This is a genomic window from Brevundimonas sp. (genome assembly GCF_046299535.1).
In the GTDB taxonomy this organism is placed as follows: domain Bacteria; phylum Pseudomonadota; class Alphaproteobacteria; order Caulobacterales; family Caulobacteraceae; genus Brevundimonas.
Genome location: NZ_JBKBIB010000005.1, coordinates 1 through 111,996 on the forward strand (window position 1 = coordinate 1; position 111,996 = coordinate 111,996).

At 68.1% G+C, this 111,996-nt stretch carries 109 protein-coding genes, 1 tRNA gene and 1 pseudogene (1 of these 111 only partly in view); 59 read left to right on the forward strand and 52 right to left on the reverse strand.

Going from position 1 to position 111,996, the window contains the following annotated elements:
- On the forward strand, positions 1-832 hold an 832-nt coding region (locus tag ACK4FB_RS05025; RefSeq protein WP_409748575.1), incomplete at its 5' end, for an aldehyde dehydrogenase family protein.
- Entirely contained in the window at positions 829-2,163 is a 1,335-nt protein-coding gene (locus ACK4FB_RS05030) for an N-succinylarginine dihydrolase (protein ID WP_409748578.1), read from the forward strand. The genes ACK4FB_RS05025 and ACK4FB_RS05030, both read left to right, overlap by 4 nt.
- A 7-nt stretch (positions 2,164-2,170) precedes the next feature.
- Here ACK4FB_RS05030 and ACK4FB_RS05035 read toward each other — a convergent pair whose 3' ends face one another.
- Positions 2,171-2,455, reverse strand: coding sequence for a hypothetical protein (locus ACK4FB_RS05035; RefSeq protein ID WP_409748581.1), 285 nt, complete (start codon positions 2,453-2,455; stop codon positions 2,171-2,173).
- A 9-nt stretch (positions 2,456-2,464) separates the two neighbouring features.
- A complete protein-coding gene (locus tag ACK4FB_RS05040; protein WP_409748584.1) occupies positions 2,465-3,709 on the reverse strand; it encodes an Nramp family divalent metal transporter in 1,245 nt (414 codons plus the stop codon).
- Positions 3,710-3,908: 199 nt separating this feature from the next.
- Here ACK4FB_RS05040 and ACK4FB_RS05045 point away from each other — a divergent pair, with 199 nt between their 5' ends.
- Entirely contained in the window at positions 3,909-5,540 is a 1,632-nt protein-coding gene (locus ACK4FB_RS05045) for an alginate lyase family protein (protein ID WP_409748586.1), read from the forward strand.
- A gap of 7 nt (positions 5,541-5,547) precedes the next feature.
- Here the strand turns inward: ACK4FB_RS05045 and ACK4FB_RS05050 are convergent, their stop codons facing one another.
- The gene (locus tag ACK4FB_RS05050) at positions 5,548-6,579 is read right to left on the reverse strand and encodes a mechanosensitive ion channel family protein (protein WP_409748589.1); all 1,032 of its coding nucleotides are present in this window, start codon (positions 6,577-6,579) and stop codon (positions 5,548-5,550) included.
- Positions 6,580-6,665: 86 nt separating this feature from the next.
- Here ACK4FB_RS05050 and queA point away from each other — a divergent pair, with 86 nt between their 5' ends.
- The 3 genes from queA to ACK4FB_RS05065 are packed head-to-tail and all read left to right on the forward strand — an operon-like array spanning position 6,666 to position 10,808.
- On the forward strand, positions 6,666-7,742 hold the full coding sequence (queA, locus tag ACK4FB_RS05055) for a tRNA preQ1(34) S-adenosylmethionine ribosyltransferase-isomerase QueA (RefSeq protein ID WP_409748592.1): 1,077 nt from the start codon (positions 6,666-6,668) through the stop codon (positions 7,740-7,742).
- 27 nt (positions 7,743-7,769) lie between these two features.
- Entirely contained in the window at positions 7,770-8,876 is a 1,107-nt protein-coding gene (gene tgt, locus ACK4FB_RS05060; RefSeq protein WP_409748595.1) for a tRNA guanosine(34) transglycosylase Tgt, read from the forward strand.
- Positions 8,877-8,921: 45 nt separating this feature from the next.
- Positions 8,922-10,808, forward strand: coding sequence for a patatin-like phospholipase family protein (locus ACK4FB_RS05065; protein ID WP_409748598.1), 1,887 nt, complete (start codon positions 8,922-8,924; stop codon positions 10,806-10,808).
- Between the two features lie 232 nt (positions 10,809-11,040).
- On the opposite strand, the pseudogene ACK4FB_RS05070 reads toward ACK4FB_RS05065, so the two are convergent.
- The 3 genes and pseudogenes from ACK4FB_RS05070 to ACK4FB_RS05080 form a co-directional block, all read right to left on the reverse strand.
- Positions 11,041-11,436 (reverse strand): annotated as a pseudogene (locus ACK4FB_RS05070) (methyltransferase domain-containing protein); the annotation flags it as partial.
- Between the two features lie 258 nt (positions 11,437-11,694).
- Positions 11,695-12,336 carry an exopolysaccharide biosynthesis protein gene (locus ACK4FB_RS05075; protein ID WP_409748601.1) on the reverse strand — a complete coding sequence of 214 codons (642 nt, stop codon included), beginning with the start codon at positions 12,334-12,336 and terminating at the stop codon, positions 11,695-11,697.
- Positions 12,337-12,411: 75 nt separating this feature from the next.
- Positions 12,412-12,600 carry a DUF3008 family protein gene (locus tag ACK4FB_RS05080; RefSeq protein WP_409748604.1) on the reverse strand — a complete coding sequence of 63 codons (189 nt, stop codon included), beginning with the start codon at positions 12,598-12,600 and terminating at the stop codon, positions 12,412-12,414.
- A gap of 132 nt (positions 12,601-12,732) precedes the next feature.
- Between ACK4FB_RS05080 and ACK4FB_RS05085 the strand changes: the two genes are divergently transcribed.
- The gene (locus ACK4FB_RS05085) at positions 12,733-13,977 is read left to right on the forward strand and encodes a S41 family peptidase (protein WP_409748607.1); all 1,245 of its coding nucleotides are present in this window, start codon (positions 12,733-12,735) and stop codon (positions 13,975-13,977) included.
- 18 nt (positions 13,978-13,995) lie between these two features.
- On the opposite strand, the gene ACK4FB_RS05090 is transcribed toward ACK4FB_RS05085, so the two are convergent.
- The 5 genes from ACK4FB_RS05090 to ACK4FB_RS05110 form a co-directional block, all read right to left on the reverse strand.
- Positions 13,996-14,595 carry a phosphohydrolase gene (locus tag ACK4FB_RS05090; protein WP_409748610.1) on the reverse strand — a complete coding sequence of 200 codons (600 nt, stop codon included), beginning with the start codon at positions 14,593-14,595 and terminating at the stop codon, positions 13,996-13,998.
- Entirely contained in the window at positions 14,592-15,755 is a 1,164-nt protein-coding gene (locus tag ACK4FB_RS05095; RefSeq protein ID WP_409748613.1) for an isovaleryl-CoA dehydrogenase, read from the reverse strand. The genes ACK4FB_RS05090 and ACK4FB_RS05095 overlap by 4 nt, the downstream gene beginning before the upstream one ends.
- Before the next feature lie 43 nt (positions 15,756-15,798).
- On the reverse strand, positions 15,799-17,034 hold the full coding sequence (locus ACK4FB_RS05100) for a glycoside hydrolase family protein (RefSeq protein WP_409748616.1): 1,236 nt from the start codon (positions 17,032-17,034) through the stop codon (positions 15,799-15,801).
- Between the two features lie 75 nt (positions 17,035-17,109).
- Entirely contained in the window at positions 17,110-18,522 is a 1,413-nt protein-coding gene (gene mgtE, locus ACK4FB_RS05105; protein ID WP_409748619.1) for a magnesium transporter, read from the reverse strand.
- Positions 18,523-18,659: 137 nt separating this feature from the next.
- Positions 18,660-18,746: transfer RNA gene (locus tag ACK4FB_RS05110), tRNA-Leu, on the reverse strand.
- A gap of 168 nt (positions 18,747-18,914) precedes the next feature.
- Between ACK4FB_RS05110 and ACK4FB_RS05115 the strand changes: the two genes are divergently transcribed.
- The 3 genes from ACK4FB_RS05115 (at position 18,915) to ACK4FB_RS05125 (ending at position 23,128) form a co-directional block, all read left to right on the forward strand.
- On the forward strand, positions 18,915-21,521 hold the full coding sequence (locus ACK4FB_RS05115; protein WP_409748622.1) for a glycoside hydrolase family 3 C-terminal domain-containing protein: 2,607 nt from the start codon (positions 18,915-18,917) through the stop codon (positions 21,519-21,521).
- A gap of 89 nt (positions 21,522-21,610) precedes the next feature.
- Positions 21,611-22,174 carry a hypothetical protein gene (locus ACK4FB_RS05120; protein ID WP_409748625.1) on the forward strand — a complete coding sequence of 188 codons (564 nt, stop codon included), beginning with the start codon at positions 21,611-21,613 and terminating at the stop codon, positions 22,172-22,174.
- 126 nt (positions 22,175-22,300) lie between these two features.
- On the forward strand, positions 22,301-23,128 hold the full coding sequence (locus ACK4FB_RS05125; RefSeq protein ID WP_409748627.1) for a hypothetical protein: 828 nt from the start codon (positions 22,301-22,303) through the stop codon (positions 23,126-23,128).
- A gap of 270 nt (positions 23,129-23,398) precedes the next feature.
- On the opposite strand, the gene gatB is transcribed toward ACK4FB_RS05125, so the two are convergent.
- The 4 genes from gatB to ACK4FB_RS05145 form a co-directional block, all read right to left on the reverse strand.
- A complete protein-coding gene (gene gatB / locus ACK4FB_RS05130; RefSeq protein ID WP_409749039.1) occupies positions 23,399-24,895 on the reverse strand; it encodes an Asp-tRNA(Asn)/Glu-tRNA(Gln) amidotransferase subunit GatB in 1,497 nt (498 codons plus the stop codon).
- 2 nt (positions 24,896-24,897) lie between these two features.
- A complete protein-coding gene (gene gatA / locus ACK4FB_RS05135) occupies positions 24,898-26,376 on the reverse strand; it encodes an Asp-tRNA(Asn)/Glu-tRNA(Gln) amidotransferase subunit GatA (protein WP_409748630.1) in 1,479 nt (492 codons plus the stop codon).
- A gap of 3 nt (positions 26,377-26,379) precedes the next feature.
- Positions 26,380-26,667, reverse strand: coding sequence for an Asp-tRNA(Asn)/Glu-tRNA(Gln) amidotransferase subunit GatC (gene gatC, locus ACK4FB_RS05140; protein WP_409748633.1), 288 nt, complete (start codon positions 26,665-26,667; stop codon positions 26,380-26,382).
- A gap of 104 nt (positions 26,668-26,771) precedes the next feature.
- On the reverse strand, positions 26,772-27,305 hold the full coding sequence (locus tag ACK4FB_RS05145; protein ID WP_409748636.1) for a hypothetical protein: 534 nt from the start codon (positions 27,303-27,305) through the stop codon (positions 26,772-26,774).
- A 73-nt stretch (positions 27,306-27,378) separates the two neighbouring features.
- Between ACK4FB_RS05145 and ruvX the strand changes: the two genes are divergently transcribed.
- The 6 genes from ruvX (at position 27,379) to dprA (ending at position 33,269) form a co-directional block, all read left to right on the forward strand.
- A complete protein-coding gene (gene ruvX / locus ACK4FB_RS05150) occupies positions 27,379-27,846 on the forward strand; it encodes a Holliday junction resolvase RuvX (protein WP_409748639.1) in 468 nt (155 codons plus the stop codon).
- Positions 27,843-28,763: an AEC family transporter gene (locus ACK4FB_RS05155; RefSeq protein WP_409748642.1), complete on the forward strand. Its 921-nt coding sequence runs from the start codon at positions 27,843-27,845 to the stop codon at positions 28,761-28,763. Before ruvX ends, ACK4FB_RS05155 begins: the two co-directional genes overlap by 4 nt.
- Positions 28,764-29,263: 500 nt before the next feature.
- Positions 29,264-30,238 carry an aspartate carbamoyltransferase catalytic subunit gene (locus tag ACK4FB_RS05160; protein WP_409748645.1) on the forward strand — a complete coding sequence of 325 codons (975 nt, stop codon included), beginning with the start codon at positions 29,264-29,266 and terminating at the stop codon, positions 30,236-30,238.
- Positions 30,235-31,536 carry a dihydroorotase gene (pyrC, locus tag ACK4FB_RS05165; RefSeq protein ID WP_409748647.1) on the forward strand — a complete coding sequence of 434 codons (1,302 nt, stop codon included), beginning with the start codon at positions 30,235-30,237 and terminating at the stop codon, positions 31,534-31,536. The genes ACK4FB_RS05160 and pyrC overlap by 4 nt, the downstream gene beginning before the upstream one ends.
- Before the next feature lie 12 nt (positions 31,537-31,548).
- The gene (plsY, locus tag ACK4FB_RS05170; protein ID WP_409748650.1) at positions 31,549-32,187 is read left to right on the forward strand and encodes a glycerol-3-phosphate 1-O-acyltransferase PlsY; all 639 of its coding nucleotides are present in this window, start codon (positions 31,549-31,551) and stop codon (positions 32,185-32,187) included.
- Positions 32,184-33,269, forward strand: coding sequence for a DNA-processing protein DprA (dprA, locus tag ACK4FB_RS05175; protein WP_409748653.1), 1,086 nt, complete (start codon positions 32,184-32,186; stop codon positions 33,267-33,269). The genes plsY and dprA overlap by 4 nt, the downstream gene beginning before the upstream one ends.
- Position 33,270: 1 nt before the next feature.
- On the opposite strand, the gene ACK4FB_RS05180 is transcribed toward dprA, so the two are convergent.
- Positions 33,271-33,474 (reverse strand): hypothetical protein, encoded by a 204-nt coding sequence (locus tag ACK4FB_RS05180; RefSeq protein WP_409748656.1) that lies wholly within the window; start codon positions 33,472-33,474, stop codon positions 33,271-33,273.
- A 171-nt stretch (positions 33,475-33,645) separates the two neighbouring features.
- Here ACK4FB_RS05180 and topA point away from each other — a divergent pair, with 171 nt between their 5' ends.
- Genes topA through ACK4FB_RS05200 form a run of 4 tightly spaced genes read left to right on the forward strand, consistent with a single transcriptional unit; the run spans position 33,646 to position 40,407 of the window.
- Entirely contained in the window at positions 33,646-36,261 is a 2,616-nt protein-coding gene (gene topA / locus ACK4FB_RS05185) for a type I DNA topoisomerase (protein WP_409748659.1), read from the forward strand.
- Between the two features lie 45 nt (positions 36,262-36,306).
- The gene (locus ACK4FB_RS05190; RefSeq protein WP_409748662.1) at positions 36,307-38,526 is read left to right on the forward strand and encodes an RNA degradosome polyphosphate kinase; all 2,220 of its coding nucleotides are present in this window, start codon (positions 36,307-36,309) and stop codon (positions 38,524-38,526) included.
- Positions 38,507-40,030, forward strand: coding sequence for a Ppx/GppA family phosphatase (locus ACK4FB_RS05195; RefSeq protein WP_409748665.1), 1,524 nt, complete (start codon positions 38,507-38,509; stop codon positions 40,028-40,030). Before ACK4FB_RS05190 ends, ACK4FB_RS05195 begins: the two co-directional genes overlap by 20 nt.
- A gap of 14 nt (positions 40,031-40,044) precedes the next feature.
- Positions 40,045-40,407 (forward strand): VOC family protein, encoded by a 363-nt coding sequence (locus ACK4FB_RS05200; RefSeq protein WP_409748669.1) that lies wholly within the window; start codon positions 40,045-40,047, stop codon positions 40,405-40,407.
- Positions 40,408-40,413: 6 nt separating this feature from the next.
- Here the strand turns inward: ACK4FB_RS05200 and rnd are convergent, their stop codons facing one another.
- Positions 40,414-41,565 (reverse strand): ribonuclease D, encoded by a 1,152-nt coding sequence (gene rnd / locus ACK4FB_RS05205; RefSeq protein WP_409748671.1) that lies wholly within the window; start codon positions 41,563-41,565, stop codon positions 40,414-40,416.
- Positions 41,566-41,645: 80 nt separating this feature from the next.
- Between rnd and purM the strand changes: the two genes are divergently transcribed.
- Both purM and purN read left to right on the forward strand, forming a co-directional pair.
- A complete protein-coding gene (purM, locus tag ACK4FB_RS05210) occupies positions 41,646-42,683 on the forward strand; it encodes a phosphoribosylformylglycinamidine cyclo-ligase (RefSeq protein ID WP_409748674.1) in 1,038 nt (345 codons plus the stop codon).
- 7 nt (positions 42,684-42,690) lie between these two features.
- On the forward strand, positions 42,691-43,323 hold the full coding sequence (gene purN / locus ACK4FB_RS05215; protein ID WP_409748675.1) for a phosphoribosylglycinamide formyltransferase: 633 nt from the start codon (positions 42,691-42,693) through the stop codon (positions 43,321-43,323).
- A gap of 38 nt (positions 43,324-43,361) precedes the next feature.
- On the opposite strand, the gene ACK4FB_RS05220 is transcribed toward purN, so the two are convergent.
- Positions 43,362-43,562, reverse strand: coding sequence for a glycine zipper 2TM domain-containing protein (locus ACK4FB_RS05220; RefSeq protein ID WP_409748677.1), 201 nt, complete (start codon positions 43,560-43,562; stop codon positions 43,362-43,364).
- Positions 43,563-43,631: 69 nt separating this feature from the next.
- Positions 43,632-44,051 (reverse strand): nucleoside-diphosphate kinase, encoded by a 420-nt coding sequence (ndk, locus tag ACK4FB_RS05225; RefSeq protein WP_409748680.1) that lies wholly within the window; start codon positions 44,049-44,051, stop codon positions 43,632-43,634.
- Between the two features lie 181 nt (positions 44,052-44,232).
- Between ndk and ACK4FB_RS05230 the strand changes: the two genes are divergently transcribed.
- Positions 44,233-46,119 (forward strand): ABC-F family ATP-binding cassette domain-containing protein, encoded by a 1,887-nt coding sequence (locus tag ACK4FB_RS05230; protein WP_409748683.1) that lies wholly within the window; start codon positions 44,233-44,235, stop codon positions 46,117-46,119.
- On the opposite strand, the gene ACK4FB_RS05235 is transcribed toward ACK4FB_RS05230, so the two are convergent.
- The 5 genes from ACK4FB_RS05235 to ACK4FB_RS05255 are packed head-to-tail and all read right to left on the reverse strand — an operon-like array spanning position 46,120 to position 49,010.
- A complete protein-coding gene (locus tag ACK4FB_RS05235; RefSeq protein WP_409748686.1) occupies positions 46,120-46,401 on the reverse strand; it encodes a hypothetical protein in 282 nt (93 codons plus the stop codon).
- Positions 46,398-46,700: an I78 family peptidase inhibitor gene (locus ACK4FB_RS05240; protein ID WP_409748689.1), complete on the reverse strand. Its 303-nt coding sequence runs from the start codon at positions 46,698-46,700 to the stop codon at positions 46,398-46,400. The genes ACK4FB_RS05235 and ACK4FB_RS05240 overlap by 4 nt, the downstream gene beginning before the upstream one ends.
- Before the next feature lie 15 nt (positions 46,701-46,715).
- On the reverse strand, positions 46,716-47,087 hold the full coding sequence (locus ACK4FB_RS05245; RefSeq protein ID WP_409748692.1) for a hypothetical protein: 372 nt from the start codon (positions 47,085-47,087) through the stop codon (positions 46,716-46,718).
- Positions 47,069-47,533: a DNA polymerase III subunit chi gene (locus ACK4FB_RS05250; RefSeq protein WP_409748695.1), complete on the reverse strand. Its 465-nt coding sequence runs from the start codon at positions 47,531-47,533 to the stop codon at positions 47,069-47,071. The genes ACK4FB_RS05245 and ACK4FB_RS05250 overlap by 19 nt, the downstream gene beginning before the upstream one ends.
- 1 nt (position 47,534) lies before the next feature.
- The gene (locus tag ACK4FB_RS05255; RefSeq protein ID WP_409748698.1) at positions 47,535-49,010 is read right to left on the reverse strand and encodes a leucyl aminopeptidase; all 1,476 of its coding nucleotides are present in this window, start codon (positions 49,008-49,010) and stop codon (positions 47,535-47,537) included.
- On the opposite strand from ACK4FB_RS05255, the gene ACK4FB_RS05260 reads away from it, so the two are divergent.
- From ACK4FB_RS05260 to rsmA, 6 genes are all read left to right on the forward strand, one after another.
- Positions 48,967-50,292, forward strand: a complete 1,326-nt coding sequence (locus tag ACK4FB_RS05260) for an LptF/LptG family permease (RefSeq protein WP_409748701.1) — start codon at positions 48,967-48,969, stop codon at positions 50,290-50,292. The two genes, ACK4FB_RS05255 and ACK4FB_RS05260, sit on opposite strands and share 44 nt — an antisense overlap.
- Entirely contained in the window at positions 50,289-51,395 is a 1,107-nt protein-coding gene (gene lptG, locus ACK4FB_RS05265; protein ID WP_409748704.1) for an LPS export ABC transporter permease LptG, read from the forward strand. Before ACK4FB_RS05260 ends, lptG begins: the two co-directional genes overlap by 4 nt.
- 89 nt (positions 51,396-51,484) lie before the next feature.
- Positions 51,485-53,857 carry an LPS-assembly protein LptD gene (locus ACK4FB_RS05270; RefSeq protein ID WP_409748708.1) on the forward strand — a complete coding sequence of 791 codons (2,373 nt, stop codon included), beginning with the start codon at positions 51,485-51,487 and terminating at the stop codon, positions 53,855-53,857.
- Positions 53,858-53,950: 93 nt separating this feature from the next.
- Positions 53,951-55,297, forward strand: a complete 1,347-nt coding sequence (locus ACK4FB_RS05275; RefSeq protein WP_409748711.1) for a peptidylprolyl isomerase — start codon at positions 53,951-53,953, stop codon at positions 55,295-55,297.
- Between the two features lie 3 nt (positions 55,298-55,300).
- The gene (gene pdxA, locus ACK4FB_RS05280) at positions 55,301-56,329 is read left to right on the forward strand and encodes a 4-hydroxythreonine-4-phosphate dehydrogenase PdxA (protein WP_409748714.1); all 1,029 of its coding nucleotides are present in this window, start codon (positions 55,301-55,303) and stop codon (positions 56,327-56,329) included.
- Complete coding sequence (rsmA, locus tag ACK4FB_RS05285; RefSeq protein WP_409748717.1) at positions 56,326-57,135, forward strand: 16S rRNA (adenine(1518)-N(6)/adenine(1519)-N(6))-dimethyltransferase RsmA; 810 nt, start codon at positions 56,326-56,328, stop codon at positions 57,133-57,135. The genes pdxA and rsmA overlap by 4 nt, the downstream gene beginning before the upstream one ends.
- On the opposite strand, the gene ACK4FB_RS05290 is transcribed toward rsmA, so the two are convergent.
- Complete coding sequence (locus ACK4FB_RS05290; protein WP_409748720.1) at positions 57,132-58,370, reverse strand: dipeptidase; 1,239 nt, start codon at positions 58,368-58,370, stop codon at positions 57,132-57,134. The genes rsmA and ACK4FB_RS05290 overlap by 4 nt on opposite strands.
- A 112-nt stretch (positions 58,371-58,482) precedes the next feature.
- Here ACK4FB_RS05290 and hemF point away from each other — a divergent pair, with 112 nt between their 5' ends.
- The gene (gene hemF / locus ACK4FB_RS05295) at positions 58,483-59,361 is read left to right on the forward strand and encodes an oxygen-dependent coproporphyrinogen oxidase (protein ID WP_409748723.1); all 879 of its coding nucleotides are present in this window, start codon (positions 58,483-58,485) and stop codon (positions 59,359-59,361) included.
- A gap of 8 nt (positions 59,362-59,369) precedes the next feature.
- Here hemF and ACK4FB_RS05300 read toward each other — a convergent pair whose 3' ends face one another.
- The 7 genes from ACK4FB_RS05300 to ACK4FB_RS05330 all read right to left on the reverse strand — a co-directional run bounded on the left by ACK4FB_RS05300 (position 59,370) and on the right by ACK4FB_RS05330 (position 64,947).
- Positions 59,370-60,098 carry a glutamine amidotransferase-related protein gene (locus tag ACK4FB_RS05300; RefSeq protein ID WP_409748725.1) on the reverse strand — a complete coding sequence of 243 codons (729 nt, stop codon included), beginning with the start codon at positions 60,096-60,098 and terminating at the stop codon, positions 59,370-59,372.
- Positions 60,095-61,309 carry a CCA tRNA nucleotidyltransferase gene (locus ACK4FB_RS05305; RefSeq protein WP_409748728.1) on the reverse strand — a complete coding sequence of 405 codons (1,215 nt, stop codon included), beginning with the start codon at positions 61,307-61,309 and terminating at the stop codon, positions 60,095-60,097. The genes ACK4FB_RS05300 and ACK4FB_RS05305 overlap by 4 nt, the downstream gene beginning before the upstream one ends.
- A complete protein-coding gene (locus ACK4FB_RS05310; RefSeq protein WP_409748730.1) occupies positions 61,306-61,935 on the reverse strand; it encodes an NUDIX hydrolase in 630 nt (209 codons plus the stop codon). The genes ACK4FB_RS05305 and ACK4FB_RS05310 overlap by 4 nt, the downstream gene beginning before the upstream one ends.
- Entirely contained in the window at positions 61,932-62,474 is a 543-nt protein-coding gene (locus ACK4FB_RS05315; RefSeq protein ID WP_409748733.1) for a DUF1285 domain-containing protein, read from the reverse strand. The genes ACK4FB_RS05310 and ACK4FB_RS05315 overlap by 4 nt, the downstream gene beginning before the upstream one ends.
- Positions 62,475-62,527: 53 nt before the next feature.
- Complete coding sequence (locus ACK4FB_RS05320) at positions 62,528-63,019, reverse strand: GNAT family N-acetyltransferase (RefSeq protein ID WP_409748736.1); 492 nt, start codon at positions 63,017-63,019, stop codon at positions 62,528-62,530.
- 63 nt (positions 63,020-63,082) lie between these two features.
- Positions 63,083-63,856, reverse strand: coding sequence for an enoyl-CoA hydratase (locus ACK4FB_RS05325; protein WP_409748739.1), 774 nt, complete (start codon positions 63,854-63,856; stop codon positions 63,083-63,085).
- On the reverse strand, positions 63,853-64,947 hold the full coding sequence (locus ACK4FB_RS05330; RefSeq protein WP_409748742.1) for an MBL fold metallo-hydrolase: 1,095 nt from the start codon (positions 64,945-64,947) through the stop codon (positions 63,853-63,855). The genes ACK4FB_RS05325 and ACK4FB_RS05330 overlap by 4 nt, the downstream gene beginning before the upstream one ends.
- Positions 64,948-65,099: 152 nt before the next feature.
- Between ACK4FB_RS05330 and ACK4FB_RS05335 the strand changes: the two genes are divergently transcribed.
- From ACK4FB_RS05335 to ACK4FB_RS05350, 4 genes are all read left to right on the forward strand, one after another.
- The gene (locus tag ACK4FB_RS05335; protein ID WP_409748745.1) at positions 65,100-66,506 is read left to right on the forward strand and encodes a hypothetical protein; all 1,407 of its coding nucleotides are present in this window, start codon (positions 65,100-65,102) and stop codon (positions 66,504-66,506) included.
- A gap of 111 nt (positions 66,507-66,617) precedes the next feature.
- The gene (gene xth, locus ACK4FB_RS05340; RefSeq protein WP_409748747.1) at positions 66,618-67,421 is read left to right on the forward strand and encodes an exodeoxyribonuclease III; all 804 of its coding nucleotides are present in this window, start codon (positions 66,618-66,620) and stop codon (positions 67,419-67,421) included.
- On the forward strand, positions 67,406-67,918 hold the full coding sequence (locus tag ACK4FB_RS05345; RefSeq protein WP_409748750.1) for a hypothetical protein: 513 nt from the start codon (positions 67,406-67,408) through the stop codon (positions 67,916-67,918). The genes xth and ACK4FB_RS05345 overlap by 16 nt, the downstream gene beginning before the upstream one ends.
- Before the next feature lie 74 nt (positions 67,919-67,992).
- Positions 67,993-68,898 (forward strand): cobalamin biosynthesis protein CbiG, encoded by a 906-nt coding sequence (locus ACK4FB_RS05350; protein WP_409748753.1) that lies wholly within the window; start codon positions 67,993-67,995, stop codon positions 68,896-68,898.
- Positions 68,899-69,020: 122 nt separating this feature from the next.
- Here ACK4FB_RS05350 and ACK4FB_RS05355 read toward each other — a convergent pair whose 3' ends face one another.
- On the reverse strand, positions 69,021-70,370 hold the full coding sequence (locus ACK4FB_RS05355) for an MATE family efflux transporter (protein ID WP_409748756.1): 1,350 nt from the start codon (positions 70,368-70,370) through the stop codon (positions 69,021-69,023).
- Between the two features lie 149 nt (positions 70,371-70,519).
- Between ACK4FB_RS05355 and ACK4FB_RS05360 the strand changes: the two genes are divergently transcribed.
- The 3 genes from ACK4FB_RS05360 (at position 70,520) to ACK4FB_RS05370 (ending at position 73,249) form a co-directional block, all read left to right on the forward strand.
- Positions 70,520-70,960: a DUF2231 domain-containing protein gene (locus tag ACK4FB_RS05360; protein WP_409748760.1), complete on the forward strand. Its 441-nt coding sequence runs from the start codon at positions 70,520-70,522 to the stop codon at positions 70,958-70,960.
- Positions 70,954-72,252, forward strand: coding sequence for a PQQ-dependent sugar dehydrogenase (locus ACK4FB_RS05365; protein WP_409748763.1), 1,299 nt, complete (start codon positions 70,954-70,956; stop codon positions 72,250-72,252). Before ACK4FB_RS05360 ends, ACK4FB_RS05365 begins: the two co-directional genes overlap by 7 nt.
- Before the next feature lie 94 nt (positions 72,253-72,346).
- Positions 72,347-73,249 (forward strand): alpha/beta hydrolase, encoded by a 903-nt coding sequence (locus ACK4FB_RS05370; RefSeq protein WP_409748765.1) that lies wholly within the window; start codon positions 72,347-72,349, stop codon positions 73,247-73,249.
- A 16-nt stretch (positions 73,250-73,265) separates the two neighbouring features.
- On the opposite strand, the gene ACK4FB_RS05375 is transcribed toward ACK4FB_RS05370, so the two are convergent.
- A complete protein-coding gene (locus tag ACK4FB_RS05375; RefSeq protein ID WP_409748768.1) occupies positions 73,266-74,258 on the reverse strand; it encodes a TerC family protein in 993 nt (330 codons plus the stop codon).
- A gap of 370 nt (positions 74,259-74,628) precedes the next feature.
- Here ACK4FB_RS05375 and rpsF point away from each other — a divergent pair, with 370 nt between their 5' ends.
- The 13 genes from rpsF to ACK4FB_RS05440 all read left to right on the forward strand — a co-directional run bounded on the left by rpsF (position 74,629) and on the right by ACK4FB_RS05440 (position 87,312).
- Positions 74,629-75,021 (forward strand): 30S ribosomal protein S6, encoded by a 393-nt coding sequence (gene rpsF, locus ACK4FB_RS05380; RefSeq protein WP_409748771.1) that lies wholly within the window; start codon positions 74,629-74,631, stop codon positions 75,019-75,021.
- Between the two features lie 11 nt (positions 75,022-75,032).
- Complete coding sequence (gene rpsR / locus ACK4FB_RS05385; protein WP_021696526.1) at positions 75,033-75,308, forward strand: 30S ribosomal protein S18; 276 nt, start codon at positions 75,033-75,035, stop codon at positions 75,306-75,308.
- Complete coding sequence (rplI, locus tag ACK4FB_RS05390) at positions 75,309-75,896, forward strand: 50S ribosomal protein L9 (protein ID WP_409748775.1); 588 nt, start codon at positions 75,309-75,311, stop codon at positions 75,894-75,896.
- A 354-nt stretch (positions 75,897-76,250) separates the two neighbouring features.
- Positions 76,251-78,665, forward strand: coding sequence for a TonB-dependent receptor plug domain-containing protein (locus tag ACK4FB_RS05395; RefSeq protein ID WP_409748778.1), 2,415 nt, complete (start codon positions 76,251-76,253; stop codon positions 78,663-78,665).
- A gap of 130 nt (positions 78,666-78,795) precedes the next feature.
- A complete protein-coding gene (locus ACK4FB_RS05400) occupies positions 78,796-79,179 on the forward strand; it encodes a hypothetical protein (RefSeq protein ID WP_409748781.1) in 384 nt (127 codons plus the stop codon).
- Between the two features lie 107 nt (positions 79,180-79,286).
- Positions 79,287-80,759, forward strand: coding sequence for a replicative DNA helicase (locus tag ACK4FB_RS05405; RefSeq protein ID WP_409748784.1), 1,473 nt, complete (start codon positions 79,287-79,289; stop codon positions 80,757-80,759).
- 76 nt (positions 80,760-80,835) lie between these two features.
- Positions 80,836-81,873, forward strand: a complete 1,038-nt coding sequence (gene alr, locus ACK4FB_RS05410; RefSeq protein WP_409748787.1) for an alanine racemase — start codon at positions 80,836-80,838, stop codon at positions 81,871-81,873.
- Between the two features lie 71 nt (positions 81,874-81,944).
- The gene (gene radA, locus ACK4FB_RS05415) at positions 81,945-83,312 is read left to right on the forward strand and encodes a DNA repair protein RadA (RefSeq protein WP_409748790.1); all 1,368 of its coding nucleotides are present in this window, start codon (positions 81,945-81,947) and stop codon (positions 83,310-83,312) included.
- Positions 83,313-83,344: 32 nt separating this feature from the next.
- Positions 83,345-83,935, forward strand: a complete 591-nt coding sequence (locus ACK4FB_RS05420; protein ID WP_409748793.1) for a CvpA family protein — start codon at positions 83,345-83,347, stop codon at positions 83,933-83,935.
- Between the two features lie 33 nt (positions 83,936-83,968).
- Positions 83,969-85,471 (forward strand): amidophosphoribosyltransferase, encoded by a 1,503-nt coding sequence (purF, locus tag ACK4FB_RS05425; RefSeq protein ID WP_409748796.1) that lies wholly within the window; start codon positions 83,969-83,971, stop codon positions 85,469-85,471.
- Between the two features lie 6 nt (positions 85,472-85,477).
- The gene (locus ACK4FB_RS05430) at positions 85,478-85,822 is read left to right on the forward strand and encodes a VOC family protein (RefSeq protein WP_409748798.1); all 345 of its coding nucleotides are present in this window, start codon (positions 85,478-85,480) and stop codon (positions 85,820-85,822) included.
- A 75-nt stretch (positions 85,823-85,897) separates the two neighbouring features.
- Positions 85,898-86,500 (forward strand): hypothetical protein, encoded by a 603-nt coding sequence (locus ACK4FB_RS05435; RefSeq protein WP_409748801.1) that lies wholly within the window; start codon positions 85,898-85,900, stop codon positions 86,498-86,500.
- Between the two features lie 53 nt (positions 86,501-86,553).
- Positions 86,554-87,312: an SDR family NAD(P)-dependent oxidoreductase gene (locus tag ACK4FB_RS05440; protein ID WP_409748804.1), complete on the forward strand. Its 759-nt coding sequence runs from the start codon at positions 86,554-86,556 to the stop codon at positions 87,310-87,312.
- Between the two features lie 3 nt (positions 87,313-87,315).
- On the opposite strand, the gene ACK4FB_RS05445 is transcribed toward ACK4FB_RS05440, so the two are convergent.
- The 8 genes from ACK4FB_RS05445 to ACK4FB_RS05480 all read right to left on the reverse strand — a co-directional run bounded on the left by ACK4FB_RS05445 (position 87,316) and on the right by ACK4FB_RS05480 (position 93,887).
- Positions 87,316-87,660, reverse strand: coding sequence for a hypothetical protein (locus tag ACK4FB_RS05445; RefSeq protein WP_409748807.1), 345 nt, complete (start codon positions 87,658-87,660; stop codon positions 87,316-87,318).
- Between the two features lie 63 nt (positions 87,661-87,723).
- The gene (gene der, locus ACK4FB_RS05450; protein WP_409748810.1) at positions 87,724-89,340 is read right to left on the reverse strand and encodes a ribosome biogenesis GTPase Der; all 1,617 of its coding nucleotides are present in this window, start codon (positions 89,338-89,340) and stop codon (positions 87,724-87,726) included.
- Between the two features lie 26 nt (positions 89,341-89,366).
- Positions 89,367-90,746, reverse strand: a complete 1,380-nt coding sequence (locus tag ACK4FB_RS05455) for a PQQ-binding-like beta-propeller repeat protein (RefSeq protein WP_409748813.1) — start codon at positions 90,744-90,746, stop codon at positions 89,367-89,369.
- 18 nt (positions 90,747-90,764) lie between these two features.
- Positions 90,765-91,520 (reverse strand): tetratricopeptide repeat protein, encoded by a 756-nt coding sequence (locus ACK4FB_RS05460; RefSeq protein WP_409748816.1) that lies wholly within the window; start codon positions 91,518-91,520, stop codon positions 90,765-90,767.
- Between the two features lie 120 nt (positions 91,521-91,640).
- Entirely contained in the window at positions 91,641-92,471 is an 831-nt protein-coding gene (panB, locus tag ACK4FB_RS05465) for a 3-methyl-2-oxobutanoate hydroxymethyltransferase (protein ID WP_409748819.1), read from the reverse strand.
- A complete protein-coding gene (locus ACK4FB_RS05470; RefSeq protein WP_409748822.1) occupies positions 92,471-92,926 on the reverse strand; it encodes a hypothetical protein in 456 nt (151 codons plus the stop codon). Before ACK4FB_RS05470 ends, panB begins: the two co-directional genes overlap by 1 nt.
- Positions 92,913-93,473 (reverse strand): RNA polymerase sigma factor, encoded by a 561-nt coding sequence (locus ACK4FB_RS05475; RefSeq protein ID WP_409748825.1) that lies wholly within the window; start codon positions 93,471-93,473, stop codon positions 92,913-92,915. The genes ACK4FB_RS05470 and ACK4FB_RS05475 overlap by 14 nt, the downstream gene beginning before the upstream one ends.
- A 27-nt stretch (positions 93,474-93,500) precedes the next feature.
- The gene (locus tag ACK4FB_RS05480) at positions 93,501-93,887 is read right to left on the reverse strand and encodes a DUF6249 domain-containing protein (RefSeq protein ID WP_409748828.1); all 387 of its coding nucleotides are present in this window, start codon (positions 93,885-93,887) and stop codon (positions 93,501-93,503) included.
- A 357-nt stretch (positions 93,888-94,244) separates the two neighbouring features.
- Here ACK4FB_RS05480 and ACK4FB_RS05485 point away from each other — a divergent pair, with 357 nt between their 5' ends.
- Complete coding sequence (locus tag ACK4FB_RS05485; protein ID WP_409748831.1) at positions 94,245-95,057, forward strand: endonuclease/exonuclease/phosphatase family protein; 813 nt, start codon at positions 94,245-94,247, stop codon at positions 95,055-95,057.
- Here ACK4FB_RS05485 and ACK4FB_RS05490 read toward each other — a convergent pair.
- Genes ACK4FB_RS05490 through ACK4FB_RS05500 form a run of 3 tightly spaced genes read right to left on the reverse strand, consistent with a single transcriptional unit; the run spans position 95,054 to position 96,338 of the window.
- On the reverse strand, positions 95,054-95,359 hold the full coding sequence (locus ACK4FB_RS05490; RefSeq protein WP_409748834.1) for a hypothetical protein: 306 nt from the start codon (positions 95,357-95,359) through the stop codon (positions 95,054-95,056). The genes ACK4FB_RS05485 and ACK4FB_RS05490 overlap by 4 nt on opposite strands.
- Positions 95,352-95,882 carry an RNA polymerase sigma factor gene (locus tag ACK4FB_RS05495; RefSeq protein ID WP_409748837.1) on the reverse strand — a complete coding sequence of 177 codons (531 nt, stop codon included), beginning with the start codon at positions 95,880-95,882 and terminating at the stop codon, positions 95,352-95,354. The genes ACK4FB_RS05490 and ACK4FB_RS05495 overlap by 8 nt, the downstream gene beginning before the upstream one ends.
- Before the next feature lie 30 nt (positions 95,883-95,912).
- Positions 95,913-96,338, reverse strand: a complete 426-nt coding sequence (locus ACK4FB_RS05500) for a hypothetical protein (protein WP_409748840.1) — start codon at positions 96,336-96,338, stop codon at positions 95,913-95,915.
- 106 nt (positions 96,339-96,444) lie between these two features.
- Here ACK4FB_RS05500 and ACK4FB_RS05505 point away from each other — a divergent pair, with 106 nt between their 5' ends.
- On the forward strand, positions 96,445-96,642 hold the full coding sequence (locus ACK4FB_RS05505; protein WP_409748843.1) for a hypothetical protein: 198 nt from the start codon (positions 96,445-96,447) through the stop codon (positions 96,640-96,642).
- A gap of 126 nt (positions 96,643-96,768) precedes the next feature.
- Positions 96,769-99,006 (forward strand): glycoside hydrolase family 3 N-terminal domain-containing protein, encoded by a 2,238-nt coding sequence (locus tag ACK4FB_RS05510; RefSeq protein WP_409749042.1) that lies wholly within the window; start codon positions 96,769-96,771, stop codon positions 99,004-99,006.
- On the opposite strand, the gene ACK4FB_RS05515 is transcribed toward ACK4FB_RS05510, so the two are convergent.
- Both ACK4FB_RS05515 and ACK4FB_RS05520 read right to left on the reverse strand, forming a co-directional pair.
- The gene (locus ACK4FB_RS05515; RefSeq protein WP_409748846.1) at positions 99,003-99,350 is read right to left on the reverse strand and encodes an arsenate reductase; all 348 of its coding nucleotides are present in this window, start codon (positions 99,348-99,350) and stop codon (positions 99,003-99,005) included. The genes ACK4FB_RS05510 and ACK4FB_RS05515 overlap by 4 nt on opposite strands.
- Positions 99,351-99,450: 100 nt before the next feature.
- Positions 99,451-101,535, reverse strand: a complete 2,085-nt coding sequence (locus tag ACK4FB_RS05520; protein WP_409748849.1) for a TonB-dependent receptor domain-containing protein — start codon at positions 101,533-101,535, stop codon at positions 99,451-99,453.
- Positions 101,536-101,766: 231 nt separating this feature from the next.
- Here ACK4FB_RS05520 and ACK4FB_RS05525 point away from each other — a divergent pair, with 231 nt between their 5' ends.
- The 6 genes from ACK4FB_RS05525 (at position 101,767) to ACK4FB_RS05550 (ending at position 107,415) form a co-directional block, all read left to right on the forward strand.
- Complete coding sequence (locus ACK4FB_RS05525; protein ID WP_409748852.1) at positions 101,767-102,417, forward strand: PepSY-associated TM helix domain-containing protein; 651 nt, start codon at positions 101,767-101,769, stop codon at positions 102,415-102,417.
- Between the two features lie 11 nt (positions 102,418-102,428).
- Positions 102,429-102,941, forward strand: coding sequence for a DUF2271 domain-containing protein (locus ACK4FB_RS05530; protein ID WP_409748855.1), 513 nt, complete (start codon positions 102,429-102,431; stop codon positions 102,939-102,941).
- A gap of 19 nt (positions 102,942-102,960) precedes the next feature.
- On the forward strand, positions 102,961-103,764 hold the full coding sequence (locus ACK4FB_RS05535; RefSeq protein WP_409748858.1) for a DUF4198 domain-containing protein: 804 nt from the start codon (positions 102,961-102,963) through the stop codon (positions 103,762-103,764).
- A gap of 1 nt (position 103,765) precedes the next feature.
- On the forward strand, positions 103,766-104,764 hold the full coding sequence (locus ACK4FB_RS05540; protein ID WP_409748860.1) for an FAD:protein FMN transferase: 999 nt from the start codon (positions 103,766-103,768) through the stop codon (positions 104,762-104,764).
- Positions 104,761-106,101 carry a sulfite reductase subunit alpha gene (locus tag ACK4FB_RS05545; protein WP_409748863.1) on the forward strand — a complete coding sequence of 447 codons (1,341 nt, stop codon included), beginning with the start codon at positions 104,761-104,763 and terminating at the stop codon, positions 106,099-106,101. Before ACK4FB_RS05540 ends, ACK4FB_RS05545 begins: the two co-directional genes overlap by 4 nt.
- A 108-nt stretch (positions 106,102-106,209) precedes the next feature.
- Positions 106,210-107,415: an acetyl-CoA C-acyltransferase gene (locus tag ACK4FB_RS05550; protein ID WP_409748866.1), complete on the forward strand. Its 1,206-nt coding sequence runs from the start codon at positions 106,210-106,212 to the stop codon at positions 107,413-107,415.
- A gap of 22 nt (positions 107,416-107,437) precedes the next feature.
- Here the strand turns inward: ACK4FB_RS05550 and ACK4FB_RS05555 are convergent, their stop codons facing one another.
- From ACK4FB_RS05555 to ACK4FB_RS05575, 5 genes are all read right to left on the reverse strand, one after another.
- The gene (locus ACK4FB_RS05555) at positions 107,438-108,667 is read right to left on the reverse strand and encodes a serine hydrolase domain-containing protein (protein ID WP_409748869.1); all 1,230 of its coding nucleotides are present in this window, start codon (positions 108,665-108,667) and stop codon (positions 107,438-107,440) included.
- A 25-nt stretch (positions 108,668-108,692) separates the two neighbouring features.
- Entirely contained in the window at positions 108,693-109,571 is an 879-nt protein-coding gene (locus tag ACK4FB_RS05560; RefSeq protein WP_409748872.1) for an SDR family NAD(P)-dependent oxidoreductase, read from the reverse strand.
- A 42-nt stretch (positions 109,572-109,613) separates the two neighbouring features.
- A complete protein-coding gene (locus ACK4FB_RS05565) occupies positions 109,614-110,243 on the reverse strand; it encodes a TetR/AcrR family transcriptional regulator (protein WP_409749045.1) in 630 nt (209 codons plus the stop codon).
- 118 nt (positions 110,244-110,361) lie between these two features.
- A complete protein-coding gene (locus ACK4FB_RS05570) occupies positions 110,362-111,930 on the reverse strand; it encodes an AMP-binding protein (RefSeq protein WP_409748874.1) in 1,569 nt (522 codons plus the stop codon).
- Positions 111,927-111,996, reverse strand: partial view of a carboxylesterase/lipase family protein gene (locus ACK4FB_RS05575; RefSeq protein WP_409748877.1) — the end only. The gene runs 1,571 nt beyond the window's last position; only the last 70 of its 1,641 coding nucleotides appear in the window; its start codon lies off the right edge, out of view; its stop codon occupies positions 111,927-111,929. Before ACK4FB_RS05575 ends, ACK4FB_RS05570 begins: the two co-directional genes overlap by 4 nt.

The window sequence follows — 111,996 nt, forward strand, 5'->3', positions numbered from 1 at the left end:
AAGGCTAAACTCCTTCTTTTCACCCGGTCCGGTCCCCGCGGCCTCCCACTTCCGCAAGAAATTCGCCGACGATCCCCATGTCATCCTGGCGCTGGAGCTGGGCGGCAACAATCCGCTGGTGGTGTGGGACGCCGCCGACGCCGAGGCCGTGGCGGGCATCGTCATCCAGTCCGCCTTCATCACCACCGGCCAGCGCTGCTCCTGCGCTCGCCGCCTGATCGTGCCCGAAGGCGCCGCTGGTGACGCAATCATCGAGGCCGTCCGCGCCCTCGCCGACCGCCTGACCTTCGGTCCCTGGACCAGCGACGGCGAGGTCTACGGCGGCCCCCTGATCTCGGCCCGCGCCGCCGACGGCGCCCTGAAGGCCGTGGACGCCCTGATCGCCGGCGGCGCCCGCGTCATCCGCCCCTTCGGCCGCATCGAGGGCCTGTCCGACGCCTTCGTCACCCCGGGCATCCTCGACATGGCCGAAGCCCGCGACATCCCCGACGAGGAGATCTTCGCCCCGGTCCTGCAGGTGTATCGCGCCGCCGATTTCGACGCCGCCATGGCTCGCGCCAACGACACGCGCTACGGACTGTCCGCCGGTCTGGTCAGCGACGATCCGGCCCACTGGGAGCGCTTTCAGCGCCGCATCCGCGCGGGTGTGGTCAACTTCAACCGGCCCACCACGGGCGCGGCGGGCGACATGCCCTTCGGCGGCCTCGGCGCCAGCGGCAACCACCGCCCCAGCGCCTACTATGCGGCCGACTACTGCGCCTATCCCATGGCCAGCTTCGAGGCCGACGCCGTCTCGGACATCACGTCTGAAATCAAGGGATTGAGGTCATGACCTCAGCCTTCGAAGCCAATGCCGACGGCCTGATCGGCCCCACCCACTCCTATGCGGGCCTGTCCCCCGGCAATCTGGCCAGCGCGCTCAACAAGGGCGAGGCCTCCAACCCCCGCGCCGCCGTGCTGCAGGGCCTGCAGAAGATGAAGCTGCTGGCCGATCTGGGCGTGCCCCAGTTCGTCCTGCCGCCCCATGAGCGCCCCCACATCCCGTTCCTGCGCGGCCTCGGCTTCTCCGGCTCTGACAAGGCGGTGCTGGAGCAGGCGTGGCGCGCCGCGCCCAGCTTCGCCGCCGCCGCCTGCTCGGCCAGTTCCATGTGGGCCGCCAACGCCGCCACGGTGGCCCCCAGCGCCGACACCGAGGACCGCCGCGTCCACTTCACCCCGGCCAATCTGATCACCAACCTGCACCGGGGCCTCGAGGCGGAGCAGACCACCCGGGCCCTCAGAACCCTCTTCCCCGACCCGGACATCTTCAAGGTCCACGACCCCCTGCCCGCCGCCCCGCACCTGTCTGACGAGGGCGCCGCCAATCACGTGCGCCTGTGCGCCGACCACGGCGAGCCGGGCGTCAATCTGCTGGTCTGGGGCCGCGAGGCCTGGGAGGCCTGGGACGGCCCCTTCCCCGCCCGCCAGACCCGCGAGGCGTCCGAGGCGATCATCCGCCGCCACACCGCCAGCCGCCCTGTCCTGGCCCGCCAGAGCCGCGCCGCCATCGCCGGCGGCACCTTCCACAATGACGTGGTCTGCGTCGGCACGCGCGAGGCCCTGCTGTTCCACCAACTGGCCTTCGAGGACACGGCCGGCACAAAGGACGCCATCCGCCGCATGGCCGACGGCCTGTTCGAGCCGGTGTTCATCGAGATCAGCGACAGGGACCTGCCGCTGGCCGACGCCATCTCCAGCTATCTGTTCAACTCCATGCTGGTGACCCTGCCGGGCCGCGACCGCCTGACCCTGATCTGCCCCACCGAGACCCGCGACAACGACCGTTCGCGCGCCGTGGCCGAGACCCTGGTCTCCGGCAATGGCCCCATCGGCGCGGTGGAGTATGTGGATGTACGCCAGTCCATGCGGAACGGCGGCGGCCCCGCCTGCCTGCGTCTGCGCGTGGTGCTGACCGACGAGGAGCTGGACGCCGCCAACCCGGCCCAGCGCCTGACCGACGAGCTCTACGCCCGCCTCTCCATCTGGGCCGCCACCTGGTACCGGGATGCGCTGACCCCCGCCGACCTGGCCGACCCGGCCCTGCTGGACGAATCCCGCGGCGCCCTGGACGAACTCACCGAAATCCTCGACCTCGGCGGCGACTTTTATCCGTTCCAGAGGTGACCGAGCGTCAGTAGATTCGGTCGTCCACCCGGAGCACGAAGGGCTGGTCTTCGAGAGTTATAGTCTCATCCGGCGGTTTGTTCGCCGCAAGCTCCCGAATGAGAAAGATGGCGTTCTCCACTGCCTGAAAAGCCGTAGCACCGAAGATCGGGCGGCTGGGAACGAAGTCGTCGCTGCATTCGATACGCGCCTCCCAGGCATTCGCTAGCTGGCTACGCACCGGCGAATGGATAACCAGGGTCTCAAGCCGACGTTGATGAGCCTTGCCCATCTCAAGTTCGAATCTGAGCATTGTGTTCGCCTATCCCAGCAGCCCTAGCAACTCCTGCCCGGCCAGCACGCAGAACAGCGCCGCCGCCGCCGCCAGCATGCCGTTTGACAGCCAGCCGCTGCGCCATTCCTTCGGCGTCCGCGCGCTGTTCAGCAGCCAGATCAGCGTCAGGGCCAGGAACGGCATGAACAGCGCCCCCAGCACCCCGTAAGCCACGATCAGCCCGAACGGCCGCCCCAGAAACAGCAGCATCATGGGCGGGAAGGTCAGCCACAGCAGATAGCCCCGGAACGCCGGGCTTTTCTCGCCGCGCACCGCCTCGTCCCCTTGGCGCTTGGTCACATGGGCGAAGAAGTCCGCGAACATCAGGCTGACCCCGTGCCAGACCCCGATCAGCGACGAGAAGGTGGTGGCGAAGAAGCCGACCAGGAACAGGGTCCCCACCACATTGCCGAACCGCTCGCGCAGCACCTCGTCCAGGTCCAGCAGCCCCCGGTCCCCGCCCCCCAGCGCGATGCCGGCCGCGTAAAGGATCTCGGCCCCCACGATCAGCATGGCGATCACGAAAATGCCCGTGACGATATAGCCGACCCGATTGTCCAGCCGCATGACCCGGATCCACTCCGGTCCGCGCCAGCCCTTGGCCATGATCCAGTAGCCGTAGGCCGCCATGGTGATGGTGCCGCCCACCCCGCCGATCAGGCCCAGGGTGTAATAGGCCGCGCCCTCCGGCAGCATGGGGATCAGACCCCGCAGCATGGACGGAATGTCCGGGGTGACCAGCACCGCCAGCCCCACCACCGTGACGAACATCACCGCCACCAGGGCCGTCATGATCTTCTCGAACACGGGGTATGAATTGAACCAGACCAGCACCAGCCCCGCCACGCCCGCGATCATGGCCCAGGTGATCAGGTCGAACACAGGGAACAGGGCCGCCAGCGGCAGGGCCGCCGCCGTCATGCCCGTGGCCCCGTAGACAAAGCCCCAGATCACCACATAGACGCCGAAGTAGATGCTGGCCCACGGCCCCAGACTGGACCAGCCCTCAAAGATGGTGCGGCCGGTCGACAGGCTCCAGCGCCCCACCCCCTCCGCCAGGGCGATTTTCAGCAGGGTCCCGAGGATCGCCGCCCACAGCAGGGCGTAGCCGAACCGCGACCCCGCGATCAGGGTCGCCACCAGATCGCCCGCGCCCACCCCCGTGGCCGCCACCACGATGCCGGGGCCGAGCAGCTTCCAGCGGTTCTTCGGCGTGACGTCCTGATCCATCATCGATCCTCCATTTTCGGAACCTGCAACGCTTCGCCCGGTGGCGCAATCTGCCCCGCTTGACTTCAGCACCCGACCTGCGCACCCAAAGCCACGGGCCGCCATGGCCGCAGACCTCCCCTGGCCGCCGATGCCCCTGTCCCTTTTCAAACGCCGAATATCCGCCGTGGCCGCCGTCCCGCCCCTGACGGCGGAACAAGCCATGTGCATCAAGCTGCCGACCCAGTCCGAGAGCACCCGCCGTCAGGTGGAGCGTCAGGAACGCCGGGGCTGGCGTCCGCGCCCCGACCGGCCCGCCGTCCCCTTCACCCTGCCCTTCGACTGGGCGGCGGACCCCTTCGCGGACGCCAACTGGCGCTTCCAGCTCAACGCCTGGCGTCCGCTGGACGTCTATATCGGCCTGCATTGCCGGGGCGATGATCCGGCGGCCTACCGGTTTCTGATCGACGCCATGCTGGACTGGGGCCGTGCCGAAAGCCGGGGCCGGCGCAAGACCACCTTCTGGGGCGACATGGCGACCGGCATCCGCGCCGCCAAGCTCGCCTATGTCCTGAGCCAGCGCGCGTTCGCCCGGCAGAGCCCCCTGCGGCAGGCCGCCATCGTTCGCCTGGCCCGGCGCCATCTGGCGCGCCTGCGGGATCCCGCCTTCATCGCCCGGTCCAATCACGCCCTGGCCCAGATCCATGGCGCCGCGGCGCTGTGCCATGTGGCGCCCCACTGGCCGGAAGCCCGGGGCGGCAAGGCTTATGTCAACGACCTGCTGTCGCGCCTGCTGCTGAGCCAGTTCGGCCGGCGCGGCGTGCATCTGGAGCATTCCCCGGGCTATCACCTGTTCGCCCTGCGGGAGTTTCGGCGCATGGCCGAGACAGGCTGGTTCGACAGCGCCGATCTGGATCGCACCATCCGCGCCGCCGCGAAGGCCGCGCCCTGGTTCCTTTTTCCTGACGAAACCCTGTCAGCGGCAGGCGACTCCTCTCCGGTTCGCCGGCCCCTGCCCGCGCCTGTGGCCCAGGAGCGCATCGTCGGACGCCTGTTCCGCGAGGCCGGCTATGCGGTGGTGCGCGGCGCCTGGGGACAGTCGCCGAAACAGGCTCCCATGCTGCTGGTCACCTGCGGACACCACAGCAGCGTGCACAAGCATGCCGACGACCTGTCCTTCGAACTGTTCGAACAGGGCCGGCGGCTGTTTGTCGACGCCGGCAAGTACAGCTATTCCGCCGGTCCCATGCGCGACTTCTCCCTCAGCGCACGGGCGCACAACACCATTGATCTGGTCTGCGACAGGAATGACAACGGCCTCGGGGCCACGCCCCCTGCGGGTGGCGGCCTGAGCGCCATGCGGCGCAAGCGCTGGGGATGGTTCATCGCCGGACGCATAGAGCGGCCGGCCTTCGGCGTGACGCACGAGCGGCGCTTTCTCTATCGTCCCGGACAGTGGCTGATCCTGCTGGACCGGGTGACCGCTGACACGCCCCGCGAACTGACCGCATGGCTTCACCTTCACCCCCGTGTTCGGGCCGAGGCGGCCGAGGACGGATGGACGTGGAGAAACCTCGCCATCCGCCATGTGGCCGATCATCCCCTGACCCTGCGCCGCATCCGGGGTCAGGACGAGCCCCCACAGGGATGGATGGCCGCCGATTACCATAAGCGCGTGGCGAACGACGCCCTGGCGGCGGGATGGGTGGGCCAAGGGGGGCGACTGGCGACCATCATCCACCTCGGCCGCGGCGATCCCCCGCCGGAGGTCCGGCTGACCGATGACGATTTCGAGGTCGTCTGGCGGGGCGCCCGCCTCGCCCTTCCCCGAAACGGGGAAGGCGCGGACGCCTGAGGTCAGCTCAGTCCTTGGGCTCCGGCGCCTCGGCGGCTGACGGCTGCATCAGATCCTCGGCCGCGTCGTTTTCGCTGGTCCGGCCCGCCGGGGTGCTTGGCCGCCTTGCGGGGCGCGGACGGGGGGCCTTGCCCGTGCTCATCGCCTCCAGCGCCTCGTCGCCCTCGCGGCCGAACAGGCTGCGGATGCGCAGGTCGGTCTGCGGGAAGGGAATCTCGATCCCCGCCTGATCCAGCGCCTCGGCGATGGCCCAGGTGTAGGCGGCATGCATGGCCGCCGGACGCTTCACCGCATCCTGCGTCGGCCACACCAGCAGTTCGAAATCCAGCCCGCTTTCGCCGAAATTGACCAGCCAGACCTGACACTTGCGCGCCTCTGTTTCCGGCAGGGTAAAGGGCGAGGCCCGCGCCGCCGCCAGCACCACGTCGCGCACCTCGCCCCGATCCGCGCCATAGGCCACTGAAAAGGGAATATGGATGCGCCGGGTGTCGCCCTTCAGCGTCCAGTTGGTCAGGGGGTGCTCGATCAGCTGCGAGTTCGGCACCAGGATGTTGATGTTGTCATTGGTGCGGATGCGCGTGGCCCGGGGGCCGATCTCCATGATCGCGCCGCGCGCCCCGCCCTCCAGCTCCACATAGTCGCCGACGCTGACCATGCGGTCGAAGATCAGGAACACGCCCGAGACGAACTCCTTCACCACCCCCTGCAGGCCCAGCCCCACGCCGATGCCCAGCGCCCCGGCGAACACCGCCAGCGACGACAGGTTCAGCCCTGTCGCCGACAGGGCCAGCATCAGCCCGGTGACGATCAGGCCATAGCTGACCAGCTTCTCCAGCACATACAGCGACTGGGCGTTGCGGCTGGAGCGCGCGCGCACCCGCTTGATCCCTCGCGTGGCGGCCCACGCCAGCCCCAGCGCCACGGTCAGGATGATGGCGGCTGAGATCAGCCCCCCGGCGGTGATGGACGTGCCCGCCAGCCGGAACACCGGCGCGCTCTCAATCCTGTCCAGCGCCAGAAAGCTTCCCATGTCGGTCATGAGGGTCCAGCGCGCGAACTAAGGCCAAGGTTCCCGGCCTCACATGACCTTGACCCGCCGCCGCGCCCGTGGCCATTGCGCCGCCCATGCTGACCGCCGACTTCGATTTCGACCTGCCCGAGGACCGCATCGCCCTGCGGCCCGTCAGCCCGCGCGATTCCGCCCGGCTGATGGTGGTGAGGGGCGGTCGCATCGAGGACCGCATCGTGCGCGACCTGGCCGACCTGCTGCAGCCCGGCGACGCCCTCGTCTTCAACGACACCCGGGTCATTCCGGCCCGTCTGGACGGCGTGCGCGACCGCGACGGCCTGACCGTGCCGGTCGAGGCGACCCTGCACCAGCGCACCGCGCCCGACCGCTGGACCGCCTTCATGAAGCCCGGCAAGCGGCTCAAGCCCGACGACCGGGTGATGTTCGGCAAGACCGCCGACGGCGCCTGCCTGGCCGGACGGCTGGACGCCCGCGTGGTGGACAAGGGCGAGGACGGCCTGATCACCCTGGCCTTCGACCTGGCCGGCCCGGCGCTGGACGACGCCATCCGCGAGGCGGGCGTCATGCCCCTCCCCCCCTACATCGCCGCCAAACGGCCCGAGGACGACCGCGACCGCGTCGACTACCAGACCCTCTTCGCCCGTCACGACGGCTCGGTCGCCGCCCCCACGGCGGGCCTGCACTTCACGCCGGAGCTTATGACGGCGCTGGCGGCGCGCGGCGTCTCCACCCACGCCGTCACCCTGCACGTGGGCGCGGGCACCTTCCTGCCGGTGAAGGCCGACAACGTCGCCGACCACCGCATGCACGCCGAGACCGGCGAGATCTCGCCCGAGACCGCCGCTGCCCTCAACGCCGTGCGCGCGGCGGGCGGCCGCATCGTCTGCGTCGGCACCACCTCCCTGCGCCTGCTGGAAAGCGCGGCGGACGAGCACGGCGTCATTCGCCCCTTCAGCGAGGCCACCGCCATCTTCATCACCCCCGGCTACGCTTTTCGCGCCGCCGACGTGCTGATGACCAATTTCCACCTGCCGCGCTCGACCCTGTTCATGCTGGTCAGCGCCTTCGCCGGGACCGAAACCATGAAGGCCGCCTACGCCCATGCAGTGGACACCGGCTACCGCTTCTACTCCTACGGCGACGGCAGCCTGCTGTTTCGCGAGGGCCTATGACCCAAAACTCCGCTCGGCAGGTCTAGAATGTTCCCCTTCCACATCAACGCCACCGAAGGCGCCGCCCGCACCGGGGTGCTGAAGACCCCGCGCGGGGACATCCGCACGCCCGCCTTCATGCCCGTGGGCACCGCCGCCACGGTCAAGGCGCTCAGCGTCGATCAGGTGGCGTCCACCGGCGCCGACATCATTCTCGGCAACACCTACCACCTGATGCTGCGCCCCGGCGCCGAGCGGATGCAGCGGCTGGGCGGCCTGCACCGCTTCATGCGCTGGGACAAACCCATCCTCACCGACTCCGGCGGTTTCCAGGTCATGAGCCTGTCGGGCATCTCGAAGGTCACCGAGGAGGCCGTCACCTTCGCCAGCCACATCGACGGCTCGAAACACGTCCTGTCGCCGGAACGCTCCATCGAGATCCAGGCCGACTGCATCGGCTCGGACATCGTCATGCAACTGGACGAATGCGTCTCCTGGCCCGCCGAGGAAGACCGCGCCCGCAAGGCCATGGAGCTCTCCGCCCGCTGGGGCGCCCGGTCAAAGGTGGCCTTCGGCGACCGCGACGCCCAGGCCCTGTTCGGCATCCAGCAGGGCTCCACCTATGAGCACCTGCGCCGGGAATCCTCCGAACGCCTGATCGAGACCGGCTTCAACGGCTACGCCATCGGCGGCTTGGCCGTGGGCGAGGGCCATCAGGCCATGTGCGAGACCCTGGACCACTGCGTCGGCCATCTGCCGACCGAGCGGCCCCGCTATCTGATGGGCGTCGGCAAGCCGATCGATCTGGTGGAGGCCGTGGCGCGCGGCGTCGACATGTTCGACTGCGTCCTGCCCACCCGCTCGGGCCGCCACGGCCAGGCCTGGACCTGGGAAGGCCCCGTCAACCTCAAGAACGCCCGCTTCGCCGAGGATCAGGACCCCCTCTCCCCGGACGTCGACTGCCCCGCCAGCAACGCTTATTCAAAGGCTTACCTGCATCATCTTGTCAGATCGGATGAGATTTTGGGCCAGGTCCTGCTCAGCTGGCACAACATCGCCTTCTTCCAGGCCCTGACCGCCGCCATGCGCGCCGCCATCGCCGAAAACCGCTTCGACGCCTTCCGCCGCGATTTCCACGCCCGGCAGGCTCGTTAAGGACGTTACCTAAACCGAAACAAAATCCCGCTAGTCTCCACGGCCATGAACACGCCCCGCGACGCCAGTCTCGAAGCGGCCCTGGCCCACATCTTCGCCGCCGAGGGCGAGACGCGGGCCAGCTGGTTCGCCCTCACCGGCGGCGAGCGCCTGTTCACCGCCGGCCAGCCCGCCGACACCCTCTATCTGGTCCGCTCCGGCCGCCTCGGCGTGTTCCGTCATCAGGAGAGCGAAACCGGGAGCCAGTTTCTGGGCGTCATCCGCCCCGGGGAACCGGCCGGCGAGATGTCCCTGATCGCCGGCACGCCCCACACCGCCACCGCCGTGGCGCTGCGCGACAGCGAGATTCTGGCCCTGCCCCGCGAGGCCTTCCTCGACGCCGCCCGCTCCCATCCCGAGGTGATGGTCGAACTGGCCAGCCTGATGGTGCGTCGCTCGCGCGAGACCGCCCCCCGCGCCGCCGACCCCAGCGTGTTCGGCTTCATCTCGGCCCGCGAACAGCCGATCCGCGAGTTCGTCGAGCGGGTGCGCGACCAGATCGGCCGCCTGGGCTTTACCGCCCGCGTCATCGATTCCTCGGCCCTGAACTCCGCCGCCGAGTGGCTGTCCCTGATTGAACAGACGCACGATTTCGTCCTGTACTGCGCCGAACAGGATGAAGCCGCCTGGGCCGGCCTGTGCGCCCGTCAGGTGGACCGCCTGTTCGTGGTGGGCGACATGGGCGGCCCCGCCCGCATGCCGCCGGTCCAGCGCAGCGGCTCGCTGGAGGAGCATCAGCTCACCGACCTGATCCTGCTGCGTCCCGCCGACGGCCCGCCGCCCCGCGACACCGCCCGCTGGCTCAAGGCCGTCGACCCCGCCCGCTGGTTCCACATCCGAGAGGGGCTGGCCGATGACGAGGCCCGGGTGGCCCGCGTCCTGACCGCCACCTGCGTCGGTCTGGTCCTGTCCGGCGGCGGCGCCCGCGCCTACGCCCACCTGGGCGCCATCGCCGCCCTGCGCGAGGCGGGGGTGCCGTTCGACTTCGTGGGCGGCTCCTCCATGGGCGCGGTCATCGGCGCGGGCGTGGCCCTGGGCTGGAGCCAGAAGGAGCTGGAAGACCGCATCCGCACGGCCTTTGTCGAGCACAGCCCCCTGTCCGACATCGCCTTCCCCATCGTCGCCATGACCCATGGGCGCAAGGTCAACCAGCTGCTGATCGACGCCTATGGCGACATCGACATCGCCGACCTGCCCCTGCCCTTCTTCTGCGGCTCGTCGAACCTCACGGCCAACAGCTATGTGGTGCACCGCCGCGGCATGCTGCGGCAGGCCCTGCGCGCTTCCATATCCTTGCCGGGCGTCCTGCCGCCTGCGGTGATCGACGGTCAGGTGCTGGTGGACGGCGCGGTGCTGCGCAACCTGCCCGCCGACGTCATGCGCGGCTGGCAGCCCGGCCCCGTGGTCGCCGTGGACGTCTCTCGCACCCACACCGTTGACCCCAGCGTGCTTGAAAACCCCAAGACCTGGTGGCGCTGGATCCTCTCCGGCGACTGGAAGAAGGGCCCGCCCATCGTCTCCATCCTGATGCGCTCGGCCACCATCACCAGCGCCGCTGACCTGGCCGAGTCCCGCGCCGCCACCGACCTGTTGGTCATGCCCGAACTGGGCGGCGTCGAGATCCGCGACTGGAAAGCCTTCGAGCCCGCCATCAAGGCCGGCTGGACCGCCGCTGCGGCGGCCCTGGCGGACCTTGAGGGGCCCGTCACCCACCTGCGCCTGCGCCGGGCACGCAAGGCCGCTCTCAGCGTCGCGCGATCACGAACAGCCTCGGAAACGGCATCAGGGTCGTCCCGTCTGCCCGCCTCGGGAAAGCCGCCGAAAGCCGCGCCGAAAGCGCCGAAAGAAAAGCGGCCTGCAGCGCGCCGGAAAGCGCCGTCAGATACGGCCTGAGGGCCGTCCCCTTCATCCACTCCAGCACCGCGTCCTCCCCGTCCAGCACCTGCAGATAGGTGGTCGACCAGAGGTCGATGTCCGCACAGACGCCCGCCAGCGCGTCGTAATAGCCCTCGGGCGCCAGCAGCGGTCCAATGGTGTCGACACCCTCCAGCGCCCCCGCCCATGGCCCCTCTGCCGCCGTCTCGCGCATGATCGTGTGATGCCGCGTCTCGAACGCCATCGGCATCTGGCAGGCGAACACCCCGCCCGGCGCCAGCAGCGCCGCGATGCGCCCGAACAGCGCCCCATGGTCCGGCAGCCACTGCAGCGACGCATTGGCCAGGATCAGGTCCACGGGCCGCTCCGGCGCCCACGCCCCCGCGTCGCCCTCTATCCAGTCCACCGCATCCGGCAAGGCCCGCGCCCGCGCCAGCATATCAGCGCTGGAATCCAGCCCGTGCACCCGCGCCTGCGGCCAGCGCCGCTTCATCATGGCCGCATGCTCGCCCGTACCGCAGCCCAGATCCCAGATCTCGCCCGGATCGACGTCCGGCAACCGGCTCAGCAGATCCAGCGCCGCCCGGTCCCGCTGGGCGCGAAACCGCTGATACTGGTCGGGGTCCCAGGCGGGCGCGTCGATCACGAAACAGTCACCATGCGGAAGAACCCCTTGCGAAGTCGCTGTTCGCTTCTAACCTCGTGAGTCCCAGTACAACAGCTGAAAGGAGGTGATCCGGTGTCTCATTGTCACTCGACGCTAGCGGAGATCGGAACCCGGACCTCTTGCGAGGCCCGCGCCTGACCTTTCAGGCAAGGATCTGATCGGCCGCTTTGCGGTCCGACAATGCGAGGCCGCCGGCGCGATCCGGCGGCCTCAATTGGTTCTGGAACGCCCGTGCTTCTAGAACGCCCGCCCGGCCCAGTCGCCGATCGCCGCGACCGCCGCCGTCACCGCCGCCCACACCAGGAACAGATAGATCACGCAGGCCACGGCCCCCAGCGCCCCCAGCAGGATCGCCACCCCGTCCCGCTGCATCACGCCCAGTCCCAGCACGATCAGGGTCACGCCCGGCAACAGGTCGCCGAACGGCACCGGCAAGGCCATCATCACCGCCAGGAACACACAGGTCAGCCCCGTGACCACGTCGGCGATCTCGCCCGTCAGCCACGGCATTCGGGGCTTTGAAAGCCGCTCCACGAACCGGATTGGCGCCATCAACCGCCTCAGCGCCTGCGCGAATGTCTCCCGCGACAGGCTTCGGCTCAGGGTCCAGGCGGGCAGCCACACCCGGTCCCGCTGAAACGCCAGTTCCAGCGCCAGCAGGATGATGGGAATGCTCAGGATCGCCTTGGACCCCGGCGGCCACGGAAACAGGCTGATCAGGGCGACGATCAGGATCAGCGCCCCGAACCCCCGCTCCCCGAACGCCTCCACGATCTCGCCCAGGGTCACCTTCGGGCCCGGACGGCGCGCCAGATCCTCCAGAACCTCCGAAAAGGTCCGGCGATGCTCGGGCGGAGCGGTCAGGGCCGTCGACGTCATCAGGCGTCCGTCATGGGCGGGGGACGCCGGGCCGATCCCGCCGTCCGGCCACAGATGGGACGCCGGCGCGAACCGTCAACTCTTGCTCTTGTGCTCGGGTTTGTCCTTGCGCGAGGTGGAGGCCATCTTCTCCAGCTCCGTCTCGCTCATGGACTCGACCATCGACTTCGATGCGCCCTGAAGCTTGGATTTCGGCGTGTCCCCGCGCTTTGCCGACAACGCGGCCCCGGCGGCTTTCTGCTGTGCTGCGGATTTTGCGGGCATGGGCGGGCTCCTTGCTGAAAGCAAAACCAGCAAAGGCGGGGCTTGTTCCGGCGGCGTCGCCTTACCGGAAATTCATTGGTGGCCGACGCGGCGTGACCGCAGAAAGGAAGCGCTCTCATCAGGAAAGCCCCCATGCGCCAGCCTCTCGCCATCCTCGCCGCCATCGCCCTGATGACCGGGTCCGCTCATGCCCAGACCCGGGACTACGCCGCCGTCTTCGAGGGGCTGGATCAGGCCGTGCGCGCCAACTATTACGACCCGCGCTTCGGCGGCCATGACTGGAACGCGATCAGCGCCCGGTATCGCGACCGTGTGGCCGGCGTTCGCAGCGACGCGGAGTTTCAGCGTCTGGGCCGAGAGATGCTGGGCGAACTGGGCGTCTCCCATGTGGCCGTGCACCTGCCCGGCCAGGCCGGTCCCACCATGGGCCTCGGTGCCCTTTGGGAGGAGATCGACGGACATCCCGTGATCGTGGAAATCGACCCGGCCTCCGGCGCGCGGGCCGCGGGGCTCAGGATCGGCGATCGCATCCTCGACGCGGCCGCCATTCGCGGCCCCCGCGATCAGCCCGCCCTGCTGGAGGTGGAGCGCTGCGACGGCGCGCGGGCGGCCCTCTCGGTTCCTCGCGAATCGGCCTTCTGGCCCCCTCGCGAGCGGACGATTTCATGGAGCACTCTGCGGCGCGGCGACGGCCGGTCGGTGGGCTACATCCGGGCCGACCGTTTCGGGGACGACGCCGCCGGGCTGATCGACGCCGCCATGGCGGCCGTGAGTCGCACGGACGGTCTGCTCATCGACATTCGCAACAACAGCGGCGGCAACGCCTCGGCCCTGCGCCTGCTGGCCTATTTCGCCGAGGCCGGCCCCGGCGTGGCCCTGCTGTCCCGGCCCTATCTGGAAACCCTGAACGGCCCGGTTGGTCCGGGGGATGTTGCGACGATCCACCAGGTGCATGGCGCCTACACCACCGAGGCGGTGTTTCAGGCCGTGACCGACGGCCGGGGCGCGGTCATGCTGATGATCGAGGACATCGGCGACCTCCGATACGACAAGCCGGTCGTCGTCCTGATCGGCCCCGAGACCGGCAGCGCGGCCGAAGGCTTCGCCTGGGGCGCGCGGGAACAGACCGACGCCGTTCTGGTGGGGCGGCCCAGCGCCGGCGCCCTGCTCAGTTCGGATCGCTTCGACCTGCCCGAAGGCTGGGCCGTGACCCTGCCGGTGCACGGCACATGGGGACCGGACGGCCGGGATTACGGCGATCAGGTCGTGCCGCCGCACATCGAGACGGTCCGGACCCGCGAAGCCATCTGCCGCAACGAGGACGCGGACCTGGCCGCGGCGATCCAGACGCTGGAGGCTGCCTGGGCCAGGCCCTAATCCGGCAGCTCCGCCCGATCAGCTCAGGACGGCGATGGAGGCCGCAACATTGGACCGGGCCCCGGCTTCGAAGCGGTCACGTCCCCAATCACTGAAATACAGCGTCGGGCGCTCCAGAAAACGTTCCAGAATTCCCCGCCTCGCCGCCCGGAACAGGTCTTCGGGCACAAAGGCGTACTCATCGCGTATGGCGCGCTCGTACCCCTCGAAAACCGCTGGCGCGGCGCCGAGGATGGAAAGGTCCATGTCGAGGAACTCGGCCATGTCGCTTCGATCGGTCTCAGAGAGATTGTCCGCCAGCCCGTGGGCGGCGGTGGCCTCGATCATCCTGACGGCGCGCAGCCGCGTGTCGTCCGCCACGTCAGGAAGATCGGCATCCTGAAGAAGCTGCGCGCTCTGCGCTTCGTTGTCGGGGCGCGCCGGATCGTAGACCGCGTCGTGGAACAGGATCGCCAGCTCGACCGCGGCCGGGTCGTGCAGGTGATCTCGCCGCAACGCCAACCAGCCAAGCATGGCCTCGATGTGCGCCCATGTATGGTAGTGGCGATGCGGCTCGGCATAGCGGTTTCGAAGGTCCGCAAGGACGTCCTCGGGCGCTATGCCGATCATGGCGGTCACGCCCCCAGCAGCTCCCGCCCGATCAGGAAGCGCCGGATCTCGTTGGTCCCCGCGCCGATGTCGTACAGCTTGGCGTCGCGCACCAGCCGCTCCACCGGCCATTCCTTGGTATAGCCGGCGCCGCCCAGGGCCTGGACGGCCTCCAGCGACACCTTCACCGCGTTCTCGCTGGCCAGCAGGATGGCGCCCGCCGCGTCATAGCGGGTGGTCTGGCCCGCGTCGCACGCCCGCGCCACCGCATAGACATAGGTCCGCGCCGAGTTCAGGGCCACGTACATGTCGGCCACCTTGGCCTGCATCAGCTGGAACGAGCCGATGGGCTTTCCGAACTGCTTGCGCTCGCGCACATAGGGCAACACCACGTCCAGCGCCGCCTGCATGATGCCCAGCGGTCCGGCCGCCAGCACCGCGCGCTCATAGTCCAGGCCGGACATCAGCACCGCCGCGCCGCGCCCCTCGCCGCCCATGATGTTCTCTTCCGGCACCTCGCAGTCCTCGAACACCAGCTCCGCCGTGTCCGAGCCGCGCATGCCCATCTTGTCCAGCTTCTTCGAGACGCTGAACCCCTTCATGCCCTTCTCGATCAGGAAGGCGGTGACCCCGCCGTTGCCCTCGCCGGTGCGGGCATAGACCACCAGGGTCTCGGCCGAGGGCGCATTGGTGATCCAGAATTTCGTGCCGTTCAGCACATAGCGGTCGCCCTTCTTCTCGGCCCGCGTTTTCATGGACATGACGTCCGAGCCTGACCCCGCCTCGGACATGGCCAGCGAACCCACGTGCTCACCGGAAATCAGCCCCGGCAGATATTTGCGCTTCTGCTCTTCGGTGCCCCAGCGGCGGATCTGGTTCACGCACAGGTTCGAGTGGGCGCCATAGGACAGCCCGATGGAGGCCGAGGCGCGGCTCACCTCCTCCATGGCCACCACATGCTCAAGGTATCCCAGCCCCAGTCCGCCGTGTTCTTCCTCCACGGTGATGCCGTGCAGGCCCAGTTCGCCCATCTCGGGCCACAGGTCGCGGGCGAAGGTGTTGGTCTCGTCGATCTCGGCGGCGCGCGGCGCCAGCCGGTCTGCGGCCCAGCGGGCGGTGGTCTCGCGGATCATGTCCGCGTTCTCGCCGAGGCCGAAATTCATCGATTGGGGGGCGTTGGGAATGCTCATGGCCAGCGGGGTAGCACCGCCCGGCCCGTTCGCAAAGCCGCGCTCAGCCCTCGCCGCGCCCGCCGCGTCGCAGATACAGATTGTAGGCGGCGATCCCCACGCAAAGGGCCCCGATCACCGCCAGCACGCCCGCCGCGATGGTGGTCTGGTCCAGTCCGGACGACCCGGGCCGGTCCGCCGCCATGGTGAAGCCGACCACCGCCGCTCCGAACGCGGTCAGGCCCACGGCGCCCATGCCCGCAAAGGCGCCGGTCTCGCTCCAGTCCAGCCGTCCGCGCCGTTCGGGCTCGAAGGATTCCGGCATGAACACGGGCTGGCCGCCCGCGCGCAGGGCGGGGTCATCCACGAACAGCGGCTGCGTCTCCACCGGGGCGTCCGTACGGGTCTCTTCGGGCCAGACCTCGCGTGCAGGCGGCTCCGGCTCCACCTCCGGCGGCGGGGTCAGGACCAGAACCCCCTCCCCCGGACCAGAGCCACGGGTGGCTGCGGGTGTCTCAATACCGAACGTATGCAGGCTGGTCGTGGGCGCCACGGCGTAAGGGGAATAGCGCTGCATCGCCATGACCGTCGCCGCGGCCGAAACCTGGGCCCCCTCGCCGTTCTCATTGGCCGGGTCCATGACGGGGGCAGCCTCCGGCCCGGGTTCGGCGCCTGCGTCGTCCGGCTGCGCCGAAAACGTCGGCGTCACCACCGGCGCCTCGTCCGCAGGCGCAGGTGCAGTCGACGCCTCCACCTCCGGTTCAACCTCAACTTCAGCCGGAGGGTCCTCCGTCGGCGCCGGAACCGGCGCGCTCATCAGAGCCGCCAGATCCGCCTCCCGCCCGGGATCGGCCCGGAACAGGGCGCTCTCGGCCGCGCGGCGGCGGGCCGCCGGATCGGGCGCGGGCGTCAGCGCCGGGGCGTCACAGGCGCCCAGGGCGCGCGCGGCGTCCTCCGGCTCGCCCGCATTGACCCACGTCAGCACGTCGGACTCCAGAAACCGCTCCAGCCCCACGGCCTGACCAAAGCTGGCCAGGGCGTCCACCTGATGGAGATTGAGCGGCAGGGTCACCCGCTCCGCAATGGCGTTCAGGATGGGCAGCAGATCGTACTGCAGCAGCAGTTCGGCCTCGGTCGCATCGACCGTGGCGCCCTCGCGCGCCGACAACGTATGCCCGTGGCCCACGACCCAGCGGCCGTCCGCCAGCCTTTCGGCGCGCGGCCTGAAGCCCTCGAAGCTCTTGATGAGCTCCAGGCCCCGGCGGGACACCTTCAGCTTCGGCTTGTCGATCTGCGACAAAGGTCCTGACCCAGAATGAGACGGGCGGGCTCGCCCTGAACGGGAACCAGCAAGGTCCGGGCCGGTTCGCCAGAATTAGAGCAGCAGCAGGCTGGCGATCCCGAGGAAGGACAGGAAGCCGACAAAGTCCGTGGTGAAGGTGATGAACACCGACGACGACACCGCCGGGTCCCGGCCCAGCCGGTCCAGCGTCAGCGGCACCAGTATGCCCACCACCGACGCCACGAACATGTTGATCATCAGGGCCATGGCCACGGTCAGCGACAGCAGCGGGTCCCGGAACCAGAGATAGGCGCCCGCAGCCATAAGGGCCGCCAGGGCCGTGCCGTGAAGCAGGCCCACCGACATTTCCCGCAGGATGATCCGCACTGCATTGGCGGCGTTCAGCTCGCGACTGGCCAGGGCGCGCACCGAAACGGCCAGGGTCTGGGCCCCTGCGTTGCCGCCCAGGGACGCCACGATCGGCATGATCACCGCCAGGGTCACCAGACGCTCGATCTGGTCCTCGAAGGCGGAGATGACGCTGGCCGCCAGCCCCGCCGTGGCCAGGTTGATGATCAGCCACGGCAGCCGCGACCGTACGATGCTCATCACGCCCGCGTCACGGCCCGCGTCCGCCACACCGGCCAGACGCAGCAGGTCCTCGCGGTTCTCTTCCTGGATGATGTTGACGATGTCGTCGACGGTGATCTGGCCCACCAGCCGCCCGCCCGAGTCCACCACCGGCGCCGAGATCAGGTGGTATTTCTCGAAGATGTAGGCCACTTCTTCCTGGTCCTGGTGCACCTCGATCTCGTTGACGGACTCCATCAGGGCGGCCAGCTTCACATCGCGCGACGCGCGCAGCAGCCGGCTCACCGCCACCCCGCCCACCGGCCGGTACTGGGGATCCACCACATAGATGTCAAAGAACAGCTCGGGCAGGTCCTCGCCCTGGGCGCGCAGGTGGTCGATGGTGTCGCCCACGCTCCAGAACTCGGGCGCCGCCATCACCTCGCGCTGCATCAGGCGCCCGGCGGAGTCCTCCTCATAGCCCAGCGAGCTCTCGATGGCGGCCCGGTCCTGCTCGGGCATGGCGGCCAGCACCGCGCGGCGCTGGTCGTCCTCCATCTCCTCCACCACCGCGGCGGCGTCGTCGGAGTCCAGTTCCTGCAGCGCCTCGGCCAGGGCGCCCGAGGGCAGCCGCTCCAGCACCTGTTCGCGGATGCTGTCGTCCAGTTCCGGCAGCACATCGGCCAGCACGTCGGGCGCCAGCCACAGCACCAGCACCGAGCGGTGCTCGGACGTCAGGAAGCCCATCAGGTCGGCGATGTCGGCGGGGTGCAGGTCTTCCAGCAGGTCGCGCAGCCGCTCGCCGTCGCCGGCGTCGGCCGCGTCCACCACCTTCTCCACGAAGGCGGCGGTCAGGGCGTAGTCGTCGCCCAGATGCTCGTCGTCTGTGTCCGGGTCAGGACCGGCGGGGGCTTCGCGCACGTCGTCAATGGTCACGAGCGTCCTCCCCTTCCAGTGAGTCAGTCCTGTTCAGCGTTCAGCCGATGATTTCAATCCGCATTATGCGAGAGCCTGATTCACGGCCTCGGTGCAATCGCGATGCGATTCCCCTCAACCGATCAGGCTCTGGTTGATGGTGCGGTCGAGAAGACTCGAACTTCCACTCCGGTTAGGGAACAGCGACCTCAACGCTGCGCGTCTACCAATTCCGCCACGACCGCTCGCATCGGAGCGGGGGCAATAGCCGAGGATGACCCGAAAGGAAAGGGGCAGTTTCAACAGCTGTAGCGGTGATGCTGGCCAGACAGGCCCGGATACGCAATAGTCAGACAAATACAGTCGCGGGGGAGACGGAAATGCGCCAGGTCACTGTTGGAGTCGCCTCCTTCATGGCGATCGCCGTCGCAGGCGCGGCGGCCTGGCCGGAGGCCGCCCGCGCCCAGCTTCCGGGCGCCCAGCGGCCGGCCTATGAGAACCATGACCTGCCGGCGGAGGCCCGGGCCGCCGACCTCGTCGGACGGATGACCCTGGAGGAAAAGGCGTATCAGGTGCTCAACGACGCGCCCGCCATCCCCCGCCTGAACATCCGCGAGTACAACTGGTGGAACGAGGGCCTGCACGGCGTGGCCGCGGCCGGCTACGCCACCGTCTTTCCCCAGGCGATCGGTCTGGCCGCCACCTTCGACGAGCCGTTCGTGCGGCAGGTGGCGGCGCACATCGGCGTCGAGTTCCGCGCCAAATATCTGGACGCCCGCCATCGTTTCGGCGGCTCGGACTGGTTCGAGGGGCTGACGGTCTGGTCCCCCAACATCAACATCTTCCGCGATCCGCGCTGGGGCCGGGGTCAGGAGACCTACGGCGAAGACCCCTACCTGACCGCCCGCCTCGGCGTCGCCTTCGTGCAGGGTCTGCAGGGGGATGATCCCGACTACTACCTCACCATCGCGACCCCGAAGCATTTCGCGGTCCATTCCGGTCCGGAAGCGAGCCGCCATCGGGACGACATCCACCCCAGCCCCCGGGACCTGGCGGACACCTATCTGCCCGCTTTCCGCGCGGCGGTGATGGAGGGCGGGGCCCGCTCCATGATGTGCGCCTACAACGCCGTGGACGGCGCGCCGGCCTGCGCCAGCGAGCCTCTCCTGAACCACTATCTGCGCGAAGCCTGGAGCTTCGACGGCTTCGTGGTCTCGGACTGCGGCGCGTTGCTCGACATCTACGCCGCGGATCGACATGCCTACGCGCCCACGCCGGAACAGGCGGTCACCGTCGCCTTCAACGCCGGCATGGACCTGATCTGCGGCGGAGCCGAGGACGGAGAGGCCGTGGTGCGGGCGGTGCGGGCCGGCGTGCTGGACGAGGCGGTGCTGGACCGGTCCCTGGTGCGCCTGTTCACCGCGCGGATGCAGCTGGGTCAGTTCGACGAACCTTCACGGGTGTTCCCGCATATCACGGCCGCCGATTTCGACACCGCCGAGGGACGGGACCTGGCCCTGACCGCAGCCGAGCGCGGCATCGTCCTGCTGCGGAACGACGGCATCCTGCCGCTGGGCGACACCCCCGGCCGCATCGCGGTCATCGGGCCGAACTCAGACAGCCTCGCGGCCTTGGTCGGCAACTACAACGGCGAGCCGTCACAACCCGTCACCATTCTGGAGGGCGTGCGTCGACGATGGCCCCGGGCCGAGGTCGCCTATGCGGAAGGCGTCGGACTGATCGACCGCTCGCTGGAGCCTGTGCCCGGCGCAGTGCTTTGCATGGATGCAGCCTGTCGGGAGCCGGGCGTCCGCATCGAGCGCTTCAGCGACCGCGACCTGCAGGGCGTTCCGGTTTCGACGGGCCGCCAGGACGCGGTCGAACAGGCCTGGGACGGAATTCTGCGGAGCGACGCGGTGCGTTACACCGCGTTTCTCACGGCGCCCGAGGACGGGGACTACGTCTTCCGCTACGCCGCCGACGGCGGCTATCGCGTCTTTGTCGACGACGCGCCTGTGGTGGACGCGTGGAATGTGGACTGGCGCCCCTCCATCGTCGCCGGCACGGTGCGCCTGAGACAGGGGCAGACCTACAGGCTCCGCGTCGAGGCGTTCCAGCGCACCGCCCGGGGCCATGAGCGGCTGCTCTGGAGCCCGCCGTCCGATCCTGCCGGCGCCCGGGCCGAGGCGGCGGCGCGCGCGGCGGATCTGGTCATCTTCGTCGGCGGCCTCACGGCCCAGCTGGAGGGCGAGGAACTTCCCCTCTCCACCCCCGGCTTCTCGGGGGGCGACCGGACAAGCCTGGATCTCCCCCCGCCCCAGCAGGCCCTGCTCGAGCGGCTTCACGCCACGGGCACGCCTGTGATCCTTGTGCTCGTCAACGGCAGCGCCCTGAGCGTCAACTGGGCGGACCGGAACCTGCCAGCCATCCTCGAGGCCTGGTATCCCGGCGGCCAGGGCGGCGACGCGGTGGCGCGGATCCTGGCGGGCGACGTCAACCCCTCCGGACGGCTGCCGATCACCTTTTACCGATCCGCGGACGACCTTCCGGCCTTCACCGACTACAGCATGGCGGGCAGAACCTACCGCTACTTCGACGGGCCGGTGCTGTATCCGTTCGGCCATGGGCTCTCTTACACGCGCTTCGCCTACAGCGACGTCCAGACCAGTCCCGGCGCGGTCGGCGCGGATGTGGCGGCGCAGGTCAGCGTCGTCGTCGCCAATACCGGCGACCGGGCCGGGGACGAGATCGTGCAGCTCTATGTCAGCCGCCCGGACGTGGAGGGTTCGCCCCTGCGCGCGCTCGCCGGCGCGCAGAGGGTGTCACTGGCGCCGGGAGAACAACGCCGCGTCGTCTTCACCCTGGACCGACGCAGCCTCAGCACGGTGGACGACCGGGGCGTGCGCCAGATTGCGCCTGGCCCCGTCGAGCTGTGGATTGGCGGAGGGCAACCCGTCGGCGACGCTCCGGGTCAGGCCGGAAATCTGACCCTGACCACCGCCGCAACCCTGCCGGAGTAGAGCCGTCCGGGGTCCGGCGAACGTCTTCATTCCCGCTTGCCAGCCCCCTGACGACCCGCCAAACCTCCCCTCAACACACTGGGGCGGCCATGACGGATTTCGAGTTCACCTTCGCCCTGTTCGGGCTGCTGCTGGGCCTGTCGCTGGCCGAGGTGCTCTCCGGGCTCGCCCGCTCCATCGAGGCGCGGCTGCGGCTCGGGTCCGGGCTGCGGATCGGCTGGCTCACGCCTTTGCTCGGCGCCTTCGTCTTTCTCGACCTGCTGTCCTTCTGGCAGGCCGCGTGGGTCGCCCGGGACGTCATCACCGTGTCGGGGGCGACCCTGCTGATGGTGTCGGTCTTCGCCGGGGCCTACTATCTGGCGGCGTCGCTGGTGTTCCCACGCGGGATCGCCGCCGACACCGATCTCGATGACCACTTCTTCCGCATCCGGCGCGTCGTTATCGGGGTCATGCTGGCGCTGCTGGTGGTCCAGCTGGCCTTCTATGCCGGCACGCCGGCGCTTTCGGCGCGGTTGATGAACCCGCTGGCGCTGGGGATGACCGCCATTCTGGTGACCCTGATGATCACGGCCATGGTCGTGCGCGGCCAGATCTGGACGCGTGTGGCCATGCTCGCCCTGGTGGGTCGATACATCGTCGCCTACCTGCTCTGATCCGCGCTGGGGACGGCCTTCGAAATCCTCCCATTTCCCGCCCTAGATCCCTTTCAGAACAACACCTCGCCGCCGGAATCCCGCCTTTTGCACCGCCGCGTCCGGGGGCGCCTCACACTGTCCGGCATGGACATCAAATTCAGATACCTCCCCGACAGCCCGCCCGTCTTTGACGCCGCAAAGTCTCGCGCCCGCTGGGCCGCCGCCAGGGCCGACTATCTGGCCGGCGGGAGCGCGCCGGAGGTGTGCGAGCGCCACGGCCTCAGCCTGCGCACCTTCCGCCATCGCGCGAAGATCGAAGGCTGGCGCCGCGCCGACCAGCCCGCCCCCTCTCTCGCCCCGGACCCGGCATCGGCGTCACAGGACGAGCCCCTTGTCATCCCGGACGCGCCGACAGGCGCGATCCGGGACCAGCCCCTCACCACCCTGGAGATGGTCGACAAGTGCTGGGCCATGCTTCAGGCCGCCATCGCCGCCGGCCAGCTGATCCAGGCCCGCGGCTGGCTGCGCCTGTACCGTGAGCTCAAGCCGCTGGTGCCCTTCACCGAGATCGAGGCCCGCGAAGCCGAACAGGCCGCCCCCGCACAGACCCTTGCACCCCCGTTGCACTGTTTTTCCGCCCCGGAGTCGCACACGCCCGAACCCGAACCGCCTGAGCCCGCGCCGCCGCCCGCGCCCGAACCGGACCCCACCGGCGATCTGGTGCGCCTCACCACCCGTCTGGCCGCCGTCGCCCGCCAGGCGGAAAAGGCCGCCCTCCAGCCGGACCTTGCACCCCCGTTGCACTGTTTTTCGGACCCGGAGTGCAACCCCGCCGACGACCTCACCCGCCTCGTCGCCGAGCTGAAAACCCTGACCGGCAAGGCCGAACGCGCCGTCACCGACGAGGCCCTTGCACTCCAGTTGCACTGTTTTTCGGGCGCGGAGGGCAATGACGCCGGCCCCGCCCCCTGACCGCCTTGTCATCCCGGAAGCGCCGTCAGGCGCTATCCGGGACGGGACGGCGCCGCACCGTTCCAGGCCCGGACGGCGCAGCGCGACGATCCGGGCCACGGGGTCCGCAGCCCTTCGCCCGGCTCAGCCTCGCGGCTGTCCGGGCGGCAGGATCAAGGCCAACAGCCGTCCCGGCTCTCCGCTTCGCTACGGCCGGGATGACAAGGAGCGGGCTCTCCGCTTCGCTTCGGCCGGGATGACAAGGGCCCTCCCCGCCGGAATGAGCGCCCCTCAGTCCACCCCCAGCCGGGCCTTCAGGATCTCGTTCACCGCGGCCGGGTTGGCCTTGCCGCCGGTGGCCTTCATGACCTGGCCGACGAACCAGCCCAGGGCCTGGGGCTTCTCGGCCACGGCGGCGGCCTTGTCGGGGTTGGCGGCGATGATGGCGTCGATGGCGGCCTCGATGGCGCCGGTGTCGGTGACCTGTTTCAGGCCGTGTTTCTCCACCACCTCGGACGGGCTCCCCTGCCCGTTCCAGACGTGGTCGAACACCTCCTTGGCGATCTTCGACGAGATGGTCCCGTCCTCGATCAGCGCCACCAGCTCGGCCACATGGGCGGCCGGCACCGGGCTCTGGTCGAAGTCCAGATGGTCGGCGGCCAGCCGGGCGGACAGTTCGTTGGTCACCCAGTTGGCGACCAGCTTGGCGTCGCGACCCTTGGCGGCGGCCTCGAAGTAATCGGCCTTGGCCTGTTCGGAGATCAGCACCACGGCGTCATATTGCGACAGGCCGTACTGGCTGATCAGCCGCTTGCGCTTGTCGTCAGGCAGCTCCGGCAGGGACGCCTTGATCTCGTCGATCCAGGCCTGCTCGATCTCCAGCGGCAGCAGGTCCGGGTCGGGGAAGTAGCGGTAGTCCATGGCCTCTTCCTTGGAGCGCATGGACCGGGTCTCGCCGGACACGGGGTCGTACAGGCGGGTCTCCTGATCGATCTTGCCGCCGTCCTCGAGGATCTCGATCTGGCGGCGCGCCTCGTACTGGATGGCCTGGCTGATGAAGCGGAACGAGTTGACGTTCTTGATCTCGCAGCGGGTGCCCAAGTGGCTGAAGTCCCCGGTTTCCTTGAACTGTTCGTAGCCGCCCGCGCGGCAGACCGAGACGTTCACATCGGCCCGCAGGTTGCCCTTCTCCATGTCCCCGTCGCAGGTGCCCAGATAGATCAGGATGGTCCGGATCTTCTTGACGTAGGCCACCGCCTCTTCCGGTGACCGCAGGTCCGGCCGGGAGACGATCTCCATCAGGGCCGTGCCCGAGCGGTTCAGGTCCACATAGGATTCCGTCGGGGACAGGTCGTGGATCAGCTTGCCGGCGTCCTGCTCCAGATGCAGGCGCTCGATGCCCACATTGAAGAAGGACCCGTCCTCGGCCTCAACCTCCACCACGCCCTCGCCCACGATGGGGTGATACAGCTGGCTGATCTGATAGCCGGTGGGCAGGTCGGGGTAGAAATAGTTCTTCCGGTCGAACTGGCTGAACGTATTGATCCGGGCGTTGAGGCCCAGCCCCGTCCGCACCGCCTGTTCCACACAGAACCTGTTCAGCGTCGGCAGCATGCCGGGAAAGCCGGCGTCCACCAGCGACACCTGCTCGTTCGGCCCCGCCCCGAAGCCCACCGCCGCGCCGGAAAACAGCTTGGCCTTCGACGCCACCTGGGCATGAATCTCCAGCCCCATGACGATTTCCCAATCGCCCGTACGGCCCTGGATGAGTTTGGAGTTCTCGGACATGCTCACCACCACTTCTCCGGCCGCGCCACGAACCCGGCGGCCTGCTCCAGCGCATCGGCCACCTGGAACACCGTCGCCTCGTCCAGCGCCTTGCCGATGACCTGCAGGCCCAGCGGCATGCCGCCCTTGTCCACACCGGCGGGCACCGAGATGCCCGGCAGGCCGGCCAGGTTGGCGGTCACCGTGAACACGTCGTTCAGGTACATGGTCAGCGGGTCGACCTGCTTGTCGCCCAGGGCGAAGGCGGCCGACGGCGTCGACGGCGTCAGGATGGCGTCGACCCTGCCCCAGACGTCGTCGAAGTCCTGGGCGATGCGGCGGCGCACCTTCAGGGCCCGGACATAATACGCGTCATAGAATCCGGCCGACAGCACATAGGCCCCGATGGTCAGGCGGCGCTGGACCTCCTTGCCGAAGCCCTCGGCCCGGCTGGTCTCGTACAGGTCCGTCAGGGACTTCGCCTCGGTCGCCCGATGGCCGAAGCGCATGCCGTCATAGCGGGCCAGGTTCGACGAGGCCTCGGCCGGGGCGATGATGTAATAGGCCGGCAGGGCGTATCTGGTGTGCGGCAGGCTGATCTCGACGATTTCGGCGCCGGCGTCCTTCAGCCAGGCCTTGCCCTTCTCCCACAGCTCCAGCTGTTCGGCGGGCATGCCGTCGACCACGTATTCCTTCGGGATGCCGATGCGCAGACCCTTCACGCCCTTGCCGAGGCTGGCGGTCCAGTCGGGCGTCTCCACGTCCAGGCTGGTGGAGTCCTTCGTGTCGAACGAGCACATGGACCGCAGCAGGATGGCCGCGTCTTCCACCGTCTTGGTGATCGGCCCGGCCTGATCCAGCGACGAGGCGAAGGCCACCATGCCGAAGCGGCTGGCGCGACCGTAGGTGGGCTTGATGCCCACCGTGCCGGTGAAGGCCGCGGGCTGGCGGATCGAGCCGCCGGTGTCCGAGGCCGTGGCCGCCAGACACAGGTCCGCCGCCACCGCCGAAGCCGAGCCGCCCGAGCTGCCGCCCGGCGTCAGGTCCGCGTTGGAGGCGCTGGACTTCCACGGGTTCACCACCGGTCCGAAGGCGCTGGTCTCGTTGGACGAGCCCATGGCGAACTCGTCCATGTTCAGCTTGCCCAGCATCACCGCCCCGTCGCGCCACAGATTGGCGGTGACGGTGGATTCATAGGGGGGCACGAAGCCCTTCAGCATGTTGGATCCGGCCGTGGTCTGGACCCCGTCGGTGCAGAACAGGTCCTTGATCCCCAGCGGCGCGCCCTCCAGCGCCCCGCCCTCGCCTTTCCCCAGCTTCGCGTCGGACTCCCGCGCCATGGCCAGCGCCTTGTCGCCCGTGATCTGGACATAGGCGTTCAGGCTCGGATTGGCGGCCTCGATGGTCTTGAGGAAGGCGCCGGTGATCTCCTCGGATGAGAAGTCGCGGGCCTTGAGGCCGTCGACGGCGGCCTTGAGGGTCAGTTTGGTCAGGTCGGTCATGGCTTACTCGACCACCTTGGGCACGACGAAGAACCCATCGGCGGATTTGGGGGCGTTGGACAGCACGGCGTCCACCTTGTCGCCGTCGGTGACCACGTCGTCGCGCAGGCGCAGGGGCTGGCGCACGTTGGAGGTCATGGGCTCCACGCCGTCCACGTCCACCTCGTTCAGCTGTTCGATCCAGTTCAGGATGCCGTTCAGCTCGGCGGCCAGCGGCTCCAGCCGATCTTCCGGCGTCTTGATGCGGGCCAGATGGGCGACACGGCGCACGGTCGCGGCGTCGATGGACATGGAGGTCTCCTTGGGTCGTCCGCGTCGGGAGGAACGGGGACGCACATCAGGCGTGGGTTAGCGGCCCGGCCCTTGTTCGGCAAGCCCGCGCTGTGGATGCAGGATCAGCGCGCCGGGGTGACGGTGACGCGATCGGACTCGCCGTCCTCGCCCATGCGAAACTCGATGATGAGGCGCCGGTCCTCGGTGACGATGTCGTCGTCCTCGCCCATACGGCTTTCGCGGGCGTCCAGCACCACGCGGCGCCGGCTCTCCTCGGAGACGGTCCACTCCTCGAAGTCGCCGATCCGGTAGACGCGCCAGCCCTCCGCCGGACCCGCGAAAAGCCCCAGATAGGTGACGAGGCCGTTCATGGCCGGATCGCCGCCGGACACGCCGAAAAGCTTGGCGTTCTGGCTCTCCATGGGATGCATCTGCATCACCGAGGCGGCCGATTGCAGGGCGTCGCCCGCGACGATCTCGATGATCTCGGGCTCCCCCGCCGGCTGGGCGCGGGTGTCGGCGGGCTGCGCGGCTGGCACAGCGGCGACCACGGGTTCGCGCGTGCGGTCCACCGCGTGTTCTTCCTCAGGCAGCCCGTCACAGGCCGAGATCATCAGGCCCAGAACCGCCGCTATCGCCAGATTCTTGCTCATCATCAGTCCCTCCGTCAGCCCGTCGAAATCAGTTTCGCCTTTGACACGGCCTTGCGCCAGTCCTACCGCCCGTTTCGTGCCTGTTTTTGACCTTTCCGACCTGCCCGCCGCCTGTCCGCCCGACACCCCGTGGCTGGGGCTGGACCTGGGCGAGAAGACCATCGGCGTGGCCGCGTCCGACGCCACCCGCATGATCGCCAGTCCGCTGGAGCTGATTCGCAAGACGAAGTTCAGCGCCGATGCAGCCCACCTGTTCAGGATCATGGACCACCGCAAGGTCTCGGCCCTGATCATCGGCCTGCCGGTGAACATGGACGGCAGCGAGGGCCCCCGCGCCCAGTCCGTCCGCGCCTTCGCCCGCAATCTGGACCGCCTCCGCCCGGTCAATACAGCCTTCTGGGACGAGCGGCTGTCCACTTCGGCGGTGGAGCGATTTCTGATCGAGGATATGGACCTGAACCGCAAACGGCGCGCGGGCGTGATCGACCGGACCGCCGCCGCCTGGATCCTGCAAGGGGCGCTGGACCGGCTGAGGCCCGCATGAACGCCCTGCTTTCCGGCTTCCTGCCCGTCTTCTCGCTGATCGCCCTGGGCTGGGGCCTGAAGGTCGCCCGCTTCCTCCCCGAGGACGGTTGGCGGCCGGTGGAGCGGCTGACCTATTTTGTCTTCTATCCCGCCTTCCTGATCCCCGGCATCTGGAACGCCGACTTCACCGGCGGCGGCGCGGGCGTGGTGGCGCTGGCGACGCTCGCGGGCGCCATGCTGATGGCCCTGATCACCTTCATGGCCAAGCCGCTGATCAAGGTGTCCGACGCCGCCTACACCAGCGTGTTCCAGGGCGTGATCCGCTGGAACGGCTTCGTCTTCCTGCCGGTTGCGGCGTCGATCTTCGGTCAGGAGTCCGTGGGGCTGGCGGCCGTGGCGCTGGGCGCGCTGATCCCGTCCATCAACATCGTCTGCGTGCTGGTGCTGGCCAGGTGGGGCGTGGGCCAGGGCGGCGGCTGGCGCATGGTGGGCCGCTCGCTGTGGGTCAATCCGATCATCTGGTCCTGCGTCATCGGCACGGCCCTGAACCTGACCGGCCTGCGCCTGCCGGACATTCTGATGACGCCCTTCGACATGCTGGGCGGGGCCGCCATCGTGCTGGGTCTGATGGTGGCGGGCGCGGGCCTCAGCTTCCGCGACGCAGCGGGACGGCCCGTGGTGGTGGGGCTGGTGACGGCCGCCAAGCTGCTGGTCCTGCCCCTGATCATGGCCGGGTTCGCCATCTTGCTGGGCGCCGACCGCACGGCGCTGGGCATCGTGCTGCTGGCCGGGTCGGCGCCCGGCGCGGCGGCCTCCTATGTGCTGGCGCGCCAGATGGGCGGAGACGCGCCCCTGATGGCGGCGGTGGTGGCCTTCACCACCCTGGGCGCCCTGTTCACCATGCCCCTGATGCTGTTCCTGTTCGGATTCCTCTAGTCCGCATCCTCATTCGGATCGGATGGTGGGGGAACGAGGATCCACGTGCTTACGCCGCCTTCCGAGTCCATATAAATTCTCACCGAGACACCGACTCTCAGCTGCGGCTGAAAGTGCGCACATGGAGCATGTGGATCGAGCTCCGTTGTGATCGTGACGTTGTGCTGTGGCGCGGGCCCGCTGACGGAAGATCGGTGAGCCACCTCGGCTGTCTGCCGTATGACAGCCGCCTCCACGCCACGCTCCTGATCGACCCGAACCACCTCTCCAATGAAGTTGGTCGAGAAGTCAGCCGGCGGAATGACGACGGCCGGGTCACAATAGGTGACGACCTCGCCCGGTCCCGGGAGCGCCAGAACGATCGACATCGCGACTGCAAGAACCATGGGCATGCTCCGAGACTGCGCCGCCACGCTATAGTGGCGCCAGATATCTGCAACCGGCAGGACCTGGGGCCCGCCACTGGCCTTTCAACAGACTCATGCCTATAGGGGCCCTCGATGACCCAGGCTGTCACCGATCTTGTCCGTTCACGGCTGACGCCGTTTCCCAGGGCGCATTTCAATTCCGCCGCTGATCTGAATCCCGTGACGCTGACCGCGCTGCTGGATCTGGCCGACGCCTGCGTGGATGTGAACCGTCAGGGCGCCAAGGCGCTGGACCTGATGCGCGGGCGCACGGTGGTCAATCTGTTCTTCGAGAACTCCACCCGCACCTCGGCCTCGTTCGAGATCGCGGCCAAGCGGCTGGGCGCAGACGTGGTCAGCATGAACCCGCGCACCTCCTCGGTGGCCAAGGGCGAGACCCTGATCGACACGGCCATGACCCTGAACGCCATGAAGCCGGACATTCTGGTGGTGCGCCACTCGGCCTCGGGCGCGGCGGAACTTCTGTCCCAGAAGGTGGGCTGCGCCGTGGTCAACGCCGGCGACGGACGTCACGAGCACCCGACCCAGGCCCTGCTGGACATGCTCAGCCTGCGCCGCGCCTTCGGCGACGTGGGCGGTCTCACCGTGGCCATCTGCGGCGACGTGGCCCACAGCCGGGTGGCGAGGTCGAACGTGGCCCTGCTGTCCATGATGGGGGTACGGGTGCGCCTGATCGGGCCCCCGACCCTGGTGCCCGGCGATGCCGACCGCTGGGGCTGCGAGGTGTTCCACGACATGCGCGAGGGCCTGAAAGGCTGCGACGTGGTCATGATGCTGCGCCTGCAGCTGGAGCGCATGGACGGCGCCCTGGCCCCCTCGACCCGCGAATACTACCGCTTCTGGGGGCTGGACGCCGAGAAGCTGGCCTGGGCCGCCCCCGGCGCCAGGGTCATGCACCCCGGCCCCATGAACCGGGGCGTCGAGATCGACTCCGGCGTGGCCGATGACCCGGCCGTCTCCCTGATCCAGGATCAGGTGGAGATGGGCGTGGCCGTGCGCATGGCGGTGCTGGCCTCCCTGGCCGCGCGGCAGGAGGCGGAGCGATGAGCGCCCCATCCATCAAGGCTCTGGCCATCATCAACGCCCGGCTGGTGGACCCGGCGGGCGACTATGACGGCCCTGGCGCAGTGCTGATTCAGGACGGCCGCATCGTCGAGGTCATCCACGGCGCCGCGACCCGGACCCCGGACGGGGTGGAGGTCATCGATGCGGGCGGGCTGGTGCTGGCGCCCGGCCTGATCGACATCCGGGTCAAGACCGGCGAACCGGGGGCCGAACCCAAGGAGACGCTGAAATCCGCCAGCCTGTCGGCGGCGGCGGGCGGCGTCACTACCATCGTCATCCAGCCGGACACCGATCCGGCCGTGGACGATCCGGCCATGATCGACTTCATCCAGCGGCGGGGCGCCGCCCTGAATCTGGTCAATGTGCGCGCGGCGGGCGCGGCCACCCGCGGTCTGGACGGCGAGCGCATGGCCGAGATCGGCCTGATGGCCGAGGCCGGGGCGCTGTACTTCACCGACGGCGACCGGGTCATCGCCAACAGCCGCACCCTGCAGCGGGTGATGAGCTATGCGTCGGCCTTCAACGCCCTGATCGCCCACCGCCCGGCCGATCCGTGGCTGTCGGAAGGCGCGTGCGCCACCTCGGGCGAACTGGCCACGCGGCTGGGCCTGTCCGGCGCGCCCGCCATCGCCGAGCGCATCCAGCTGGAGCGTGATCTGGCTCTGGTCGAACAGACCGGGGCCCGGTTCCTGGCCGACCAGATTTCGACTGAGGCGTCGCTGGACTGCCTGGCCCGCGCCCGCGCCAGGGGCCTCGAGGTGGCCGCCAGCGTGTCGGTCAACCACCTGTGCTTCAACGAGGTGGACATCGGCGACTACCGGACCTTCTACCGGCTGGATCCGCCCCTGCGCGCCGAAAGCGACCGGCAGGCCATGATCGAGGCGGTGCGCGAAGGGCTGATCGACGTCATCACCTCGGCCCACACCCCCGCCCCGGCCGAGGACAAGAGGCGTCCGTTCAGCGAGGCGGCGCCCGGCGCCGTAGGGCTCGAAACCCTGCTGCCCGCCGCCCTCAGCCTGCACCACGAGGCGGGGCTGGACCTGATCGACATCCTGCGGCCCCTGACCAGCGGCCCGGCCGCCCTGCTGGGGCTCGAGGCGGGCGGGCTGGAGGCGGACGCCCCGGCCGATCTGGTGCTGTTCGACCCCAATGCGCCGGTGGTCATCGACGCGGACAAGCTGCGGTCCAAATCCAAGAACTCGCCCTTCGACGGCCGCGTGGTGCAGGGCAAGGTCTTGCTCACGATCGTCGGCGGGCGCATCGTGCACGACGCACGTTAAAGGGGCATTCGAGTGCAGGATCTGGTCGGACCGGCGATGCTGACGCTGGGGCTCACAGCCCTTGGCGGATATCTGCTGGGCTCCATTCCGTTCGGCGTGGTGATCACCCGCGCGGCGGGCGCCGGCGACGTGCGCAGCATCGGCTCGGGCAATATCGGCGCGACCAATGTGCTGCGGACCGGCCGCAAGGATCTGGCCCTGGCCACCCTGCTGCTGGATGCGGGCAAGGGCGCGGCGGCCCTGCTGATCGCACGCTGGCTGTTCGACAACGAGGTCGTGGCCGTCATCGCCGGCGGCTCGGCCTTCCTGGGCCACCTGTTTCCGGTCTGGCTGGGCTTCAAGGGCGGCAAGGGGGTCGCCACCTTCTTCGGTCTGATCCTCGCCGCCGCCTGGCCGCTGGGCCTGATGGCGGGGGCCACCTGGCTGATCGTGGCCTTCGCCCTCAGGTATTCGTCGCTTGCAGCCCTGATCGCCTCGGCCGCCACACCACTCTACGCGCTGTTGCCGCTCGCGGTTCCGGGCCTGCCCGTCCCGGCCCCGATCCTGCTTCTGAGCGTGTTCACCGCCGTGCTGATCTGGATCCGGCATCATGAGAACATCGGCCGGCTGATAAAGGGGACAGAGTCCCGCATCGGGTCGAAGTCGAAGTGATCCCGGCGGCGGACGAGGCCGAACGCTTCGCCCGCCTACGGTTGGCGCGCACCGAGCGCGTCGGTCCCGTCGCCTTTTCCCAGTTGCTGCAACGGTTCGGCACGGCCCGCGAGGCGCTGGAGGCCCTGCCTGATCTGGCGCGGCGCGGCGGCGGCGGACACGCCCTGCCCGACGAAGGCGTCATCCATGCCGAGCTTGAGGCGGGCGAGGCGGCCGGCGCCCGTCTGCTGCTGCTGGGCGATCCCGACTATCCGCCGCAACTGGCCGCGCTGGACCCGCCGCCGCCCCTGCTGTGGACGCGGGGCGACACCGCCCTGCTCTGCCGCGACAGCCTGGCCATCGTCGGCGCGCGCATCGCCTCGGCCGGCGGTCAGCGGATCGCACGAGGGCTGGCCGCCGGGCTGGGTCAGGCGGGTTTCGTCGTGGCGTCAGGCATGGCGCGGGGTATCGACGGCGCCGCCCATGACGGCGCCCTGTCCACCGGAACCGTGGCCGTTCTGGGCGGCGGGGTGGACGACGTCTATCCGCCCGAGCACGAAAACCTCTATAAGAGCCTGATCGATCAGGGCTGCGTCGTCTCGGAAAGCCCCATGGGCGCCAGGGCGCAGGCCCGCGATTTTCCGCGCCGCAACCGCATCATCTCGGGTCTGGCCCGGGGCGTGATCGTGGTGGAGGCGGAACTGCGCTCCGGTTCGCTGATCACGGCGCGGCTGGCGGGCGAACAGGGGCGCGACGTGTTCGCCGTACCCGGCTCGCCGCTGGATCCGCGGTCGAAGGGCCCGAACGAACTGCTGCGTCAGGGCGCGATCCTGTGCGAGGGCGTGGATGACGTCCTGAACGCTCTCAACGGCCTGCGTACCCTGCTCGAACCCGAGGTTCCGGCATGGGAGCCCGGTCCAGTGGACGCGGACCTGGACCTGATCGAACGCCTGGCCGCCCTGCTCTCGCCCGTCCCTGCGCCTCGCGATGAACTGGCCCGCGCCGCCGGAGCCTCCATCGGCGAAGCCAACGCCGCGCTGCTGGAATTGAGTCTGGCCGGGCGCGCCGTGCTGTTGCCCGGCGGCATGGCGGCGGCGACCTGATCTATTCGCCGGGACGCTGCGCCGCCGCCTGGGCCGCCGCCTCCAGCAGGCCGGCCAGATGTTCATCCCCGTCCCATCGCGCCATTTGCGCCAGTTCGAAGGCCATGGCGCTCACATACTCCCGCACAGGATATCTGTCGGCGTGACGCCTGTGCCGTTCCTCTATCGAAAACGCCCCCGTCTTCGCATTCACCTGATCCTCCATCCGTCCCTCCACCGCCCACATACTCGCTAGAGTAGTTCAAATCAGACTAATGCACCATTAGCGAGATGCGCAACCGACCGGACGGACAACGGCGGCGTCGAAAGGCTTGGCGATTGACACCGGACCCGGACCCCACCACGTTCGCGCTCCCCTCCTCCAGACTGCGACTTCATGAACCTCGTCATCGTCGAAAGCCCGGCCAAGGCCAAAACCATCAACAAGTACCTCGGCCCGGACTACCGTGTGCTGGCCTCGTACGGCCATGTGCGGGACCTACCGTCCAAGGACGGATCGGTGAAGCCGGACGAGGACTTCGCCATGTCGTGGGAGATCGACGCCAAGGCGTCGAAGCGTCTCAGCGAGATCGCCGAAGCGGCCAAAACGTCAGACCGCATCATCCTGGCCACCGACCCCGACCGCGAGGGGGAGGCCATCAGCTGGCACGTGCTGGAAATCCTTCAGAAGAAGAAAGCCGTGAAGGACGCGGTCGTCCAGCGCGTCACCTTCAACGCCATTACGAAATCGGCGGTGCTCGAGGCCATGGCCCAGCCGCGCGACATCGACATGGAGCTGGTGGAGGCCTATCTGGCCCGCCGCGCGCTGGACTATCTGGTGGGTTTCACCCTGTCGCCCGTGCTGTGGCGCAAGCTGCCCGGCGCCCGCTCGGCCGGCCGGGTGCAGTCGGTCGCCCTGCGCATCGTCGTCGACCGCGAGATGGAGATCGAGCGGTTCAAGGCCCAGGAATACTGGTCGGTCGAGGCCGACCTGATCGCCGACAGCCCGCCGTTCACCGCCCGTCTGGTCAAGCACGCCGGCAAGCGGGTCCAGCGCCTCGACATCACGGATGAAGCGACGGCCCAGGCGGCTCGCGCCGCGATCGAGGGCGGCGCCTTCACCATCAGCTCGATCGAGAAAAAGCCGGTCAAGCGCAACCCGTCGCCGCCCTTCACCACCTCGACCCTGCAACAGGAAGCGGCCCGCAAGCTGGGCTTCACCGCCCAGCGCACCATGCAGGCGGCCCAGAAGCTGTATGAAGGCGTGGACGATCAGGGCGGCCTGATCACCTACATGCGGACCGACGGGGTGTATGTGACGCCCGAAGGAATCGCCCAGGCGCGTGAAGTGATCGGCGAGCGGTTCGGGCCAGCCTATGTCCCGTCGGAGCCGCGCTACTACAAGACCAAGGCCAAGAACGCCCAGGAAGCGCACGAGGCCATCCGCCCCACCAATATGACCCGCGCGCCCGAAACCCTGCGCCTGGACGGGGATCTGCAGCGTCTTTACGAACTGATCTGGAAGCGCACCATCGCCAGCCAGATGGAGCAGGCGCGGCTGGACCGCACCACCGTGGATATCGAAACGCCCGACGGCCTGACCGGCTTGCGAGCCACCGGCCAGGTGGTGGCCTTCGACGGTTTCATCGCCGTCTATGAAGAGGGCCGCGACGAGCGGGTCAAAGGCGCCGAGGACGAGGACGACGAGGGCGGCCGCCTGCCCGCGCTGAAGGAAGGCGCCACGGCGAAGGCCGAGGCCATCCGCACGGAGCAGCACTTCACCGAACCGCCGCCGCGCTATTCGGAAGCCACCCTGGTGAAGAAGCTGGAGGAGCTGGGCATCGGCCGCCCCTCCACCTACGCCTCGATCCTGACCACCCTGCGCGACCGCGAATATGTCCGCATGGACAAGAACCGGTTCTACCCGGAGGACAAGGGACGGCTGGTCACGGCCTTCCTTGAGCAGTTCTTCGCCCGCTGGGTGGAATACGACTTCACCGCCGCGCTGGAGACCCAGCTGGACGAGGTGTCCGCCGGTGAACTCAACTGGAAGCTGCTGCTGCGCCGGTTCTGGGACGATTTCCATGCCGCAACCCAGGCGGCGGGCGAACTGCGCACCACGGCCATTCTGGATCATCTGAACGACGCCCTGGGACCGCACATCTTCCCGGACAAGGGCGACGGAACCGATCCGCGCGCCTGTCCCTCATGCGCAGACGGCCGCCTGAGCCTGAAGACCAGCCGCTTCGGCGCCTTCATCGGCTGCTCGAACTATCCGGAGTGCCGCTACACCCGCCCTGTCGCCTCGCCGGATGCGAGCGAGAACGGTGAGGCCGGCGGCGACCGGGAACTGGGCCTCGATCCCGAAACCGGCCAGCCGGTGCACCTGAAGATCGGCCGCTTCGGTCCCTATGTGGAGACCACGCCGCCGGAAGCCGAGAAGCCCAAACGCTCGTCCCTGCCGAAGGGGTGGTCGCCGGCGTCGGTGGACCTGGAAAAGGCCCTGCGTCTGCTGCGCCTCCCGCGCGAGGTCGGGGCGCACCCGGAGGACGGCAAGCTGATCACGGCCGGTCTGGGCCGCTACGGCCCCTTCGTGGCCCACGACGGCGTCTATGCGAACCTGTCGGACATCGAGGAGGTGTTCGATGTGGGCCTGAACCGCGCGGTCGCCCTGTTGGCGGAAAAGCGCGCCAGCCGGGGCGCAGGCCGCGGCGGCGCCATGACGCCGCTGAAGGATCTGGGCGCACACCCCGAGACGGGCGATCCGGTGCACGTGATGGCGGGCCGCTACGGTCCCTATGTGAAATCGGGCAAGATCAACGCCACCCTGCCCAAGGGAACCGCGCCCGAGGATCTGACCATGGAGGCGGCCCTGCCTCTGCTGGCCGCCAAGGCCGGAAGTGCGCCCGCAAAGAAGAAGGCGGCGCCGAAGAAGACCGCGGCGAAGAAGGCGCCTGCGAAGAAAACAGCGGCGAAAAAACCGGCGGCGAAGAAGAAGGCGGCCACCGACTGACGGCTGCGCCTTGCGGCTGTCACGTGGGCTTGCCACAACGATCGCATGAGCGACCATCTCCCCATCGCCGAGCGCACCACCGGGCAAGATGTCCCCTCCTCTCACGCGCGCCCCCTGGAGCTGGATGAGGCGCTGCTGGCTTCGCCCGAGCGCTTCTTCAACCGGGAACTGTCGTGGCTGGCCTTCAACGCCCGGGTTCTGGAAGAAGCGGCCAATCCCGCCCACCCGTTGCTGGAGAGGGTGCGGTTCCTCTCCATCTCCGCCAACAATCTGGACGAGTTCTATATGGTCCGCGTGGCGGGCCTGAAGGGTCAGGTTCGCCAGCGTCTGCGCGTGGTTTCCGCCGATGGCCTGACGCCCACCGAGACGCTGGAGCGGATCAACACCGCCGCCGGGTCCCTGATGGCCGACCAGCAGGCCCAGTGGCGCACCCTGTGGCGGGAGTTGAAGGACGCGGGCATCGAGGTGGTTGATCCCGCAAAGATCACCAAGACCGAGCGCGATCGGCTGGAGCCCGAGTTCCTCAACCAGCTTTTCGCCGTGCTGACGCCGCTGGCGATCGACCCGGCGCATCCGTTTCCCTTCCTGCCCAACCTGGGCTTCTCGCTGGCCCTGAAGCTGCGGCGGGAACGGGATAACCGCATACTCTATGCCCTGGTGCCCGTGCCGACACAGGTAAGGCGGTTCTGGGAACTGGCCACCGACGGACGTTCGGTGAAAGGCCGGCGGCGCTTTGTGACCCTCGAAGCCCTGCTTCTGCTGTTCATTGATCACCTGTTCCCGGGCTGCGAAGTCCTTGAAAAGGGTGTGCTGCGCCTGATCCGCGACTCCGACATCGAGATCGAGGAAGAGGCCGAGGATCTGGTGCTGGAGTTCGAGGAGGCGCTGAAGCAGCGCCGTCTGGGCGAAGTGGTGCGGGTCAAGATCGAGGCGTCGATGCCGGACGATCTCAAGACCTTCATTATCCGCGAACTGGACGCCGCTCCCCAGGACGTGGTGATGGTCGATGGCATGCTCGGTCTGGGCCAGCTGTCGGATCTCATCCCCCCTGACCGACCCGAGCTGAAATTCCCGCCGTTCGAGCCGCGGTATCCCGAGCGGGTCCGGGATCAGGGCGGCGACGTCTTCGCCGCGGTGCGCGAGAAGGACATCCTGATCCACCACCCCTTCGAGAGCTTTGATGTGGTGGTCCAGTTCCTGCGTCAGGCCGCTCGCGACCCCAACGTCATCGCCATCAAGCAGACCCTTTACCGCACGTCCAAGGACAGCCCCATCGTGGCCGCCCTGATCGAGGCGGCCGAGAACGGCAAGAACGTCACGGCCCTTGTGGAGATCAAGGCGCGCTTCGACGAGGAGGCCAACCTGCGCTGGGCCCGCACCATGGAGCGGGCGGGCGTCCACGTTGTCTTCGGCTTCGTCGAGTACAAGACCCACGCCAAGTTGAGCGTGGTGGTGCGGCGCGAGGCCGACGGCCTGAAGACCTATGTGCATGCGGGCACGGGCAATTATCACCCGGTAACGGCCAAGGTATACACGGACCTGTCGCTGTTCTCGACCGATCCGGGCATCGGGCGCGATGCGGCCAAGGTGTTCAACTACATCACGGGCTATGCCCAGCCGGGCGAGATGGAGCGGCTGATCGTCTCTCCGCTGCGGATGAAAACGTCGCTGCTCCGCATGATCGAGCAGGAGGTCGCATCCGCCGGCGCCGGCAGGCCCGCCGCCATCTGGGTCAAGATGAACTCTGTGGTGGATCCAGAGATCATCGACGCCCTTTACCGCGCCAGCCAGGCGGGGGTCAGTATCGACATGGTCATCCGCGGCATCTGCTGCCTGCGTCCCGGCGTACCGGGCCTGTCCGAAAACATCCGGGTCAAGTCGATCATCGGCCGGTTCCTGGAGCACAGCCGCATAGTCGCCTTCGCCAACGGGCACGCCCTGCCCAGCGACAAGGCGAAGGTCTACATCTCCTCGGCCGACTGGATGACCCGCAACCTGGACCGCCGGGTCGAGGTCATGGCGCCGGTGACCAACGCCACGGTGCACGATCAGGTCCTGGACCAGATCATGGTCGCCAATCTGAAGGACGACGCCCAGAGCTGGGTTCTGGATTCGTCAGGGAACTATCACCGGGTCAAACCCGCTGATCCTGAGCGCCCCTTCTCCGCCCACGACTATTTCATAAAGAACCCCAGCCTGTCGGGCCGGGGGCGCAAGGTGAAGGTGCTGCCCAAGGTGATCACGTTTGACCGTCCCTACCGATAGGCCCCTCCCCGGCAAGGTGGACGGACGCAACGGCTGCGACGACGTCGCCGTCATCGACGTAGGCTCCAACTCGGTGCGTCTGGTCATGTACCGGCTTGAGGGCCGGGCCATCTGGACGGTCTATAACGAGAAGGTTCTGGCGGGTCTGGGCCGGGACATCGCCGTCACCGGCCGGCTGTCGCCCGAAGGCGTGAAGTTGGCCCTGCCTGCGCTGCGCCGCTTCGCTTCCATCGTCGAGGGCGTTCGGCCCGCCGCCGTGCTGACCGCCGCCACCGCCGCCGTGCGCGACGCCGAAGACGGCGAGGAGTTTCGCCAGCGCGTGGCCGCTGAGACAAGCCTGCAGGTCCGGGTTCTGACCGGCGAGGAGGAAGCCCGCTACGCCGCTCTGGGCGTGCTGGCGGGAGCTCCGGATTCCGAGGGAATCGCGGCTGATCTGGGCGGCGCCAGCCTGGAGCTGTGCCGGGTGGGCGACGGCAAGGTCGAGGGCGGGATCACCCTGCCCTTGGGTCCGTTCTCCCTGGCCACGTCCGACGGGTTCGACCCCCATCACGCCCGCGCCCTGATCGCCGAGCGCCTGAAACCCATGGCGAAGGACTATTCCGGCGCCGTGCTGCACGCGGTGGGAGGGGGCTGGCGCAGCTTGGCCCAGATTCACATGGCCATGGTCGATCACCCGCTGCGGATCGTGCATCAGTATGCGATGACCGCAGAGCAGGCGCGGGAGACCGCGCAGCTGGTAGCCCTCCAGTCTCCGGCCTCCCTGGCGCGCACCCCGGGCGTGTCCAGGCGCCGGGTGGAAACCCTGCCCTATGCGGCCCTCGTGCTGGAAGGGCTTCTGGAACATTGCGGCTTCGAGCGGGTCGAGTTCTCGGCCTGGGGCCTGCGCGAGGGTCTGCTGTTCGAAAGCCTCGCGCCATCTCTGGTGTCTGCGGATCCCCTGCTGGCCAGTTGCGAGGCCATCGGCCTGCGCCAGGGCGTATCGCCCGGTCTGGCCGGCGCGCTGGAAGGCTGGCTCACAGGGGTCATGGCCGCCCTGCCAATGGCCTTCGGCGAAGAACGGGACGGGGTTCTGACCGCCGCCGCCTGTCGTCTGGCTGATGTGGGCGCCCGGCTGCATCCGGACCACCGGGTCGAATTGGCCTTTGATCAGGTGCTGCGCGCGCCCGCCCCAGGCCAGACACACGCGGAGCGCGCCTTTCTGGCCTGCGCCATCAACGCCCGATATGGCGGGTCAGGCGACACGCCGGCGCCGCGCGTGATGGATCGTCTTTTGAACCAGGACCAGCGTCTACGCGCCCGCGCCCTCGGTCTGGCCATGCGTCTGGGCAGCGACATGTCGGTGCGGTCCCCGCAGATCCTCGCCAGCACCGTGGTCAGTCTGAAGAACGGCGCCCTGCGGTTGAAAGCGTCCGCCGATCACGCCGACGCCCTTCTGGGCGAACAGACCCGGCGCCGCGCCAAGGCGTTGGCGGAGGCGCTCGACGCCGCGCTCGACATTGGTTGATGGGAGGAAAGATCATGGCAGTGACAGGCATAGGCGGGCTGTTCTTCCGGTCGAAGGATCCGAAGGCGCTGGCCGAGTGGTATGTGAACCATCTGGGCGTGGGGCCGACAGAGGCCAACCCCTGGATCTGGCCGCAACAGGCCGGGCCCACAGTTTTCGCGCCGTTCAAGGCCGAGAGCGACTATTTCCCGGCCGACCGCCAGTGGATGATCAACTTTCGGGTCGACGATCTGGACGGCCTGATCGACTCGCTGAAAGCGGCCGGCATCGAGGTGCTGACCAAGACGGAATGGGACTCGCCCGAGGTGGGTCGATTCGCCCGCATTCACGATCCCGAGGGGAATCCGATCGAGTTGTGGGAGCCGACGACCGAGTAGCGGCCGTCAGCCCTCGATCTCGACCACCTCGACCTTGGCCCCGTTCAGGACCAGGGCGATCTCGCCGCGCTTGAGTTTCAGCGCATCCTCGCCGAACAGCTGACGCCGCCAGCCTTTCAGGGCATCCACATCGGCGTCGTCGCTGAGCGCAATCTTTTCCAGATCGGAAACATTGGCCAACAGCTTGGTGGCCACATTGGCCTGTTCCGACTTGGCCTTGAGCAAAACCTTGAGCAACTCGACGACCGACGCCGGGGCCGGTTCGCGACCGGCGGGCTTCTGGATGTCAGGTGCGTGCTCTTCCGGATTCTTCAGGACGGCGCGCAGGACGTCGATCAATTCCTGACCGAGGCGCGAGCCGCCGAAGCCCTTGGGCGGGGCGCGCAGGCGGCTGAAGGCGTCCGCATCGGTCGGAGCCTGGGTGGCGATTTCGTCGATGGCGTCGTCCTTGAGGATCCGGCCGCGCGGCTGGTCCCGATCCTGCGCCGCGCGCTCACGCCAGGCGGCGGTGGCCTGAAATGCGGCAAGATACTTTGCCGAAAACTTCTTTGGTTTCAGTCTCTTCCAGGCGTTATCAGGATTGGTGTCGTAAAGCACCGGGTCGGTAAGGGCCTCCATTTCCTGAGACACCCACTCCAGCCGTCCTTCGCGCGCCAGCCGGTCACGCAGACGTGGATAAAGCGCAGCCAGATGGGTCACATCGCCCAGGGCGTAGGTCAGTTGGGATTCAGAAAGGGGACGACGGGCCCAGTCGGTGAAGCGGCTGCCCTTGTCCACGTCCTTCTTGAGCATCTGCCGGACCAGCGAATCATAGGCCACCTGATCCCCGAAGCCCGCCGCCATGCCCGCCACCTGGGTGTCAAACAACGGCGTGGGCATGGCCCCCAGCTTGTTGAAGATTTCAACGTCCTGACGGGCGGCATGAAAGACCTTGATGATCCTCGTGTCCCGCAGCAGATCCAGGAACGGGCAAAGGTCCAGGCCGTTCGCCATCGGATCGATGATGCCTGCAATCGTCGGCGTGGCCGCCTGGATCAGACAGAGTTTGGGCCAGTAGGTCGTCTCCCGCATGAACTCGGTGTCGACCGTGATGAACTCGGAACCGGACAGCTGGTCGCAGAACTCGGCCAGCGCCTCATTTGTGGTGATCGGCGTCATGAGGATGCTATAGCCCGGCGCAAGCCGGTCGTGGCAAGAGCACGATCCACATCCGACACGAATTCGAAGGCCCGCGTGACATGAGCGCATCGAACGACACCCGCCCCAACGGCCTGACCTATGCGCAAGCGGGGGTGGACATCGACGCGGGCGAGCGGCTGGTTCAGGCGATCAAGCCACTTGCCAGGTCCACGGCGCGGCCGGGCGCGGAGCCCTCGCTCGGCGGATTCGGCGCCCTGTTCGACCTGAAGGCCGCCGGATTCGTCGATCCGCTGATCGTCTCCACCACAGACGGCGTGGGCACCAAGCTGAAGATCGCCATCGAGACCGGCCTGCACGGCGGCGTCGGCGTCGATCTGGTGGCCATGTGCGTCAACGACCTGCTGGCCCAGGGCGCGGAGCCCTTGCTGTTCCTGGACTATTTCGCCACCGGCAAGCTGGATGTGGAGGCCGCGACCCAGGTGGTGGCGGGCATAGCCGAGGGGTGTCGTCAGGCGGGATGCGCTCTTGTCGGCGGCGAGACGGCCGAGATGCCGGGCATGTACGGCGATGGCGACTATGATCTGGCGGGCTTCTCCATGGGCGCCGTGGAGCGGGGGCAGGTCTTGCCGCGTCTGGATCTGCAGAACACCGGCGACGTGATCATCGGCCTGGCCTCGTCGGGGCCGCACTCCAACGGCTATTCGCTGGTGCGCAAGGTGGTGGAGAAATCGGGTCTGGGGTGGAACGACGAGGCCCCCTTCTCGCCCGGGCACACCCTGGCCGAGGCGCTGATGGCGCCCACGCGCATCTATGTGAGATCCATCGTCCCGCTGATGAAGGCCGGTCTGATCAAGGGCGGCGCCCACATCACCGGCGGCGGCTTGGTCGAAAACCCGCCCCGCTGCATCGCCGAGGGCCTGAAGGCTTCGTTCGACTGGGATGCGTGGCCCCTGCCCCATGTCTTCCAATGGCTGGCCGAAACGGGCGGGATCAGCGACCACGAAATGCGCCGCACCTTCAACTGCGGGGTGGGCTTTATCCTGATCGTCAGTCCGGAAAACGCCGAGCCCGTTCTGGCCTCGCTGCTGAACGCGGGCGAGGCCGCCTTCATTTGCGGCCAGCTGGACGCGGCCTGACCGGCGCATGTCCGGCGGCGAACACGATCATCGGGCGGCCACAAAGCAGGGCAGGACCAGGGTCGGCATACTGATCTCGGGCGCGGGCTCCAACATGGCCGCCATTATCGAGGCGGCGAAGGCGGGAGACTATCCAGCCGAGATCGCCGTGGTCATCTCCAACAACCCGGAGGCGCCCGGGCTAGCGCTGGCACGCGCCGCCGGGATTGAGGCGCTGGCCATCGACCATCGCCCGTTCGGCAAGGCGCGCCATGAGCACGAGACGGCCATCGACGCCGCCCTGCGCGAGCGCGGGGTCGAGGCGGTGGTTCTGGCGGGATATATGCGCATCCTTACCGGCCATCTGGTGAGGGCGTGGGAGGGACGGATGCTGAATATCCACCCCAGCCTGCTGCCGAAATATCCCGGCCTGGACACCCATGCCCGGGCCATCGCGTCGGGGGAAGCGGAGGCCGGCTGCACCGTTCATCTGGTGACGGAGGGTGTGGACGAAGGCCCTGTGCTCGGGCAGGCGCGCGTTCCGGTGGAAGCCGCAGACACGCCGGAAGCTCTGGCGGCGAGAGTCCGCATCGCGGAACACCGGCTTTATCCCGAGACCCTCGCCGCCTTCATCCGGCAAAGAAAAACGGCGCCGGTCTGAGACCTGCGCCGTTTCCCTTCTGAAGGTGTTGCCGATAATCAGTCGGGGCGGGTCGCCGCTCCGGCCGCGCCGCCGATGACGGCCCCGGCAACGGTGGAGGTGGTGTCGCCGCCGATAACCTGACCGGCCGCAGCGCCCGCGATGGCGCCGGTGGCCGCGCGCTGCTCCATCGTCGTGCCGCAAGCGGCCAGAAGCGCGACGGCGCCGGCGACGGGGATGAATTTGATGATCGTCTTCATGGCTTTGTTCTCCTTGAACGATGCCTGGAAAACGATCCCCCGCCGGGCCGGTTCCGCGAAAACCGCCGATCAGCCGACGATGTCGGCATCCGTGAAGAACTGGGCGATCTCGAGCTTCGCGTTCTCCTGGCTGTCGGAACCGTGCACCGAGTTCTCACCGACGCTCTCGGCGTACAGGGCGCGGATGGTGCCGGGAGCAGCGTCCTTGGGGTTGGTGGCGCCCATGACTTCGCGGTAGCGGGCCACGGCGTTCTCGCCTTCCAGAACCTGCACCACCACCGGCGCCGACATCATGAATTCCACCAGTTCGCCATAGAACGGGCGCTCGGCGTGGACTTCGTAGAATTTTTTGGCCTGGTCTTCGGTCATCTGGATGCGGCGCTGGGCGACGATGCGCAGGCCCGCGTCCTCGATCACGGCGTTGACCTTGCCGGTCAGATTGCGGCGGGTGGCGTCCGGCTTGATGATCGAGAAGGTGCGTTCGGTCATGGGAGTGACTTCTTGGGTTTGGTGGTTTGAGGGTCGCGGGCTTATAGACGCGCCGCCGCCCGTTTCCAACTGGGAGCGCTTTTCCTTTTTTCGCCCTGTCGCCAGGCGCATCGCGCTTCGCTGCTTCAGGGCGTCGCCGTTTGCCCGCTCCACCTCCCTCCTGACTGATTGTTCGCCTGCCATGCTCCAGATCACCGACCTGACCTTCAACGCCTGGGGCCGGAAATTCCTGGTCGACGCCTCTGTCTCGCTGCCGCCCGGCTCCAAGGTCGGACTGGTGGGCCGCAACGGCATCGGCAAGTCGACCCTGTTCAAGCTGATCCTCGGGGAACTGGCCGCCGGCGGCGACGAGATCAGCCTGCCCAAGACCGCTCGCATCGGCTCGGTCGACCAGGAACACCCCGCCACCCCCGTCAGCGTGCTGGAGACCATCCTCGAGGCCGACGAGGAACGCCATGACCTGCTCGGTCGGCTCGAAACTGCCGAGCCCGAGGAGATGGGCGAGATCTGGACCCGGCTGATCGAGATCGACGCCGACGCCGCCCCCGCCCGCGCCGCCGAAATCCTGGCCGGCCTCGGCTTCGACCAGGAGAACCAGCAGCGCCCGATGTCGGAGTTCTCCGGCGGCTGGCGCATGCGCGTCGCCCTCGCCGCGGCCCTGTTCGCCGAGCCGGACATGCTGCTGCTCGACGAGCCCACCAACTATCTGGACCTGGAAGGCGCCTTGTGGCTCGAGGCGCGGCTGAAGAAATATCCGCACACCGCCCTGATCATCTCCCACGACCGCGAGATGCTGAACGAGGTCTGCACCCACATCCTGCACCTCGCGAACCACACCCTGACGCTCTACACCGGCAACTACGACCAGTTCGAACAAGCCCGCGCTGAAAAGGCCCGGCTGCAGATGTCCGCCAAGGCCAAGCAAGACGCCGAACGCGCCCACCTCCAGGCCTTCGTCGACCGCTTCAAGGCCAAGGCCTCCAAGGCCGCCCAGGCCCAGTCGCGCATGAAGCGTCTGGCCAAGATGCAGCCCGTCGCCACGACCATCGAGGAACGGGTCGCTCCCTTCATCCTGCCCTCGCCCCCGCGCCCGCTGGCGCCGCCGCTGATCCGTCTCGAAAGGGCCAATGTGGGCTATGAGACCGGCAAGCCGATCCTGCGCAATCTCAATCTGCGCATGGATCTGGACGACCGCATCGGCCTGCTGGGCGTCAACGGCGCCGGCAAATCGACCTTCGCCAAGATGATCGCCGGCGCCCTCAACATCTCCGAGGGCGAGTTGCACCGGGACCGCAAGATGCGGGTCGGCTGGTTCCATCAGCATCAGATCGAGGCCATGGACCCGACCGACACGCCGCTGGAGATTATCCGCCGCGCCATGCCCGACGCCCCCGAGAGCAGCCGCCGCTCGAAACTGGCGCAATGGGGGCTGGGCTATGAAAAGCAGGAAACCACGGTAGCCAGCCTGTCGGGCGGGGAACGCGCCCGTCTGCTGCTCAACCAGGTGGCCATGGACGCACCGCACATCCTGATCCTCGACGAACCGACCAACCACCTCGACATCGACAGCCGCCGGGCGCTGCTGGACGCGCTGAACGAATATTCCGGCGCCGTCATCCTGATCACCCACGACCGCTCGCTGATGGAGATGGTCGCCGACCGCCTGTGGCTGGCCGCTGACGGCACGGTAAAACCATGGGATGGCGACATGGACGACTACGCCAAATTCGTTCTGGACCGAGCTAGACAGTCCGCCGTCAAGCCGACCCAGATCAAGGAGGAGGCCGCGGCCGGAGCACCAGCCTCCAGCAAGAAAGGCAAGAAGAACGACAAAAAGTCAGGCCCCTCGCCCTCAACCTTGCGTCACGCAGTGAAGAAGGCTGAAGAGCGCATGACCATCCTCACCGACCAATTGGCGCGCCTGGACGATGATCTGGCCAACGCAGCCGTTAATGACCCTGCTCGGCTTGAGGGCCTTACCCGTGCCCGCGCCAAGGGCCAGGCCGATCTTGACGCCGCAGAGGCGGAATGGCTCAAGGCCGAGGAGGCCCTGGCCGAAGCGGTCTGATCAGCCGCAACTCACCCGTTCGATGATGCCCGTATCCTCATCAAAGAACAGGTTCAGGCGGTTTTCCTGATAGTCCTGCGTAACCGCGCACGTTGTGCAGGCCATGCGAACATTGGCTTCACGGGGGAAGGTGACGGCCCCCATGTGCGACCCGATGAGGGACCGGGCGGCTTCGGCGTCGCAACGCCAGACTCCGCCGCCGGCGTTTTCTTCAGGCAAATTCGCTGGCGCGCAGGCGGCGGCGCTGATCAGGGCGCCCCCAAGAACCAGAGCGCGTATCATCCGCATTTCACTTCCCTCACCACGCCCGACTGCTCGTCATAAAGAATGTTCAGCCTGTCCGGCCGGTAGTCCATGGTGACGGGGCAACTGGTGCAGGTCACGCGCCACGTCGCCCCCGTCGGCGCCGGGGGAACCTGACTGCGGTTTTGTCCGACCAGGTTCTGGTATGCGCTGGCCTGGCACTGGTTCTCCGCCATGGGCGGCACGCCGGGACCGCCTTCATGGGGCGGCAACGCCGTACAGGCGGCGAGAACTGTAGCTCCGACAACGGTAAGGCTGGCGGCGATGGCGGTTTTCATGATGAGCCTTTCAGGTCATCCGCAACGAACTTCTTCCACGATCCCTGTATCCTGATCGAAGAAGATGTTGAGACGGTAGGGCGAATAATCCTCGGTGATCGGACAGGTGGTGCAGGTCACCCGACGGTTGATCACATCCACAGGAACGGGAATTTCGGTGCGGGGTTGCCCGACAATGTTCTGCAACTCCGCCGCCCGGCACAGATCCCCGTCCATCTGCGGCATGCGCGTGCCCACAGGCTGGGTCGCCGCGGCGTAGTCAATCACCTCGCTGGCGGGCGCCGAGGCGGCCGGCGTCTGTATTGGAGCGGCCGGCGGCGGGGCGGACGAACAGGACGCCGCAACGAGCGTCACCACGCCCATCCATATCAGGCCGCCTTTTCCCATTTTCCCTGCTCCGTCTGCTTCCAGTAGGCCAGGTTCGCCCCGGCCTCTTTCAAGGTCTTCCAACGCCCCCGCGCATGCTGGAGCGATTCCTCGTCCCGGCCGTCGAAGATGATGAAACACCGCTCGAACGGTTCGGATGCATCCATGTGTGAGCGGTCGACGATGAACAGCGCCTGAGCGCCGTTTTCATTTGCCGTGCCCGAGCTCAACAGGATGGGCTGCCGGTCCGCATGGGGCTGGTCCGCGCGACCGTGGGCGAGGAAGGCGTCTTCACGCCATGCCCACAGCCGTTCGTCCAGTTGCTCCATCAACCCGGAATCGCCGATGCGCAGCAGCGCTCGCCATCCCCGTTGCAGGGTCCGGTCCAGCAGTTCCGGCAGCACCTGATCGAGCGTCGAGCGCTCCAGGTGATAGAACCAGATTTCGCCGGACCCCGCCTCGCTCACGTCAGGATTCGTACGAATCCGCGACCATGCGGTCCAGCAGACGCACGCCGAAGCCGACGCCGCCGTCCGGCACCATGGGATTCCGCGAATCCTTCGCCCATGCCGTGGGCGCGATGTCGATGTGCGCCCAGGGAGTCTTGTTCACATGCCGCTGCAGGTACAGCGCCGCCGTGATCGAGCCGCCCGCGCGCCCGTTGCCCACATTGCGCATGTCTGCGATCTGGCTGTCCACGTGGCGGTCATAACGATCCGGCAGCGGCATGCGCCAAACCGGCTCGTCCACCTTGGGGCCGGCGGCGAGAATGGCGTTGGCGACCTCGTCGTCGTTGGAGAATACGCCCGCGTACTCATGACCCAGAGCGACGATCATGGCGCCGGTCAAGGTGGCCAGGTCGATCATGAACTTCGGCTTGAACTGCTCCTGGACGTACCAGAGGCAGTCTCCAAGCACGAGGCGACCCTCGGCGTCGGTATTGATCACTTCCACCGTCTGGCCCGACAGGGATTTGACCACGTCGCCGGGACGCTGGGCCTTGCCGTCGGGCATGTTTTCTACCAGGCCGATGACGCCGATGACGTTGACCCTGGCCTTGCGCCCGGCGAGCGCCTGCATCAGGCCGGCCACGGCGGCGGCGCCGCCCATATCCCACTTCATCTCCTCCATGCCGTCGGCAGGCTTGAGGGAGATGCCGCCGGTGTCAAAACAGACCCCCTTGCCCACAAAGGCCAGGGGCTGATCGCCCGGCTTGCCGCCATTCCACTTCATGATGGCCACCTGGCTTTCGCGTTCACTGCCCTGGCCGACGGCCAGCAGGGTGCGCATGCCGATCTTTTCGAGCTCGGCTTCGCCCAGGATTTCCACCTCGAGACCCAGCTTCTCCAGTTCCTTGACCCGACGGGAGAACTCGGCGGGATAAAGGACGTTCGCCGGTTCGCAGACCAGGTCGCGGGCGAACATGACGCCGTCGGCCACCGCGGACAGGGGCTGGAAAGCGGCCTCGGCCGCCTTGGGATCGGCGGCGACCACGCGCAAAGTCTTGATCGACGGAATCTTCTCGGGCTTCAGGGTCGTGCGGTACTTGTCGAAGCGATAGGCCCCCAGCACGGCCCCGAAAGCGACTCGCGCGGCCTGTTCTGCGGACAGATGCTTCAGGTCCAGCGTCAGGGATTCGGCGCCTGACATTTTCACAGCGGAATAGGCCTGGGCCCCGGCCTTCTCAAGGGCCTGATCGTCCAGCCTGGCCTTGTCGCCCGCCCCCACCAGCAGCACCTGACCGGCGTCCACGCCCGCAGGCGCCGCGACGGCCAGATGGCTCAGAGCGCCGCCCGTGAAACGGCTGGCCTTCATGGCGCGGGTCAGGGCGCCGGACGACGCCGTGTCGTACCCGGCCGTTTCGCCCGAAAAGGCGCGATCCTCGTGCACGAGGATCGCGATGATCTCGGCCGCGCCAGTCTCGGCGACGAACTCTACTTTCATGGAAATAACTCCTGGCCGGGTTCCAGTCCCGGTCTTGGCATGTACGAACGCACACCGGCTGAGCTTCCCGGCACGCAAGGATGCTGTATTACATGCCCCCCAAACCGCCGGGCCGCAACCGGCGCTGACGCCGCAAATGAACCTTATCAGCCGCTACCTCTTCCGCCAGATCGCCCTGCCCGTTGCGGCGGCGTGCGGGGCCCTGTGTGGAATCGGCGTGCTGAGTCAGAGCCTCAACCAGCTGGAAGTGATCGTGGAACGCGGCCAGAGCGCGTGGATCATGCTCAAGCTGACCGCCCTAGCCACACCCCAGCTCCTGGCGGTGATCCTGCCCATCGGCGTTCTGGTCGGGGGGCTGATGGCCCTGACCCGCCTCCAGAGAGAGCAGGAGTTGACCGCGTGCTTCGCCGGCGGGTTGACCCGATGGCGGGTGATCGCTCCGGCGATGCGCCTGGCGACCCTCGTCACCCTGCTCAGTCTTTTTGTGACGCTATACGTTCAGCCGGCCGCCCAACGGGAAGCGCGTGAAACGGCGTTCGCCATACGCACCGACCTGGCGTCCCTGCTGGTGCAGGAAGGTCAGTTTGTCCGTGCGGGCGGCGGCTTGACTGTGTACGTGCAACAAATCGAACAGAACGGCCTCATCCGGAATCTGTTCGTTCATATCCAGGATGGAGACAGCGTCACCACCTGGGACGCCACCACCGCCCGTTTTACCCGCATTGATGGCGCCCCGGCCCTGCTGATGGGACCGGGTTCGATGCAGCAGTTCTCGGATCGCGGCGTGCTGAACTTCCTGTCGTTCGATGAATACGCCTTCGACCTGACCCCCTTCACCGGGACAGAGGAAATTCTCGCCTTCAGGGAATCCGATCTGTGGCTCGCCGAACTGGTCCGCCCCAGCGCCGATATGCTCGAGCGTACCGGAAGCCGGGAAGAGCTGCTGGCTGAGGCCCACGCGCGGATCGCCTCTCCCCTCTACGCGCTGACCGCGATGGCCCTCGCCCTGTCGGCCGTGATGGGCGGGCAGTTCCGCCGCACGGGCTATGGCGGTCGCGTGGCCGCCGCCGCCGCGGCCTTCCTCGTGGTCCGGGTGGCTGGCTATGGCGTTGTGGCCGCCAGCGCCTGGAATATATGGCTGGCGCCGCTCCAGTATCTGATCCCTCTCGGCGCCATGGCCTTCGCCTTGCGCCTTGCGTTCCGTCAATCCAGTCCTGTAGCCAAAGTCAAAAAGGCGATCAGCGCCCTGCCCCGCCCGCGCCGCGTGAGAGCAGCGTCATGATCGCCGGATACCATCTGTCTCGCATCGAGCGCTATGTGCTCCTTCAGACGTTGAAGTCATTGGGGGTGGCCCTGGCGGTGATCGCCGGCCTCGTCGTGCTCATCGATTTCGTCGAGGTCTCCCGTTCGGTGGGGCGGCATGCCGACCTCGGCGCAGCGCGGATTTTCGGCCTCACGCTGATGAAATCGCCCGCGGTGATTCTTCAGTTGCTGCCCTTTGTTTTCCTGTTCGGGTCGCTTGCGGCGTTCGTTGGCCTCAATCGGCGCAGCGAGCTGGTGGCCATGCGGGCGGCGGGCGTCTCTGCATGGCGCTTCGTGTTCCCTGCCGGGGCCGCCGCCTTGCTGACAGGGATCCTCACCGTGACTGTGCTCAACCCCGTCGCGGCTTCGCTGGACGGGAGATACGAGTATGAACGCGCCAGGATCAGGGGGGGCGGCGCGACGGCGGAGTCCTCGGCTGTCTGGCTGCGCGAGGGCGACGATAGCCGCCAGATCGTCATCCGGGCCGACAGTCGCAATCTCGCCACGGGGGCGCTGAACGACGTCTCCTTCTTCATCTACACTGTGGGTGAGGATGGAGCGCGCAGCTTTTCGGAGCGGATCGACGCATCGACGGCTACGCTTTCGGCTGGGAGCTGGCGGCTCACGAACGCCCGGGGCGCCTCGGTAGGACAGCAGGCCCGTCCCTACGCCTCGCTGGATCTGCCTTCCAGCATCGCCGACGACGACGCATTCAACCAGTTCGCGGATCCGGATTCGACGCCATTCTGGTCGTTGCCTCCCCAGATTGATCGCATCGAGGCGGCAGGATTTTCAGCCACGGCGCACCGACTGAAATTCCAGCAGTTGCTGGCCACGCCGCTGATGTTCGCCGCCATGTCCATGCTGGCTGCGGCCTTCTCCCTGCGGCTCATGCGTCTGGGCGACCTGGCCCGCATGAGCGTTGCGGCGGTGATCCTCGGTTTCGCCTTCTTCTTCATCAATCAGTTCACGGCGGCGCTTGGGGCGGCCGAGGCGATTCCCGCCTTTCTCGCAGCCTGGCTTCCGCCCATATTGACCGCGCTGTCCGCCTTCACCTTGCTCTTCTATACCGAAGACGGGTAACCGGACGACGAAACCGGAAAGCCGCTTTGTTCGGCCGGGAGCAAGACTTGGTGAGCATGCTGCAGGCCTGGCGTTTGGGAAACAGAGCGATGGCGCAACGGCGTCTGCTCGGGGGGGCGGCCGCGCTGGCGCTGATCCCCACAGGCGCTATCGCCCAGCAGACGCCTGCAAACGCCGTTCCGACAGGAGCGGTGTATATTGAGGCGGACGACGTGGTTCGGGACGCGGACACCGGCCAGGTCGCCGCCCGCGGCGATGAAGAGCGTGTTCTGGCCCGCTTCGAAGGTCGCAATCTTCGTGGCCGCGAAGTCACCTACAACCTCAATACGGGCGTGGCCGCCGCATCGGGCGACGTCGAACTGATCGACATCGACGGTACGGTGGTGACCGCCGACCTGCTGGAACTCGACGAGAACCTCCAGACGGGGGTGGCGGTGAACCTGGCCGTCCGGGCGACCGACGGCAGCCACCTGATGGCTGCCACCGCTGTTCGGAGATCTCAGACCGTCAACGAACTGAACTACGCCCTGTTCACGCCATGCCCCATCTGTGACGAGAACGGCCCCCGGGAGCCGACCTGGTCCATTCAGGCGCAGACGGTGGTGCAGGACGAGGACCTGCGCGCGATCCTGTACCGGAACGCCCTGTTTCGCGTGGGCGGCCTCCCCGTGCTCTGGCTGCCCTTCTTTGCTCATCCGGACCCGACGGTGGAGCGAGCGTCAGGTTTTCTGGTCCCCGGTATCGATTACGACGAAGCCCGCGGGTTCTCGTATGAACAGCCGTACCTGATCGTCGTGTCGCCCTCGGAGGACTGGATCGTCAGTCCGCAGTTCAATACCGACGTAAATCCGTTCCTGAACGTGCAATGGCGCCGCCACTTCGGCGTGGGCGTCGTGGAGGCGCGCGCGGGATATACCTACGAGGACATCCCCGGGGTGGAGGAGCGCGATCATCGCGGCTATCTGCTGGCCCACGGTGCGTTTGATCCGGCCGGACCATGGCGCTGGGGTTTCACCGCCGAACGCGCCTCGGACAAGACTTTGTTCGATCGCTATGGGACCGACGATCCGTATCAGGACAATGGACTGTATTACGGCGATCGACGGCGCCTGATCTCCCAGGTTTATGCGGAGCGGCAGACCGAGCGGTCGTATCTGTCGGCAGCCGCCTTCAGCATTCAAAGCCTGCGGGTGCTGGAGGTCGACCGCGCCAATCCCGCCAACAACGTCTTCGAGCGCGACGGCGTGACTCCGGTCGCCGCCCCGGTCATCGAAGCCATGTGGGAACCACGTCAGGGCGTTATGGGCGGGCGTCTTCGGCTGACTGGAAACGCCGCGGTCCTGATTCGGGAAAACTATGTCGGCGCGCCGGTGCTGTCCCCCGGCGAAATCCCTGCCCCGGATCCCTCCGACCCGACCCTGGCGGGATATCCGGGCGTGGACAGCGCAAGACTGGTGGTCACTGCCGATTGGCGTCGCGTTCTGACGTCGCCGATCGGCCTGAGGTGGGAACCCTTCTTCAATCTGCGCGCCGACGCCTACGCCGTTGAGAATCTGCCCTCCAGCCCCGACGATTCCGTCACGATCACACGGGCCCGGGCCACAGCAGGTCTGGATGTCAGCTATCCCCTGATCCGGCGGTTCGAGAACGGCGCGGATCTGGTGCTTGAACCCCTCGCCCAGATTTCGATCTCCAGTCGTCCCGACCTGGACCCCAGACTTCCCAACGAGGACAGCCAGGTCACGGATCTGGATGAGACCTCGCTGTTCGCCATCGATCGCTTCACCGGCCACGACCTCTATGAAGGCGGCCTGCGGCTCACCGCCGGCGGCAGGGCCAGTCTCCGCTGGGGCAGTCAGCGATCAGCAAGCGTCTTCCTCGGTCGCAGTTGGCGGGACGAAGCAGAAGACCGCTACCTGGTGCCCACCGGTGACGGAACGGGAACGCTTTTTGACCCCTCAGGCCTCGCGGATCGCGCGTCAGACTGGGTTGTCGCCGCCACATTTTCCCCGGGGTCTCAGGTCCGGGGCTGGGCCCACGCCCAGATCGACGATGGCGGCGAGGTCCGTCGCGCGGAAATCATGGTGGACGGAGAATGGGGCGCCCGAAACATGGCCACCGTCAGCTACATCATCGACCGGTCGAACCCCGGCGATGTGGACCCCGACCTGCCCCTGGCGACCCGTACCTATCGAAATTACGAGTTCGTGCAGTTCAGCGGCCAGCAGTTTATCAGCGGCAATTGGGGCGTGGCGGGTCGCGGGATCATGGATCTCCAGGAAGATCGCTTCACCCGCAGCGAAGTCGGGGTGCTTTTCGAGGATGACTGCATCCGTTTCGAGATCGGATACCGCCGGGACAATACGCGGGTGGACCCTTCCGGGCCGCGAACGGGCGCGTATGTGCGTCTAACCCTCGCCACATTGGGTGGTACAGGTTATCAACGGGATGACATGTGGTGATCGGACGTCTGTCCAGACCATGATATGGGCGCCATTCATCGGTACGCTTGGCCGAAATGGACGCTGAGCGGACCCAGGGACAAAGAATAAGACATGCGTTTCAAGCGTTACACGGCGGGGGTTGCGATCGCGGCCATGCTGGCTTCTGTCGCACCGGCTCAACTGGCGACGGCGCAAACTGCGCCGGAGACGCCCGTGGCCGGGCAGCTGGATCCTTCCGCCGAGCAGACTCCCCAGCGGCGGCCTACGGCCGCTGATTTCGATCTGGCCGAAGGTCTGGTGGTGCTCGTCAATGACGTGCCCATCACCAGCTATGAACTGCGCCAGCGCATGTTGCTGCTCATCGCCATGACCCAGGTCCAGCCAACCGCGGAAAGCCTGCCCGCCATTCAGCGTCAGGCGCTGAACAATCTGATCGACGAAAAACTCCAGCGACAGGAACTGGCGCGTTTCCAGGTCAATATCCCCGATGAGGAGGTGGACGCCGAGATCGCCATGATCGCCCAGTCCGTGGGGATCACGCCGGAAGCCTATCTGGGCTATCTCGCCGAGACGGGCGTGCAGCCCGAAACGGTGCGGGAGCAGATTCGCGTCGAGACCGGATGGCAGGCCCTGGTGCGGGGCCGATACGGTCCCCGGGCCCGGGTCGGTCGCAACCAGGTCGACCAGACCATCCAGCGCATCTCCGCCTCCGCCAGCCGGCCCCAGTACCTGGTGGGCGAGATCTTCATCGACGCCGCGCGTGTGGGCGGACAGCAGGCGGCGATGAATGGCGCGAACCAACTGGTCGAGCAGATCATCCAGGGGGCGCCCTTCATGGCCGTCGCCCGACAGTTTTCCGCGGCGCCGTCAGCAGCCAGCGGCGGCGATGCCGGCTGGCTCATCCAGGGCGAAGTCCCCCAGGGCCTTCAGACAGCCCTGGACAACATGGAGCCGGGTCAGTTGTCCCGACCGATCCCGGTCGAAGGCGGTGTCTATATTCTCTACCTGCGGGACAAGCGGGACGGTTCATCCACCAGCATGGTCAACCTGCGCCAGGTGATGATCGAAGCGGATGCCGGCGCCTCGGACGAAGCCGTCGCCGCCGCCACCGCACGCCTCAATGCGATCAGGAGCGACCTGACCTGCGACAACATCCTGGAGCGGTCCCGTCAGGAACCTGATCTTCTTGGCGCCGATCTCGGCGAGTCGGACATCAATGATCTGGCCCCCCAGTTCCAGCAGGTGGCGCGCTCGGCCGAGGTGAGGTCGATAAGCGCCCCCGTACGCACCCCCCTGGGCGTCCATCTTCTGGCCGTCTGCGATCGGCGCGCCGGGGGTCCGGCCGCGCCGAATTACGACGAGGTCGAGTCCCGGCTTCGCGGCCAGCAACTCTCCATGCTTGCACGCCGCTATATCCGTGATCTGCGGGAAGACGCCCACATCGACTTCAAGGGCTGAGCCATGACGGGCGCGCCCGCCGCCTCTGTGCGCGCCCCACTGGCCCTGACCCTGGGAGAACCCGCAGGGGTCGGCGCCGAGATCATTCACAAGGCCTGGGACGTTCTCAAGACCGAGCCTGAGACGGCGTTTTTTGTCATCGGCGACCTGAATGTGCTGGCCGTGGCCGGATCGTCGCCCTTGTTTCCGATCCAGGATCCGGACGAGGCGGTTCATCGCTTCGCCGGGGCGCTGCCGGTGCTTCACCGACCCGTTCCGACATCCGTGACGGCCGGGCATCCTGAACCCGCCAACGCAGCCGCCGTGGCCGACTGGATCGAGCAGGCGGTCAATCTGGCCCTGGCCGGAGACGCATCCGGCCTGGTCACAGCGCCAATAGCCAAGGCCCCTCTGTACGCTGCGGGATTCCGCTTCCCTGGCCATACGGAGTTCATCGCCGAGCTGACGGCCGACCGCCCCTACGCCGGCACGCGCGGGCCGGTGATGATGCTGACCGCAAAGGACTTGCGCGCCTGTCTCGTCACGATCCACGTCCCACTGGACGAGGCGCCAGAACTGGTCACCGACGCCCGAATTCGCCGCACGGCGCGGGTGGTGCATGAGTGCCTGAAGCGCGACTTCGGCATTGAGCGCCCCCGTCTGGCCATGGCTGCCCTGAACCCGCACGCGGGCGAAGGCGGGGCCCTGGGCCTTCAAGAAATCGAAATCCTGAAACCGGCCGCAGAGGCCCTGCGCGCCGAGGGCATCGAAATCACCGATCCCCTGCCCGCCGACACCCTGTTTCATGACGAAGCGCGCCAAGCCTATGACGCGGCCATCTGCATGTATCACGATCAGGCCCTGATCCCGGTCAAGACGCTGGACTTCTGGGGCGGGGTCAACGCCACCCTGGGCCTGCCCATCATCCGCACCTCGCCGGACCACGGCACCGGCTTCGACATCGCGGGTAAGGGCGTCGCCCGGCCCGACAGCCTGATTGCCGCCGTCCGTCTGGCCGCCGCCATGGCCGACGCCCGCCACGCCGCCTCATGACCGACCTCCCTTCCCTGCGCGAAACGCTGGACGCCCACGGGCTGTCGGCCAAGAAGAGTTTCGGCCAGCATTTCCTGCTGGACCTGAACGTCACGCGAAAGATCGTGCGTCTCGCCGGGCCATTCGAGGGCCGCGCTGTGATCGAAGTCGGCCCCGGCCCCGGCGGCCTGACCCGCGCCCTGCTGGAAAGCGACGCGGGTCGGGTGGTGCTGGTGGAGAAGGACCCACGCTTCGTCCCGCTGCTGACCGAACTGGACGACGGATCAGGTCGCCTTGAAATCATCCAGGCCGACGCCCTGAAAGTGAAAGAGGCCGAACTGGTCGACGGCCCCGCCCATCTGGTGTCCAACCTGCCCTACAATGTGGGCACCCCTCTGCTGATCAAGTGGCTGACCGGCCCCTGGACGCCCCACGCCCTGACCCTGATGTTCCAGAAGGAGGTGGCCCAGCGGGTCGCCGCCGACGTGGGCGATGACGCCTATGGCCGTCTGGCGGTGATCAGCCAGGCGGTCTGCGAGGCCCGCGTGGTTATGGATCTGCCGGCCCGCGCCTTCACCCCGCCGCCCCGGGTGGATTCCGCCGTGGTCCATCTGACGCCCCGGCACGACAGGCCCGATCCGTCTGTGCTCAAGCGGCTGGAACAGGTCACCGCCGCCGCCTTCGGACAGCGTCGCAAGATGCTCAGGTCCAGCCTCAAGACCCTCGGCGGCGCGGCCCTTTGCGAGGCCGCCGGCATCGATCCCGACGCGCGGGCCGAGACCGTGGACGTGGCGGGCTTCCTGCGAATGGCGCGCGCCGAGATCTAGTCGTCGATGCGCGCCAGGGACGGGCGCTGGTCCGCCATGCTGGCAGCCGTCGCTTCCGCAGCCCGCATGGCCCGCAGCACGTTCTCGCCCGCCAGCTTGCGGATACCCGCCTCGGACCAGCCGCGCCGCATCAGTTCGGCCAGCAGGGCCGGATAGGTCTCCACCCCGGTCAGGCCCTCGGGCAAGGACCCGACCCCGTCGAAATCGCCGCCCAGCCCCACATGATCCACCCCCGCCACCCGGCGAATGTGGTCGATGTGATCCGCCACGTCGGCGATGGTGGCCGTCGGCGCCGGGTTCGCGTCCCGCCACGCAGCCAGCCCCGTGGTCACCGCCTCGGGATCGCCGGGGTTCAGCGCCTGCAGCCGCGCCCGCTCGGCCGCCATGGCCGCCCCGTGTGCGCGCACATCCTCATTCACGAAGCCCGGTACGAAGGTCACCATGACCACCCCGCCGTCCTCGGGCATCAGACGCAGCACGCTGTCGGGCACATTGCGCGGGTGGTCGGTCACGGCCCGGGCCGACGAATGGGAGAAGATCACCGGCGCTGTGGACACCCGCATGGCGTCCATCATGGTGTCCTCGGACACGTGGCTCAGGTCCACCATCATGCCCAGGCGGTTCATCTCGCGCACCACCGCCTCGCCGAAGGGCGTCAGGCCGTCGTGCTGCGGCGCATCGGTGGCCGCGTCGGCCCAGCTGGTGGTCGCCGAATGGGTCAGGGTCATGTAGCGCACGCCCGCTGCGAAGAACTGGCGCAGCAGGCCCATGGAGTCGGCGATGGAGTATCCGCCCTCTATGCCGATCAGCGAGGCGATGCGGCCCTCGCGGTGAATGCGCTCCACATCGTCGGCTGTGGCGGCGAATTCGAAGGCGTCCGGGTGCGCGGCCAGCATCCGGTTGACCACATCGATCTGCTCGAAGGTGGCCCGAGCGGCCTCCAACGGCTCCATGCTCGCGGGCACATAGACGGACCAGAACTGGGCCCCAACCCCGCCCGCGCGCAGGCGGGGGATGTCCGTGTGCAGGGGCGGCTCCAGCCCCGACTGGTCCCGGGCCAGGTCCACGCCGTGAACGTCGGAGCCGAACCGCTGGCGCAACGCCCAGGGCAGGTCGTTATGCCCGTCGATCAGGGGCGTGGTCTCGAGGATCGCGCGCGCCTGTTCAGGCGTCCGGGATTCGGCGGGCACAGCCATCATGAGGCTGAGAACGGCGGCGGCGGCGAAACGGTTCATGGAGCGACTCCCCTATCGGACAGAGCCAGAGTGTCCGCCCGGGTCCTGCGACACAAGCGCCCGCGATCGCCGGGTCTGTTGCGCGGGGCGCAACCGTGGTTTCAATCACCCCATGACCGATACGACCGATCCCGTCATGGATGACCGCAAGGCCCGCGCCCGCGCCTGGTTCGAAGCGCTGCGCGACCGCATCTGCGCCGCCTTCGAGGCTCTGGAGGACGAAGCGCCCGCCGATCTCTATCCCGGCGAGCCGGGCCGGTTCGTGCGCACCCCCTGGAGCCGCGAGGCGGGCGGCGGCGGCGTCATGGGCATGATGTATGGCCGCCTGTTCGAAAAGGTGGGCGTGCACGTCTCCACGGTCCACGGCGTGTTCCCGGCAGACTACGCCAAACAGGTGCCGGGCGCGGCGGACGATCCCCGCTTCTTCGCCACGGGCGTCAGCCTGATCGCCCATATGAAAAGCCCCCGCGTGCCAGCCGTGCACATGAACACGCGCTTCATCGCCACCACCAGAAGCTGGTTCGGCGGCGGCGCCGACCTGACCCCGCTGCTGGCCTATCAACGTCAGCAGGACTTCCCGGACGCGGTCGATTTCCACGCAGCCATGCAGGGCGCCTGCGACGCCCACGACCCGGACTGGCATGCGAAGTACAAGGCCTGGTGCGAGGAGTATTTCTTCCTGCCCCACCGCAACGAGCCGCGCGGCATCGGCGGCATCTTCTATGACCACCACGACAGCGGCGACTGGGACCGGGACCTGGCCTTCACCCGCGACGTGGGTCTGGCGTTTCTGGACGTCTATCCCCGCCTTGTGCGCGGGCGCATGGGCGAACCCTGGACCGATGCAGAACGCGAGGAACAGCTGGTAAGGCGCGGGCGATACGTGGAATTCAATCTGCTTTATGACCGGGGCACCACCTTCGGCCTCAAGACCGGCGGCAATGTGGACTCGATCCTGAGCTCCATGCCGCCAGAGGTGAAGTGGCCCTGATCTGAACCCTAGATCCCGCTGCCGGCCGCCTCGGTCGGCGGCGGCGTGCCCAGCAGAAAGGCGCGGATCCACGCGGTCATCAGGGCGCGGTCGTTAGGGTGCCGCAGGGTCTCCAGCGCCTTGTGGGCCACCTCAGCCGGAATCCGGTCCCGCCGCAGTTCGACCAGGGCGGCGGCGTAGTCGGGCTGGAATTCCGGGTGGCACTGGAACGACGCCGCGTCCTCGCCCCAGGCCAAGCCCGCGTGGGTGGTGAAGTCACTGGCGGCGATGACCCGGGCGTCGGGCGAGACGGCCACCACCTGATCCTGATGGGACACCGGAATGGCCACGCTGTCGGCCTTGGGGAACATCCACGGCTCGTGGCGGAGGACGTCATAACGATGCAGGCCGACGCCCCAGCCCTTGTCCGACTTCTCCACGCGCCCGCCGAAGGCCTGGGCCATGGCCTGATGGCCGAAACAGATGCCCAGTATGCGGGTGCGGCCACGGGCGGCGCGCAGCCAGTCCAGCAGTTGAGGGATCCAGACATGATCCTCATAGACCCCCGCCGCCGAGCCTGTAACCACCACGCCCTCGAAGGCGGACGGGTCGTCCGGCAGTCGCCCCTCCTGCACATTGAAGCGCGTGGTGGGCACGCCGTCGCCCAGCAGCGCCCGGAAGCGCGCGGGATAGTCGTCGAAGTCGTCGCGCAGCGCCTCGGGCGGGGCGCCGGTCTCGAGGATGGCGATGCGGGTCATGGTTCGCTCCGGGGAAGGAAGCGGCCCAGCATGGCGGCGTGATCGCCGTCGGGAAAGTCCTGATCCACCCACCAGTCCTCGAAGGCGCCCAGCATCTGCCCCACCGCAGGGCCGGACGCCCCGGCCCGCGCGGCGGCGTGGCCGTCCACCGGCAAGCGCGGGATCGGCCATGCGGCGGCCTGATCCAGCAGGCGTCGGGCCTGATCCTTATGCTCCGGCGACGCCGCCCAGGCGCGAAGGACCTGATCCTCGAACCGGCGCCGGCCGAGGCGGTACAGGGCCGCGCGACCGGCCCGAACGTCCATGGTCAGGCTGACCGCAGGCTCGGCCGGCAGAGCCAGCACCAGACGTTCCTTCTCCGCATTGGACAGGCGAAGGGCCCGCGCCGACGCCCGCACCCGATCCCCGTCGGCGGGCAGCAGCGCTGACAGGCGCAGGAGGGGATCGGGCGAGACACGGACCATGGCCTCAAACAGGGTCAAGCCTGCGTGATCCGGCAGCACCCTGTCCAGCACCCCGCTCTCGGCCATCAGGCGCAGCGCCGGCGCAGGGTCCGGCGCGGCCAGAAGCTTGAGCAGTTCCTTGGACACCCGCTCGGCGGGCAGGCGGCTCATGCCGTCCTTCAGGTCCGCGCAGGCCTTCAGCCCCGCTGCGTCGGCCGGGCCGCGTCCGTACCAGGCGTGAAAGCGGAAGAAGCGCAGGATGCGCAGATAGTCCTCGCGAATGCGGGTCTCAGGCTCGCCCACAAAGACGATTCGGCCCGCAAGAGCGTCATCGACCCCCTGCCCGGTCGGATCGAACACCTCGCCGTCCGGGCCCGCATAAAGCGCGTTCAGGCGGAAGTCGCGACGCTCTGCGTCCTCGGCCCAGTCGTCTGTGAAAACCACCGTGGCGTTGCGCCCGTCGGTAGAGACGTCCCGGCGCAGGGTGGTGACCTCGTGGGGCTGGCCGCCCGAGATGGCCGTCACCGTGCCGTGGGTCAGCCCCGTGGGCGCGGCTTTCAGGCCTGCCGCCTTGACGGCCGCCATCACCGCTTCGGGAGGCAGGGTGGTGGCGATGTCGATGTCGTCCACGGGCTGTCCGATCAGGGCGTTGCGCACGCAGCCGCCGACGAAGCGGGCGCAGCCGGGTCCACCCGCCGCCTCCAGCGCCGCCATCACCGCCCGCGTCTCCGGCGCCGTCAGCCAGGGTTGATCACCCAGGCGCGTCACGCCACGGCCTCGCGCGCCGGGTCGTGCAGACGGCCCCAGAGAGACCGCAGCATCCCCGCCGTGGCCCCCCAGATGTAGCGCTCGCCCCACGGCATGGCCCAGAACCAGCGCCGCGTGCCGTCGGGCGCGTCATAGAACTCGCGCCGGTGGTTGGCCTCATCCATAAGGAATTCCCACGGCGTCTCGAAAGCGTCGGCCACCTCGCGCGGGTCGGTGGTCAGGTTGAACCCCGGCCGCACCCAGGCCACCACCGGCGTCACCAGAAAACCCGTGACCGTCTCATAGGCGTCGGACAGGCCCAGCGGCTCCACATGGTCGGGCGACAGGCCCACCTCCTCGACCGCCTCGCGCAGGGCCGCCTGCACCACCGTCTCGCCGGGATCGAGCCGTCCGCCGGGAAAGGCGATCTGGCCGGTATGGCTGGCCAGGAAATCCGAACGACGGGTCAGCAGCAGGGTCGGCCCGTCCATGTGATCCACCACCGGGATCAGCACCGCCGCCGGGCGGAGGGGTCGGTCCAGACGCGGCGCGTCGGGATTCAGGTCGAAATCGGAGAACCGCGCACGACCGGACGCCGCCTCAAGCGGGTCCAGCGCCGAAATCAACTGTTGACGCAATTCGTTCAAGTCACCGCCCCGAGGGTGAAGGCGACGCCGCCCGATCGCACTGTCATGCGGCCGTCGGCCAAAGCCGCCATATCGACCAACTCGTAGAATACTGACCGCTCGATGCGGGCCTCCAGATCACCGCGTACGTGCACGTAGGGCGTCGGCTCCCCCGTCACCGGATCCGTCTCGACGCGCATGGGATGGTCGGCGCCCGCCGTGATCCGCTCGCCCATGTCGGTGGTGAAGATCAGATCATCACCCTCCGGGTCCACCCGCACGGCGCGAAAGGGGACGTCCTCCACCGTGATCTTCAGCTTCTCGACCGGCGTGACCAGGTAATAGCCGTCCGGGTCCTTGCGCAGCACCGTGGCCAGCAGGCGCACCAACTGCGGGCGGCCGATGGGCGAGCCTTCGTGCATCCAGACGCCGTCGGCGCCGATGACAAGATCCATCTCGCCGCAGTTGTCGGGATTCCACAGATGCACCGGCGCAGGGCCGCGCCCGTCCTCCGCGTGTCCTGCGACTGACTGTATGAGGCTGAGGGTGTCCCGGGTCATGCCTCTGATGGTAGGCGCCCCGAGGCTCGTCGGGAAGGGCCTGCCGGAAAGGGTCAGTCGGGGCGGACGGGCCCGGTGGGCGCCGCGACCGCGTCCAGAGCCAGCCACAGCAGGCGCGCGGGATCCACCGAACCGGGCATGGCCGCCCCCTCGATGCGCTGAAATCCGAAGCGTTCGAAATAGGGGGGGTCGCCCACCAGGAGAACGCCGGACGCCCGGGCCTGCCGGGCCCAGTCGACGCAGGCACCCACCAGCTCCGCGCCGATCCCGGCGTTGCGCTCGGTCCGTTCGACGGCGATGGGGCCCAGGAACAGGGCCGGCGCGCCGCCGATGGTGATGGTCCACAGCCGCACCGAACCGATGATCCGGCCGTCCTGACGCGCCACGAAGCCGACAGCAGGATCGCGGCCCTCGCGCAGACGCTCGGCGGTCCTGGCCAGATGCCCGGGACCGAAGGCGGCCTCCACCACGCGCGCCACCGCCGCCGCGTCGAACACGGTTTCGGCCTGGATGACGGCAGGCTGGGGCGAAAGGGCGATGGTCATGACGCAGCCGGGCTTGGAGGGACCGCGCATCTGCGGCCCGCGCCCCCGTCCGTCAAGAAAAAATCAGCCGGCTTTCGAGAAGTCCGGCGCGCGCCTCTGACTGAAAGCCATGAAGGCCTCCATGGCTTCGGGGCTCTTCATTTGCGCGCCGAACGCCTCGCCCTCGGCCAGCATCAGGGTCCACAGCGCCTCAGCGTCGCGCATCAGGCGCTTGGTCGAGCGGATGGAATTGGGCGCCCGGGCCGACAGCAGGGCCGCGAGGCGCAGCGCTTCGTCGTCGACCTGATCGGCGGGAATCGCCCGGTTGGCCAGACCCCAGTCCAGCGCCTGACGTCCCGTAATGGGTTCGCCCAGGGCGAACATCTCGAACGCCCGCTGGTGGCCGATGACGGCGGGCAGCAACGCGGTGGACGCCGCCTCCGGGGCCAGGGCCAGATTGACGAACGGAACCGACAGCAGGGCGTCGTCAGCCACCACCACCATGTCGCAGTGAAGCAGCAGGGTCAGCCCGATGCCCACCGCCCGGCCCTTCACCGCTGCAACTGCGGGACGGTCCAGTTCGGCCAAGGCCTTCAGGAAGCGGAACACCGACATGTCCAGCGGCTCGTCGGTCTGCGAGCCGATGGCGATGAAATCGCCGATGTCATTGCCGGCGCAGAAGCTGTCGCCCTCGGCGCGGAACAGGATCACCCGCACGTCGGGATCGGTCCTGGCCCGCTCAGTCGCCTCGGCCAGCACGGCGTACATGGCCTGGGTGATGGCGTTCTTCTTGTCGGGCCGGGCCAGGGTGACGCTGAGCACGCCTTGCTCAAGCGCGACGTGAACATGCTCGCTCATGCGGGATCTCCAGTTTCGATGCGGGTCCACCAGTCCACGCCGTCCGCGTCGCGATCGCGGCCGATGCGGCCCTGGGCCTCCAGATAATTCAGGTGGGCGATGGCCTCGCCCGTGGCCATGCCCAGCACGCCCTCGCCTACCGTTCGGCCGAACAGGGAGGGGAACACGTCCACCGCCCGCTTCGGCTCGGCCAGGGTGCGCTCCAGCCGGCGCAGGGCCACGTCATGGCCGCGCAGCAGGGCGTTCAGCCGGGCGTGGGCGCCCCGGAACGGCTCGCCGTGGGAGGGCAGCACCAGGGCGTTTTCGGGAATGCGGCCCTTCAGGGCCTCCAGCGAGTCCAGCCAGTCCTTGAGCGGGTCGGACAGGGGCTCGGTCGGCCAGACCGAAATGTTGGACGAGATGCGGGGCAGCAGTTGATCCCCCGAGATGAACAGGTCGTCCCGCTCGCGCAGCAGACAGACGTGCTCCGGCGAATGCCCCGAGCCGACGATGATGCGCCAGGCGTCGCCGCCAATCTGGATGCCGTCGCCATCGCTGAGCCGGGTGAACTCCGACGGCATCGGCCGAACCGCCTTGCCGAACAGGCCATAACGGGTGCGATAGCCCTCGATCTGTTCGTCCGACCATCCGGCCGCGCGGTAGAAGGCCACACCCGCCTCCGGCGCCGGGCCCGTGTCGGCCAGCAGCATGCGCGCGGTGACATATTCCAGCCGCGACATGAACAGCGGCGCGCCGGACCGCTCGCATAGCCAGCCCGCCAGACCGATGTGGTCCGGATGCATATGGGTGCAGATCAGGCGGGTGACCGGCCGGCCCTGGAGCGGCCCGGCGAGGGCCGTCTCCCAGGCGTCGATGGTGTCCGGCAAGCCCAGGCCAGTGTCGACGATGACCCAGCCTTCGCCGTCGCGGATGGCCCAGACGTTCACATGGTCCAGCGCCATGGGCAGGGGGAACCGCAGCCACAGGACGCCATCGGCCGCCTGCACCGCCTCTCCCAGCGCCGGGATGTCCAGCGCCGGATAGTCCGGCCCGGCCGCGCCCTGGCGGGGCTCCGGTGCTTTGGCCTGACCGTCGGGCAAGCGCGTCTCCATTGAAAACTCATTGCCACTTTGCCCTCCACGGCATCCCGCGTCAAAGGTCATCTGATCGCCACAGACGGAACACATGCCGCCGTTATGACTTGACCCAACTATCGGCGCGGGCGAAGCCTTCGCCAACCTGAAAGCTAGGTGAGGAAAGCCCCTTGAAGCTGCGTAATTCCCTGCTCGCCCGATCAGCCGTCGTGCTGACCGTCGTCGGTTTCACCCCCCTCCCCGCCGCGGCTGCGCAGAGCGCACCTTCAGCGGCCGCCGTCACCGCTTCAGCGGCGATGACCCTGCAGTCGCGTACGCGCCAGGGCCGGGGGGCCCAGGCTGCGGAGCCCCGTACAGGCCCGGAAGTCATCGCCGAGGCGCAAGCTGTTCTGGCGTCCACCAATACCGGGTGTGAGGTCGTCAACGCCGTCAGCCCCGGCCGCAATGGCGACATCAACATTTATGAAGTCGCCTGCTCCAACGGCCTTGGCCATATTCTCACGGACGGCCCGGAACCCACTACACGCAATTGCTTCATCGTCGCCCAGCAATCCGACGACCACGCCCGGGAGAATCCGGGCGCGCCGGAACAGGTGCGGTGCAGCCTTCCCGAGAACGCGAACCCGGAGCAGATGATCGCACGCTATGTGCAGGCGGCAGGCATTACCTGTCAGGTCGAGGGGTCCCGTTGGGTCGGTCGTACGCAGGCCGGAGAGGAACGCTATGAAGTCGGGTGCTCGGGCAGCGACGGCTACTGGTTGCGGGCGAACAATGCAGGGGAGTTTGAAGGCAGCCTGGAATGCCTCGAAGTCACCGTGGCTGGCGGCGAATGCCAGTTGACCTCACGTGCAGAGCAACTTGCGGGCCTTCAGGCCCGCTTCGCGTCTGTCGCGCCCCAGTCCTGCACTGCCGAAGATGCGCGTTTCGTCGGTGCGAACGAGCAGTACCGCTTCTATGAAGTGAAGTGCAGTGAAGGCTTCGGCTTCGTCGGCCAGACGAACCCGGCCGGAGAGGTTCTGGAAGCTCGAGACTGCAGCCGTCCCCAGATCGTTCCCGGGGGATGCACCCTGACGGACAGTTCCGCCGCCCAGGCTGCGGCCTCCGAACAGCGCGTGGCCGCCCTGCGCCAGGTCGGTCGGACGTGCGCAGTCAATGAAGAACGCATCGTCGCCGTGGAGAGCCCGCCGGACGGATCTCCCGGCCGTGAAATCTACGAGTTCGACTGCGCCGATCAGCCTTTCGGCCTGACGGGCTTCTTCCCTCCCGCCGGTGGTTCGGGCGAGATTGAAGCGTTCGATTGCTTCACCATGGATGCGCGGGGCCTGGAGTGTCAGTTCGTTGCGCGTTCCGCGATCAATACGGAACTGACCCGGATGATCACAGCCAGCCAGCGCAACTGCAACGTTGTGGACTATCGGGTGGTCGCCCGCATGGCGAGCCTTGATGGCGATGTGGCCGAAGTGAAGTGCGACGACGGCCGCGGCTGGTTCGGTGAGTTCCCGGACGACCGCCAGACTGCGGGACAGTTGTTGCCTTGCGCCGCTGCGGCCCGCCAGGGCGATGAATGCGTCCTGTAAATCTGCGTCATCGGTAATCCGAAGAAGCCCGTCGCGATCGCGGCGGGCTTTTTCTTTTGTGTGGGTCCACTGTGCGTTAGCGTGGCGCCGTCCTGAACCGCTGAGTCCCTGATGCGCATCGCCACCTGGAACGTGAACTCCGTCAACGCCCGTCTGCCCACCGTGCTGGACTGGTTCAGCCATGCCAAGCCGGACGTGGCCTGCCTGCAGGAGATCAAGTGCGTGGACGAAAACTTCCCGCGCCAAGCGTTCGAGGACCTGGGCTATAACATCGAGACCCATGGCCAGAAGAGCTACAACGGCGTGGCCCTGCTTTCGAAATTTCCCCTTTCCGATGTGCGACGCGGCCTGCCCGGCGACGTTTCGGACGAACAGGCCCGCTACATCGAGGCGCTGGTCGAGGCCCCCTCCCCGGTTCGCGTGGCGTCCATCTACCTGCCCAACGGCAATCCGCTGGGAACCGAGAAATTCGCCTACAAGCTGGCCTGGTTCGAGCGCCTGCGCCTGCATGCTTCGGATCTGCTGACCCATGAGGAAGCCGTCGCCCTGTGCGGCGATTTCAACGTCATCCCCACGCCCGCGGACGCGAAGAACCCCGAGGCCTGGGTGACAGACGCCCTGTTCCAGCCGGAGAGCCGCGAGGCGTTCCGCGCGCTGAAATGGCTGGGCTTCGCAGACAGTCACGAACTGGGCGGCGAACCGGAGGGGACTTACACCTTCTGGGACTATCAGGCCGGAGCCTGGCGGCGGGATCACGGCATCCGCATCGACTTCGCCCTGCTGTCCGCACTGGCGGCGGACCGTTTCCGGGGCATCGAGACCCATCGCGACGCCCGCGACATGGAAAAACCCAGCGATCACGTGCCCGTCGTCGTCGATCTGGATCCGGAGCCGCCCGCGTGGTCGAAGCCCTGAGGATCATCCTGCTGGTGGCCCTGGCGGCCGCCGCCCTGACCACAGCGGGCCTGACTTTGGCCTGGTGGATGGAGCCCGTGCGACGTCTGCGCCGGGCGCTTCAACGCACCATGGGTCCATCCGTTGAGGTGGAAGCCCTGTCCCCCGCCGAGGGCCGCGCCTGCGCGCTGGATTTTGAAACCAGCCAGGCGGCGGTGCTATGGGATCGAGGCGCCAATGGGCTCGTCTATGATTTCGATGAGATAGAGGGCGCGGAAATGATCGTGGACGGCCATGTGCTGGCCCGCGTGCGCAGGGGCGAGGGGCGCCGGGCCCTGGATGTCATGGCGCCCGACGCGGGGCAGGTGGTGCTGCGCCTGATGTTCGCGGACGCCCGTCATCCCGAGTTCGAACTGGATCTGTGGAACGCGACGACCGGCGCGTCCACGGGCTCGCCCGCCGAAGCCTTGCGGCTGGGCCGCCGCTGGCTGTCCCACGTCGAGGCGCTGCTGAAATAGCCCCCCGCCCTTTCGGCCCGCACCACGAAGGGCTAGAAGCAGGCACGCCTTTTCCTACACCCGCGAGTTTCCCTGTGCCCCGCCTGTTCGACGCCTACGTCATCGCCAACTGGACCGCCGCCGAGGGCAAGAAACTGGGCGAGCAGTCGCTGTGGATCGCCGTCGCCAAGCGCGACGTACGCATGCGGCTGAAGGTCGAGACACACAACGCCGCAACCCGCGCCGAGGGTGAAAAGCTGCTGGCCGACATCCTCGCGGACCTGAACAAGCGCGGCGACCGGGCCCTGATCGGCCTGGACGCGCCGCTGGGCTTCCCCGTCGGCACGGCCGCGCGCCTGGACCTCAAGGATCAGAGCTGGTCCGGACTGTGGGCCTTCCTCGCCGACAATGTGCGGGACAAGGCCGACAACACCAACAACCGCTATCAGGTGGCGGCCAAGATGAACCGGCTGATGACCGACGAGGCGCGGCCGTTCTGGGGCGCTCCCGCCAGTCAGGCCCAGCGTTGGCTGACCACCACCAAGCCCGAGGGCGGCTATGGCGACATCCCCGAACTGCGCGCCACCGAGGTCGCCGCGAAACAGGGCAAGCTGCAGCCCAAGACGGTGTGGCAGATGCACGGCGCGGGTGCAGTCGGCGGCCACGCCCTGATCGGCGTTCCCACTGTCCGCCGCCTGGTCGAGCGGCTGGGCGCTGCGGCCGCCGTCTGGCCGTTCGGCACGGGCTGGCGCGCCCTGACGCCCGAGGACGTGGCGCCCCTGTCGGCGCTGGTGGTCGAGGTCTGGCCCGCCATGTTCGGCGGCGCGCCCGAGCCGGGCGAGTTCAAGAGCCAGGCCCAGGTCCGCGTCGCCGCCGAAACCTTCGCCCGCATGGACGAGAAAAACGAATTGGCCGCCGCCTTCGCCCCGCCGAAGGGCGCCTCGGATGACCTGATCCGTCAGGTGGAGACCGAGGAAGGCTGGATCCTCGGCGTCCGCTAGAGCCTGATCGGTTGAGGTGGAATCGCTTCGCGATTCCGCCGATGCCGTGAATCAGGCTCTCGCATTAAACTGGACCGAAATCTGAGCACAGTTGGACTGCTTCCAACTGAGCCGATTTCGGTCTAGGCGGGCAGCCGCCGGGCCACGCGCACGAACCGGCCGGTCAGCAGGGCCGCCGAGATCAGGCTGGCCACGATCACCCCCCAGACGATGCCGTCCACGCCCATGCCCATGGGGTGGGCGAACAGCCACGCCAGCGGCATCATCACCGCCCCGTAGCTGAACACATGCATGGCCGTGGGCCACCAAACGTCGCCAGCCGAGCGCAGGGCCTGAGCCGCCACGACCTGAACGCCGTCGGCCACGAAGAACAGGGTCGCCAGGATCAGGGCCGGGACCGCGAGGGCGACCAGCGCGGCATCGGTCGTGTAGATGCCGATGATCACCTCCGCGCCAGGCCACACCACAAGGGCGATGGCCAGCGCCAGCAGGGCCGTGACGCCAAGGCCCAGCACCCCCGCGCGGATCAGGCCGGCCCGATCGTTGGCGCCGTAGGCCCGGCTCACCAGCACCCCGGTCGCCGCCGACAGGCCCATGGGGTTCATGAACACGATGGCCGACAGGTTCAGCACGATAGCCCACGCCGCCACCTCGAGCCCGCCCAGCCAGCCGGCCACGATGCTCATGGCGGCGAACGCGCTGACCTCGATGAAGTAGGATGCGCCGGCGCCCACCCCCACCTTGTACTGCTCGCGCTCTGTCGCCCGGTCACGGCGAGGCTTTCGGAACACGCCCAGCGCCCGCGCCTCCGGCATGCGCGCGATATAGACCAGCAGGAACACCACCAGCATCAGCCGCGCGGCGAAGGTCGCCCAGCAGGCCGCCACCGCGCCGTCCACCGGCAGTCCCGACGTCCCCGGCACCAGCCACAGGTTCATCAGCAGGTTCAGCCCGTTGGCGATCCACATGGCCCACATGCCCGGCCGAGGTTTCGAGAGAGCCTCAAGGAACAGCTGGGCCGCCACCGAAATCAGGTAGAACGGCAGCGACAGGGCCAGCACCATAAGGGGCGCCGCCGCATCCCGCCCCAGTCCGTCCTCAAGCCCCACGCGCACCAGCGCCCACGGCCCCGCCAGGATCAGTGCAAGCGCCGAGATCAGGCCCAGTTGCACGGAATAGACCAGCCCGCGCCGGAACACCGCCCCTGCTTCCTCGCGCCGTCCCTGGCCGATCAGGCGCGCGGTCATCACCTGCATCCCCATCAGCAGGCCCACCGCCGTGGTCACGAACACCGACGAGGGCGCCCAGGCCAGAGAGTGCAGCGCCAGTTCGCGCGCCGCGTACTGGCCCACGACAATGGCGTCGGTCAGTCCCATGGTCATGATGCCCACGCGCGCCAGCACTACCGGCCAGGCCAGGGTCAGCAGCTCGCGCAGATCAGCGCGCGTTTCTGGGCGGAGGGCGGCGGTCATGGCAGAGGGCTCAGGCGACGGGGCGCGGAAACTGGAGCGACCCATCGGGTTTGGCAAGAGAACGCCTTCGCCCTGAATGAAACCGATCCCCTGTTCAGGGATTGGCTATGCGGACGCCAGGGCGCAGGCGTGGTTGCGGGAGCAAGGATATGATCGTCGGAACACGGGCCGAAGGCTCGGTGCTTTATCCATTGCACGCCATGCTGCTGGCCTTTCCCATTGCGCTCTTCAGCAGTGCGGCGGCCTTCGACGTCGCCTATCTGAACACCGCCGAGATGCAGTGGTCGAATTTCGCCGCCTGGATGCTGGCGGGGGCCCAGGTGTTCGGCGGTCTGCTTCTGGTCTGGGCCGTGATATCCGCCGTTCTGGCGCGGCGGCGCGGCGGCTTCATGCGCGCGCTCATCTATCTGGGCGTGCTGGCCGTCATGTGGGTCCTGGGTCTTGTAAACTCTTTCCACCATGCGCGGGACGCCTGGAGTTCCGTTGGCGCGACGGGCCTTATCCTCTCCATCCTTTGCGCCGTTCTGGCGATGATCGCGGGCTGGATCCTGCATTCTGACCGCATTTCAAGGGAGACGGCGTCATGGTGAGACGTTTCATGGGCGTGGCGGCAGCGGCCCTGATGCTGGCGGCGTGCGGAAGCGGGCACGACCCGGACCTTCAGGAAACGGGCGCCAACCCTGACATTCCCGAACTGGACCAGACCTTGCTGCCGCCCATGAATGTGGCGACACAGGCCGACTGGAATGGCGAACTTCCCACCGTACCCGATGGCTACGTGATCAGTGTCGTCGCCGATGATCTGATGATCCCGCGCCAGATGCTGATGCTCCCCAATGGCGATCTGCTGATCGCCGAAGGGTCGGGCGGCGGGGCGCCCGCCCTTCGGCCCAAGGATGTGATCGCCGGCTTCATCAAGGCCCGAGGTCGTTCCGACGTCGAGGGCGGCGACCGCATCACCCTTGTGCGCGACGCCAACGGCGACGGCGTGCCGGAACTGCGCACTGTGCTCATTGACGACCTGAACGCGCCCTACGGTCTGGCCTTCGTGGACGGCAATCTCTACGTGGCCAACCAGGACGCGGTCATGCGCTTTCCCTACGAGGAAGGTCAGACCGAAATCACCGCCCCGGGCGAGGAACTGACACGTCTGCCCGCCGAACTGAACCACCATTGGACCAAGGCCATGACCGCCAGCGCCGATGGCCGTTTCCTGTACGTGGGCATCGGCTCCAACAGCAATGCCGGCGAGCGCGGCATGGAGGTGGAGGAAGAGCGCGCCGTGGTCTGGGAGATCGACCGCGAAACCGGCGCCCGACGCACCATCGCCACCGGCATCCGCAATCCCACCGCCCTGGCCATCGAACCGGACACCAGCGCGTTGTGGGCCGTGGTCAACGAACGGGACGAGATCGGAGACATGCTGGTCCCCGACTATCTGACCCAGGTCCAGGACGGGGCCTTCTACGGATGGCCGTACAGCTACTGGGGCGGCAACGTGGATCCACGCCCCCGGCCCCAACAGCCGGACCTGGTGGCGCGCGCGGTCACGCCCGATTACGCCTTGGGCAATCACGTCGCCGCTCTTGGCCTGAATTTCGTCACCGAAGGCGGTTTTGGCGGCCAGTTCTCGAACGGCGCCTTCATTGGCGAACACGGCAGCTGGAACCGCCGCGATCCTTCCGGCTACAAGGTTTCGTGGGTGCCCTTCGCCAACGGTCGCCCTTCAGGGCCGCCGGTGGACTTCGTCACCGGGTTTCTCAATGACCGCGGCGAAGCCCGGGGCCGCCCCGTCGGCGTCCTGTTCGATCCCCGCACGCGCGCCTTGTTCATCGCCGACGACATGGCCAATGTGGTCTGGCGCGTGGTGCCGACACAGTGAGACCGGGCCGAGGGCCACTTCACAAATAGTCCGACAATTGACTTTCCGGCGCCGGGCGATCAACGTCTGATCAAACTCGCCGGGGAGGGCGATCATGGTCCGGACGCTGCTGCTCTTGCTTCTGGCCGCTTTCGCGGCGACTTCCCCCGTCATGGCGCAGCAGGCGCCCATGACGCCCCTGGCGGCGCCGGCGGAGCCGAACGCCATCCCCCTCGACACGGGCGGCGTTGAGGGCTCGGACGCCGACGAGAGCTGGTTCAGCCAGTGGGGCGACACCTTCGTCCGCAACGTCACCTTGGCCACCCTGACCCCGGTCCTTCCCGAGCCGGGCACAGCGAACGGCGCGGCGGTGATCGTGGCCCCCGGCGGCGGGTTCATGTTCCTGTCCATGAGCAACGAGGGCTGGGAGGTGGCGCAGGCCTTGGCCGATCAGGGCGTGGCCGCCTTCGTCCTGAAGTACCGGGTCCAGCCGACGCCCACGGATCTGGGCGAATTCGAGCAAGCCGTGACCGCCATGTTCGCCGGCGCGCGCAGGCCGCCCCCCGGGGGCTTTTCATTGGCGGACCAGGTGGAGGACGCCACGGCGGCCTTCGCCCTTGTCCGCTCGCGGGCCGACGAATGGGGCGTCGACCCCGACCGCATCGGCATGGTCGGCTTTTCGGCCGGGGCCGGAACGACCCTGGCGACCACGCTCACGGCCCCGGAGACGCGCCCCGCCTTCATCGCCCCGATCTACGGCGCCATGACCGCCGTCGACGTCCCGGAAGACGCGCCGCCCATGTTCGTGGTCCTGGCGGCCGACGACCCCCTGTTCGCCCACAGCGGGTTCGGGCTGGTGGAGTCATGGCGCGCCGCGGGACGCCCGGTCGAATTCCACCTGTATCAGAACGGCGGGCACGGCTTCGGCCTGGGGAATCCCGGCAAGACCAGCCTGGGCTGGTTCGATCTGTTCATGCGCTGGCTGGAGCTGAACGACTTCCTGCAGCCCGGGTCCTGAGTTTTCCCGCCGCCGATCACGCCGAAGGCGTCGGCGTCGCATCGCCGCGCGTCTTCCAGAGGGACCAGACCACGCCCGCCGCCAGGATCATCGCCGTAATCGCCAGCGACCACTCGGGTGGGATCTTGCCCAGACCCAGCAGGTCGGCCGCGAACACCTTGCCGCCGATGAACACCAGCAGCACCGCAAGCGCCTGTTTCAGATAGGCGAAGCGGTGGATCACCGCCGCCAGGGCGAAATACAGCGCGCGCAGGCCCAGGATGGCGAAAATGTTGGAGGTGTAGACGATGTACGGATCGGTCGTGATGGCGAAGATGGCCGGCACCGAGTCCACCGCGAAGATCACGTCGGCGATCTCGATCATCACCAGCGCCAGAAACAGCGGCGTGGCCCACAGGACCATGCGGCCCCTTGAGTTGGGCTGGCGAACGAAAAACCTCTGGCCGTGCAACTGGTCGGTCACCCTCATATGGCGCCGCATCCATTTCACCAGCGGGTTCTGGCCGATATCCGTGTGTCCGTCCCCGGCGAAGAACATCTTCACCCCGGTCAGGATGAGGAAAGCGGCGAAGATGTAGAGCACCCAGCCGTACTGGCTGACGAGGGCCGCGCCCGCGCCGATCATGATGGCGCGCAGGACGATCACCCCCAGGATGCCCCAGAACAGCACCCGGTGCTGCAGGGCGCGCGGAATGGCGAAATAGCCGAAGATCAGGGCGATGACGAAGACGTTGTCCATCGCCAGGCTCTTCTCGATGGCGAAGCCGGTCAGGTACTCCACACCCGACTGCTGACCCAGGGCCCACCACACCCAGCCTCCGAAGATAAGGGCGACGACGATGTACATGCTGGACAGCAGCAGGCTCTCGCGCACGCCGATTTCATGCTGATCCCGGTGCAGCACACCCAGATCCAGCACCAGCAGCGCCAGCACCACGCCCATGAAGGCCGCCCACATCCATGCGGGCTTGCCGAGCCATTCGACGGCGAAAAACGTTACAAGATCCATCAGGACTCCCCTGCCTCAGGGAGCGATCCTCGGCGCACATAAAGGGGATCGACCGGAATAGCCGTGGCGCACCGAGCTCGCTCGATGCGGTCCGACATCACGTCTGCCATCAGACGCCAGAGGGGCCCGGCCCGCAGGCGGGCTGATAGTCGAAACCGCCCCGGCGATCAAGACGGCGGGTCAGGCCCGTTCACGCGCCTTGCCACCTTCCCGCTTTTCCCCTATACGCCGCCGCTTTCCAGGGCTTCGGTCCTGGCGTGGAATTCCAAAGGGTTCGGGAAGTCATTCCGGCCGCCGCGTCAGGATCCATCGTGGGATTGGACTTTAACCCGGTCCGCCTGCGCCGGCGCCCATCAAGGGAGACGACTGCATGGCTCTTTACGAGCACACGGTCATGTCGCGCCAGGACATCAGCGCGCAACAGGCCGAACAACTCAACGACACCATCAAGGCTCTGATCGAGGAAGCCGGCGGCACCGTCGCCAAGATCGAGTACTGGGGTCTGAGAAACCTGACCTACCGGGTCAAGAAGAACCGCAAGGCGCACTATTCGCTGCTCGCCGTCGACGCGCCCCCGGCCGCCATGGCCGAGGTCGAGCGTCAGCTGTCCATCAACGAGGACGTGCTGCGCTGGCTGACCGTCCGCGTGGAAGAGCTGGACCTGGAGCTGTCGCCCCTGCTGGCCCGCCGCGAGCGCGAGCGCGAGCGTTCCACGCCGCGTTCCGATGACAACGCCGCCCCCGCGCCCGCCGCGGCTGAATAAGGAACCGGATCATGACCGATACGACTGCTCCCTCCCCGGGCGCTCCGGCCGGCTCCGGCCCCGCCCGTCGCCCCTTCAATCGTCGCCGCAAGGTCTGCCCGTTCTCGGGCGATAACGCGCCGAAGATCGACTACAAGGACGTGAAGCTGCTGCAGCGTTACGTCTCCGAACGCGGCAAGATCGTGCCCTCGCGCATCACCGCCGTCTCTCAGAAGAAGCAGCGCGAACTGGCCAAGGCCATCAAGCGCGCCCGCTATCTGGCCCTCCTGCCCTACGTGGTGAAGTAAATGAAGGTCGTTCTGCTTGAACGCGTCGAGAACCTCGGCGCCATCGGCGACGTCGTCACCGTCAAGGACGGCTTCGCCCGCAACTTCCTGCTGCCCCGCGACAAGGCGCGCCGGGCCACGGAAGCCAACCTGAAGGCCTTCGAGGTCGAACGCGCCGCCATCGAGGCCCGCAACGACAAGAACAAGGCCGAGGCCCAGAAGATCGCTGACAAGATCGACGGTCAGACCTATGTCATGATCCGCCAGGCGGGTGAGACGGGCCAGCTCTACGGCTCGGTCGCCGGTCGCGACGTGGCCGAGACGGTCCAGGCTTCGGGATCGAAGATCGAGAAGTCGCAGGTCGTCCTGCACATCCCGATCAAGACCCTGGGCGTCCACGAGGTGCAGGTCCGCCTGCACGCCGAGGTCCGCGCCACGGTCAAGATCAACGTGGCCCGCTCGGCCGACGAAGCCGAGCGTCAGGCCAAGGGCGAGGACGTGATCGCCAGCCAGTTCGATGACGAGCGTCAGGCCGCCAGCGAACAGGCCCGGGATCTGCTGGACGGCGGCGCCGGCCAGCACGAGGTCTCCTACGTCGAAGAGGTCTGATCCTCTTTCCTTTTGGAAGAGATAGATTTTCTTTAAAGGGCGCTGGGAAACCAGCGCCCTTTTCTTTTGCATCCTGCAATCGATGCAGAATTTCCATCGGCCGCCTTTAGAAAATGTCGTCGGCCGCAGACTTGCGCCGATTGCGCCATATTTCAATATCGCAGGGTGCGGGCGGCAATGACGTCGGGCCGCCTGGAAACAAAGCGATGCCTTCACGCCGCCAACATCGCCGATGTCGAGGTCTGCTGACCATTCGGGCCTGACGCCCGCTTCATCCTTAGAAAATCCAGTAAACGCGGCTCGCATGCATGGGCCGCGATCCCTTTCGCACGCCAGATATCGAGAGAAGAGATCATGACCCGCACCCTGCGAAACGTCCTGACCGTTTCCGCATCCACCGCTGCCCTGTTCGCCCTCGCGCCGCAGGCGGAGGCCCGGACCCAGCAGCCCCCCACCTCCGAAGTCACCGCCCTGGACGAGATCATCGTCACCGGGACCCGGGTCCAGGGCCGCTCGCGCTTCGAGACCCTCGCGCCTGTCGACGTTGTGACCACAGAGACCCTTCAACAGCGCGGCACCACCGAGTTCGCCGCCGCTCTCGCCCAGACCGTTCCCGCCCTCAGTTTCCCGCGACCGTCCGTGACCGACGGCACGGATTCCATTCGCCCCGCCACCTTGCGCGGCCTGTCGCCGGACCAGACCCTGGTTCTGGTCAACGGGGTGCGCCGCCACGCTTCGGCGCTGGTCAACGTCAACGGTTCGGTCGGCCGGGGCTCGGCGGCGGTGGACCTGAATGCCATCCCATCCACCGCGCTCGACCGGGTCGAGGTGCTGCGCGACGGCGCCTCGGCGCAATATGGATCCGACGCCATCGCCGGCGTGGTGAACCTGCGCCTGCGCGAGGCCGCCTCGGGCGGCGGCGCCAGCGTGACCTACGGGCAGTACTTCACAACGGTCGAGACCGCCCGGGGCGAGCGCGACGAGGAGGACGGCCAGACCGTCACCGTGTCGGGCTGGCAGGGCCTGCCGCTTGGAGACGGCTATCTGACGATTTCGGCCGAATATCTTCAGCGCGACCCCACCAACCGCTCCGATTTCGACCCAAACCCCAGCGTCGTCCCGCCGGGCAGCGTGACCGCGCGCCTGGGTGATCCCGAGGTCGAGCAATGGACGGTCTTCGCCAACGCCGGCGTGCCGCTCAGCGCCGGGTGGGAGGCCTATGGCTGGGCCGGCTATCAGGACCGCGAAAGCGAATCCGCCGCCTTTCCGCGCCGCCCGGACAATGTGAACAGCGTGCCCGCGATCTATCCCAATGGCTTTCTGCCAAAGATCGGAGTGAATTCAGAAGACGTATCCGTCGCCGGCGGCGTGCGGGGCGAACTGGCCGGCTGGAACGCCGACTTCCGGGTCGCCTATGGCCGCAATGATCTCTCATTCCGCACGGAAGACAGCCTCAACTCCACATATGGCGCGGCATCACCCACCAGCTTCGATTCCGGCGGCCTGATCTACGGCCAGTTGGTCTACGGCGCCGAGTTCAGCCGGGGATTCGACGTGGGCCGGATCGATCCCCTGACCCTGAGCTGGGGGCTGGAAGGCCGCCGGGAAACCTATGAAATCATCGCGGGACAGCCGGAATCCTACAACCGGGGTCCGTTGGGCGGGAACACCAGCTTGGCCAGCGGCGCCCAGGGTTTCCCCGGCTTCCAGCCGTCCAACGAGGTGGATGTGGACCGGGACGCCTTCGCCGCCTTCGTGGAGGCGGACATTCCCCTGACAGACAGATGGCGCCTCGCCGGCGCCGTCCGGGCCGAGGACTACTCCGACTTCGGCGGTGTCTTCACCGGCAAGCTTTCGACCCGCTACGAGTTGACCCCGGACTTCGCCCTGCGCGCCACGGTGTCCAGCGGCTTCCGCGCGCCGTCCCTGCAACAGCAGTATTTCACCTCGACCGCCTCGGTGATCCAGGACGGCAACATCGTCGAAACCGGCACCTTCCCCGCCTCCAGCCCAATCGCCCAGGCCCTCGGGGCCCGCGACCTGGAGCCCGAAAAAGCGCTCAACCTGACGGCCGGGCTGGTCTGGCGCGCCGGGAACTTCGACCTTTCGGTGGATGCCTACCGGATCGAGATCGACAACCAGATCGCCCTGTCTGAATTGATCAACCGCAGCTTCAGCCCGCAGGTGGCGGCCCTGCTCGATCCGTTCGGCGTCCAGGCCGCCCGCTTCTTCCTGAACGGCGTGGACACGGTGACCGAGGGGGTTGACGTGGTGGCGCGCTACCGTCTGCCGACAGAGGCGGCGGGCGACTTCGATTTCACCTTGGCGGCCAATTTCAACGACACCGAGGTGACGGCGCTGCCGGATTCGTCCTCCGTCCTTGATCCTGTGCCGGTGCTGTTCAGCCGCAGCCGCGTCGAGAGCATCCAGCAGGGCACGCCGGACAGCAAGATCGTCTTCTCCACCAACTGGAGCCTGAACCAGTGGGGCGCCACAGCGCGGGCCGCCTACTACAGCGATGTCGTCCAGCCCTCGAACACCCCGGCCAACGATCTGCATACGGGGGACAACACCATCGTGGACATTGAGGGACGCTATCGCTTCACCGACCGGGTGGCGCTGGCGATCGGGGTCGACAACGTCTTTGACCAGTATCCCGACTTCGTCCCTGCGGCGCTGAACAGCAGCGGCGTGCTGGGCTTCCCGTTCTACTCCCCGTTCGGCTTCAACGGGCGCTACGCCTATGCCCGTCTGTCCCTGAACTGGTGACCCCGTCTCCCTGCCTTCCCACAGGGGTTAACCAGGGGCCAGGCCAGAACGAAAAAGCGGCGCGGAGAGCCTTCTCCGCGCCGCTTTATTCGGCCTATGCTCAGGCGTCGCCATTCAGGGAGCAGGCTAAATGAGCCGGACCGTCCTCGCCTTCGCCGCCGCCTTCGCCGTCAGCCTCGCCGCCCTGCCCGCCCTCGCCCAGGACGGGCGCATGACGGTGGCAACCTTCCTTGAGACCGCAAACGGCATCCCGCGCAATCCCACCGCCATGCTGCGGGCGGACACCCGCCGGTTGATGGGCGAGATCCGGACCGCCACCCGGACCGTCCGCTCCGAGCAGGACGCCGCCCGGGCCGCCGGACGCGCCCCGCGGACCTGCATGCCGGAACGCGTCAGCATGAGCGCCGACGGCCTGCTGGCCCGGTTCAACGCCATCCCCGCGGGTCGTCGCAACATCACCGTGACCCAGGCCGTTCGCGAGTGGATGGCCGAGGAACACCCCTGCCCGGCCTGACGGCAAAGACGAAATCCGGGCCGTCCACAGGCGGGCCGGACTCATCCCCGGTCTTATGGACGTCCGCCCCTGACGCAGGGAAGTGCGACGGCTAGACCCGTCAGTCCATGAACGCGCTCAACCCCATCTCCTCCGACGCCCGGCCCATTGCCGCCCTGCCCCACAATCTGGAGGCGGAGCAGGCGCTGCTGGGTTCGCTGATGTTCGACAATGCGGTGTTCGAGCGCCTGTCGGACAGGCTGCGCGGCGCCCATTTCTACGAGCCGTTCCATCAGCGTCTGTTCGACGCCATTGAGGATCACGTGCGTCAGGGCATGCTGGCCGAACCGACCATCCTGATGGAGCGGTTCAAGGCCGATCCGGCGTTCCAGGAATTCGGAGGGCTGCGCTATCTGGCCGATCTGGTGGACCGGGCCCCGCCGGGCGCCAACGCCCCCGACTATGCACGGCTGGTCTATGATCTGGCCCTGCGCCGCGACCTGATCCGCATCGGCGGCGACATCATCAAGGAGGCCCCGGATCCCGAGACCGCGGCCCTCGAACAGATCGAACAGGCCGAACAGTCGCTCTACAACCTGGCCGAGACGGGCCAGCCCTCGTCCGGCTTCGTCAGCTTCGGCCATGCCCTGGCCGGCGCGGTGGAGATGGCCAGCGAGGCCTATCAGCGGGACGGCAAGCTGGCGGGGCTGGCCACCCATCTGGACGATCTGGACCAGAAGCTGGGCGGCCTGCACCCTTCCGACCTGCTGATCCTCGCGGGCCGCCCGTCCATGGGCAAGACAGCCCTGGCCACCAACATCGCCTTCAACGTAGCCCGCAACTACCGCTGGGAGCCCACGCCGGAGGGCCGCAAGACGGTCGAGGGCGGGGTCGTCGCCTTCTACTCGCTGGAAATGAGCGCCGAGCAGCTGGCCATGCGGATCCTGGCCGACGCCTCCGGCGTGTCTTCCGACCGCCTGAGAAAGGGCGAGATCGACGCCTCGGACTTCGGCCGCATCCGCGACGCCGCCGCCGAGATCGGCGAGGCGCCCCTTTACATCGACGCCACCGGCGGCCTGTCCCTGTCCAAGCTGGCGGCCCGCGCGCGGCGCCTGAAGCGCATGGAGCACGGTCTGGATCTGATCGTCGTCGACTACCTGCAGCTGATCACCGTCGGCGAAGGCAACGGCCAGAAGAACCGGGTGCAGGAGGTCTCCGAGATCACCGGCGGGCTGAAGGCCCTGGCCAAGGAGCTGTCGGTGCCGATCCTCGCCCTGTCCCAGCTGTCGCGTCAGGTGGAGCAGCGCGAGGACAAGCGGCCCCAGCTGTCCGACCTGCGCGAATCCGGCTCCATCGAGCAGGACGCCGACGCCGTCATGTTCGTCTATCGCGAAAGCTACTACCTGGGCCGCACCGAGCCGCGCGAAGGCACCGAAGAGCACCTGAAGTGGCAGGAGGACATGGATCGCCTGCGCCACCAAGCCGAGGTGGTCATCGGCAAGCAGCGCCACGGCCCCATCGGCATCGTCAAACTGTCCTTCGACGAGGACACCACCCGCTTCGGCAACCTGGCCCAGCCGGGCCGCTACGAGTCGCACTAGGGCGTCTCTGAAATAAAATCAGGGCAAACGACAGACTCCCCCTTCAAACGCAGGATTCTTGCGTCATAAGGGGCGGATGCCCTCCCCCGCCTCCCTGACCGTCGACCTGAATGCTCTCGCGCACAATTTTCATGCGCTGGAGGCCATCTCAGGCGCGCCTGTCCACCCGGTGGTCAAGGCCGACAGCTATGGCCTCGGCGCGGCGCCCGTGGCCGGCCGCCTGATGGCGGAGGGGGCGCGCACCTTCTTCGTGGCCCGGGCGGCCGAGGGCGTGGCCCTGCGCGCGGCGCTGGGGCCCGAGCCCGTGATTTATGTCCTGGACGGCTGTCACGGAGACGTGGCGGCCGAGTTGAAGGCCGCGGACCTGCGGCCCATCCTGAACCAGCCCCTCCAGCTCGCGGCGTGGCGCGCGGCGGGCGGCGGCGCCTGCGGCCTGCAGATCGACACCGGCATGAGCCGTCTGGGTTTCCGTCCCGAGGACGCCCCGGAACCCTTCGAGGGGCTGGATCTGGTCATGAGCCACCTGGCCTGCGCCGACGCCCCCGCCGACTCCATGAACCGCAACCAGCGCGACGATTTCGCAGCCGTCAGCGCCCGATACCCCGGCGCCGTCCGCTCGTTCGCCAACTCCGGCGGCTGCTTCATGGGCGCGGACTTCGCCTTCGACGCCGTGCGGCCGGGCATCTGCCTGTACGGCGGCGGCCCCGAGGGGCGGCCCGACGAGCGCATCAAGGCCGTGGCGACCCTGACCGCCGAGGTGGTGCAGGTGCGCCCTGTACCCAAGGGCGACACCGTCGGCTATTCCGCCGGCTGGACCGCGCCGCGCGACAGCACCATCGCCATCGTCGCGGCCGGCTACGCCGACGGCGTGCTGCGGTCCTACTCGCCCCGGGGCAAGGTCTGGCTGGCGGGCGCCCTGCACCCCATCGTCGGGCGTGTGTCCATGGACGTCATCGCCGTGGACGTGACGGACGGGGATGTCGCTGTCGGCGACCTGTGCGAGATCTACGGCCCTAACCGCAACATCGACGATCAGGCCACGGCAGCGGGCACCATCGCCTATGAGTTGCTGACGTCCATCACGCCCCGCGTGCCGAGGGTCTACGTCGGGTAGATACGTCAACATCGGACGCACCCCTCGCGGCGTCCCCTGTCTCCTTCCGCAATTCCTGCTAGACCCGGCCCATGGCCAGGGACGGTGCGATCTATGTGTGTCAGTCGTGCGGGGCGGTCCACGGCAAGTGGTCCGGCCAGTGCGGCGCGTGCGGTCAGTGGAACTGCATCGTCGAGGAGAGCCAGTCGGCCCCGCCCGGCGCGCTGAAGCCCGCCTCCACCGCCCGCGGGCGCGGCGTGGTGTTCGAGACCCTGCAGTCCGACACCCCCGAACCGCCGCGCATCATCACCGGGGTCGGCGAGTTCGACCGGGTCTGCGGCGGCGGCGTGGTGCCGGGCTCGGCCATCCTGCTGGGGGGCGACCCCGGCGTGGGCAAGTCCACCCTGCTGCTGGAGGTCACGGCCAAAGCGGCCCTGGGCGGCGCCCGCGTGGCCTATATCTCGGGCGAGGAGGCGGTTGAGCAAATCCGCGCCCGCGCCCGGCGCATGGGCTTCGCCGAAGCCCCGGTGAACCTGGCTTCGGCCACGGCGCTGCGCGAGATCGTCTCGACGCTGAAGCGCGACAAGTTCGACATCGTCATCATCGATTCCATCCAGACCCTGTGGTCCGACGCCCATGAGGCGGGACCGGGCTCGGTCACCCAGGTGCGCGCCTGCGCCGGCGAACTGGTGCGGCTGGCCAAGGCGTCGGGAATGGCCGTGGTGCTGGTGGGCCATGTCACCAAGGACGGCCAGATCGCCGGGCCCCGCGTGGTGGAGCACATGGTGGACGCGGTCCTGAGCTTCGAGGGCGAGCGCGGCTATCCGTTCCGCATCCTGCGGGCGGGCAAGAACCGGTTCGGCGCCACCGACGAGATCGGCGTGTTCGAGATGACCGACGCGGGCCTGTCCGAGGTGTCCAATCCCTCCGCCCTGTTCCTGGGCGAAGGCGGCGAGCGCGCGGCGGGCGCGGCGGTGTTCGCCGGCATCGAGGGCTCGCGTCCCGTGCTTGTGGAGTTTCAGGCCCTGGTGGCGCCCAGCGCCTACGGCACCCCGCGCCGGGCGGTAGTGGGATGGGATTCCGGACGGCTGGCCATGCTGCTGGCGGTGCTGGAGGCGCGCTGCGGCATCGGCTTCGGCGACCGGGATGTCTATCTGAACGTGGCCGGCGGCCTGCGGGTCTCGGAGCCGGCGGCGGATCTGGCGGCGGCGGCGGCGCTGATCTCTTCGGCCGTGGACGTGCCCCTGCCCCAGCGGGCCGTGGTGTTCGGCGAAATCAGCCTGTCGGGCGAGGTGCGCGCCGTGGGCCGGGCCGAGGTGCGCCTGCGCGAGGCGGCCAAGCTGGGCTTCGATCAGGCCATCGCCCCCGAAAGCGCGGCGAACGGCGGAAAGAATGTTAAGGTCATGGGGCTATCTCGACTCGCAGAGGCGGTCGAGCGTATCTCGCAAAGCGCCTTCTGACCTTCTCCGCCGTCCAGGGACCCCCGCAGACCGTGACTGGCTACGACCTGTTCGCCATTGTCATCATCCTGGCCTCCGCCGGGGCCGGCTGGATTCGCGGCGGTCTGCGTGAGTTGATCACCCTGGCCGCCTTTGCTGTGGCCGCGATCCTTTCCCTGCTCGCCCTGCCCCTGTCCGGCCCGGTGGGCCGCGCGATCATCGATCCCGACTGGGCCGGGTCCATCGCGGCGGCGATCGTGGTGTTCCTCATCATCTATTTCGGCATTCGCATCACCGGCGCGATCCTGAGCCGCCGCCTGCGCGAGCACAAACAACTGGGCGGCGTCGACCGCTTCCTGGGCGTAGGCGTGGGCGCGGTGCGGGCGCTGGTCCTGCTGGGCGCCATCCATCTGGTGTTCCACGCCGCCACCCCGGCCGAGCGCACGCCCGACTGGTTCCGCGACGCCGCCGTCTTCCCGCTGGGCCACGCCTCGGCCCGGATGATCCAGACTGTCCTGCCCGCCCTGGGCCGGGGCGCCGACGCCCTTTCACCGGTCATCGGATCGTCCGTGCGCGACGGTTTTTCCGCTGATGACACAGCCACGCCCCAATCCGACGCTAGCGCGGCGCCGGACTCACCCTAAGTAAGCTTCCCGCCTTCATCGGAGCCCCCCACGATGAGCCGCCACCAGATCAACGACGTCGTCGTCCACCGTGAACACTGGCGGGACGTCGATGACGACCGCCCCCGTCTGGAGTGCGGGGTCTGCGGCGTCTGGGGGGTGCAGGACGCCTCGGCCGTTGTGGCGCTGGGCCTGCACGCCCTGCAACACCGGGGCCAGGAAGCCTGCGGCATCGCCTCGGTCACCAAGACCCGGTTTCACACCGAGCGGCACATGGGTCTGGTGGGCGACGCCTTTTCCGGCGCCGATCTGGTCACCCGCATGCCCGGTCGGGCGGCGGTGGGTCACACGCGCTACTCCACCGCGGGCGGCAGTTTCCTGCGCAATATCCAGCCCATGTTCGCGGATCTGGATTCCGGCGGCATTGCCATCGCCCACAACGGCAATCTGACCAACTTCCTGGCCCTGCGGAACGAGCTGGTGGACCAGGGCTCGATCTTCCAGTCCACCTCGGACTCCGAGGTCATCCTGCACCTGATCGCCCGGTCGCGGAAATCGCGGATTGTGGACCGCTTCATCGACGCCATGATGCAGATCGAGGGCGGTTACGCCCTCGTCGCCCAGACGAAAAAGAAGATGATCGGCGCCCGCGACCCCCTGGGCATCCGCCCGCTGGTGCTGGGCCAGCTGGGCGACGCCTGGGTGCTGGCGTCCGAGACCTGCGCCCTGGACATGATCGGCGCCACCTTCGTGCGGGACGTGGAGAACGGCGAGGTCGTGGTCATCGACGAGGACGGCCTGCGTTCCATCAAGCCCTTCCCGGACAAGGTCGCCCGGCCCTGCCTGTTCGAGTACGTCTATTTCTCGCGGCCCGACAGCGTGGTGAACGGCAAGGCGGTCTATGAAGTCCGCAAGGCCATGGGCGCCCAGCTGTCGCGCGAACATGGCGTCGAGGCTGACGTGGTGGTGCCGGTGCCGGACTCCGGCGTCCCCGCGGCCCTCGGCTACGCCCAGGAAAGCGGCATTCCCTTCGAAATGGGCATCATCCGCAGCCACTATCTGGGCCGCACCTTCATCCAGCCCAGCCAGGGCGTGCGCGAACTGGGCGTGCGCATGAAGCACAGCCCCAATCGCGGGGTTCTGGCGGGCAAGCGGGTCGTTCTGATCGACGACTCCATCGTGCGCGGCACCACCTCAGTGAAGCTGGTCCGCGCCGTCCGCGCGGCCGGCGCAAAGGAAGTCCACCTGCGGTCCGCCAGCCCCCCCATCATGTGGCCGGACTTCTACGGCATCGACATGCCCGAACGCTCGCAGCTGATGGCCGCCAATCTGTCGCTGGAAGAGATGCGCGCGAGGCTGGAGGTGGACAGCTTGGGCTTCCTGTCGGTCGACGGGCTTTACCAAGCCATGGGCGCCGGCCCACGCGATCCCGTCAATCCCCAGTTCACGGATCACTATTTCACGGGCGACTACCCCACCCGGCTGCTGGACCGCGAGATTGAGGAAAATGGCCGGGAGGTCTCGACAAGGCAACTTTCCCTGCTCGTCAGCGCTTAAGGGCGCATGAGCACCGAACTCGGCTACTTCACAATCGACACCCCCGACATCGACAGGGCGCGCGCGTTTTACGGCGCCCTGTTCGGCTGGACCTTCGATGAGGCGTCCTCGCACGAGACCTACGCCCATGTGGCCGATGCGGGCGTCCCGTTCGGCTTCGTAAAGGGCGAGCGCCGGGACTTTTCCCACCTCTATTTTCAGGTTGAGGACATCGACGCGGTTTGCGCCCGGGTCACCGACCTCGGAGGACAGTGCGCTGTTCCAGCGGATAGCCGTTCCGGCAAGTCGGTCACCGCCAGCGATGACCAGGGCGTCAGCTTCGGTCTGTGGCAACCTGCGGCGGATCTTTAGCCCTCTGGACAGATTCTTATTTGTCTGAGTTAATCGCCTTACCCTGACGCCCCATGACCAGGGAGGGAGGAACTCATGGCCAGATTCGCATGGGTCGCCACGGCGGTGGCCCTCGTCTCTTTGTTTGCGTCCTTCGCCTCCGCCCGGGCCGGCGGCCAGGACGACATCCTCGATCAGGTGATCAACAGCCCGCCGGTGCAGTCCTGGCAGGTGACCGGCCTTCGCGCCACGCCCCGGCCGGTGCGGGCTGAGGGCGTCGTCGGCGATCAGGCGATCCGTGTGGCTGTCCCCAGCCCCGGCGCCAACCCGTGGGACATCGCGGGCCAGATGCCCATCGCGGGCCAGATCAACCAGGGCGACACCATCCTGCTGGCTGTATGGGCGCGGACGCACACCCCGCCCGAAGGCGAACGGTTCGCCGTGATCTCCGGCATCCGGGTCCAGCAAAGCGCCGCGCCCTATACGGCCATCGCCGAGGATTCAGCCGTGATCCCGTCCGAATGGACCATGGTCTACGCCTCCGGCGTGGCGCAACGAGATTATCCCGGCGGTTCGACCAACGTCTCGGTTCATCTGGCCGGCGCAGCCCAGACCATCGAGCTGGGGCCGGCCTTCGTGCTCAATCTGGGACAGGACTACGACGCCGCCCTGCTGCCCCGGAATGCCACGCCGGAGTAGAACTGCGCGCTCCGCCTCTTTCACCACGGGGCCCGCGCGCGTAAGCAGGCGCCATGACGGATCAGCTTCCCCTGAAAGACCGCGTCGCCCTCGTGGTCGGCGCTTCGCGCGGCATCGGATACGAAAGCGCCATCGCCCTGGCCAAGGCCGGTGCGCATGTGATCGCCACGGCGCGCACCGAGGGCGGGCTCGAGGAACTGGACGACGCGATCTTCGCCGCCACAGGACAGCACGCTACCCTGATCCCCTTCGATCTGGTGGACGGCGGCGCCATCGACCGCATGGGCGGCGCCCTGTTCGAACGCTTCGGCAAGCTGGACATCTGGGTCCATGCGGCCGCCACCATGGGGCCCGAAGGCCTGGTGCCCGTCAGCCATGCCGATCCGCGTCAGTTCGCCAAGATCGAGAAGGTGAACTTCACCGCCGTCTATCGCCTGATCCGCTCTCTTGAGCCTTTGCTGCGCGCCTCGGATGCGGGCCGGGCCGTCTATCTGACGTCGTCCCTGGCCTGGAAGCCGCGCGCCTTCTGGGGCGCCTATGCGGCCACCAAGGCGGCGGGGCAGAACTTGGTCCAGTGCTGGGCCGACGAGATCGAATCCACCAACATCCGTGTCACTGTCCTCGACCCCGGCCGGATGCAGACCCGCCTGCGGGCCCAGGCCTATCCGGGCGAGGATCCCTCCACCCTGCCCCACCCGTCCGAAATCGCGCCATTGCTGGTGGACCTGTGCCGCCCCGACCGCGAACCGCCCACGGGCATCGTCTCGTTCCGCGACTGGAAAGACGGCCCGCCGGTGTCGGCGCTGGTCTGAGTTCTAACCGACGATAAGGGCTTGGGGCGCCACACGCCGCTGTTCGCACTGCGTATAGGTGCTCGCTGCGGTCAGGTAGTCGTTGAGGCGGGAAATGTAAGCGTTGATCTCCGCCACATACCCGTTGAACGCCACGTCATACGCGTCGATTTCCGCGTTGTAGGCGTTGATGATCCGGTTGGAGCAGGTGTGCCGGTTGGTTCTCTCGTTCACGCACGACGGAACTGGAGGCCGCGTCGGCGCCGCGATGAAAAGCCTCTCGGGAAGCGTGGGGCTGACACAATCCGGCGGCCCGTCAGCGGGCTGCAGCATCAGCAATGCGGCGATGATGATGACCGGATCCGACATGGTTCCTCCCCGAGACAGGACCGCGATTTCGCAGCATGGCGGCCGTCTTGTCCAGAGCCGGGATCAGCGTTTCGGCTTCGACGGCGCGCCCGTGCGGATGCGGCCCGAGCGGGACACCTGACGGGCGCCGCCGCGCGCGCGCTTGCCGGGAATCGACGCGGCCTTGGCCTTGGACGCGGCGCGCTGCTTGGCCTTGAGCACCGTGGGCCTGGGCGGGGCGGCCTTCTTGGCCGGCGCATTGCCGGGCAGCCCCTTGGCGGTCGCCTTCGCCTCCTCGGCCTTCTGGGCCTTGGTCACGCGACGCGGCGCCGTCTTGGCCTCGCCCTTGGGCCGGGTCGGTCCGCCAGAGCCGTCCACGAACGGATTGGCCCCAGACTTGGCGGTCAGCCGCATGGGCGTGCCCGGCAGGTCGAAGCTCTCGCGCAGGCTGTTGATCAGGTAGCGCTTGTACTGCTCCGGCATCTGCGACGCGCGGTTGGCGAACATCACGAAGGTCGGCGGGCGCGCCTTGGTCTGGGCGATGTACTTCGGCTTGATGCGGCGGCCGTCCACGGCGGGCGGCGGGTGACGCTGCACGGCCAGGGCCAGCCAGTCGTTCAGGTCCCGCGTCTTGACCTTCACCGACCAGGTGTCGTGCGCCTTCAGGATGGCGGGCATCAGCCGCTCGACCCCGCGCCCGTTGTGCGCCGACAGGGCAACGAACGGCGCCCCCTTCAGCTGGGGCAGCATGCGGTCGGCGGTTTCCTTCAGCGAAGCCATGCGGGACTGGGGCTCTTCCTCCAGATCCCATTTGGAGATCACATAGATAAGCGCCCGCCCCTCGCGCTCGACCAGATCGGCCAGCTGCAGGTCCTGGGTGTCGAAGGCGTTGTCCCGGTCCATGACCAGAACCACCACCTCGGCGAAGGTGATGGCCCGGATGGTGTCGGCCACCGACAGCTTCTCGAGCTTCTCCTGAACCCGCGCCTTGCGCCGCATGCCGGCGGTGTCCACCAGGCGGATATTCCGGCCTTCATAGGTCCAGTCCACCGAGATGGAGTCCCGGGTGATCCCCGCCTCCGGCCCCGTCAGCAGGCGGTCCTCGCCCAGCAGCCGGTTGATCAGGGTGGACTTGCCCGCGTTGGGGCGGCCGATGATGGCCACGCGAACGGGTTTGTCGGCCTCTTCCTGCTCCGCGATCTCGATGTCGCGGCTGGCCTTGACCACGGCGGCGTACAGGTCGGCCATGCCCTCGCCATGCTCGGCCGAGATGGCCACGGGCTCGCCGAAGCCCAGCCCGTGGGCCTCGCCCACGCCGCCGCCGCTCTCGCGGCTTTCCGACTTGTTGGCCAGCAGAATCACCGGCGTCTCGTGACGCCTCAGATGGTCGGCGAAGATGCGGTCCAGTGCGGTGACCCCCTCCCGCGCGTCCATCATGAACAGGATCAACTGGGCGTCATCCAGCGCCGCCTCGGTCTGTTCGCGCATGCGCGATTCCAGACTGTCGTCGCTGACGTCCTCATAACCCGCCGTGTCGATCAGGGTCAGGTCGATGTCGCCGATGTTGCCGTCGGCGTAGCGACGGTCGCGCGTGACCCCCGGCCGGTCATCGACGAGCGCGAGTCTTTTGCCCACCAGTCTGTTGAACAGGGTGGACTTGCCCACATTGGGGCGACCGACGATGGCGACCTTGAGGGCCATGGGAACGTTATAGGCCCTTTTTCAGGTCAGCGAATGCTGACCAGCTGACCGTTGTCGGTCACGACGTAGAGAGCGCCGTTGTAGGCGATGGGGGCGATGAAGGCCGGCGCGCCGAGATTCAGGCTGGCGACCTCCTGGCCCGTCTTGTGGTCATAGGCCACGGCCTGACCGTCGGAGTTGACGAGGATCAGTCGGTTCGAGGCCAGGAGCGGGCCGCTCCAAACCGGGCGCACCGTGCGCTTGCCGACGCCGAAGAACCAGCCGCCCTGGGTGCGCGTGCGCCCCTCGTTGATGTCGCGGATCCAGTAAACCTGACCGTTCTGGCGATTGATCACCGTTAGTTCGCCGCTCTTTGAAACGGCGTAGACCACGTCGCCCGCCACCCACGGCGCGTTCATGCCGGCCAGCGGCAACTGCCAGGCCGGTTGGCCCGACCGCACATCCATGGCGCTGATCAGACCCGAATGGCTGACCGCATAGACGACGCCGCGGCTGACGGCGGGACGGCCCGCGATGTCGCGGATTTCAGACAGGGCGCTGGTGCGGCTGGTTCGCGACAGAACCTGGGTCCACAACTCCTGCCCGTTGGTGGCGCGCAGGGCGACGATCTCGCCCGAAGAGAAGGGCGCGATCACCGTGTCGCCCGTGACCGCCGGGCTGGACGCCCGCATCAGGCGCGCCGGTTCCGAAATGGCCTGATAGGACCAGGCCAGGGAGCCTGTGGCCGCGTCCAGAGCCAGAATCTGGTTGTCCACATCCACGGCGAACACCCGTCCGCCCGCCACGGTGGGCGCGCCATGGATGGGGGCGTCGAACCGGGTGGTCCATTCCACCGCCCCGGTGCGTGCATTCAGAGCCGAGGCCAGACGGTAACCCGAGGTGACATAGACACGCTCGCCGGACACGGCGACGCCGCCGCCATAGGCGCGGTCACGCCCCTCCGGACGCAGGTTGGTCTGCCAGAGAATCTGGCCCGTGTCGGCGTCCACGGCGCTGACGCGCGCCTCTCCGTCCATCACATAGATGCGGCCGTCGGCCGCCACGGGCGTGGCGGTGACCTGGGTGGAGCGTGATCCGCCCTCGCCGATGTTGCGTCGCCACGCCACCGTGAAATTCGGCGCCGCGATCACATGCTCCAGCGACTGCTCAAGATTGCCGCCGGGAACGGGCCAGGCGGTGATGGCCTGGGGGCCCGGAACAAAGAAGTCGCGGCCGGCCAGGTCCGTGCTCGGCGTCAACTGCTGCTCGAACTCGAGGATCGAGATGCGCTCGCCCGCGGAAGCGACCGAGCCCGGAGCGTCGTCGCCGCCGAACGGCCAGATCCTGCGCGCGGTGGAACAGGACGCCACCGCGACGGCCAGGCCGCAGATCAGGGCGATCTTCAGGGGTTTGGACATGGAGCGCATGCGGCGGTGATCCTGGATTTACGGCTGTGCGGACGGCGCGGGGCCGGCCGGAGTCTGGGTCGGCGACAGTGCCGCGTCGGCTTGGGGCGCGTCGGCCTGGGCCCGGATGATCTCGACCATTGAGGCCGCGACCCCCGAATCGATGGCGTCCTGCACCAGCTGCGCGCGCTGGCGCACCACGTCCGGCACGTCCTGACCAAGCGCCAGGAGAGCGAACACGGGGCGGGCTTCCGCCGTCTGGCCGTGCTGAATGCGAGCCAGGCCCTGGGCCTCGCGGGCGTAGGGGCTGAAGGGCCGCCCGTCCTGCGCGATGGGGGCCAGACGCGCCTCGATATCCTCGAGCGGCGCGGTGTCCATCAGCAGGAAAGCGGCTTTCAGGCGTGCAAGGTCAGCGATCATCGGCTGCCGAGAGGCCGAGGCGGCCTCGTCAAACAGGGCGACCGCGTCATCGATGCGGTCCTGGGCGACCGCAATTCCGGCCCGCTGGTGCAAGGCCAGAGCCTTGTAGCCGGCCGATCCGGTGTCGACCGCATCCACAAAGGCGGCGTCGGCGGCGTCAGCGTTTTCCTCGCTCAGGGCCTGCATGCCGCGGTCATAGTGCGCGGCGGCGGTTTCCGCGCGGCTGGTCTGCCAGGACTGCCAGCCCCACCAGGCCAGGGCCGCGACCAGCGCCAGCACAAGCGCTGCGGCGACCCAGGGCCCCCATGTGCGGAACAGGCGGCGGTACCGTTCGGAGCGAAGCTCCTCCTCGACCTCTTCGAAGACATCGACCACTTGAAAGACACGCTCCCCGAGACACGCTGGCTGTGCGGTCCGTGCGAAAGCACGGCCGCGGACAATTTCGGCGCGACCCTAGAGGCTTGGCGCGCCGCCCGCAACGCGGACGAATCCGGTTCAGACCGGCTTTTTGGAGAAGTAGGTCTCGACTTGGGCGGGAAAACGGCGCGCCCTCACGTCTTCGGCGTAGCTTTTCGCCGAACGGGTGATTTCACCGCGCAGGTCGGCATAGCGCCGCACGAACTTCGGCGACCAGTCGAACATGCCCAGCATGTCATTGATCACCAGGATCTGTCCGTCGCAGGCGGCGGAGGCGCCGATGCCGATCGTCGGCTTGTCGATGGCCTGGGTGATCTCGGCGGCAAGGCCCTCGGCCACCCCCTCGACGACCACCGCGAAGGCGCCGGCGTCGGCCGTGGCCTCGGCCTCGGCCATCACGCGCAACCGCTCGCCCTCCGTCTTCCCCTTGGCCTTGAAGCCGCCCTCGTTCAGGACCGCCTGTGGCCGCAGGCCCACGTGGCCCATGACCGGGATGCCGCGCTGGACGAGATATTCAATGGTGTGGGGGACCGTGGGGCCGCTTTCCAGCTTCACCCCTTGCGCGCCCGTTTCCTTCATCACGCGGGCGCAGTTGTCGTAGGCGACTTCCTTGCCGCCCTCGTAACTGCCGAAGGGCATGTCGACGACCACCATCGCCCGGCGGGCCCCGCGCATCACGGCCTGGCCGTGCAGGATCATCATCTCCAGGGTCACGCCGACCGTGTTGGGCAGGCCGTGCACCACCATGCCCACGCTGTCGCCCACCAGCAGCAGGTCGCAGTGGTCGTCCAGCATCTGGGCCATGGGCGCGTCGTAGGCGGTCAGGCAGACGATGGGTTCGCCGCCCTTGCGCGCCAGGATGTCAGGGGCGTGCAGCCGCTTGACCGGCTCCTGCTTGTGAGAAGACATCAGACCTCGTTCGCCAGCTTCATGCCCGCCATGACCGCCGCCGCGATCAGCAGCGCCGCCACGGCCCAGAACACCTGCATACCCCCAAGCCCGGCGAAATCGAAATCAACACCCAGGGCGCTCAGGCCGCTCTGCGCCGCCTGGGCCTGGGCGGTCAGGGCGCCCACGCCCGCATCCATCAGCCGGACGCTGTCCGGCGCCGAGGCGGCAGTGGCGGAAAACCCTGTGGCGGCGGCATCGTTTCCGGCGCTGAAGTTCAGGTTGGCGCCCAGGGTCTCGCGCACGGCCACCACGCCGCCGATCAGACCCGCCAGGCCGATCACGACGGTGCGCATGCGGGATCCCGTCGCCAGCCGCGTTTCCACGCGGCGCGCGAACCCCGCAGGGTCGGGCATCGGCGGCGTCTCTCGAAACAGCCGCTCGATGAAGGGGTCGAATTCGTCAGGCGCGGACATCGGCCGCCCTCCCGAGGCTGTCCGGTTCCGGCGAAAGCCGGGCGCGGAGTTTATCCAGACCACGTTTGACATGAGATTTCACGGTCCCAAGTGGCGTATTCAAGGCGGCGGCGATCTCGGGGTGCGACAGACCGGCGCCGTGACACAGCGAGACACACAGTCTCTCGATGTCGGACAGGTCCCTCAGGGCCTCGTCCAGATCCATGCGGCCCGCCTGATCAGCGTGGACAGGCTCTTCCGCCGGCGCTTCGGTTTCAGAGACATAGCGCGCCTCCTTCACCTTGCGCTTTATATAGAGCCGCGCGGCGATCCGCTTGACCCAGGCCCCGAAAGCGCCCTCGCCCCGGAACTCGGCGCATTTCTCGAACGCCTGGATGAAGGCGTCCTGGGCGATATCGTCCGCGGTGGCCGGATCGGCGCCCATTCGGCGCAGCAGCGCCCGGACCGCCGAGCCGTGCCTGCGCACCAGCTCGCCGAACTCCCGACGTCCGCCGGCCGCCGCCAGGGCGGCCAGCTCCACGTCGTGAAGGTCGATGGGATTGGACATGGCGTTCCCCTGTCTTAAGACGCCGGCTCAGCCCTTGTTCTTGTTGAAGAAGCTCAGCACGATGAACGCCAGCCCGATAAAGCCGGGGATCGCGGCGATGCCGCCGAGGACGTAGAAAACCTCGCTGTCGCCGTCGGCGAAGCTGACAGCCCAGCCGAACGTCGTCACTCCGATGGCGATGGCCAGCCAGATCACCCCGATACGCATGTCGCGATGGGCCGACGGGACCGCCTTTGCGGCGTCCTTGCTCAAGGCCTCGATCAGCTCAGACGGCAGAGGCTGCCCCTTATCGATAGCCGTGCGCACAGTCGCCTGCATATCGCGACGGTCGCGGCTCTTCAGCCAGGACGGGATCGCGACGATGGCGACGATCATCGCAAAGAAAGCGAGCGGAACAAAAATTTCGACACCCATGGTGACGGTCCTCCAAACAGGCGGCCATGACGGCGCGCCCTTCTGATCACAAGAGGCGGCGGCGGACCCTGATGGATGCGCGAACCGACGTGAAATCTTCGTAAGGTGCAGGGATCATCCAGCGTTCGTCCCCGGACCTCGCTGTCGGTCATAAACCGATCCGGTCGTATTGCGGATTTTTTCGCGCCCGTCTTTCCACACGGGTTATTCTCATCGTCACTTCGCGGCGGCGGCGCGATTTCAACAATTCAGACAATTCAGACACTGTTTTTTGCAACCCCTTTCTGGACCATAAAACCGCGATCACGCCTCACTGCCCGCCGATATTGCCCGTCCCCGCCTGTTTCCGGATTGATCATGCTCACCCGTCGCCGCCTGCTCCCCCTCGCCGTAGCCTTGCCCCTCGCCGCCTGCGCTGCGGTTCCTGCCGCCGACAGCCCCGCCGAACTGACCGTCGTCACCTTCAACATATGGCACGACATGGGCGACTGGCCCGCGCGGCGGCCGCTGGTCATCGAAGCCCTGCGCGAGATGGACGCCGATGTCATCGCCCTGCAGGAAGTCCTGCAGGACACGGACCTGCCCAACCAGGCCGAGGACATCGCCCGGGCGCTGGGCGGCTATTCTGTCCACTTCGTCTCGGTCGATCCGCCATCACAGGCCCGGCGCTACGGCAACGCCGTCCTCACGCGCCTGCCCGTGCTGGAAACCGGCGAGCACCGCCTGCGCCCGCTGAAGGATTCGCGCACCCTGGCGACCGTGCGGGTGTCCGTGAACGGCCGTCCGATCCAGATCGCGGCCACCCACCTGCACCACACCCCCGAGGGCGGCGCCCTGCGCGCCAGCCAGATCGACGACGCCTTGGCGGTCATCGGACCCGGCCAAGGACCGGTCATCCTTCTGGGAGACTTCAACGCTCCGGCTGAAGCACCTGAATTTGAGGAGGTTCGTGAGATATTCGCGGACGCTCTTCAAGGCGCCGATCCAGCTGCAGCCGCCCGCTCCACCCTGGTGACCGCCCACGGGCACCGCTCGGCGCGCATCGACCACATCTTCGTGCAGGCCGACCGGTTCCAGGTCCTGTCTGCGCGGTTGGCCGCCGACCAGCCGGTCGCCGGCGTCTGGCCGTCAGACCATGTGGCGGTCGTCGCGCGCCTGCGGCTGCGCTAGCGAGCCAGCCGCCGGACGCCCGCCAGGCTGGCCAGCACCAGCACCCCCGTCCCGCCGAGGATCGCGGCCGGAAGCACAAGGCTGTCCGCCAGCGCCGCCACGGACGGTCCCAGCACGGGCTGCAACGCCCAGCTCAACAGGCCGGCCACGCCGGCCCATGGCGCCGCCGCGCCCACTCGCGCCCACGCCCGACGTCTGGCGATGCGCTGCGCCACCCCGGCGCAGAACGCAGGGTCCCGCGCAGGCGCGGCGTGTGCCGCGAACAGGGCGGCCAGCTTCTGGTCCGGCGTCAATTCAGCCATCTGATCCTCCAAGCGCCTGAAGCAGTTTCGCGCGCCCGCGCCCAACATGGGACTTCACCGTGCCGAGGGGCAAGCCCAGGGCCGCCGCCGCCTCGCCGTGGGACCAGCCCTCGGCCAGACAGAGGGCTACGCACGCCCGCTCGTCCGGGGCCAGGGCGGCCATGGCGGCTTCCATGGCCATGCGATCCTCGGGCGAGATGCCCGGCTGGGGCGCGCTCGCCTCCATCCACGCCGCATCGCGCGCCTCCGCCCGCCGCCGGCCCCGCATCCGGTCCCGCGCCTTGCGCCAGGCGATGCCGCACAGCCAGGGGCGAACGCCGGCCCCATCGTTGAGCGACGACAACGACGCCCACGCCGTCAGGAACACGTCCTGCGCCAGATCGTCCGCCTCGGCCCGGTCTCCATTCAGAACGCGCCGCAGAAACCCCCGCACCACGCCCTGATGCCGGGCCACAAGACGGGCGAAGGCGGCGTCCGACCCCGTGCGGGCCGTCGCCACCAGTTCGGCGTCGCTGTCGAACACCCTCTTGCCCCCGCGCCGTGAACGCGACCGTCAGGAGCCGCCCCGCCGCGTGGTCAGGGCCGAGATCAGGGCCCACACCGCGACCGCGCCCATGGTCAGGGCGACCACCGTGAACGGGAAACGGACGCCCATGTCGGCGCCGAACACCCCGGGCATGTAGGCCGCGACGCCGAAGCCCGTCGCGATCACCCCGAACAGGCCGACCAGAGACCAGTAGTTGGTGGGCCGTGCCGAACCATACGAAGCGCTGCCCCACATTTCCGCGTCGGAATCGATGGGCTTGTCCAACACCTTCATCAGCTCGGGCGGAACCTCCTTGCCGCTGTCGGCATAGCGGCGGACGATGTCCAGGGTCGCCCGCTGACGCCGATAGTTGAGCCAGCTGGCCCAGCCCGCATAGACGAACCAGCCCACGGGAAACAGCAGCCACCAGTAGCTGCGGAACAGGTCTTCCATCTCTCATCCCTCCGATTGCGCAGCGATCATCGCCCGCTTTCCCCCTGTAGTCGCCGCCGATATGCTCTGCGGATGCAGGACCCGATGATTTTTCCACGAGGCGCCCATGGACCCCGCTGAGCGCCGCCGCCTGATGTATCGCGGCTTTGGCCTGTTCGCCGTCATTCTGGGCCTGTCGGGCGCCACGAACGCGTCAGTGATGCTGTTCGCCGGGGCGTCGCTGGCCGACGAGGCGCGGTTGCTGGCCCCTGCCCTCATCCTTCTGGGCCTTGGCGGATGGTTATGGTGGAAGTCTCGCAACTGATCCGGGCAACGCTTTGTGATAAGCCCTGCCTTTCGGTCTGGGGGCCGGGGCGCTAGGGCTGCCCGTCCCCGACATGATCGGACCTTGGTGATTATGAGTGAGACTGCTGTGACAAGACGCACCCTGATGGCCGCCGGAGCGATGGGCCTTGCTCTGGTGGCGGCGCCCCGCGCCTTGGCCGGACGCGTCGACAGCCACCGGGCGCGCATCGAAGACCTGATCGCGCGCATGACGATCCAGGAGAAGGCCGGCCAGCTCACCCTCTTCAATGATCCCTTCCGCTGGCGGCCGGGCAATGTGAATCCCGGCGACTTCGACACCGATCAGGAAAAGACCGCGCAGCAGATTCGCGACGGCCACGTGGGCGCCCTGTTCAACGGCGTGGGCGCCGAACAGGCCCGCTACGCCCAGCGCCTGGCGCTGGAGGAAAGCCGCCTTGGCATCCCCATGCTGTTCGCCGCCGACATCATCCATGGCCTGCGCACCACCTTCCCCGTGCCGCTGGGCGAGGCGGCCAGCTGGGATCTGGATCTGGCCGAGCGCACCGCGCGGGCGGCGGCGGCCGAGGGCGGCGCGTCGGGCATCCACCAGACCTACGCCCCCATGGTCGACGTGGCGCGGGACCAGCGCTGGGGCCGCGTGGTCGAGGGCGCGGGCGAGGATGTGCTGCTCAACAATCTGTTCGCCGCAGCCCGCACGCGCGGTTTCCAGGGCGATGACCTGTCTGACCCGCTCAGCCTGCTGGCAACGCCCAAGCACTTCGCCGCCTACGGCGCGGCCGAGGCGGGGCTGGACTACAACACCACCGACATGAGCGAGCAGACCCTCCGGGGCGTGCACCTGCCGCCCTTCCAGGCCGCATTCGAGGCCGGCGCCCTGTGCACCATGAGCGCCTTCAACGACCTGAACGGCGTACCCACCTCGGGCAATCACTGGCTGCTGACAGAAATCCTGCGCGACGAGTGGGGCTTCACCGGCTTCGTGGTGTCCGACTACACCTCCGAGCGGGAGCTGATCGCCCACGGCTTCGCCGAGGACGACCGGGACGCCGCCCGCATCGCCCTGACCGCCGGCGTGGACATGTCCATGCAGAGCGGCATCTATCTGGCCCACATCCCTGATCTGGTCGAAAGCGGCGACGTTTCGATGGACGTCGTGGACCGCGCCGTGCGCCGGGTTCTGACCACCAAGGCGGCGCTGGGCCTGTTCGACGATCCCTACCGCGGCACCGACGCCGAGGTGGAGCGCCGCGTGGTGCGCTCCCAGGCCCATCGCGATCTGGCCCGCGAGGCCGGGCGCAAGTCCGTGGTGCTGCTCAAGAACGAGAACAGCCTCCTGCCCCTGCCGACGTCGGGCAAGCGCATCGCCCTGATCGGTCCGTTCGCCGACGACCGCTCCAACGTCTTCGGGCCATGGTCCATCTTCGCGGACCGCGAGATGGGCGTGACCTTCGAGGAAGGCTTCCGCGCCGCCCTGGCCGACCCGTCCCTGCTGACCGTGGTCAAGGGCTCGGACGTGGAGGCGCCGCTGGACGGCGGGATCGAGGCCGCCGTGGCCGCCGCGCGCAACGCCGACGTGGTGGTGCTGGCCATCGGCGAGTCCCACAACATGTCCGCCGAGGCCCAGTCGCGGGTGAACATCGTTGTACCGCCCCCCCAGCAGGCCTTGGCCGAGGCCGTGGCCGCCACGGGCAAGCCGGTCGTGGTCCTGCTCAAGACCGGTCGCGCGCTGGAGCTGTCTGGCGCGGTCCGGGACGCCGGCGCCATCATGGTCACCTGGTTCCTAGGCTCCGAGGAAGGGAACGCCGCCGCCGATGTGATCTTCGGCGACCACGCCCCCATCGGCCGCCTGCCCATCAGCTTCGCCCACTATTCCGGGCAGCAGCCGTACTATTACAGCCGCAAGGCCACGGGCCGCCCGGAGCTGCCGAACGAGTCAGAGTACAAGGCCCGCTTCCGCGAGACGTCCAACACCGCCCTCTATCCGTTCGGCCACGGCCTGGGCTACGCCCCGGTGCGTTACGGGGACATCGTGCTGGGATCAGAGACCCTGTCATGGAGCGGCGAACTGACCGCCTCGGTCAGCGTCACCAACACCGGCCACCGCCCGGTGGATGAAGTCGTCCAGCTGTACGTCCGCGACCGGGTCGCCAGCCTGACCCAGCCCGAGCGGCTGCTGAAGGCGTTCCAGCGCGTCACCATCGCCCCCGGCGAAACGGTCGAGGCCGCCTTCACCCTGACCCGTCAGGACCTGCTGTTCATCGGCCGCGACATGGCCCCGACGGTGGAGCCGGGCTGGTTCGACCTGTGGCTGGCGCCCAACGCCCAGAGCGGGCCGCACACCCAGTTCCGGCTGGTGCGTTAGGCGAAGGCCGCCTCATAGACCTCGGGTTTGAACCCCACGATCCGGCGGTCGCCCAGGTCCAGAACCGGGCGCTTGATCATGGACGGCTGGGCCAGCATCAGGGCGATGGCCCTGTCCTGATCCAGTTCCGCCCGGTCCGCCTCCGGCAGCTTGCGGAAAGTGGTCCCGGCGCGGTTCAGCACCACCGGCCAACCATGCTCGTCGCACCACTGCTCCAGAGAAGCCCGGTCGATCCCGGCCTTCTTGTAGTCGTGAAACACATAGTCCACGCCCCGGCCCTCCAGCCAGGTCCGCGCCTTCCTGACCGTGTCGCAGTTGGGAATGCCGTAGAGGGTCGGGGTCATCTGGGCTCCATGACGAGGGTGTGTGTTGGCCGCGCAGGCTAAGGGGTCCGGCCACCGCATGACCAGACCCCCCGGGCATCATCCCGCCCTGATCGCCGGATCAGAAGTCCACGTTCACCGACAACCACAGTCGGCGCGGTTCCTGGTTGTTGGCGTATTCCGGCGCATAGGCCACGGGCGTGCCGTAAGGCATCAGCCGTACGAAGTCCTTGTCGAACAGGTTGTAGATCGTCGCATTGACCGACACACGGTCATTGACCTGATACGACCCGCCCAGGTGGAACAGACTATAGGACGCCAGATCGCCCAGGGCGTCACGCGCCGCGCCCGCGCCCCGATACCGCTCGCTGCGGTATTCGCCCCGCACCCACGCATTCAGGCTTTCCGTGACCGTCCAGCGCAACTGGGCGTTCAGCATGTGCTCGGGCGTGTCCGTCAGGGGCAGGCCCGCCTGTGAACCGCTCTTCTGCTCGCTGTCGGTGTAGGTGTAGTTGCCGCTGAGGGTCCAGGCGTCGCTGACGTTCCAGCGGCTCACGACCTCCAGCCCCCGGGTCACGGCCTCGTCGATGTTCACGCTCTGGCCGAACTCGGCGATGAGCGGCCAAGGCCCCACATCCACGCAGCCGGGCTGGTTCGGATTGGCCGCGAAGGTGCAGTTCGGGACCGGAACGCCCGAGGCGATCTTGTCCTCGAATTCGTTGCGGAACACCGTGGCGCTGGCGCGGAAGGTCGAACCGTTGTCGTAATAGACCCCGAACTCATAGGCCGTGCTGGTTTCCGGGGTCAGGGTCGGCGTGCCGATGAACGGCAGGGTCCCCTGACGGCCGAAGCCGTTGATCCCGGGGGTCAGTTGCTCCAGCCGCGGCGTCTTGTAGCCGGCGCTGACGCCGCCCTTCAGGGTCCACTGATCCGTGGCGTTCCACACCAGATAGGCGCGGGGACTGACCTGATCGCCAAAGTCGGAATGTTCGTCGTAGCGGACGCCCGCCGTCAGGGCCAGGTTCGGGGCGAATCGCCATTCATCCTCCGCGAACAGGGCCCACTGTTCGAAGGTGAAATTGCCCGCCGCCACGCCGTCGGTCATCTCGGCGTCCAGATACTGCCCCCCCAGGGTGAAGGTATGGTCACGCCACTGGGAATGGAGCTTGGTGTCGAAGATCGTGCTGGTGGTCTCCAGCAGGCGGGGGCTCCCCGCACCCGGCACGCCATTGGGGACGATGCGTCCCAGCGTCTCGGTGAAATTGTGCGACAGGGTGGATTCCAGCGCCCCGAACGGCAGGCGCCAGTCGTGGGCCAAGACGTACTGTTCGCGGTTGAATTCCAGGAAGTCGTCGTAGCCGCCGGCCGTGGTGTTGGTACCCATCTGGCCTTCGGAATTGTCGTACCATTGACGGGCCACATCGGCGTCCAGCCACAGGCTGTGGTTCGGCGCGGGCGTCAGGGTCAGTCGGGCGCCCGCGGTCCAGATTTCGAACGCCGTGGCGCTGCGGCCGAAGCCGGTCACCTCCACCTCGTCGCCATCGATGTCGCGGTAGGTGAGATTGGAGTCCTCACGCTCGGACCAGCTCCCGCGCACCGCCAGACCCAGGATGTCGGCGATCAGGGGGCCGGACGCGTAGAGATTGCCGCCATAGATATTCCCGAACTGGTCGTCGCTCTGCAGCGTCGTGTTGGCCGAAGCTGACCCGGCCCACACATCGCCGACCTTGCGCGTGATGATGTTGACCACCCCGCCCATGGCGTCGGAGCCGTAGAGGGTCGCCACCGGTCCGCGCACCACCTCCACCCGGTCGATGGCGGAGGCCGGCGGCAGAAAGCTGGTCGAGGTTTCCCCGAACCCGTTCGGAGTCACGCTGCCCGCCGTGTTCTGCCGGCGGCCGTCGATCAGGATGAGGGTGTAGTCCGAGCCCATGCCCCGGATGTTGATGGTCTGACCACCGGTCTTGCCGACCCCGGAGCCGGTATCGACGCCCTCGATGGTGTTCAGCAATTCGGCGATGGAGGTGGCGCGCATCTCCTCGATCTCGGCGCGCGGCAGCACGCTGATGGAGGCCGGCGCCTGGGTGATGCGCTGCTCGAAGCCTGCGGCGGTCACCACCAGCTCGTCCACCTGGGTTACCGGCGCGTCCGACGTGTCATCCGCCAACACGAGGCCCGGCGCGCAGATCGCGGCTGTCGCCGTCATCAGAAGGATTCGAGACGGGAATCGGCAGTTGAACATTGTGGAGCGCCCCTGGGTGTCAGTTGAGAGCGGCTCTCATAAACAGATGCGAACGAGACGCAACAAAATTGATAACGATTATCATATGAACTTTTGCAAAAGCGTCAGCCGCTGCAAAAAACCGCTCTTGCAAATCGTTCTCACTTCATGGCAATGCCGGAGCCCCCTGTCCCTCCTCGGATTCATCCGCCCACCATGTCAACCACCGCCACAGCCCAGCGGCCCGCCGCCGCCCTGAACGCCCGACGGTCGTTCTGGCTGAAGCAGTTGCACCAGTGGCACTGGATCAGCGCGGGGTTGAGTCTGGTGGGCATGATCCTGTTCGCAGTCACGGGCATCACCCTGAACCACGCCGCCCAGATCCCCGCCGAGCCGGTGACGGTCGAGCAGACCGCCGTCCTGCCCGCCCCCCTTCTGGGGCGGCTGGAGACCATGAACGCGGAAACCACCGATCCCCTACCCGGCGCGGTGGCCCGGTGGCTGGACGGCGAACTGGGCGTGTCGACGGCCGGCAAGCCTACCGAGACCATCGATGTGGAGGTCTATGTGGCCCTGCCGGCGCCCGGCGGCGACGGCTGGCTGACCATCGACCGCGCCACCGGCGACGTGCTGCACGAACAGACCACCAACGGCTGGGTCGCCTACCTCAACGATCTGCACAAGGGACGCAACACCGGCGTGGTCTGGGCCTGGTTCATCGACATCTTCGCGGGCGCCTGCGTGGTGTTCTGCCTCACCGGCCTGGCCCTGCTGTGGCTGCATGCGCGCGGCCGTCCGTCCACCTGGCCGCTGGTGGGGCTGGGGCTTCTGATCCCGCTCATCATCGCCCTCATCTTCATTCACTGACGAGTTTGCTCATGCGCGTCCTTCCCCTCGCCCTCGCCGCCGCCGGAGCCGCCGGCGCCCCGGCCATGGCCGCCGATCTGAACGTGTCGGTGGAGATCCCGCGCATCGCCACGGCGTCGTACCACCGTCCCTATGTGGCGGTGTGGATCGAGCGGGCGGACCGGACCTCCGCCGGCACCCTGGCGGTCTGGTACGACACCGCCCTGCCCGCCGGCGAAGGCAAGGACTGGCTCAAGGACATGCGCACCTGGTGGCGCCGCGAGGGCCGCGCCATGACCCTGCCCGCCGATGGCGTATCCAGCGCCACCCGCGCGCCGGGCCGCCACAGCCTGACCTTCAGCGGATCGCGCGGCCCGCTGCGCAATCTGCCCGCCGGGGAATACACCCTGGTGGTCGAGGCCGCGCGCGAACTGGGCGGCCGCGAGGAGGTGCGCGTGCCCTTCCGCTGGGGCGCCGCCTCGCCCGCCGCCACCCAGCGCGGCGCGTCCGAGCTGGGCGCCGTCACCGTCTCCGTCACCCGATAAGCTGTTCAGGATTCACGCCATGAAGAAGATCGTCTTCGCCCTCGCCGCCCTGGCCGTTGGGGCCGCCCCCCTGGCCGCCCAGGCCCACCGGGCATGGATCGCGCCCTCGTCCACCGTGCTGTCGGGATCGGACGGCTGGATCTCCATCGACGCGGGCATGTCCAACGGGGTGTTCATCGCCGACCACGCCCCCATGCGACTGGACGGTCTGGTCATCATCGCGCCGGACGGCTCGGTCGTCTCCGCTGAAAACGAGCACCGCGCCCGCTACCGCTCCACCTTCGACGTGCACCTGACCCAGCCCGGCACGTACAAGATCGCCAATGTCTCGTCGGGCTTCTTCGCCAGCTACACCCTGAACGGCGAGCGCCAGCGCTGGCGCGGCGCGGCCTCGGACTTCCCCGCCGCCCTGCCCGAGGGCGCTGCCGAGATCGAGGGCACGGAGAACGCCAACCGCATCGAGACCTTCGCCACCCTGGGCGCCCCGACCCGGACCGTGTTCGAACCCACCGGCCAGGGCCTGGAGCTGGTTCCCGTCACCCATCCCAACGACCTGATCGTCGGCGAAGCCGGTCAGTTCCGCCTGCTGAACGACGGCGTCCCGGCCGCTGGTGTTGAAGTCACCGTGGCGCGCGGCGGCTCGCGCTATCGCGACAATCCCGAAGAGATGACCGTCACCACCGACACCGACGGCCTGTTCCAGATCACCTGGACCGAGGCCGGTCTGTACTGGGTCAACGCGTCGGTCCGCACCCCCGCCGGTGAAGGCCGCGCGCACGCCCGCAACGTTCAGTACACCGCCACCTTCGAAGTCCTGCCCTGAGGTGACGGCCAACCGCGTACTGATCCCCGCGCTGGAGCGGATTCCGGCGCGGCCGTCCGGCGCGGTGCTGGTGCTGGCCGGCGAGGCCATGGGCACGTCGTGGACGGTGCGCGCGGTCGGCGACCCCGCTGACGGCCCGCGCCTGACCGCCGCTGTCCGCGAGGAGATCGCCCGGGTGGATGAGCAGATGAGCCACTGGCGCGCCGACAGCGCCCTGTCCCGCTTCAACGCCGCCAGCGGGTGCGAGGCCCACGCCCTGCCCCGCCCCTTCGCCGAGGTGCTGGGCTACGCCCTGTCGCTGGCGCAGGAGACGGACGGCGCCTTCGATCCGACGCTGGGCGCGCTGGTGAACCTGTGGGGCTTCGGCCCCCCCGGACCGCGCGCCGATGTCCCGGCCGATGCCGAGATCGAAGCCGCCCGCACCATCGGCGGCTGGCAGCGTCTTCAACAGGATTCCGACGCCCGCTGGATCCAGCCCGGCGGCCTGCGGCTGGATCTGTCCGGCGTCGCCAAGGGCTTCGCCGTGGACGCTGTGTCCGAACGTCTCACCGCCGAAGGCGCGCCCCACCATTTGGTGGAGATCGGCGGCGAACTGCGCGGCTGCGGCGTCAAACCCGACGGTCGTCCATGGTGGGTGGAGCTGGAGCAACCGCCGGGTCTGGACGCCCCTCGCATGCTGGCCGCCCTGCACGGGCTTTCGGTGGCCACCTCCGGCGATCAGGTGCGGGTGTTCGAGCACGACGGTCGCGCCTTCTCACACACCCTGGACGGCCGCACCGGACGCCCGGTCGACAACGGCGTGGCCTCGGTCAGCGTGCTGCACCCGTCCGCCATGCAGGCCGACGCCCTGGCCAGCGCCCTCACGGTCATGGGCCCCGGCGCGGGTATGGCCCATGCCGAACGCGAAGACCTCGCCGTGCGCATGATCCTGCGCGGACCGGCCGGACTGGAAGAACGCTTCAGCCCCGCCCTCGCCGCCATGCTGGATGACGCAGAATGACCGCCGATCCCATCCGTTGGGCGTGGGCGGCCGCAGCCGCCATGCTGTGGCTGGCCCTGATCGGCCTGATCGCCCTGCGCCGCGCGCGCAAGACCGGCGACACAGCCCCGACCGCGCCCGACGCCACCCTCGTGGTCTTCGCCAGCCAGACCGGTTTCGCCGAGGAGCTGGCCCGCATGACCGCCGCCGCGCTGAACGCCGGCGGCGTCCCCACCGCCCTGATCAGCCTCGGCGACCTCACCGCCGAGCGCCTCGCCGCCGCGCCCCGCGCACTGTTCCTCGCCTCCACCACCGGCGAGGGCGACGCCCCGGATTCCGCCGTCGCCTTCCTGCGCCGCATGGGCGCGCTGAACCTGTCCCGCGTCACCTATGGCGTCCTCGCCCTCGGCGACAGCAGCTACCGCAATTTCTGCGCCTTCGCCCGGGCGCTGGACGACTGGCTGAGGGGGAACGGAGCCCGCCCCCTGTTCGACCGCGTCGAGGTCGACAACGGCGAGACCGGCGCCATCCGTCACTGGCAGCATCAACTGAACCAGATCACCGGCCGGACCGACGCGCCGGACTGGGCGCCCCCCGCCTACGCCCCGTGGCGCCTGATCGAGCGCGAGCGGCTGAACGGCCCGGACAGCCCAGGCGAGGGCCTGTGGCGCATCGCGCTGGAGCCCGTCGGCGCGATGCCCGACTGGCGCGCTGGCGACATCGCGGAAGTCGGCGTGCCCTCAACGCCCGGCCGGCCGCCCCACGCCCACCGGGAATACTCCGTCGCCTCCCTGCCCGCGGACGGCCGGCTGGAGCTGATCGTGCGCCTGATGCGCGGCCCGGACGGGGCGCCGGGTCTGGCGTCGGGCTGGTTGACGCAGGCCTGCGCGATCGGCGCGCCGGTCGACCTGCGCATCCGGTCCAACAGCGCCTTCCACGGCCGCGGGGGTTCCCCCCCCATGATCCTGATCGGCGCGGGAAGCGGGCTGGCGGGGCTGCGGGCCCACATCAAGGAACGGCAGGCGGCCGGGCGCGGCGCCAACTGGCTGATCCTCGGCGAACGCCACCCCGAGCACGACCGCATCCTGACGCCCGAGTTGGAAACCTGCCGCGCACTGGGAACGCTGGAACGACTGGACCGCGTATTCTCGCGCGGCGCCGAGGGTCGGTACGTTCAGGATCATCTGCGCGATCACGCGGATCGGGTGCGCGACTGGATCGCCCGGGGCGCCGTCATCCATGTCTGCGGCGCCGTGGCCATGGGCGCCGGAGTCCACGCCGCCCTGACCGCAATTCTGGGCGCGGAGGCCCTCGACGACCTGACCGCCCGGGGCCGCTACCGGCGCGACGTCTACTAGCCGGCGAAAGCCTCGATTGCCGCCGCCTGACCCCGCTTTTCAGGTGGTTCGCGAGGGCCGGTCGTGGTCAAATACGGTTACAGTCCCGAAGCCAATTCAGAGAGCGCCATGTCCCGCGAAGCCGTTATCGTCTCCACCGCCCGCACCCCCATCGGTCGGGCCTACCGCGGCGCCTTCAACGACACCCAGCCGCAGCAACTGGGCGCCCACGCGGTGCGCCATGCGGTCGAGCGCTCGGGCGTCGATGCGGCCGAGATCGAAGACGTGATCATGGGCGCGGCCCTGCAGCAGGGCTCCACCTCGCCCAACATCGCCCGTCAGGTGGCGCTGGCCGCCGGTCTGCCCGCCAGCGTCGCCGGCATGAGCCTCGACCGCCAGTGCGCCTCGGGCCTCATGGCCATCGCCACCGCGGCCAAGCAGGTCATGATCGATGGCCAGCAGGTGGCTGTCGGCGGCGGCCTTGAGAGCATCTCGCTGGTCCAGAACCAGCACATGAACCTCTACCGCATGAAGGACGAGGCGCTGCTGAAGCTGTCGCCCCACATCTACATGTCCATGCTGGAGACCGCCGAGGTGGTGGCGGACCGCTACGGCATCTCCCGCGAGGCCCAGGACGAATACGCCCTGCAGTCGCAGCAGCGCACCGCCGCGGCCCAGGCGGCCGGTTATCTGGACGCCGAGGTGGTCCCCATGACCACAACCATGCAGGTTCAGGACAAGGCCACCGGTCAGGTGTCCGCCAAGGAAGTCACCCTGTCCAAGGACGAGGGCAACCGCCCCGAAACCACCCTTGAAGGCCTGTCCTCGCTCAAGCCCGTCTTCGGCGGGGGCGAGAAGATCGAACAGGGCCGTTTCATCACCGCGGGTAATGCGTCCCAGCTGTCGGACGGCGCCTCGGCCTCTGTCATCATGGAGGCGAAGGACGCGGAGCGGCGCGGCCTGACGCCCCTGGGCGCCTATCGCGGCATGGCCGTGGCGGGCTGCGAGCCGGACGAAATGGGCATCGGTCCCGTCTTCGCCGTGCCCAAGCTGCTGAAACAGCACGGCCTGACCGTGGACGACATCGGCATCTGGGAGCTGAACGAGGCCTTCGCGGTGCAGGTCCTGTACTGCCGCGACAAGCTGGGCATTCCCAATGACCGCCTGAACGTGTCCGGCGGCGCCATCTCCATCGGCCACCCCTACGGCATGTCCGGCGCCCGCATGACCGGCCACGTGCTGATCGAAGGCAAGCGGCGCGGCGCCAAGTACGGCGTCGTCACCATGTGCGTCGGCGGCGGCATGGGAGCCGCAGGGTTGTTCGAGATTTACTAGAACACGTCGGGCGCTGGTCGGCTCAGACCCCGGCCAGCGCCTCATAGATCAGCGGCCTCAGGGCGTCGCGCGAGGGCGCGGCGCCGGCGGGCATGACCTGGGTCATCATCGTCACCGACAGGCCGAGCCCGGGCGTGGCCCAGAACCCGGTGCCCGCCGCCCCGCCCCACGCGTATTCGCCGGTCGAGCCGGGCCCGGACCCGTCGTCCAGCCGGGTCACCCCGCCAAGCGCCTGCCCCATCCGGCCCTCCAGCCGCCCGCCGTAAAACTGGCGCAGCCGCGACTCGATGTGATCCTGCGGCCCCCAGGGCGTCATCATCAAGCGAGCGGACTCCGCGCTCATGATCCGCGCCCCGTCCAGAGCCCCGCCGTTCGCCAGCATGTCGGCGAACCGGCCATAGTCCGACAGCGTCGACACCAGCGCCCCGCTGCCGGAATCCGCCAGCGGCCGGCGCAACGGGTTCAGCTCCGCGCCGGAGGCGACCCGCGTCAGCCCGTCCTCGCCCGCCGTATAGAGCCCCGCCAGCCGGTCGGCCCTGTCCTCCGGCATATAGAAGCCGGTGTCGGCCATGCCCAGCGGGTCAAAGATGCGGTGCTTGAGAAAATCCCCCAGCCGCTCGCCGTTGATCCGTTCGATCACCAGCCCCGCGATGTCGAGGCCGTAGCCGTACAACCAGTCGGCCCCCGGCTGATGGTCCAGCGGCAGCTCGCCCAGCCGCCGCGCGAACCCGGCCAGCCCGCCGATCTCCGGATCGTACATCCAGGCGGCTGCGGTCAGGCCCGCCTGCCGGTACAGCGGCGCGACACGCGCATCGCCCCAGCTGTTGGCCAGGCCGCAGGTGTGGGTCAGCAGATGACCCACCGTCATGACGCGGGCCGGGACGCGCGCGTCCCCCTCGCCCAGAACCTGAAGATCCGCGAACTCCGGCACGATCCCGGCCACCGGCGTATCCAGCCTCAGGTCGCCGTCCTCCATCAGCAGAACCGCGCCCGCCGCAACCACCGGCTTGGTCATGGAATAGATGCGATAGATCGACTGCGGCCCGATGGTCTCGACGCCCGGGATGTGGGCCTCGACCAGCACGCGTCCGCGCTGCGCCACGCGCAGGGACGCGAACGGCAGCGCGCCCTGCTCCACGAATTCGCGCAGGCGGAGCACCACCGGATCGAGCGCGTCTGACGCCCGGGCGGGACCGGCGGCCAGCCCGGCGAAGGCCGCCCCCGAGATCATCAGCGTGCGACGGTCGATCATGGCGGCCTCCTGTTTCTGCCCGGCGTCAGGTCCCGGCCGCGGCCACGAGGCTCTGCACCTCACGCTCGGCCTGGGTGAAGCCGTAGTTCGGGACCAGCGCGCCCGTCTGGTCCGACACCGCGTCCCACGCCGCGATCAGGCGCTCGCCCGCATCGTCGCCACCGCCGATGTAGCGGCCCTGGCTGAGGGTCACCGTCGCCGTGGCGAAGTGGCCGGCGCCGGCGCAGATCACCGTGCGCGTCGGGGCGTCGTCCACCACCAGCGGCAGCAGCGCCGGGCTGACCAGCGCCGGGTCCAGCGCCTTCAACGCCGCCTCGGGCAGGATGTCCGCCGTCATCTGGGTCGCCGCCGTGGGCGCCAGGCAGTTGACGCGGATGCCGTATTTCTCGCCTTCGATGGACAGGGTCTGCATGAAGCCCACCAGCGCCATCTTGGCCGCGCCATAGTTGGCCTGGCCGAAATTGCCGTACAGGCCCGAGGAAGACGTGGTCATGACGATGCGGCCGAACGACTGCTGGCGCATCTGCTCCCACACGGCCTTGGTGCAGATGGCCGCGCCCATCAGGTGCACATCCACCACCAGACGGAAGTCGGCCATGTCCATCTTGGCGAAGCTCTTGTCGCGCAGGATGCCGGCGTTGTTGATCAGGATGTCGATGCGGCCCCACGCCTCCACGGTCTGGTTGACCATGGCGCTGACGGCGGCCTCGTCGGTGACGGAGGCGGCCACGGCCAGGGCTTCGCCGCCCGCCGCACGGATTTCATCCGCCACGGACTCCGCCGCATCCTGCGACAGATCATTGACCACGACCTTCGCCCCCTTGCGCGCCAGGTACAGCGCATGTTCGCGGCCCAGTCCCCCGCCCGAACCCGTAACGATCGCCACACGCCCTTGAAGCGCCATGCTCATATCTCCTGTCACCGTTTTGATTTTATATGCCCGGACTCAGCCGGCCGCGCCCTTGTCGGGTTTGCAGATCGACATGAATCCCGCGGCCATGAAGCTGGCCATGCGATCCTTCACCGCCCCGTAGTCATCCGAGTTGCACAGGCCGCCGGACAGCCGGTCGATCCGGCCTGTGCGGGCCAGGGTCAGCATCAGCGCGCCGGTGACGAAGTGGTAGCCCCAGAAGATGTCTTCCTCGGCGCAGTCCGGCAGGGCCTTCTTGAGCAGGTCGATCAGACGCAGGACCACCGGATCGAAGTGCAGGTCCATCAGCTCGGCGCCATAGGTGGTGTTCGACACCAGCGCGCCCAGGGCGCCGTAGTTCTTCCAGCTCTCGCCACCCTGGCTGTAGAGGTCGAGGTCGGTGTCGAGGAACGCCCGCAAGGCTCCCTCAACCGTGGGCTTGCCGCCCGTGGCTGCGTCATACTCGTCCAGCGCCTTCATGCGCAGGCCGCTGGTCACGCCCGCCCGCCGTCCGATGACCGCGTCGAATAGGGTCTTCTTGTCGGTGAAATAGTAGTTCAGCAGGGTGTGGTGGACGCCCACCTTCTGGGCCACGTCCTTGAGCGTCACCCCGTACAGACCATGCACGGAGAACAGATACTCCGCCGCGTCGAGGATCTGCTCCATCTTGTCGGCGCGCTGCTGCTCCTTGACCGGGCGCTTGCGGGGCTTGGGCGCAGCGCGCGCGACCGCCTCGCGAGGCTTGGCCTCGGCGACTGCCGCAGCTTTGGTCTTCGTCTTCGGCTCAGCCGCCATAGTCTACTCGCAAACGCATCTTGTCGATCTTGCCCGTGGGGGCCAGCGGCATCTGGTCCAGCCGGATGACCGCGTCGGGAATCCACCACGGGGCGACCCTCTCGCGCAACGGCGCCAGCAGGGCTTCGTCGCTTATGGTGTCCGATTCCCGGGTCTGGACCAGAAGAATGGGCCGTTCGCCCCATTTGGGATCGGAGCGGGCGATGACCGCGGCCAGGGAAACCTCCGGGTGTTCGCTGACCACCGCCTCGATCTCGGCCGGATTGATCCATTCCCCGCCGGACTTGATCAGATCCTTGGCCCGGCCGGTGATGATCAGATCGCCCTCGGGGCTGATGCGCGCCAGGTCGCCCGTGGCGAACCAGCCGTCCGGGTCCGTTGCGCTCTCTTCCTCGCCGAAATAGCGCTGGATCACCGCCGCGCCGCGAACCTTCAGATGGCCTTCCACGCCCCGCTGCTCCGGCAGGGCCCGGCCGTCCGCGTCGGTCAGCAACAGATCGACTCCGATGGCGGGGCGGCCCGACTTGTGCGCCGCGCGGTCCGGGTCGGTCGGTCGCGCCACCGTGCCGGACGGCGACATCTCCGTCATGCCCCAGCTGGTCTGGACCGTCACGCCCAGCCCGCGCTCGATGCGCTCCATCAGCGCCGGCGCCAGCGGCGCCCCGCCGACCACGATGCGCGTCAGCGACGGGGTCTGGCCGCCGGTCGCCTCCAGATGCTCCAGCAGCGCCAGCCAGACCGTGGCCACCCCGACGCCCACCGTGGCCTCCTCGGCGTTTATCAGGGCGGCCAGGCTCGCGCCGTCCAGATAGCGGCCGGGCAGGATCAGACGCGCGCCCACCGCCGGGGCCGCGAACGGCAGGCCCCAGGCGTTGGCGTGAAACATGGGCACCGCCATCAGGATGCCGTCGTCGGCCGTAAAGGCCATCACGTCCGCCTGCAGCACCCGCAGCGTATGCAGGAAGCTGGAGCGGTGGGTATAGGTCACGCCCTTGGGCGCCCCGGTGGTGCCCGATGTGAAGCACAGGCCGCTGGGCGCCGTTTCGTCGAACGCGCCCCAGACCACGTCGCCCTCGGCCGTTTCAATCATCGGCTCCAGAAGCTCGGTCTGCTCGTCCCCCGCCACGGCGTCGATCACCAGCACCCGCTCGATCAGCGGCGCGCGCGCGGCGATACGGCGGGCCAGCGGCGCCAGGTCAGCGCTCGCGATCAGAATGCGGGCGTGGGACTGGGTCGCCATGTCGGCCAGCTGCGCCTCTGTCAGGCGGGGGTTCAGCGTATGGCACACCGCCCCCATGCCCATGACCGCGTACCAGACCTCCACATGGGCCTGGGTGTTCCAGGCCAGGGTGGCGACCCGGTCGCCCGGTTTCACCCCCAGCCCGGCCAGGACCGCGGAAGCCTTGCGGCTGCGCGTCCTCAGCCTGGCATAGCCCATACGCTCGCTTGAACCGTCACCACGCGCCGTGACCACCTCGACGCCCGGATGCCATTTGGCGGCATGATCCAGGAACCGGTCAAGGGTCAACGGGAAGGACTGCATCTCCCCGTCGATCATCGGCAATCCGCTGCTGCAGGAAGCGGCGGCGACGCGACTCCCACGTTCCAGTGCCACGGCAGATCG

Coding starts and splice junctions, on each gene's coding strand:
- ACK4FB_RS05030 (WP_409748578.1), top strand. CDS start 829: ATGACCTCAGCCTTCGAAGCCAATGCCGACGGCCTGATCGGCCCCACC.
- ACK4FB_RS05035 (WP_409748581.1), bottom strand. CDS start 2,455: ATGCTCAGATTCGAACTTGAGATGGGCAAGGCTCATCAACGTCGGCTT.
- ACK4FB_RS05040 (WP_409748584.1), bottom strand. CDS start 3,709: ATGATGGATCAGGACGTCACGCCGAAGAACCGCTGGAAGCTGCTCGGC.
- ACK4FB_RS05045 (WP_409748586.1), top strand. CDS start 3,909: ATGTGCATCAAGCTGCCGACCCAGTCCGAGAGCACCCGCCGTCAGGTG.
- ACK4FB_RS05050 (WP_409748589.1), bottom strand. CDS start 6,579: ATGACCGACATGGGAAGCTTTCTGGCGCTGGACAGGATTGAGAGCGCG.
- queA (WP_409748592.1), top strand. CDS start 6,666: ATGCTGACCGCCGACTTCGATTTCGACCTGCCCGAGGACCGCATCGCC.
- tgt (WP_409748595.1), top strand. CDS start 7,770: ATGTTCCCCTTCCACATCAACGCCACCGAAGGCGCCGCCCGCACCGGG.
- ACK4FB_RS05065 (WP_409748598.1), top strand. CDS start 8,922: ATGAACACGCCCCGCGACGCCAGTCTCGAAGCGGCCCTGGCCCACATC.
- ACK4FB_RS05075 (WP_409748601.1), bottom strand. CDS start 12,336: ATGACGTCGACGGCCCTGACCGCTCCGCCCGAGCATCGCCGGACCTTT.
- ACK4FB_RS05080 (WP_409748604.1), bottom strand. CDS start 12,600: ATGCCCGCAAAATCCGCAGCACAGCAGAAAGCCGCCGGGGCCGCGTTG.
- ACK4FB_RS05085 (WP_409748607.1), top strand. CDS start 12,733: ATGCGCCAGCCTCTCGCCATCCTCGCCGCCATCGCCCTGATGACCGGG.
- ACK4FB_RS05095 (WP_409748613.1), bottom strand. CDS start 15,755: ATGAGCATTCCCAACGCCCCCCAATCGATGAATTTCGGCCTCGGCGAG.
- ACK4FB_RS05115 (WP_409748622.1), top strand. CDS start 18,915: ATGGCGATCGCCGTCGCAGGCGCGGCGGCCTGGCCGGAGGCCGCCCGC.
- ACK4FB_RS05120 (WP_409748625.1), top strand. CDS start 21,611: ATGACGGATTTCGAGTTCACCTTCGCCCTGTTCGGGCTGCTGCTGGGC.
- ACK4FB_RS05125 (WP_409748627.1), top strand. CDS start 22,301: ATGGACATCAAATTCAGATACCTCCCCGACAGCCCGCCCGTCTTTGAC.
- gatB (WP_409749039.1), bottom strand. CDS start 24,895: ATGTCCGAGAACTCCAAACTCATCCAGGGCCGTACGGGCGATTGGGAA.
- gatA (WP_409748630.1), bottom strand. CDS start 26,376: ATGACCGACCTGACCAAACTGACCCTCAAGGCCGCCGTCGACGGCCTC.
- gatC (WP_409748633.1), bottom strand. CDS start 26,667: ATGTCCATCGACGCCGCGACCGTGCGCCGTGTCGCCCATCTGGCCCGC.
- ACK4FB_RS05145 (WP_409748636.1), bottom strand. CDS start 27,305: ATGATGAGCAAGAATCTGGCGATAGCGGCGGTTCTGGGCCTGATGATC.
- ACK4FB_RS05155 (WP_409748642.1), top strand. CDS start 27,843: ATGAACGCCCTGCTTTCCGGCTTCCTGCCCGTCTTCTCGCTGATCGCC.
- ACK4FB_RS05160 (WP_409748645.1), top strand. CDS start 29,264: ATGACCCAGGCTGTCACCGATCTTGTCCGTTCACGGCTGACGCCGTTT.
- pyrC (WP_409748647.1), top strand. CDS start 30,235: ATGAGCGCCCCATCCATCAAGGCTCTGGCCATCATCAACGCCCGGCTG.
- ACK4FB_RS05180 (WP_409748656.1), bottom strand. CDS start 33,474: ATGGAGGATCAGGTGAATGCGAAGACGGGGGCGTTTTCGATAGAGGAA.
- topA (WP_409748659.1), top strand. CDS start 33,646: ATGAACCTCGTCATCGTCGAAAGCCCGGCCAAGGCCAAAACCATCAAC.
- ACK4FB_RS05190 (WP_409748662.1), top strand. CDS start 36,307: ATGAGCGACCATCTCCCCATCGCCGAGCGCACCACCGGGCAAGATGTC.
- ACK4FB_RS05200 (WP_409748669.1), top strand. CDS start 40,045: ATGGCAGTGACAGGCATAGGCGGGCTGTTCTTCCGGTCGAAGGATCCG.
- rnd (WP_409748671.1), bottom strand. CDS start 41,565: ATGACGCCGATCACCACAAATGAGGCGCTGGCCGAGTTCTGCGACCAG.
- purM (WP_409748674.1), top strand. CDS start 41,646: ATGAGCGCATCGAACGACACCCGCCCCAACGGCCTGACCTATGCGCAA.
- purN (WP_409748675.1), top strand. CDS start 42,691: ATGTCCGGCGGCGAACACGATCATCGGGCGGCCACAAAGCAGGGCAGG.
- ACK4FB_RS05220 (WP_409748677.1), bottom strand. CDS start 43,562: ATGAAGACGATCATCAAATTCATCCCCGTCGCCGGCGCCGTCGCGCTT.
- ndk (WP_409748680.1), bottom strand. CDS start 44,051: ATGACCGAACGCACCTTCTCGATCATCAAGCCGGACGCCACCCGCCGC.
- ACK4FB_RS05230 (WP_409748683.1), top strand. CDS start 44,233: ATGCTCCAGATCACCGACCTGACCTTCAACGCCTGGGGCCGGAAATTC.
- ACK4FB_RS05235 (WP_409748686.1), bottom strand. CDS start 46,401: ATGATACGCGCTCTGGTTCTTGGGGGCGCCCTGATCAGCGCCGCCGCC.
- ACK4FB_RS05240 (WP_409748689.1), bottom strand. CDS start 46,700: ATGAAAACCGCCATCGCCGCCAGCCTTACCGTTGTCGGAGCTACAGTT.
- ACK4FB_RS05245 (WP_409748692.1), bottom strand. CDS start 47,087: ATGGGAAAAGGCGGCCTGATATGGATGGGCGTGGTGACGCTCGTTGCG.
- ACK4FB_RS05260 (WP_409748701.1), top strand. CDS start 48,967: ATGATCTCGGCCGCGCCAGTCTCGGCGACGAACTCTACTTTCATGGAA.
- ACK4FB_RS05255 (WP_409748698.1), bottom strand. CDS start 49,010: ATGAAAGTAGAGTTCGTCGCCGAGACTGGCGCGGCCGAGATCATCGCG.
- lptG (WP_409748704.1), top strand. CDS start 50,289: ATGATCGCCGGATACCATCTGTCTCGCATCGAGCGCTATGTGCTCCTT.
- ACK4FB_RS05270 (WP_409748708.1), top strand. CDS start 51,485: ATGGCGCAACGGCGTCTGCTCGGGGGGGCGGCCGCGCTGGCGCTGATC.
- ACK4FB_RS05275 (WP_409748711.1), top strand. CDS start 53,951: ATGCGTTTCAAGCGTTACACGGCGGGGGTTGCGATCGCGGCCATGCTG.
- pdxA (WP_409748714.1), top strand. CDS start 55,301: ATGACGGGCGCGCCCGCCGCCTCTGTGCGCGCCCCACTGGCCCTGACC.
- rsmA (WP_409748717.1), top strand. CDS start 56,326: ATGACCGACCTCCCTTCCCTGCGCGAAACGCTGGACGCCCACGGGCTG.
- ACK4FB_RS05290 (WP_409748720.1), bottom strand. CDS start 58,370: ATGAACCGTTTCGCCGCCGCCGCCGTTCTCAGCCTCATGATGGCTGTG.
- hemF (WP_409748723.1), top strand. CDS start 58,483: ATGACCGATACGACCGATCCCGTCATGGATGACCGCAAGGCCCGCGCC.
- ACK4FB_RS05300 (WP_409748725.1), bottom strand. CDS start 60,098: ATGACCCGCATCGCCATCCTCGAGACCGGCGCCCCGCCCGAGGCGCTG.
- ACK4FB_RS05315 (WP_409748733.1), bottom strand. CDS start 62,474: ATGACCCGGGACACCCTCAGCCTCATACAGTCAGTCGCAGGACACGCG.
- ACK4FB_RS05320 (WP_409748736.1), bottom strand. CDS start 63,019: ATGACCATCGCCCTTTCGCCCCAGCCTGCCGTCATCCAGGCCGAAACC.
- ACK4FB_RS05325 (WP_409748739.1), bottom strand. CDS start 63,856: ATGAGCGAGCATGTTCACGTCGCGCTTGAGCAAGGCGTGCTCAGCGTC.
- ACK4FB_RS05330 (WP_409748742.1), bottom strand. CDS start 64,947: ATGGAGACGCGCTTGCCCGACGGTCAGGCCAAAGCACCGGAGCCCCGC.
- xth (WP_409748747.1), top strand. CDS start 66,618: ATGCGCATCGCCACCTGGAACGTGAACTCCGTCAACGCCCGTCTGCCC.
- ACK4FB_RS05355 (WP_409748756.1), bottom strand. CDS start 70,370: ATGACCGCCGCCCTCCGCCCAGAAACGCGCGCTGATCTGCGCGAGCTG.
- ACK4FB_RS05360 (WP_409748760.1), top strand. CDS start 70,520: ATGATCGTCGGAACACGGGCCGAAGGCTCGGTGCTTTATCCATTGCAC.
- ACK4FB_RS05365 (WP_409748763.1), top strand. CDS start 70,954: ATGGTGAGACGTTTCATGGGCGTGGCGGCAGCGGCCCTGATGCTGGCG.
- ACK4FB_RS05370 (WP_409748765.1), top strand. CDS start 72,347: ATGGTCCGGACGCTGCTGCTCTTGCTTCTGGCCGCTTTCGCGGCGACT.
- ACK4FB_RS05375 (WP_409748768.1), bottom strand. CDS start 74,258: ATGGATCTTGTAACGTTTTTCGCCGTCGAATGGCTCGGCAAGCCCGCA.
- rpsF (WP_409748771.1), top strand. CDS start 74,629: ATGGCTCTTTACGAGCACACGGTCATGTCGCGCCAGGACATCAGCGCG.
- rpsR (WP_021696526.1), top strand. CDS start 75,033: ATGACCGATACGACTGCTCCCTCCCCGGGCGCTCCGGCCGGCTCCGGC.
- rplI (WP_409748775.1), top strand. CDS start 75,309: ATGAAGGTCGTTCTGCTTGAACGCGTCGAGAACCTCGGCGCCATCGGC.
- ACK4FB_RS05395 (WP_409748778.1), top strand. CDS start 76,251: ATGACCCGCACCCTGCGAAACGTCCTGACCGTTTCCGCATCCACCGCT.
- ACK4FB_RS05400 (WP_409748781.1), top strand. CDS start 78,796: ATGAGCCGGACCGTCCTCGCCTTCGCCGCCGCCTTCGCCGTCAGCCTC.
- ACK4FB_RS05405 (WP_409748784.1), top strand. CDS start 79,287: ATGAACGCGCTCAACCCCATCTCCTCCGACGCCCGGCCCATTGCCGCC.
- alr (WP_409748787.1), top strand. CDS start 80,836: ATGCCCTCCCCCGCCTCCCTGACCGTCGACCTGAATGCTCTCGCGCAC.
- radA (WP_409748790.1), top strand. CDS start 81,945: ATGGCCAGGGACGGTGCGATCTATGTGTGTCAGTCGTGCGGGGCGGTC.
- purF (WP_409748796.1), top strand. CDS start 83,969: ATGAGCCGCCACCAGATCAACGACGTCGTCGTCCACCGTGAACACTGG.
- ACK4FB_RS05430 (WP_409748798.1), top strand. CDS start 85,478: ATGAGCACCGAACTCGGCTACTTCACAATCGACACCCCCGACATCGAC.
- ACK4FB_RS05435 (WP_409748801.1), top strand. CDS start 85,898: ATGGCCAGATTCGCATGGGTCGCCACGGCGGTGGCCCTCGTCTCTTTG.
- ACK4FB_RS05440 (WP_409748804.1), top strand. CDS start 86,554: ATGACGGATCAGCTTCCCCTGAAAGACCGCGTCGCCCTCGTGGTCGGC.
- ACK4FB_RS05445 (WP_409748807.1), bottom strand. CDS start 87,660: ATGTCGGATCCGGTCATCATCATCGCCGCATTGCTGATGCTGCAGCCC.
- der (WP_409748810.1), bottom strand. CDS start 89,340: ATGGCCCTCAAGGTCGCCATCGTCGGTCGCCCCAATGTGGGCAAGTCC.
- ACK4FB_RS05455 (WP_409748813.1), bottom strand. CDS start 90,746: ATGCGCTCCATGTCCAAACCCCTGAAGATCGCCCTGATCTGCGGCCTG.
- panB (WP_409748819.1), bottom strand. CDS start 92,471: ATGTCTTCTCACAAGCAGGAGCCGGTCAAGCGGCTGCACGCCCCTGAC.
- ACK4FB_RS05470 (WP_409748822.1), bottom strand. CDS start 92,926: ATGTCCGCGCCTGACGAATTCGACCCCTTCATCGAGCGGCTGTTTCGA.
- ACK4FB_RS05475 (WP_409748825.1), bottom strand. CDS start 93,473: ATGTCCAATCCCATCGACCTTCACGACGTGGAGCTGGCCGCCCTGGCG.
- ACK4FB_RS05480 (WP_409748828.1), bottom strand. CDS start 93,887: ATGGGTGTCGAAATTTTTGTTCCGCTCGCTTTCTTTGCGATGATCGTC.
- ACK4FB_RS05485 (WP_409748831.1), top strand. CDS start 94,245: ATGCTCACCCGTCGCCGCCTGCTCCCCCTCGCCGTAGCCTTGCCCCTC.
- ACK4FB_RS05490 (WP_409748834.1), bottom strand. CDS start 95,359: ATGGCTGAATTGACGCCGGACCAGAAGCTGGCCGCCCTGTTCGCGGCA.
- ACK4FB_RS05500 (WP_409748840.1), bottom strand. CDS start 96,338: ATGGAAGACCTGTTCCGCAGCTACTGGTGGCTGCTGTTTCCCGTGGGC.
- ACK4FB_RS05505 (WP_409748843.1), top strand. CDS start 96,445: ATGGACCCCGCTGAGCGCCGCCGCCTGATGTATCGCGGCTTTGGCCTG.
- ACK4FB_RS05510 (WP_409749042.1), top strand. CDS start 96,769: ATGGCCGCCGGAGCGATGGGCCTTGCTCTGGTGGCGGCGCCCCGCGCC.
- ACK4FB_RS05515 (WP_409748846.1), bottom strand. CDS start 99,350: ATGACCCCGACCCTCTACGGCATTCCCAACTGCGACACGGTCAGGAAG.
- ACK4FB_RS05520 (WP_409748849.1), bottom strand. CDS start 101,535: ATGACGGCGACAGCCGCGATCTGCGCGCCGGGCCTCGTGTTGGCGGAT.
- ACK4FB_RS05525 (WP_409748852.1), top strand. CDS start 101,767: ATGTCAACCACCGCCACAGCCCAGCGGCCCGCCGCCGCCCTGAACGCC.
- ACK4FB_RS05530 (WP_409748855.1), top strand. CDS start 102,429: ATGCGCGTCCTTCCCCTCGCCCTCGCCGCCGCCGGAGCCGCCGGCGCC.
- ACK4FB_RS05535 (WP_409748858.1), top strand. CDS start 102,961: ATGAAGAAGATCGTCTTCGCCCTCGCCGCCCTGGCCGTTGGGGCCGCC.
- ACK4FB_RS05545 (WP_409748863.1), top strand. CDS start 104,761: ATGACCGCCGATCCCATCCGTTGGGCGTGGGCGGCCGCAGCCGCCATG.
- ACK4FB_RS05550 (WP_409748866.1), top strand. CDS start 106,210: ATGTCCCGCGAAGCCGTTATCGTCTCCACCGCCCGCACCCCCATCGGT.
- ACK4FB_RS05555 (WP_409748869.1), bottom strand. CDS start 108,667: ATGATCGACCGTCGCACGCTGATGATCTCGGGGGCGGCCTTCGCCGGG.
- ACK4FB_RS05560 (WP_409748872.1), bottom strand. CDS start 109,571: ATGGCGCTTCAAGGGCGTGTGGCGATCGTTACGGGTTCGGGCGGGGGA.
- ACK4FB_RS05565 (WP_409749045.1), bottom strand. CDS start 110,243: ATGGAGCAGATCCTCGACGCGGCGGAGTATCTGTTCTCCGTGCATGGT.
- ACK4FB_RS05570 (WP_409748874.1), bottom strand. CDS start 111,930: ATGATCGACGGGGAGATGCAGTCCTTCCCGTTGACCCTTGACCGGTTC.